Genomic DNA, 115,343 nt, shown 5'->3' with positions numbered 1-115,343 from the left:
CGGATACTCCGGGCGGAAGGCCAGCGCCTGGGAGACGACGGCAAGGGTGGCCGCTGCGATGGGGACGGTTGCGATCCATGCGGTGGCCGGCAGGGCGGAGAAGACCCCGCGGGCAGGATTCGAGGCAGCCGGCTGATGGGTCTGAGTGGGATGAACAGCGGTCATCATGACGGGGCTCCAGGTGTTCGCATCAGAGATCGAACTTTCATCGTAGATCTGGCTTCTGAGGCGATCCTGAGACGCAGATGAGAGACATCGGTGGAGTGTGGGCTGGCGGCACGCCCAGACAGCACCTCGCAGCGGCAGCGGGCCGGGAGTGAGATAATCGGCTGGTGAGGTTCTATCGTGATGTCGGCATCGTCCTCGGCGGGCACAAGCTCGGCGAGGCTGATCGCATCGTCATCATCCTCACCCGCAACCACGGCCTCATCCGCGCGGTCGCCAAGGGCATCCGCCGCACCAAATCCCGGTTCGGCTCCCGGCTGGAGCCGTTCATGTTCGTCGACGTGCAGTGCCACATCGGCCGCAGCCTCGACATCATCACCCAAGTCGAGCTGCTCGAGCCCTTCGCCCGCGGGATCATGTCCGACTACGACACCTACGCAGCAGCCACCGGCATGGCCGAAACTGCGATCCGCCTGACCGAGGACGAACCGCAGGCTCGCGCCCAGTTCCTGCTGCTTCTGGCCGCCATCCGCTCCCTGTGCAACGGCGAGCACGCCCCGGGCCTGAGCCGGGATGCCTATCTGCTGCGGGCGATGTCGCTGGCCGGCTGGGCGCCGAGCCTTGATGACTGCGCCCAGTGCGGGACACCTGGCCCGCATCGGGCGTTCTCACCAGCCCTCGGCGGTGCTGTCTGCCACTCCTGCCGCCCGCACGGCACTGCGCTGCCGAGTTCGGAGACGATGGACCACCTCACCGCGCTCATGTCCCGTGACTGGCAGCGGGTCGAGGCCAGCAGCGCCTACCAGCAGGCGGAGGCCTCCCGCCTCATCGTCACCTATGTCCAATGGCATCTGGAGCGCAAGGTCAAGTCCCTGGCCGTGCTCGCCAGCCAGCCGGCACCCGTCCAGCCGGCCTCACACCCGCCCGCCCCGTCAGCTTCTGTGGAGACCACATGACCTATCCCGCACCGCCGCCCCACCCCTCGGGAGCGGTCCCGCCTGCGATCCCGGCGAAGTTTGTGCCCGACCATGTCGCCATCGTCATGGACGGCAACGGCCGGTGGGCTAATGAGCGCGGCCTGCCGCGCACCGAGGGGCACAAGGCAGGGGAGGCCTCTCTGCTCGACGTCATCCACGGGGCGATCGAAATCGGTGTGAAGCACCTGTCGGCCTATGCTTTCTCGACCGAGAACTGGAAGCGTTCGCCAGAGGAGGTGCGCTTCCTCATGGGCTTCAACCGCGATGTCATCCGCCGCCGCCGCGACGAGCTGCACGCCCTCGGTGTGCGCATCGTGTGGTCGGGTAGGCGCGGACGGCTGTGGAAGTCCGTCATCGACGAACTCGAACGCGCCGAGGAGATGACGAAGCACAACACCGGGCTGATGCTGCAGTTCTGCGTCAACTACGGCGGCCGCTCTGAACTCGTCGACGCCGTCAACGCCATCACCCGCGAGGTCGCTGCCGGGAAGATGAAGCCGGGCAAGATCACCGAGAAGTCCCTGACCAACCGGCTGTACCACCCCGAAGTCCCCGATGTGGACCTGTTCCTCCGGTCCTCGGGTGAGCAGCGGACCTCGAACTTCCTGCTGTGGCAGTCGGCCTATGCCGAGATGGTCTTCCAGGACGTGCTGTGGCCCGACGTCGACCGCCGCACCCTGTGGGCGGCCATCGAGGAGTACGCGCGCCGCGACCGCCGCTTCGGAGCGGCCGTCGACGCCCCGAAATGACTCACACGTCGATCTCGACCGGCCCGAGCGGCACCGCCGAGCACACGAGCACCTCATCGGCGTCCCGCGGCGCTGACGGCTCGACCGGGTAGGCGATCTGGCCTGCGCGCAGGGTCAGCGCGCACTTCCCGCACGCCCCTGCCCGGCACAGGCTGTCGACGTCGACGTCGCTGCGTTCGAGTGCGTCGAGCAGCATCCCCTGCTCCGGTGTCCAGTCGAACACCGTGCCCGAGGCGGTGGTCACCGTGGCAGGAATGCCGGCCTCCGGTGCGTACCGGCTGAGGTCGATGCGGGTCATGTCGGCAGGTGAGGTGAAGATCTCGGTGTGGATCTGCTCGGCGGCGATCCCGGCTGCCGCGGCCGCGTCGGTCGCCGCAGCAGTGAAGGCTGGCGGGCCGCAGATAACGAGACTCGTGCCGGGCCCGAGGTGGGAGGCCAGTTCTGCTGGGCTCAGCCGGGAGCCGCCGTGGACCGGATCGGTGCAGCGGCGTGTGAGCTCAGGTGCCGAGGACATGCCGGCGGCGAGCTCTGTGAGCTCGTCCCACAGGCGGCTGGGTGCCGGGCTGCGTTCGGAGTGGAGGATGCGCACCTGCCGGCCGGCCAGACCGGGAAGCAGGGACAGTGCCGGGGTGATGCCGATGCCGGCGGTGAGGAACACGACCTCGTCACCGAGCTTATCGGCGGTCACCTGCCCGAACGGCCCGGAGACCAGCAGCCTGTCACCGGCTTTCATGCCCGCCAGCCGGTGGGAGACGCCGGTGCGGATGCGCACCCGCAGGTGCAGTGCGTTCCCGGTGACGGCTGTGACCGTGTAGCAGCGCCAGGTCGGCGTGCCGGCCGGCGAGTCGGGCAGGTGCACCCGCACATGCATACCGGGGGAGTAGAAGTCGGAGATGAACCCGAGATCGTCGCGCAGCCGGATCTCAGCAACACCCTCACGGCAGTCAACAGTCTCGATGGTCATCTCCCGCGGGGTGGTGGAGCGTTTGATCGCCTCCGCCGGTGCCTCACCGAGGATCTCGATCCGATCGCCCGGCCGGATCTCACCGGTCGTGGTGACGGAGAGGTAGATCCCGCAGTGCAGGTGGCCGCAGCCGGCGGCCAGCAGGCGGGGGATCGGCAGGTCGGCCGCACCCGAGGTGGGATCGACTTCGGTGGCCGGGCAGCGTTGGATCGGAGAGCGCACAACCGCTTCGACCCCGCCGATGCGCAGCCGCTTGCCGACCAGCCCGAACTCCGCGAAAGCCGGCAGACCGTCGACGAGGATGTTGCCGCGGAAGCGCAGCGGGTCGACCGGCCCGCCAGCGAGTCCTTCGAGCGCCTGCGCGGTCGCCGGGTTGATGATCGACAGACCGGACACCTGCGAGTCGAACATCCCCTGGTCGGTGGAGACGAGTTCGCGTCGGTGCGGCCCGTGCGGCGTGAGACGGGCGGCGAGGAAATCCTCTGCTGCGCGCAGGCTCTCAGGTTCATCGATGGAGAAGCTCACCTGCTTGCCATCGGGTGCCTGCAGATCGATCGCGACACCCGCCTCGGGAGCGGGCGAGTCGTGCCTAGTGTGCACCTGCCACTGCTGCAGCGAGGTGTCGTTTTTGAGCACTGTGAACGTGCGCGGGCCAGCCCACTGGCCGGGCACCGCCGGGGCGGCACCGGTGGTGAAGGCGAAGGCGCGGTCGCCGTCGAATCCCGAGCCAGCGCGCGCAACGCCAGTGCTGATCTGCTCGGCAGGGAAGCCTTTGAGAGGGAAGCGGAAGAGGGCGGAGACGCGCATGGAGGCCATGCTACTCCGCCCTCTTCACGTGCCCGCAGACTGTTTCAGCCTGCGGAGGGACTCACTTCCGGGGTGCGCCGGCCTTCTGGTAGCCGCCCTTGCGGTGACCGCCGCCGGAACCACCGGAGCGCGGGCCGGAGGGACCGCGGCCGTGCTTCTTGCGGAAGCCGGGCTTCGAGCCGTGATCGGCACCGGCTCCGCGGTCGAAGCGCTTCTTGAATGGCCGGCCCGGGCGTCCGGTGTCCGGGCGCAGGTCGATGTGCTTGCCCTGGATGCGGGTGCGCGACAGACGTTCGAAGACCTCCTCGGGCAGGTCAGCCGGCAGATCGACGAGCGAGTGGTTCGAGCGGATGTCGATGTGCCCGATCTGGGCCGAGGTCAGGCCGCCTTCGTTGGCGATCGCGCCGACGATGCCGCCGGGCTGGACGCGCTCATTGCGGCCGACAGCGAGGCGGTAGGTGCGCATGCCGTCCTTGCGGTGCTTGCCTCCCTTGCCTGCCTCGCGCTCCGAGCGCGGCTTGCGGGCACTGGGCTCCGGCAGCGGCTCAGCGGCCAGGGTCTCACCGTCGAGCAGCAGAGTCGCAAGAGCGGCAGCGACCTCGGTGGCCGGCACATTGTGGGCCTGCTCGTACTGTTCGATGACCGGACGCATCTCGGTCAGGTCGAGGGTCTCGAGCGCCTCGGTGATGCGGGCCTTGAACTTATCGGTCCGCGTGTTCGTCAGCTCCTCAGGGGTCGGCAGTACGAGCTTCTCAACCGAGCGGCGGGTGGCCTTCTCGATCGACTTGAGCAGGTGGTGCTCGCGCGGGGTGACGAACAGGATCGCCTCACCGGAGCGTCCGGCGCGGCCGGTGCGCCCGATCCGGTGGACGTAGGCCTCCGGGTCGTGCGGGATGTCGTAGTTGACGACGAGTTCGATGCGCTCGACGTCGAGACCGCGGGCGGCGACGTCGGTGGCGACGAGGATGTCGATGTGGCCGGCCTTGAGCTGTTCGACGGTGCGCTCACGGGCCTGCTGCGGGATGTCGCCGTTGATGGCAGCGGCCTTGAAGCCGCGGGCGCGCAGCTTGTCGGCCAGCTCTTCGGTGGCCTGCTTGGTGCGCACGAACATGATGATGCCGTCGTACTGCTCAACTTCGAGGATGCGGGTGAGCGCATCGAGCTTGTGCGAGTGCATGACGGTCAGGAACCGCTGGCGGATGTTCGTCCCGGTCGTCGAAGACGGAGTCACCCGGATCTCACGCGGGTTGTTCAGGTAGCGTTCGGCGATCCGGTGGATCGACTTCGGCATGGTGGCCGAGAACAGTGCGACCTGCCGCTGGTCGCCGGCGGCTTCGAAGATCGCCTCGATGTCCTCCTGGAAGCCCATCTTGAGCATCTCATCGGCCTCATCGAGGACGAGGTGGCGCAGGTTGTGCAGTTTGAGCGAGCCGCGCTTGAGGTGGTCGATGACGCGGCCGGGCGTGCCGACGACGACCTGCGCGCCGCGCTTGAGGCCTGCCAGCTGCGGGCCGTAGGACTGCCCACCGTAGATCGGCAGGATCGAGAACCCGGGCAGGTGGGCGGCATACGAGGTGAACGCCTCGGAGACCTGCAGCGCCAGCTCGCGGGTCGGGGCGAGGACGAGGGCCAGCGGGCCGTCATCGGCGCGACCGGCATCGGCGAGGCTGTCGAGGACGGGCACGGCGAACGCAGCTGTCTTGCCGGTGCCGGTCTGGGCTAAGCCCATGACGTCCTCACCGTCGAGCAGCGGCGGGATCGCCTGCTCCTGCACAGCAGACGGGGTCTCATAGCCGAGGTCGGTCAGAGCAGAGAGGATCCGCGGGTCGATGTCGAAGTCGCAGAACTGCACGGCCGGCGGCTGGATCTCAGCAGCGGCATCGGTGGTGGGGGTGGCGGGCGCCTGCGTCTCGGCAGACGGGTGGACGGATGTCATGAATCTCCAAAAGGGGCACACGGATCACGGAATGGACAGACTTCGGCATCGGAACATGCCTCGAAGTGGGAGTGTGATCGAACTCTTGCGGCCGAAGGAGCGTCATCTGTCAGACACGAAGCGGCCGGAACCACAGTCAATCCTACCTGCCGCAGCCTCGTTTGCCCGCATCGGGCTCATGTGTGACCGGACACGTCACCTCAGGTGCGGGTCGCGAGGATGAGCTCGCACAGCTCATGCGGGGCGATGGCATCCGGCCAGTCCGGCAGCCTGTCCTGCCCGCCTGGTGACCAGGTGATGACGAAGGAGGCGCACTCCTCCGGGGTGTCCCCGCCGTGCCCGCCGGCATCGACATGCCCGTGGTCGGTGACGATGACGACCAGCCAGTCCTCACCGTGCTCAGCAGCCCTCTGCTCGATCGCAGCGGCGATCCGGCCAAGATGCGCATCGACGCGGCTGATCGCCTGCCGGTACTCCTCACCCATGAGCCCGTAGAGGTGCCCGGTCTCATCGACATCGCAGAAGTACACGAACGACACATCCGCCGCCTGCGCACCGGCCAGCATCGCGGCGGCATAGTCGGCGATCTCGGCATCGACACGCACGTAGCCGTGCGTCTCGCCATCGCGGGCGATGATGCGGTGCTGGCCGGCCCACTGCTGCTCCAAGCGCTGGTGGATGACCGGGCCGAGCCCGTTCGGGTCGATGAGCGGCGGCCACCCGGCAGCCGCGAACGTCGTCGTCGACTGATCGGCGTAGAAAGCCCGGGAGAGCAGATCCGGCCGGGAGTACAGGCGGTGGCCGATGAAGTCGTTGCCACCCACCCCGTGCTGCTCGTGAGTCGAGCCGGTCAGGATGCTCGCCCAGCCCGGCCCCGACATCGTCGGGGGCACCATCGTCATCCCATGCAGCCGCCCGGCCGCCTGCAGCCGGCTCAGGTGCGGGGCGATGCCGTCCTCAGCGGTGATCGACAGGCGGCAGCCGTCGATGCCCAGCAGCAGGATCATCCGTGCGCTCATGCGCTGACTCCCGTGCGTGCATCCGTGCCCGAGGCGGTGGGCGCTGAGGTCCCGCCGGTGCCCGAGGCCGTGGCTGGGCTGGCGGGTTCGAGGACGGCTTCGCTGCGCAGCAGCTGCAGACTGACATCAGCACCGGGGGCGAATGCGCTCGCCTGCGCGGTCGAAAGATCGACACGCACGGGGTGGGGGAGCTCGGCGACATCGACGTAGACGCTGCTGAGCGAACCGCGCAGCACACTCGAATGCACAACACCGGCCAGCCCCGGACGAGTGTCGGCGGCATCGGTGGGGCTGATGGCGATGTCCTCGGGCCGGATGAGTGCGGTCGCAGCCGTGGTGCCTGCCGGCAGCTCGCCGATCGGGGTGACGGGCCGGCCGGTGACGGTGAAGGTGCCGTCAGGAGCCTGCTTCGCCGGCATCCGGTTGACGTTGCCGACGAAGGTCGCCACGAACGGGCTGACCGGCCGGCGGTAGAGCTCGGCGGGTGTGTCGAGCTGTTCGATGCGCCCAGCGTTCATGACACCGACCCGGTCGGCCATCGTCAGCGCCTCCTCCTGGTCGTGGGTGACCATGAGGGTGGTGATGTTCTTCTCCATCTGGATGCGGCGGATGTGCTCGCGCAGCTGCACGCGCACCGCGGCATCGAGAGCCGAGAGCGGCTCATCGAGCAGCAGCACATTCGGCTCCAGCGCCAGGGCCCGGGCCAGGGCGACGCGCTGCTGCTGGCCGCCGGAGAGCTGGGCGGGATACTTCCCAGCGTGCTCGGCCAGCCCGACGGTCTCCAGCAGCTCAGCGACCGTGGCAGCGCGGCCGGCCTGCCGGCGGATGCGCAGTCCGTAGCCGACGTTCTCGGCTGCGGTCATGTGCGGGAACAGGCTGTAGGACTGGAAGACGATGCCGATGCCGCGGCGGCGCACATCGACGCGGGTGACGTCGCGCTCGCCGATGTGCACGGTGCCGGCGTCCGGTGTCTCGAGGCCGGCGAGGATCCGCAGTGTCGTCGTCTTCCCGCAGCCTGATGGGCCGAGCAGGGCCAGCAGCTCTCCGCGGTGCAGGTCGAGGCTGAGGTCGGACAGGACGGTCTTGAATCCGTAGGTCTTCGTGACTCCGGACAGGGACACGAACTCCTCGCGCAGGGGTGTGGTGATGGTGGTCATGGCTATTCCTTGGCGGTGGAGGTGACAGAGGGCGCGGCTGCCGGGGTGCGCCTGCGGCGGTTGCCGGCAGCGGAGATGAGCGAGATGAGGGCCAGCAGCCCCCAGGTAGCGAGCATCGTGACGAACGACAGGGCTGCCGCTCCGCGCGGTGCCGCGGCCCCGGTCTCGACGAGGAAGACCGGGAAGGTGTACTGCAGCAGCAGGCTGGCAAGCGCGAACTCGCCGAGGACCATCGCCATGCACAGCAGCCCGGCCGACAGCAGAGCTGCGCGCATGTTCGGTAGCACGATGCCGATGAGTGTGCGCCACGGGGAGGCACCCAGGCTGGCGGCCGCTGCGAAGAGGGTCCGCAGGTGAAGGGCTGACAGCCCGGCGTCGAGGGCGCGGTAGACCAGCGGCATCGTGATGATGACGTAGAAGGGCACGAGCGCATACGGGCTGACAAGGAACCCAGGGGCGACAGCGCGGAAGAACACTCCGGCACCGGCGACGAGCGCGACGGCCGGGACGACGATCGGGATGACTGACAGCGCCTCCGCCAGCTTCGCTGCCCGTGGGGCCTTGAGATGCAGGTAGACGATCGTGGGCACGAGCAGCGCCAGCGAGGCGGCAGTCGTCAGCAGCCCGAGCACGACGGTCATGGTGACCGCCTGGACGGCCATCGGATTGGCGAACGCCTGGCTGAGGCTCTCGAAGGTGAGCCCGACACCGGGCAGGGTGAATCCGAAGATCGCCGAGGCGATGAGCGGGGTGAAGAACAGCACCATCGCCAGCACGAGAACGACGACGCCGGGCACATGGACCCGGCCGGCAGTCCGGGTGCGCTTCCCGTGCCCGAGGCGGCCGGCGCCTCGGGCACGGGCGTCACCGGTTCCTGCCGGGGTGCCGGTGCCGGTTGGGGTGGTCAGGAGTTCGACGGAAGCTGCCAACGCCGTGACCTCCTTTCGATGAGCAGGCGGATGCCCATGGCGACGATGATGACGAGCATCATGCCGGTGGCCAGGGCAGCGGCCATCGATTCGTCGAGCATGACGTTGCCGCGCAGGAAGAAGCCGATGACGATCGGCACGAGGTTGAGCCCGCCGCCGGCCAGTGCATAGGCGGTGGCGTAGGCGGAGAACGAGTTGGCGAACAGCAGCAGGAGCGCCCCGACGATCGAGGGGGTCAGGATCGGCAGGGCGATGTCGGTGAGATACCGCAGCCGGGAGGCCCCCATCGTCTGCGCGGCCTCGGACATCTGCTGGGTCAGCGCGCCGAGGGCCGGCAGGATGAGCACGGTCATGAGCGGTGCCTGGAAGTACAGGTACACCAGTGCCACACCCCAGAAGGAGTCGAGACGGAAACCGTCGAGGCTGCCGGGGAAGACATCGGTGACGAGCAGGGTCACCAGCCCCTGGGAGCCGAGGGCTGCGATGAACGCGAACGCCAGCGGCACCCCGCCGGACTGGCTGGCCAGGGCCGAATAGCTCATCACGAGCCGGGCCAGCCAGGCCGGGCGGGTCACCACGGTCAGCGCCCACGCGAGGATGAGCCCGAGGATGCCTCCCAGCAGTGTGGTGACGAGCGAGAGGTTCGTCGTCATGAGGAAGGCATCGGCGTACTGCGGCTCGGCCAGCTGGGTGAGGCTGGATGTTGAGAGCTGCCCGCCGGGGGTGAGGGCAGCCCAGACGTTGGCGATGACCGGGATGATGAGGAAGACGGTGACGAACGCGAAGAACGGCACCGCTCCCCAGGGGATGGTCCGGGTGGACTTCATGAGCGGACCTTGCCGGCCCACTCGCGGGTGATGAGCTCGGCGCCCTTCTCGCCCTGGGCGACGGTCGGGAAGTTCACCGCTTCGAGAATCTTCGGCTCCGGCAGCTTGGCCAGGGCCTCTTCGGAGAGCTTGCCGGCTTCGGACAGCTCGGTGAAGCGGGCCGGGATCGCCCCGCCGAGGGCGTACTGCTCGCTGCCCTCGTCGCTGGTGAGCCAGTCGACCCACAGGCGGGCGGCATTCGGCTGCGGGGAGTCGATGGTGCACGGCTGGGCGTAGAAGTTGCCGAACACGGCCTCCTCGGGCACGAAGTGCTCAAGATCCACACCGGAGGTCTTCATCTCCTCTTCGATGCCGAGGAAGTTGTAGTTCCAGTCGAAGACGACCGCGGCCTGCCCGGTCGAGAGCGCATTGGGCACCGAGGAGATGTTGACAAGGTTGCCGGAGGCGGCGAGCTCGGCGAAGAACTCGATGCCCGGTGCGACATCGTCGAGGCTGCCGCCGTTGGCCAGGGCTGCGGTGAAGACGGTCGCGATCGACGAGGCGCCTTCGCGCGGGTCACCGGGGAGTGCGACCTTGCCCTTGTAGGCGGGATCGAGGAGGTCGGAGAGCTTCTCGGGCCTATCGGCGAGCTTCGTGTTCACGCCCAGGGACAGCACACCGTAGTAGGCGCCGACCCAGCGGCCCTCGGGGTCCTTGAGGTCTTCGGGGATGGCATCGAAGTTCGAGGGCTTGTACGGGGAGATGAGGTCCTGGGAGATCGCGGTCTCGGTGAAGGTGTAGCCGATGTCGAGGACGTCGGGCTGGGTCTTCTGGCCCTTGAGCTGCTTGACCGACTGCAGCTCCTCAGCCGAGGAGGCCTCCGGGCTGGCGACAGGGGTGTCGACTGCGTACTTGGCCTTGAACTTCTCGAAGTGGCCCTTGTAGTTCGCCCAGGTCTCCGGATAGGCGATGAGCTGGACTTTGCCCTCCTTCTGGGCGAGTTCGATGATCTCCTCCAGCGTGGTGCCGATCTCCGTCGACGCGCTGGCGGTGTTGTTGGAGCAGCCGGCGAGGCCGAGGCCCGCGGTGGTGAGGGTCAGGGCGCTGAGGCCGAGAAAGGAACGGCGGGTGGTGGTCATGATTCTCCTTTGGCGAGGTCCGGTGCTGGTGACCAGCGGCCGCGGCCACTCTCGCAAGCGCCGGTGACAGTGGAGAGAACGTCAGGTGATCAACCGGTAAATAATGGTATAGACCATTTGCGCGGCTGGGCTGGACCGGGGCACGATGAGCAGACCACCCGCCTCGCAACCAGGAGAAAAGCCCCGATGACCACCACGCCACCGGCCCCGGCGAGCACCGCCTTGCAGCAACTCGAAAGCGCTGCAGCGGTCCTCTTCGACTTCAACGGCACACTCTCAGCCGACGAGGATCTGCTCGCTGCGATCTACTGCGATATCGCAGCTGAGCTCGGCATCGAGCTCACCCCTGCGGCCTACGACACCGAGTTCCTCGGCCTGTCCGATCCGCAGATCGCCACCGCGCTCGCCGCCCGCGCCGCCGCAGGTGAACGCACGGTGACACCGGAGCAGATCGCCGACCGGATGGCCGAGGCATACCTCGCAGCCGTCGCGAACACCCCGCGGATCGCTGCCGAGACCTGCCGCCTCGTGCGAGCGCTCGCCGGATCAGGGGTGCCCCTGGCGGTCGTGACCGGCACCTACCGGCGGCTTGTCACCGGTGCCCTGCAGGCAGCCGGGATCGAGCAACACTTCGCAGCAGTCATCGCCGGTGAGGACGTCACCGCCGGCAAGCCCGCGCCCGAGGGGTTCCTCACCGCCGCCCGGCAGCTCGGGGTCGCGGCAGCTGAGCAGGTGGTCGTCGTCGAGGACTCGGCACCTGGCCGGCAGGCCGCCGAGGCAGCGGGCATGTCGGTGCTCATGGTCGGCGGCAGCGGCCTCACCGTCGCCGACATCGGCAAAGCACTGCCTGCGTGAGCGCCGCCTGAGTGCGCCTCGCGTGGGTGCTCTCGGTTCAGCTGTGTGAGGGTGTGCTGACGGTGATGCGCAGCCGGTCGGTGCGCAGCGTGTCAGCCGAGTACTCGATCGGGGTGCCGGCTTCTGTGAATGACGTGCGCGTCAGACGCAGCACCGTCTGCGCAGCACCGATCTGCAGCAGCTTCCCATCGGCTGAACCGACCACCTCGGTTGTCAGCGCCTCGGTCTTCGACACCGCAGCCTGGCCGAAGGCGTCTGCGAGGATCGCATAGAGCGAACCCGTCAGGTCATATTCGAGCATTCCGGGCACGAGTGCTGCCGGGAAGCAGGAGTCCTCCACCAGGACCGGGGTGCCGTCGACCAATCGCAGCCGGTGCACGCGCACCACCTCGGCGCCGGTGTCCAGGCCCAGGGCGGTCGCCGCGTCCGCCGAGGCCGGCTGCAGGCAGGCGGTGACGACCTCGGAGGTGACATCGTGGCCGGTCTCGCTCAGCTGGCCCATGAACCCGCGCATAGACGACAGCTCCACCTCCGGCAGCTCCTCAGCGACGAAGGTGCCGCCGCTGCGCCCGGTGCGCCGCGAGATCCGGCCCTCCAGCTGCAGGGCCGCCAGCGCCTGCCGGACGGTCATCCGCGAAACACCGAGCTGCGTCGCGAGCATCCGCTCCGCCGGCAGCCGGGCACCCGGTGCCCACGCACCGGAGGCGATGCGCTCACGCAGCTGCTCGGCGATGCGCATATGGGCAGGCGAGGAGGTCATGGTGTTAGTCATATCACTCTCCAGTCGCCGGTGTGATCCGCAGACGCGGCACGTCGGCGGATTCGCTACCCTGGGAGCGGTACGAACAGCAGCCAGCCGTTCGCAGTCGACTCAAGGAGATATTTCACGTGGCTTCGACATTGGATTCCGTCATCACCCTGGCCAAGCGGCGCGGGTTCGTCTTCCAGGCAGGAGACATCTACGGCGGATCCCGTTCCGCCTGGGACTACGGTCCGCTCGGCGTTGAGCTCAAGGAGAACATCAAGGCCCTGTGGTGGCAGGAGTTCGTCCGCGGGCGTGAGGACATGGTCGGCCTCGACTCCTCGATCATCCTGCCCAAGCGCGTCTGGGAGGCCTCCGGCCACGTCGAGACCTTCGTCGACCCGCTCGTCGAATCGCTGCACACCCACAAGCGCTACCGCGCCGACCACCTCATCGACGCCTACATCGCCAAGCACGGCCGCGAGCCGGAGAACGGTCTGGCCGACATCCGCGACCCGGAGACCGGCCAGGAGGGCAACTGGACTGAGCCCAAGCAGTTCTCCGGGCTCATGAAGACCTACCTCGGTGCTGTCGATGACGAAGAGGGGCTGCACTACCTGCGCCCGGAGACCGCTCAGGGCATCTTCGTGAACTTCAACAACGTCGTCACCGCCAACCGCAAGAAGCCGCCGTTCGGCATCGGCCAGATCGGCAAGGCCTTCCGCAACGAGATCACCCCGGGCAACTTCATCTTCCGCACCCGTGAGTTCGAGCAGATGGAGATCGAGTACTTCGTCCATCCCGACGACGCCCCCAAGTTCTTCGACGAATGGGTCGAAGCCTGCTGGAACTGGTTCGTCGACCTCGGCGTCAAGGCAGACAACATGCGCCGTTTCGACGTCCCCGACGGCGAACGCGCCCACTATTCGGCTGCCACCATCGACATCGAATACAAGTTCGGGTTCCAGGGCGGAGCCTGGGGCGAGCTCATGGGCATCGCCAACCGCACCGACTTCGACCTGTCGAACCACACCAAGCACTCCGGTCACAAGATGCAGTACTTCGACCAGGCTGCCGGCACCCGCTACACCCCCTACGTCATCGAGCCGTCCTTCGGCCTGACCCGGTCGATGATGGCCTTCCTCGTCGACGCCTACACCGAAGACGAGGCGCCGAACACCAAGGGCGGGGTCGACAAGCGCATCGTGCTCAAGCTCGACCCGCGCCTGGCCCCGGTCAAGGTCGCCGTGCTTCCGCTGAGCCGCAACGAGAAGCTCTCGCCGAAGGCCCGCGAACTGGCAGCGAACCTGCGCAAGCGCTGGAACGTCGACTTCGATGACGCCGGTGCGATCGGCCGCCGCTACCGCCGCCAGGACGAGATCGGCACCCCGCTGTGCATAACCGTCGACTTCGACACCCTCGATGACAACGCCGTGACCGTCCGCCGCCGCGATGACATGAGCCAGGAGCGCATCGCCATCGACGAGGTCGTCTCCTACGTCGCTGACGAACTGGGCATCTGAGGCCCGGCCTCAGGTCCGCGGCGTCAGGAATCTGACACCGCACCGCTATGCACTACATCGCAGAAACACTGCCGCGCGCCTCACGACAGGCATGGTCGGTCATGCTCGGGATGCTCATCCCGCTGGCCGTCCTGTCTGTCGTGGGGCTCGTGTGGCTCTGGCCCTCACCTGAGGCCACCGACCGGTGGGATCCGGCGGCCCTGGCCGAGGGCGCCGAATACACCTCGGGCACGGTCGAATCGATCGACCTGCGCGCCTGCCCGGACTACGAATCCACCGGCTGCGGGGCGATCACGCTCGACACCGGTGAGCGCACCGGCACGATGTACGCCCCGCCCGAGGCGATCAAGACCGGCATCGCAGCAGGCGACCGGATCAAGGTCATCGTCATGGACGATGCGCAGACCGACCCGGTGGCCGATGCGATCACCGGGGGCGGGCAGCCATCCGGTGAGCAGGCACCCGGCGGGGAGCAGGCACCCGGCAGCGACCCGACCAACGAGCCGACCTCCGCCGACTTCGTCTTCGTCGACTTCGACCGCAACATCTCTCTCGGCGTCCTCGCCTTCGTCTACGCCGCCCTCGTCATGCTCGTCGCCGGGCTCAAAGGGCTGCGCGCGCTCATCGGCCTGGCACTGGCCTACGCCGTCATGGTGTGGTTCATGCTCCCGGCGGTGATGGACGGCAAACCGGCCGTGCTCGTCGGCATCACCGCAGCCGCGATCATCATGTTCATCGTCCTGTACCTGGCGCACGGATTCTCCGCCCGCACGACGACTGCGCTGCTCGGCACCCTCTTCGGCATCCTCATCACCGGCGTACTCGGAGCGCTGTGGACGACCTGGTCGAAGCTGGCCGGCATCTACACCGAAGAGACCTACATCCTCGCCTGGACCGACGGACTGTCGATGGCCGACCTCGTCGTGTGCGCGATCCTCATCGCCGGCCTCGGCGTGCTCAACGACGTCACCATCACCCAGGCGGCCGCCGTATGGGAGCTGGCCGCCTCCCGTCCCGAGGCGTCCAAACGGGAAATCTTCACCTCGGCGATGCGCATCGGCCGCGACCACATCGCCTCCACCGTCTACACCATCGCCTTCGCCTACGCCGGAGGTGCACTGACCGTGCTGCTGCTCGTCGCCGCCTCCTCCCGGCCGTTCCTCGAATCACTCACGCTTGGCGAACAGGCGATCTCCGTCGTCTCCACCCTGGTGACCTCGATCGGCCTGGTCATCGCGATCCCGGCCACCACCCTCATCGCCGTGCTGGTGGTGCGCTCAGGCACACGCGCGTACTCCGCTGCAGAGGCCGAAATCTGAGATAGGCTGTCATCCGACAGACGCATCCCCCTGCTGAGACGTATCCCCGGCTTCGGCCCGGATGCACTGCTCGAACCCCGCGCCAGACGGCGTTGTCGGCGCCGCACCGGACCCCGAGACGGAAGTGAGCACTGATGACTCCCGCATCGCACATGATGACCCAGGCACCGGCAACCCCGGTTGTCACCACCACCGCCGACGCGGCTGTCGACCCGACTGCTGCGGTCAAACAGCTCGGTGACGTGACGCTGCCGCTGGCCCGCCGCACCCGCGGCTGGACCGGATCGGTCATCGATGCATCGGTCTCCCTGCTGGCCTCTCGGACCAACGACATCGTCCGCTTCGGCATGGGAGCACCGGCTGAACAGGTCGTCCCGGCTGCCGACTTCGCCGAGTTCCTCGGGACGATGACGAACCCGAGCTCCTACACCTACGGCCCGACCGAAGGCGAGACCGAGCTCATCAACGCGATCTGCGAATCCGAGGACCTCACCGGCCCGCGCACCGTTGATCCCAACCGCATCATCGTCACCAGCGGCGGCATGCAGGGCCTCGACCTGGCCTACAAGATGTTCGTCAACGACGGAGACCTCGTCGCCGTCGAATCCCCGACTTACACCAACGGCTCCTCGACCGCGCTGAGCTACGGCGCCGAGGTGCTGCAGATCCCCGTCGACGACGACGGCATGGACGTCGAGCGCCTCGCCCGCGACGTCGAGACCCTCGGCCGGAAGCCGACGGCGATCTACGTCATCCCGAACTTCCAGAACCCCTCGGGTGTGACCATGAGCCTGGCACGCCGCCAGCGACTGCTAGAACTCGCCCACGAGTGGAACAGCGTCATCATCGACGACGACCCGTACGGTTCGCTGCGCTTCTCCGGCGAGTACATCCCCAGCTTCGCCGAACTCAGCCCGGATGACCCGCTGGTGTTCTCTGCCCGGTCGTTCTCCAAGATCATCGCCCCGGGCCTGCGCGTCGGCTGGGTCGAGGTAGACCCGGCGATCCGCCAGCTGCTCATCAACGTCCGCCAGGCGATGGACGCCTCGGCCGCGGTGCCCAGCCAGCAGCTTGTGGCCCACTACCTCACCCGCGGCGGGTTCACCGAGCATCTCGACATGCTGCGCACCGCCTACCACCGGCGCAAGGACGCGATGCTCGAAGCCGCCGCCGAACACCTGTCCGGCCGGGTGGAGCTGACCAACCCCGACGGCGGATTCTTCCTATGGGCGACGCTGATCGGCGATGCCGCCGACATCGACGCCCGCGAGCTGTTCGAGACCGCTCTGGACGAGGGTGTCGCTTTCATCCCCGGTGAGGCGTTCTCACCGGCAGGTGAGTTCTCCAACGCGATGCGCCTGTGCTTCGCCTCCTCGACCGTCGAGCGCATCCACGAGGGCATCGCCCGGCTCGGCTGCGCCATCGAGGTGCAGCTCTCCCGCAGCTGAGCTCACAGCAGCTGCAGCACCACACCGACGAGCCCTGCCGTGCCGAAGGCGGTCAGCAGTGACCAGATGAGCACGCTGCGCTCCAGCTGAGCCTTCTCCGCACTGTCTGGAGCCGCTGAACCGTCGTCATCGGCGGTCGTGGCGGCCAGGCTGAGGGCCAGCGCCACACGCGGCGGGGTGGCCAGTGCGGCGAAGGATCCGGCGACATTGCTCATCGCCACCGCCGGCAGCAGCCCGGTGCCGGTCGTGGCGGCCATCGCCGCGATCGTCGAGGCGAACATCGCGTTCGAACCCGTATTCGACCCGGTCAGCACCGAGCCGAGGGCCGTGAGCGCTGGGGCGAAGCCGATGCCGATCCTCGCCAGGCCGGCACCGATGACTTCGGTCATGCCGGTGTCGGTCATGAGCCAGCCCAGCAGCATGAACCCGGCGGTGGCCACCCCGACCGGGATCCACGCCCGTGCAGCGGTGCCCACCACCTCGGCGGCGGATGCCCGGGAGGCGAGCATGCGGGCGGCGACCGCGCATGCGATCGCCAGCCACACCGGCGGTGCCGACAGCACCGCTGTCATCGGGGACGGCCACAGTGCTGCAGCGCCGCTGGCGAGCAGCAGGCCGACGGTGAGCACTGCGTAGGGCAGCAGCGCCGGGGCCAGCCGGCCGGGAACCGGTTCCGGCTGCCCGCGTCGGCTGAGGAGGCAGCCGGTGAGCAGCACGGCGATGACGAGCAGCGAGCCGAGCACGCCGGCCAGGGGAGTGCCGATGAGGATGTTCGCTGTCAAGATGCCGCCCCACAGGCAGACAGCCGCAGCGATGAGTCCCACGAGGCCCGGCAGGCTGCGCCAGGCGCGCGTGATGGCGGTGGTGAGGGCGAAGACGATGACGACCGGCAGGGCGTTCGCCCAGGCCGAGCCGACGCCGAGCTCCTGCAGACCGAGCCCGGTCAGCTGTGCGGCGACCGCCGTGCCCGGCCCGAGGGCACCCCAGGGCACGGCAATGAGGCCGAGGAGTCCGAGGAATGCCGAGGTGCGGATCGAGAAGCCGAGCATGCGCAGCAGCGGGATGCCGGCGGTCAGTCCGATCCCGTAGCCGGTGACCGATTCGACGAAAGGCACCACGCCGAAGACGATGAGCCCGGCGCCGACGATCGGGTCAGGCAACAGGCTGCGGATGCGCGCCGAGATCGTCTGCAACGCCCCGATCGCTTCCAGCAACTGGGCAAGCACCATGCCGAAGAGCAAGATGGCCAGCACCTCGCCAGCGAGGATGACGAGGTCGAGCGTCTCGGAGGCGGCCAGCTGACCGAAGTGCAGTGAGATGCCCGGCGTCGCGGTGGCGATGAGGGCGCTCAGCAGCGCCGCGCCCGCCCCGCTGAGGGCAGCGATGAGCGTGCCGCGGCCGGCGACGAGCACGGCCACGGCGACGGCGATCGGTAGGATGCTCAGCAGTGTCGTCATACGTCGGGAACGCTACCAGGAGGACAGATGAGTGCCGCCGAAGCAGAGCTGAGCGCGCAACTCGCTGAGATGGGTTGGTCGTGCACCAGGCATGGCCCTAACCTCGTCTTCGAACGCAGGGACACAGGGCCAGCCGAGGGCATCGGTGCGGACGCGGGTGGCAATCCGGTGATCTTCTGGCATGTGTCACTGTCTGAGGTGGCCACGCGCTGGGCCGGTGGCTGTGTCACCGGCATCGGGCAGCTGACCTCCATGCACGTGGCGGAAATGCTCGAGGTCTTCGACGGTTCACGCGGCGAGCTGCGCGACGGCCCGGACGGGTGGCGGGTCTATCCAATCTGAGTCCGCGACACTGCCCGTGTCTGGTCTGCGCGTGTCCTGGGGCCGACCGGACTGGAATGCGGACGCGATTTCGCACAGCTGAGCCGGCTTGGTACATATGACGGATGACTTCCGCCCGACCTGCCGCCGATCAGCCTGCCGCTGACCGCTCAGACTCCGCAGCCGCGGGCCAGCCTGCTGCCGGTGCCCCGCTGCGCCCGGCCGCCCGCCGCGCCATCGTCGCCTCCGTCATCGGCACCGTCATCGAATGGTATGACTACGCCCTCTACGGCGCCGCCGCAGGCCTGGTCATCGGACCGCTGTTCTTCCCCGACTCAGTCTCCGGCGCCGGCCAGCTCTCAGCGCTGGCAACCTTCGCCGTCGGTTTCCTCGCCCGCCCGGTCGGCGGCATCGTCATCGGCCACATCGGCGACCGGCACGGCCGCCGTCCGGCGATGATCCTCACCATCGTGCTCATGGCAATCGCCACCGTGGCCATCGGCCTGCTGCCCACCGCAGCCGCCGTCGGCGTGCTCGCCCCGATCCTGCTCGTCATCTTCCGGTTCCTCCAGGGCTTCGGCGCCGGTGCCGAGCTCTCCGGAGCGACGACGATGGTCGCCGAATACGTGCCCGCCCACCGGCGCGGCTTCTTCACCTCACTCGTGCTCTGCGCCCCGCCAGCCGGCATCGTGCTGGCCACCGCGGCCTTCTTCCTCGCCTCCTCCGGCATGGCCGAGGAGACCTTCATGTCGATCGGCTGGCGCCTGCCGTTCCTCGCCTCAGTCGTGCTGTTCTTCGTCGCCATCTACATCCGCGCCAAGCTCGAAGAGACCCCCGAATACACCTCGGCGATAGAGCAGCAGGAAGCCCACGCCACCAAGGTGCCGCTGCTGGCACTGCTCGCCACCGACTGGCGCGGCGTGCTCGCCGGGTTCCTCAGCCTCACCGGCCACAACGCGCTCAACTACGGCATGGCTGTGTTCTCCATCGGCTACCTGGTCGGCACCGGCATGCCGCAGACCCACACGCTCGGCGCGGTCACCCTCGGCACTCTCGCCGCGATCATCCTCACCCCGCTCGGCGGCAGCCTCGCCGACCGGTTCGGCGCCGGCACCGTCATGGGCTGGGCCTCGGTCATCGGCGCACTGTACGCTTTCCCATTCCTGTGGCTGCTCTCACAGGGCACCTTCACAGCCGCGCTCCTCGCGATCGCGATCGGCTACGGCCTCGTCATCTCCGGTACCTCGGGTTCGCAGGGCGCGTTCCTGGCCAACCTGTTTCCCACCCGCCACCGGTTCTCCGCGATGGCCCTGGCACGGGAGGCCAATGGTGCGCTCATCGCCGGCTTCTCACCAGTCGTCCTCGCTGCCCTCATCGCCTGGGCGAACGGTGCGATCACTGCTGCAGCGGCCTACCTGGTGGCCTGCTGTCTGCTGAGTGCTGCGGCGATCTTCCTCGCCTCCTTCAGCCGCCGCCGAGGCGTGGGCCGGGACCGGGAGACCATCGCCGGCTGACGAGACGACCGGGTGCCCGGACGTCCATCCACAGTCTCTCTCTGAGCCGATGCTGGGTGTCCACACCCGCCTCGGTCCCGGTTTGACTGTCTGGAGATAATAGGGTGGTGACGACCATGACCACCACCTCTCTGCAGACCACCGCCGCATCGGCGCTGCGCATCGGCAACATCGAACTCGACTCGCCGGTGGTGCTCGCCCCGATGGCCGGCATCACGAACACCGCCTTCCGCCGCCTGTGCCGCGAATACGGCGCCGGACTCTACGTCACCGAGATGGTGACGAGCCGCGCGCTCGTCGAACGCTCTCCCAAGAGCATGCGCATCATCCACCACGAGCCCTACGAGGTGCCGCGCTCCGTCCAGCTCTACGGCGTCGACCCCGTCACGATCGGCCAGGCAGTCCGGATGCTCGTCGACGAGGACCGCGCCGACCACATCGACCTCAACTTCGGCTGCCCCGTCCCCAAGGTCACCCGCAAGGGCGGCGGTTCAGCGCTGCCGTGGAAGCTCGACCTGTTCACCGACATCGTCACCACCGCTGTGCGCGAAGCAAGCCGCGGTGACATTCCGCTGACGATCAAGATGCGCAAGGGCATCGACGCTGACCACCTCACCTACCTCGACGCCGGCCGCATCGCCGCCGAGGCAGGCGTGGCTGCGATGACCCTGCACGGGCGCACAACTGCCGACCTGTACTCCGGCACCGCCGACTGGGGGGCCATCGCCCGGCTCAAGGACCTCATCGGCGACGCCGTGCCCGTGCTGGGCAACGGCGACATCTTCGCAGCCGAGGACGCCGTCGACATGATGGCCCAGACCGGCTGCGACGGTGTCGTCATCGGCCGTGGCTGCCAGGGCCGGCCGTGGCTCTTCGGCGATCTCGCCGCTGCACTCAACGGCAGCGATGAGCGCATCCGCCCGAACCTCGGCCAGGTCGCCGATGTCGTCTACACCCACGGCGTCTACCTCACCGAGTACTACGACGACGAGTTCTACGGCGTGCGCGACCTGCGCAAGCACATCGCCTGGTACTTCAAGGGCTACCCGGTCGGCGGGCAGGCCCGCCGCAAGCTCGCGATGGTCTCCTCCCTGGCTGAGCTGCGCGGACTGCTCGACGAGCTCGACCGCGACGCACCCTATCCCGGGGCCGATGCCGAGGGCTCACGCGGACGCACCACCCGCCCGAAGCGGCCCCACCTGCCTGAAGGCTGGCTTGACTCGCGGGAGATGAACCCGGAGCGCTCCGCGGAGCTCGCCGAGGCCGAACTCGACGTCTCAGGAGGATGAGGGTGGTCCAGACGCAACTTCAGGTGGCCGAGTACTCCGAGCACGACCGCCAGCGCTGGGTCGCCGAACCGGCGAAGAACCCCCGACGCACCGACTTCCAGCGCGACCGGGCGCGTGTGCTGCATTCCTCGGGTCTGCGCCGGATGGGCGCCAAAACCCAGGTCGTCTCCCCAGGCACCGATGATTTCGTGCGCACCCGCCTGACCCACTCCCTGGAAGTCGCCCAGGTCGGCCGCGAACTTGCCCGCTACCTCGGCTGCGACCCGGAGATCGTCGACACCGCTTGCCTGGCCCACGACCTCGGGCACCCGCCTTTCGGACACAACGGCGAAGCTGTCCTCGACGAAGTCTGCGCCGACATCGGCGGATTCGAAGGGAACGCCCAGACCCTGCGGGTGCTCACTCGGCTCGAACCCAAGGTCCACGCCGCAGACGGCACCCCGGCAGGGCTCAACCTCACCCGCGCCACGCTGGACGCGTGCACGAAATATCCATGGCCGCGTGCGGAGTCACCGGTGGCGAAGAAGACCGGCTCACCGGTGACGAAGTTCGGCGTCTACGACGACGACCGGGCCGTCTTCGACTTCTTCCGCGCCGACCGCCCACTGGGCCAGCGCTGCATCGAAGCCCAGCTCATGGACCTGGCCGACGACATCTCCTATTCCGTCCACGACGTCGAGGACGCAGTGTTCTCCGGCCACCTCGACCTCTTCGCCTACCAGAACGACCACGCTCTGGCCGGTCTCATCGACATCACCCGCGCCTGGTACCTGCCCGATGCCCGCGATGAGGACATCATGAAGGCGCTGTCCCGCCTGCAGGCGGCCAGCTACTGGCCGTCAGAACCTTATGACGGGTCCAGGCGCGCCCAGGCCAGCCTCAAGCACATGACCAGCCAGCTCATCGGCCGGTTCGCCGGAGCTGCCGAAGCTGCCACCCGCGAGGAGTTCGGCTGGGAGCCGCTCGGCCGCTACGACGGTAACCTCGTCGTGCCCGAATCGACCCGCTACGAGATCGCTGTGCTCAAGGGCCTGGCGACCGTCACCGTCATGGTCGCCGAAGACCGGCTGCGCCTCCAGCGCATCCAGGCGCGTGTGCTCACGCAGCTGTGCGAGTACTTCAGCGAACGGCCCGAGGACATGGAGCGGATGTTCTACCTCGACTACCAGGAGGCTGAAGATGACGGGCAGCGACTGCGCGTCGTCGCCGACCACGTCGCCAGCCTCACCGACCACTCCGCCTGGGCGGCCTACCACCGGATGCAGGCCAGCGAAGCGAGCCTGCTGTAATGGCCGGGCTGATCCTGCGCGAGGACATCGACGAGGTCCGCTCCCGGGCACGCCTCGACGACATCATCGGCGAGTACGTCACGCTGCGCAGCGCAGGAGTCGGCAGCATGAAGGGACTGTGCCCCTTCCACGACGAGCGGACCCCGTCCTTCCACGTCCGTCCGCAGGTCGGCATGTACCACTGCTTCGGCTGCGGCGAGAGCGGCGACGTCTTCACCTTCCTGCAAAAGATCGACGGGCTGACCTTCACCGAGGCCGTTCAGCGGCTGTCCGAACGCGTCGGCGTGCAGCTGCGCTACGAAGAGGGCGGCACCGGGCCGGACAAAGAGGCCATCGGCCAGCGCCAGCGTCTCGTCGACATGCACCAGGTAGCCCAGGCGTTCTTTACTGAATACCTCGGCAGCCCCGAAGCGCAGATCGGCCGACAGTACCTCGCCGACCGCGGCTTCGACAAACAGGTCTGCGAGAAATACGGCATCGGCTTCGCCCCGAGATCCTGGGACGCCTTGCTCAAGCATCTGCGCGGGCGCGGCTACAACACCGAGGACATCATCGCCTCGGGCCTGGTCAGCCAGGGCAACCGCGGCATCTACGACCGGTTCCGCGGCCGGCTCATGTGGCCGATCAACGACGTCACCGGCCGCACCGTCGGCTTCGGGGCCCGCAAGGTCTTCGACGACGACCAGGGCCCGAAATACCTCAACACGCCCGAGACCCCGCTGTACCGGAAGAACCAGGTGCTCTACGGCCTCGACATCGCTAAACGGGCGATCGCCCGCTCGAAGCGGGTCGTCATCGTCGAAGGCTACACCGACGTCATGGCCGCCCACCTCGCCGGCGTCGAGCAGGCTGTCGCCACCTGCGGCACCGCGTTCGGAGCCGAGCACATCAAGCTCATCCGGCGGCTGCTCGGCGACGACTCCGCGCACTCCGGTGAGGTGATCTTCACTTTCGACGGTGACGAGGCCGGCCGGAAAGCGGCACTCAAGGCTTTCGAAGACGACCAGAAGTTCGTCGCCCAGACCTTCGTCGCCATCGCCGAAGACGGCATGGACCCCTGCGACCTGCGCATCCAAAAGGGCGACGCCGCCGTCAAAGCGCTCATCGGCTCGCGCCGGCCGCTGTTCGAGTTCGCCATCACCTCGACAATCGAGCGCTTCGACCTCGACACCGCCGAAGGCCGAGTCGGCGCCGTGCGGGCCGCCGCACCGATGGTCGCCGGCATCCGCGACAGCATGCTCAGGCCGGAATACGAGCGCTTCGTCGCCGGTGCCGTCGGAGTCGACACCGCGGACGTGCACGCCGCCGTGCGCGCAGCCGGACGCAGGGCAGCAGCAGGCGGGCCCGGAGGTGGACAGCAGCCCACCCGTGACCTGCGCAGCCAGCACCCGCAGCAGCAACAGCGGCAACACCCTCAGCAGTCCCCACCGGGGCCGGGCGGCCCCTACGGGGGTCCTGCCGTGCCGCCGCCGGGCAGTCCTGCCGATCAGACGGGCGCTGAGATCGCCGCCTACGAACAGGAGTTCTCCGGCGCGCTGGCGAACACACCGAAGCTGCGGATCGAACGCGGTGCCCTCCAGGTGGCGATGCAGCAGCCGCAATACGTCAACGCCACCCTCTTCGACGGGCTCAACGGCAAGGTCTTCTCTCACCCAGCCCACAGGGCAGTGCATCAGGCGATGAAGGACGCCGGAGGCATCCGCACTGCGATCACCGACCCGGCCAGCTGGCCGGAGAAGGTCCTCGAAGCAGGTCCCGACCAGCTGCGCGGACTCATCGGCGAACTCGCCGTCACCCCGCTGCCGGCCACCGACGGGCAAGGCGTCGAACGCTACTCACGCGGCATCATCGCCAGCCTGTTCGACGAGGACATGACCCGCATCGCCCGCGAACTGCACTCCCGGCTCTCCCGAACCGACCCCAACGACCCGGCAGCGACGAACCTGCTCGAGCAGCTCCAGGTGCTCGAACGCCAACGTGCCCGGCTGCGCGCACTCATGTGAACCAGCCGGCGCCTCGGGAACGGCGGCCAGCTGAGCCGGGGGAGTGATCAGTCGATGACGTGCGCCGGTGTGCGGCCGGCGGCATGCTCGAGGAGATTCTCGACCGCCCGGGAGAAGACGCGGCTGACCGTATCGCGGGTCTGCGCCCCGGCATGCGGGGTGGCCACGACATTCGGGGCGTCGAGCAGCGGATGACCGGCGATGTTCGGCTCGCCGGTGAACACGTCGAGACCGGCGCCGGCCGTGTGCCCCGAGTGCAGCGAGGCCGCCAGGGCCTCCTCATCGACGATGCCGGCCCGCGAGAGATTCAGCACGATCGAACCGGTGGGCATCGCCGCGAGCTGCTTGGCGCCGATGAGACCGTTGGTCTCTTCGGTCAGCGGCACGTGGATCGAGAGCACATCAGCCAGCGGCAGCAGGTCGTCAAGGGCCATGAACTCGATGCCGAGCTGCTCCTCGACCTCCGGCGGCTGGCGGAAGACGTCGAAGTAGATCAGGCGCATGTCGAAGGCAGTCAGCCGGGCAGCTAGCAGCCGGCCGATGTGGCCGAGTCCGATGATCGCAGCAGTCTTGCCTGAGAGCTCGATCGAGGAGTGCAGCCAGCGATTCGGCGTCCACTCACCGGCATGTGTGGCGGTGTTGAGTCCAGGCAGGTGGCGGGCGCAGGCCAGCAGTGAGGCGACGGCAAGTTCGGCAACGGCCACCGAGTTCGCACCCGGCAGGTTCGCGACGGTCACGCCTGCCCGGCGTGCGGCGTCGAAGTCGATGCCGTCGGTGCCGGCGCCGACGCGCTGGACCATCTTCAGATTCGGGGCGCGTGAGAAGACGGCCTCGTCGAGGACGCCGGCGCCGTTGAGGATGTACTCGGTGCGGGCCAGCTCTTCACCCGAGGGCGCGGTGCCTGCGGGGATGATGAGCTCGGCTCCGGGGACAGGGGTGAACGCGTCGCGCAGCAGTGACAGCACCTCAGGGTCCTGCTCGCCGATCCAGATTGCGGTGATCATGCTCCCATCACAGCACCCGAGAGTGAACAGAAGTAAAATAGTGCACACAGTGCAAAGTTGCGCTTGACGTAAAGTTGCACTGGGTGCAAAATCTTTATGTGAGCACCACCGAAACCGAAAGCCTCCGCGACCGCAAAGCCCGGCTGACCCGCCGGGCCATCCACGTCGCTGCCGTCAACCGCGTCCTGGAGGACGGCCTGGAGCAGGCCACCGTCGCCCAGATCGCCGAAGACGCCGGCATCTCCGCGCGCACCTTCTTCAACTACTTCGCCTCGAAGGAGGACGCGATCGTCGGCATGACCGACGTCGTCATCGACACCGACCAGATCGAGGAGTTCCTCGAAGTCGACCCGGTGGGAGCGGATCTTGCTGAGGACGTCGCCCGGCTCATCTACGGCACATATCAGCTGACCTTCAACTCCGATGACGTCGTCCTCAAACGCCGCCAGATCCTCGCCCGGTACCCGGCGCTCATGCGCCGCCAGTTCGAGAAGAACGAAGCCATCGAACACGCCGCCGCCGAGGTGGTCGCCGCCCGGCTGCGCCGCGGGGACATCGACTTCGGCGGTGCCGACGGCACACCGGAAGAGCTGGCGCTCATGCTCGTGCAGCTGTGCGCGGTGCCGCTGCGCTTCGCGGTGCGCACCGTAATGCAGTCCGAACCGGATCAGATCGCCGACCCGGACTTCTCCAAGGAGACATTCGAACGTTCCATCCGGCTGTTCCGCTCGGTTCTGGCCGGAACACAGACACCTCAGAAGGGAAATGGTAAGTGAGACGCATGGCAAAGGACGTGACCCCGCCGCATACGGCAGAAGCTGAGTTCGCAGGCCACCGCAAGCCTGCTCCCGCTGACTGCCGTGCCGCGACGTCTGCTGCCAGCGACCCAGCTGACAACGGCTCCGGCATGACGACCGGTGCGATTCTGTGGGTGTTCGCCGCCCTCATGGTCGCGATGTTCATGTTCTCGCTCAACCAGACGGTGCTGGCCACCGCCCTGCCGACGATCGTCGGCGAACTCCATGGCGTCGATCAGATGCTGTGGGTTTCGACGGCCTTCATGCTCGCCTCGACGATCATGATGCCGATCTACGGGAAGATCGGCGACCTGTTCGGCCGCAAGCCGCTGTTCATCTTCGCGATCTCGATGTTCATGCTCGGCTCTGTCTTCGCCCTCCTCGCCCAGGACATGTCCTTCCTCATCATCGGCCGTGTCTTCCAGGGCATCGGCGGTGGCGGCATGATGATCCTCTCCCAGGCGATCATCGCCGCGATCGTGCCCGCCCGTGAGCGCGGCAAGTACATGGGTGCCATGGGTTCGGTCTTCGCTGTGTCCTCTGTTGCCGGCCCGCTCATCGGCGGCTGGCTGACCGAGGGGCCGGGCTGGCGCTGGAACTTCGCGATGAACTTCCCGCTCGGCATCTTCGCCATCATCGCCGCGATGATCCTGCTCCGTGTTCCCGACACCCGTCCCGAGGTACGCCCGCGCGTCGACGTCGCCGGCATGGCGCTCATCGCCGTGTTCACCTCCGCCGTCGTGCTCATCGCCGCATGGGGCGGCCACCAGTACGAGTGGACCTCACCGGTCATCCTCGGACTCGGCGCCGCTGCGCTCGTCGCCGGCACCATCTTCGTCTTCGTCGAGCGCCGGGCGGCCGAACCGATCATCCCGATGTCGCTGTTCCGCGACCGCAACTTCGTGCTGTCCACCATCGCCGGGCTGACGATCGGTGTGGCGATGTTCGGTGTGCTCAGCTACATGCCGACCTATCTGCAGATGGTCCACGGTGTCGACGCCGCCCGTGCCGGCCTCATGATGGTGCCGATGATGGGGTGCATGCTCATCGTCTCCACCGGCATCGGATTCGTCGTCGCCCGCACCGGCCGCTACAAGTTCTACCCGATCATCGGCATGAGCCTCATCGTCACCTCACTTGTGCTCATGTCCCAGCTGCGGGCCGACAGCCCTTCTTGGACGACGATGATCTTCCTCGCCATCATGGGTTCGGGCCTGGGCCTGAGCATGCAGCTGCTCGTCCTCGTCGTGCAGAACTCCTTCCCTGTCGAGATGGTCGGCACCGCCACCGCCTCGAACAACTTCTTCCGCCAGATCGGGGCCAGCTTCGGCATGGCGATCATCGGCTCGCTGTTCACCAGCCGCCTGATGTCGAACCTGACCGAGAAGCTCAGCTCCGTCCCCGGTGCCGATGCCAGCGGACTGCACGCCAATGAACTGACACCCGAAGCGCTGTCCCAGCTGCCGACCGCTATCCAGGACCTCATCATCGGCGCCTACAACGATGCACTCGTGCCGCTGTTCCTGTGGGCGGCCCCGCTGCCGGTGCTCGGACTGCTCGTGCTCTTCTTCATCCGCGAGAAGCCGCTGGCCACCCGGATCGAACGCGCGCAGGCCCGCCCCGGCCAGCAGACCCGGTCTACGATTGACACCGAGGCCGACTCTGCTGGGCAGAAGCCGGCCACCTGAACCAGCCGACCGCTTGGAGGACCGCCCATGACCGTCCTGACGATCCTCACCGCCCCTGACAAGAAGCGCCCAGCGCACTTCGACCGCCTGGCCGACGAGGCCAGCGAGGTGCGCTGGGTCGAAGCCGATGAGCTGGCCGCCGCGCTGCCCGGGACCGAGGTGCTGCTCATGTGGGACTTCTTCTCACCAGCGCTCAAGGACGCGTTCAGCAGTGCTGACCGGCTGGACTGGATCCACGCGGCATCGGCCGGGGTCGACTCGCTCATGTTCGATCAGCTGCGCGACTCCGAGGTCACCGTCACCAACGCCCGCGGCATCTTCGACCGCCCGATCGCCGAATTCGTGCTTGCCTTCATGCTGCATTTCGCCAAGGACTTCCCGACCTCGCTGGCCCACCAACGGCAGCGGATCTGGCAGCACCGCGAATCCCGCGACCTGGCAGGCTCGCATGCGATGATCGTCGGCACCGGGTCGATCGGCCGGGCGATCGCGACCACGCTGCGCGCCCTCGGTGTGCACGTCACTGGGGCCGGCTCCCGCGCCCGAGGCGGGGATCCCGACTTCGGAGAGATCATCGCCAGTGCCGATCTCGCTGAGCACGTCGCAGGAGTCGACTGGCTCATCAACATCGCACCGCTGACTGAGCAGACCACCGGGCTCATCGATGCAGCCGTGCTTGAAGCGCTGCCTGAGAGCGCGCATCTCATCAACGTCGGGCGCGGCGCCAGTGTTGTCACCGACGATCTGGTCGCTGCGCTGGAATCCGGGCAGATCGCCGGTGCCGGCCTCGACGTCGTCGACCCGGAACCGCTGCCGGAGGACAGCCCGTTGTGGCAGATGGGCAGTGTCGTCATCACCCCGCACATGAGCGGTGACTCCGCGGGCTGGTCAGACCGCTTAGCTGAGCAGTTCATGGCCAACTGGGACCGGTACCGGTCAGGCCAGCAGCTGTTCAACATCGTCGACAAGGCCAAAGGCTACGCCGCCGGCTGACCCGGTCCGTCTGGGAAAGGGGCTTTAGGTCAGTCCTCGACCCAGCCGAGGGACCGCTCGATCGCCTGGCTCCACCGGCTCAGCAACTGCTGCCGGTCCGCTGCGGTGATCGACGGCTGCCAGGAGGCATCCGCCTGCCAGTAGCCGGCCAGCTCGTCGAGGGAGCCGTACACTCCCGCACCCAATCCGGCTGCATAGGCGGCGCCGGCAGCGGTGGCCTCGATGATCTGCGGGCGGACCACCTCGCAGCCGGCGATATCGGCCTGGAACTGCATGAGGATGTCCGAGGCGCACATGCCGCCGTCAGCGGCGATCCGATCAATCGTGTACCCGGAGTCGCGGCGCATGACATCGAGCACCTCGGCAGTCTGGAAGGCCGTGGCTTCCAGGGCTGCCCGGGCGATGTGCCCGCGGCTGGTGAAGCGGGTCATGCCGATGAGCACCCCGCGTGCGTCTGCCCGCCAGTGTGGGGCGTAGAGACCGGAGAAGGCCGGGACGAAGTAGACGTCGCCGTTGTCGGAGACCTCGCGGGCCAGATCGTTGACCTCATCGGCGGTGCGGATAAGCCCGAGGTTGTCGCGCAGCCACTGCACGAGCGCACCGGCTACCGCGATCGAGCCTTCGAGCGCGTACTGCAGCGGCTGGCCCTCGATCTGGTACGCCACGGTGGAGACGAGTCCGTTGGCTGACCGGCGGATCTCCTCCCCGGTGTTCGTCAGCAGGAAGCAGCCGGTGCCGTAGGTGTTCTTCGTATCGCCGGGGGAGAAGCGGCACTGGCCGAACGCGGCTGCCTGCTGGTCGCCGAGCACTCCGGCGATCGGCACGCCGGCCAGCAGCTGACCGGATGCGACTGTGCCGAAGGTCCCGACTGATGGCCGGATCTCCGGCAGGCAGGCGGCCGGGATGTCGAGCAGCTCGCACATCCGCTGTGACCACTGGCCGGTGTGCAGGTCCATGAGCAGGGTGCGTGAGGCGTTGGTGACGTCGGTGACGTGCGCGCCGCCGTTGACCCCGCCGGTGAGGTTCCACAGCAGCCAGGTGTCGATGGTGCCGAAGAGCACCTCACCTGCCGCTGCCCGTTCGCGCAGTCCGTCGACGTGGTCGAACAGCCAGCGCAGCTTGATGCCGGAGAAGTACGTGTTGACCGGCAGCCCGGTGATCTCGGCGATCTCCTCAGCGTATTCGCTGAGCTGCGTGACGTATTCGCCGCCGCGGGTGTCCTGCCACACGATCGCGTTGTGCACCGGCTGGCCGGTCGCCGCCTCCCACACGACGGTGGTCTCACGCTGGTTGGTGATGCCAACAGCGGCGATGTCGGCGCTTGTCAGCGAGGCGGTGCCCAGTGCCTGGCCGATGACCTCCCGGCTGGTCCGCCAGATCACCCCGGCGTCGTGTTCCACACGACCGGCGGCCGGGAAGATCTGCTCGAACTCCTGACCGGCAGAAGCGACCGTGCGGCCATCTTCAGAGAAGATGACCGCACGCGTCGAGGTCGTGCCCTCATCAAGTGCGAGGACGTAGCCCATGGCTCAGCTGCGCTTCGGGAAGGCCGGGGTGTCGATGCCTGCCATGTCGGCGATGCAGCGGACCACCTGGCAGGAGTAGCCGAATTCGTTGTCGTACCAGACGTAGACGACAGCGCGATCACCGTCGACGATGGTCGCCAGGCCGTCGACGATGCCGGCGCGCTTGGAGCCGACGAAGTCAGTCGAGACGACCTCTGGGGAGGCGATGTAGTCGATCTGGTTGCGCAGCTCGGAGTTCAGCGAGGTCTCCCGCAGGAACGTGTTGAGCTCATCGACGGTCGTCTCGCGCCCGAGGTTGAGGTTGAGGATCGCCATCGACACGTTCGGGGTGGGAACGCGGATTGCGTTGCCCGACAGCTTGCCCTTGAGCTCCGGCAGCGCCTTGGCCACGGCCTTAGCAGCACCGGTCTCGGTGAGCACCATGTTGAGCCCGGCAGCACGGCCGCGGCGCGAGCCCTTGTGGAAGTTGTCGATGAGGTTCTGGTCGTTGGTGAAGGAGTGGACGGTCTCGACGTGGCCGTTGCGCACACCGAATTCGTCGTTGAGGACCTTGAGCACCGGGGTGATCGCGTTCGTCGTGCACGAGGCAGCCGAGAGGATCGTGTCCTCGGCGGTGATGTCGTGGGAATTGACGCCGTAGACGACGTTCTTGATCTCGCCCTTGCCCGGTGCGGTCAGCAGCACCTTCGCCACACCCGGGCACTTGAGGTGCTTGCCCAGGCCCTCCTCATCGCGCCAGCGGCCGGTGTTGTCGACGACGATGGCGTTGTCGATGCCGTACTTCGTGTAGTCGACCGAGGACGGGTCATCGGAGTAGATGACCTGGATGAGCACGCCGTTGGCACAGATCGTGCTGTTCTCCTCATCGACGACGATGTTGCCGTCGAACTTGCCGTGCACCGAGTCGCGGCGCAGCAGGGAGGCGCGCTTGACGATGTCGTTGTCACCGCCGCGGCGCACGACGATCGCGCGCAGGCGCATGTTCGTGCCGCCGGCGCGGTCGACGAGGATGCGGGCGAGCAGCCGGCCGATGCGGCCGAAGCCGTAGAGGACGACGTCCTGCGGCTTGCTCTGCTCGCGGTCTACAGCGTCGACGACCTCGGAGAGCTGCTCGCGCAGGTAGGCCTCGACGTCGTCTCCGCCGGAGTTGCGGAAACCGGCGGCCATGCGGCCGAGATCGATGCGGCACGGGCCCAGGTTGAGACCGTCGAGCGCGGTGACCAGACGCAGCGTCTCATCCATGTCGAGCTCGGTGCCGTCGAAGTGACGGGCGTAGCGGTGGGCCTTGATGATGCCGTTGACGGACTTGTTCAGCAGGCTGCGGCCGTAGACGGTCAGCAGCACCTCGTTGTTGCGGTAGAGGCGGCCCACCAGAGGGATCATGTCCTCAGCGGCGCTCTGCTTCGAGGCCCACTCTGCCATTTTCGCGATCGTTGGATCAGTCACCAGAAATTCCCTTTCGAATCCTGTCTCAGCTACTTCGCACAATCCTACTGGCCAGCGCCGCCGGCGCCGAACCCCGTGGCCTCGAGCGTCGTCTCGAACTCCAGCAGCTCAGCGCCGGTGGCCACCGGCTTCTTCTTCTCCGCACCCTCGGCATGACTGCTGGCGAAGGACCGTGAGTTCTTCCAGCCCTCGTAGGCCTCTTCGCTGGCCCACTGCGTGTAGACGAACCACACCGAACGGTCATCAGTCGGCTTGAGCAGCGCGAACCGCTCAAAGCCCTCGAAGCTGTCGAGCCGTTCGATGGCCGGGGCGAACCGGTTGACGATCTCATCACCGGTCTCGGCCGGGACGGTCAGGGCATTGATCTTGACGACGGACATAGCGGGTCCCTCTTCCTTATCCGTGCGGGTGCAGGCGTGCTGCCCTCAGCCTAGACGACACTGACCTCACAGATACTGCCGGGCGGCTGTGATGCTCGCCTGCCGGTAGCCGCCGCCGAAGAGCACCGCGTGGGCGTAGAGGCCGAAGAACTGATACAGCTCGATGCGCTCACGCCAGTCGCGGCCGAGCATGTCGACCGGATAGGCCTCGGCCCAGGCGCCGATGATCGTCTCCAGGTGCGGGGCGCTGAAGAGGCTGAGCATCCCGAGGTCGATGAGCGGGTGGCCGGCCCAGGCGGCTGGGTCGATGAGGGCGGCCGTGCCCGAGGTGAAGAGCAGGTTGCCGGCCCACAGGTCGCCGTGGACGCGGGCAGGGGCGGCATCGTCGTCGAAGGTGCCTGCGCCGATCCGCTCGATGAGCTGGGTGACCTCGGCAGGCGGGTTGGGGTCGTATCCGGCCAGGGACTCAAGGCGTGCTGCGTAGGCCTCACCGCAGCTGTCGGCAGAGGGTGTTGTGATCTTCAGCGGCTGGCTCAGCGGGCCGAAGTAGTAGGTTTCGACCTTCGGTGGGTTGTCGCCGAATCGACCGGCCGGTGCCTGGTGGAGGGCGGCAAGACGGTGGCCGAAGTCAGCAGCGGCCTCGCGGGTCGCAGGAGCTTCGTCGATGCGCTCCAGGATCAGCGCGGTCTCCGAGACATCGATGACGCCAGCGACGTCGACGGTTCCGGGTTCGGCCAGCCAGCGCAGTCCGCCGGCTTCGGTGGCGAAGAAGTCTGAGGGGACGTGGGTGCCGGTCTTGCGGAAGGTCATGACCCTGCTTTCGTGACGTTGCGGCCGGGGACGAAGCGCGAAACGGTCGCATCCCCGGGTATCGAATACCTCCAGGGGAAGGCGTCGGGGTCACCACCGGGACCGGAGACGCCGACGCGGGGGCCTGCGACGTACTCGACCGGTCCGGCAGGCGGGGTGAAGGACCAGCCGGCCGGCGCCTCGGGCACGGTGAGTGCCGCCCCGTCGGTGGCTGCGCTGGCGGCGAAGACCTGGCCGAGGCAGCCGGGGCCGCGGGCGAGCTCACGGTCGGTCACCTGCCCACCGCGGCGCTGTGCGCGGCGGGCGCGGGCCACCTCGTGGCCGGTGATGACCTCGCCGGCGCGCAGCAGCACGGCGGCCGGGTCGCCGGGATCCTGGCAGACGATGTTGAGCAGCCGGTGCATGCCGTAGGACAGATAGCAGTACAGGTGCCCGGGTGGGCCGAACATCGTCGCGTTGCGTTCGGTACGACCGCGGAAGGCGTGCGAGCCGGGGTCGTCGTCTCCGCCGTAGGCCTCGACTTCGGTCAGTCGCACCGCGATCGTGGTCTCATCGTCGGTGCAGGCGAGGATTCCGCCGAGCAACTGCGGCGCGACGGTGTGGACGCTGCGGTCGAAGAAATCGGTCAGCGGAACGTGTCGTGTTTGTCGGCCCACCGGTTGAACCCGAGGATGGTGACGGCGATGAGGCTGCCGGCCACGGCCAGCGCGCCGATCGTCTCGGCGCTGCCCTGCGCGCGGGAGAGCTGTTCGCGGCTGGCCGGCGGGGCTTCGGCGATGGTGCCGAAGATCGGCTCGTCATCGGCGGTGCCCATCCAGGCGGCGACCATGAGGATGATGCGGGCGAAGACGTTCATCGAGAGCATGATCGCGATGACCGGGCCGAACAGTGCAGCGGTCGGTGAACCGGAGAACAGGTCGATGAGCACGGTGGCGATGTTCAGCAGCAGGGTCAGCGCGATGGCGCCGAAGAGCGAGCCGAGGCGCTTGGTGCGCGGCTGGATCGGGTGGATCGGGATCATCGTGAACAGGAACATGAAGATCAGCCACGAGGAGAACAGCGTGATGATGATCGGGGTGATCGTCAGCACCGGGGTGACCCAGCCGGGCAGCTGGAGCCATTCGACGATGGTGGTCTGCAGGCCGGTGCCGATGACGGTCAGGCCGATCGTCAGGCCGACGCCGATGAGCAGGCCGATGAGGGTGACGATGTTCGACAGGGTGCGGACGACGAAGTTCTCCTGCGGCTTGGCGTCCATGTCGTTGCGCAGCTGGGCGCGGATGGCGTCCTTGAGGTTGCCGATGAATCCCTGCGCGGTGTAGAGCGCGGAGATGATGCCGACGATGCCGACGGCCTGCCAGTTGTCGATGAAGTTCTGCAGCATCTCGACAAGCTGGTCCTGGCCGGGCGCGAACTCGTGCAGCTTCTGGGTGACGACGTCGACGAGTTCGGGGCGGACGATGTCAAGGATGAAGCCCAGCGCCGCGAAGGCGAACATCAGCGTGGGGATGAGCGCCAGCACGAGGAAGTAGGTGATGGCCGCGCCGAACTGGTTGCCCAGCCGCTGGCCGAAGCGCTGGAGCGTGGCCATCAGGTGTGCCACTGCCGGCTTATTCATGAAGCTCTGGGCGGAGGCCGCCGCTGAGCTCGAACTCACCAAGATCCGGTTGTCGGGTTCCATATCTTCGCTTCCTCGCGGGGCTATCTGACGGCAATGCTCCTGGTTCTGCGGCTCTGACTAGGAGCTCTGTGAATGAGCTTAGTCCCCGCTGAGGGTGGTGGGAAACGTGTCGGCCGGAGTTTCGCCATCGTCGTACATGTCCCGAGGGGAGCCGACGATGAGCGGATCGGCCGTGCGTGCCACCCGCTGGTCTTTGCCCGGGTAGTCGAACTGGTTGAGCACGTAGCGCATCGCTTCGAGCCGGGCGCGCTTCTTGTCATTGGATTTCACGACCGTCCACGGTGCGGCTGGGGTGTCGGTGTAGAAGAACATCGCGTTCTTCGCCTCCGTGTAGGCATCCCACTTGTCGAGGCTGGCCAGATCGGTAGGGGAGAGCTTCCACTGCTTGATCGGATCCGTGCGGCGGGCGCCGAAGCGGTGCAGCTGCTCTTCGCGGCCGACGGAGAACCAGAACTTGATGATGTGGGTGCCCGACTGCACGAGCATGTTCTCGAACTCGGGGCAGGAGCGGGTGAATTCCAGGTACTGCGTCGGTGTGCAGTAGCCCATCACCCGTTCGACGCCGGCGCGGTTGTACCAGGAGCGGTCGAAGAGCACGATCTCTCCGCCGGCGGGCAGATGCTGGACGTAGCGCTGGAAGAACCACTGGGTCTTCTCCCGCTCGGTGGGCTTCTCCAGGGCGACGACGCGAGCGCCGCGCGGATTCAGGTGCTCGGTGAAGCGTTTGATCGCCCCGCCCTTGCCGGCGGCATCGCGGCCTTCGAAGATGATGACGATCTTCTGCTTGGTCTCGCGCACCCACGTCTGCATCTTCAGCAGCTCGATCTGCAGCTGGCGCTTCTCACGCTCATACCGGCGCCGGGTGAGCTTCTGGTCGTACGGGTAGCCGTGCTTCCACGCCTCGGAGTCGCTGGAGCGGGACTTGAGCTTCTTCGACAGCTCCCGGATCTCGTCGATCTCGTTGGCGAAATCGGGCACGCCCTCAGGTGTGAGCTCGAATTCTCCAGCGCTGCCGTTGCCGGCTGCGGAGTCAGATGTCTTCGTCCCTTTGTTGCGCTCGTCACTCATAGATACAGTCTAAAGGGCGGCTGCATCGCGCAGATGCAGCCGCCCTCGACTCAGATCTCACCCTGCCGAGTGCCGGGAGGACTCAGCTGTCAGCTCTGCTGGCCGTTCGACGATGCGTAGATGTCGTCGATGACGTCAGCGAAGTCCCGGTCGATGAGGTGGCGCTTGACCGACTGCTTGGCCGACAGGTAGCCGTTCTGCTCGGTCAGCTCGGCAGGCACGATGCGGAATGCGCGGATGCTCTCAGCCTTCGAGACCTTCCGGTTGACGCGTTCGACGGCCTTCTCGATCGCGGCGTGGACGTCTGGGTGCGCTGAGGCCTCTTCGAGGTCCATCTTCGGCAGGCCGTGGTTCTCCAGCCAGGTCGGCAGCATCTCCGGATCGAGGAAGATGAGCGCTGAGATGAAGTTGCGGTTGTCGCCGATGAGCACCGGCTGGTGGATGAGCATGTGGCGGCGGAGCGCGTCCTCGATCGGAGCCGGTGCGACGTTCTTGCCCGACGAGGTGACGATGAGCTCCTTCTTCCGGCCGGTGATGCGCAGATAGCCGTCGTCATCGAGGTCGCCGATGTCACCGGTGGCGAACCAGCCGTCCATGAAGTCCTTCTCGGTGGCCTCAGGGTTCTTCCAGTACTCGCGGAAGACGCACACGCCCTTGGCGAGGACCTCGCCGTCGGGAGCGATGGCCACCGCGCAGCCGGGCAGCGGCACGCCGACGGTGCCGATCTTCGACTTCGCCGGGATGTTGACCGTCACCGGGGCGGTGGTCTCGGTCAGGCCGTAGCCTTCGAGCACGATGAGGCCGACGCCGCGGAAGAAGTGGCCGAGATGCTCACCCAGCGGCCCGCCGCCGGAGATCGCGTGCGTGACCTGGCCGCCCATCACCTCGCGCAGCTTCGAGTACACGAGCTTGTCGAACAGCGCATGCTGGGCGCGCAGCGTCAGCGGCACCCGGCCGGCGTCGAGGGCCTGGGAGTAGCGCACGGCCACCGCCTCGGCGGCGCGGAAGATCTTCTGCTTGCAGCCGGCTTCGGCTTTCGACAGGGCGGCGTTGAAGACCTTCTCGAACACGCGCGGCACGCCGAGGATGAAGGTCGGCCGGAAGCTGCCGAGTGCGTCGGTGAGCTTCTTGAGATCGCCCTCGTGGGCCAGCGTGCCGTCACCCTGGATGGTGACGACCTGGATGAAGCGGGCGAGCACATGGGCCAGCGGCAGGAACAGCAGGCAGCGGGCGCCGGGCCGGATGATCTCTCCAGCCTGATGGATGACGGCCTGGGAGGTGAGCACGAAGTTGCCGTGGGTGAGCACGCAGCCCTTCGAACGGCCGGTGGTTCCCGAGGTGTAGATGAGGGTGGCGATATCGTCCTGGGTCGCGTAGCTGGTGCGCTCCTTCAGCTCCTCATCGCTGATGTCCGCACCGTCGCGCAGCAGGCCGGCGATGCCGTCTTCGGTCCAGATCCAGATCGTCGGCTCGCGATCGGCGAGCGCCTCGACATCGGCGAAGGCCTCGCGGATGCGCTGTGCGTGGTCTTCGGACTGCACGAACCCGCAGAACACCTCGGCGTCCTCGAGCATCCAGGCCAGCTGGTCACGAGACGAGGTGTCGTAGAAGGGGACGGTGATCCCGCCGGCGAACCAGATCGCGTAGTCGGCCAGGGTCCACTCGTATGCGGTCGAGCCGAAGATGCCGACCCGCTGGCCCGGCTGCACGCCCGCGGCGATGAGTCCCTTGGCCAGTGCTTCGACCTGGTGGAGGAAGGCCTGCGCGGTGACGTCGATCCACTCGCCGTTCTGCTGCCGCGACAGCGCGATGCCATGCGGGTCCCGCGCCGCCCGGTTGATGAGCGTGGCCGGAAGGTTCGGTTCCGGATCGAACTCGAATCCACTCACCGGGGTGACGGACTGCATCATGGTCTCGGCCATTGGGCACATCTCCTTAGGGCGCTTCGCTGCAGGGGCAGTATCGGCGTGTGCATTCAGCGCCGATCTCAGCCTCAAAACTATCACGCATGTGTCCTGGAGCACTCCTCTGAGATGGCGGGTCCGGAGCGGCCGAAGAGCGGTGCTGGGATCGTGTGGCACCGGGTGCGGCACGCACGTAGAATGCTTGCATCGCGCCGCTGGCGCCGACCTGCACCCGAACTCCGAAAGGCACATCCATGAGCACCTCCGATTCGCGCTCGAACACCGTCGACTACCGCTACGACGCGGAGCTCGCCGGTCAGCTCGAGGCGAAGTGGCAGGACCGCTGGGAGGCCGAGGAGACCTTCGCCGCGCCGAACCCGGTCGGCGAGCTGGCCAGCACGCGCCGCGGCGCCACCGCCGAAGGCCGTGAGACCGCCTACATCATGGACATGTTCCCCTACCCCTCGGGCAAGGGGCTGCACGTCGGACACCCGCTGGGTTATGTCGCCACTGACGTCTACGCCCGCTTCCAGCGGATGAACGGCAAGAACGTCATGCACGCCCTCGGCTATGACGCCTTCGGCCTGCCGGCCGAGCAGTTCGCTGTGCAGACCGGGGCGCATCCGCAGAAGACAACCGAGGAGAACATCGCCAATATGCGCCGGCAGCTGCGCCGGCTCGGCCTCGGGCACGACGCACGGCGAACGTTCGCGACCACGGATGCTGAGTTCGTCAAGTGGACGCAGTGGGTCTTCCTGCAGATCTTCAACTCCTGGTACGACCCCGAGGCTGCCGACGGCCGTGGTGCCGCCCGCCCGATCGGCGAGCTCGTCTCCCAGTTCGAAGCCGGCCGCGACACCGGCACCGGCACCGCGTGGGCGGAGCTGTCAGCTGCTGAACGTGAGGACGTGCTGCAGAACTACCGCTTGGCCTACCTGTCGGATTCCCCGGTCAACTGGTGCCCGGGCCTGGGCACCGTGCTGGCCAATGAGGAGGTCACCGCAGAAGGCCGCTCCGAACGCGGCAACTTCCCGGTCTTCACCCGCCGCCTGCGCCAGTGGAACATGCGCATCACCGCCTACGCTGATCGCCTCATCGACGATCTCGACACCGTCGACTGGCCCGAGGCGGTCAAGGCCATGCAGCGCAATTGGATCGGCCGCTCGACCGGTGCGCAGATCACCTTCCCGGTCCGTGAGGACGTCAGCATCGACGTCTACACCACCCGCCCTGACACGATCTTCGGCGCCACCTACCTCGTGCTCAGCCCCGAGCACCCGCTCGTCGACGCCGTGACAACCGAATCCTGGGACGACTGCGTCCCGGCAGCGTGGCGCGGTGAGGGCAGCACCCCGGCCGAGGCGATCGCCGCCTACCAGCGCCAGGCTGCGGCCATGACCTCGGTGCAGCGCCAGGAGAACAAGGACAAGACCGGTGTGTTCACCGGCACCTGGGTACCGAACCCGGCCACCGGTGAGGACATCCCCGTCTTCGTCGCCGATTACGTCCTCATGGGCTACGGGACCGGGGCGATCATGGGTGTGCCGGCAGAGGACGTCCGCGACTGGGACTTCGCCAAGACCTTCGATCTGCCCTACATCCGCACCGTCCAGCCGGGCGAGGACCACGACGAGGACAAGCCGTTCACCGGTGAGGGCGTCAAGATCAACTCTGCCAACGACGAGATCGACATCAACGGTGCCGGCGTCGGTGAGGCCAAGGACGCTGTCATCTCGTGGCTGGCCGGCCGCGGCCTGGCCGAGGCGACGACGCAGTACCGGCTGCGCGACTGGCTGTTCAGCCGTCAGCGCTACTGGGGTGAGCCGTTCCCGGTCGTCTATGACGAAGACGGCACGCCGATCCCGCTGCCGGCCGAGCAGCTGCCGGTGACACTGCCTGAGGTTCCGGACTTCTCGCCGCGCACCTTCGACAGCGACGACGTCGACTCGAAGCCCGAGCCGCCGCTGGGTCGCAACACCGACTGGGTCAACGTCACCCTTGACCTCGGAGACGGTCCGAAGACCTACCGCCGGGAGACCTCGACGATGCCGAATTGGGCCGGCTCCTCGTGGTACCAGCTGCGATACGCCGATCCGACGAACGATGAGCAGCTTGTCGACCCGGCGAATGAGGAGTACTGGCTGGGCCCGCGTGCGAACGCCGAATCCGGTGGCGCGGATCTGTACGTGGGCGGAGTCGAGCACGCTGTCCTGCATCTGCTGTACTCGCGGTTCTGGCACAAAGTGCTCCACGACCTCGGCCACCTGAGCTCCTATGAGCCCTTCCACAAGCTCATCAACCAGGGTTACATCCAGGCCTACGCCTACACCGATTCCCGCGGCGCCTATGTCCAGGCAGACGAAGTCGAAGAGCGCGTTGATGATTCCGGCGAGGCGACCTTCTGGCACAACGGGCAGCAGGTGAACCGCGAGTACGGCAAGATCGGCAAATCGCTGAAGAATGTCGTGACCCCCGATGAGATCTACGACGCCTACGGTGCCGATACCTTCCGGCTGTACGAGATGTCGATGGGCCCTCTTGAGCTCTCCCGCGCCTGGGAGACCCGCGCGGTCGTGGGCTCACAGCGGTTCCTGCAGCGTGTGTGGCGCCTCATCGTCGACGAGAACACCGGCGAGCTCGCTGTCGTCGATGACGCACCGGACCGCGAGACGCTGCGGGTGCTGCACACGACGATCGCCGGTGTGCGCGACGACATGGAGCACATGCGGTTCAACACCGCTGTCGCCAAGCTCATCGTGCTGACGAACCACCTGACGAAGCAGGGCGTGAGCCCGCGCGCGGTGATCGAACCGCTGACGATCATGCTCTCACCGCTGGCCCCGCACATCGCCGAGGAGATCTGGGAGCGGCTGGGCCACAGCGAGACCATCACCTACGAGCCGTTCCCGGTCGCCGACGAGCAGTACCTCGGCCAGGACACGGTCACCTGCGTCGTGCAGATCAAGGGCAAGGTCCGCGACCGGCTCGAGGTCTCACCCGATATTTCGGCTGAAGAGCTGGAGAAGCTGGCTCTGGAGTCCAACGGCGCCAAGCGCACCCTGGCCGGCGCAGGTGTGCTCAAGGTCATCGTGCGTGCGCCGAAGCTCGTCAACATCGTCCCGGACAACTGAGCGAGACACTGATCGAGCTGGTGCCCGGCACCGGCTGGAAAGGGAATCCATGAGTGCACTGTCCGAACGGATCCGGTCGACTCTCCAGGTCAGCCCGGTCATCGACCCGGCGACCGAGATCGGGACCCGCGTGCAGTTCCTCGTCGACTACTGTCTGTCGACAGCGACGAAGGGATTCGTCCTCGGTATCTCCGGCGGCCAGGACTCGACGCTGGCCGGCAGGCTCGCCCAGCTGGCTGCCGAACAGCTGCGCGGCAGGGGAGTGGACGCGACGTTCTGCGCCGTCCGCCTGCCCTACCGGGTGCAGCATGACGAAGATGATGCACAGGCCGCCATGGAGTTCATCCGTCCGGACGTCGCGCTCACCGTCGACATCGCCGGCGCCGTCGACGCCACGGTCGAGGCGTTCAACGCGGCCACCGGTGAGACGATGACCGACTTCAACAAGGGCAATGTCAAGGCTCGCCAGCGGATGCTCGTGCAGTACGCGATCGCCGCGCAGCGCTCCAGCCTCGTCCTCGGCACCGATCACGCCGCCGAGGCGGTCACCGGCTTCTACACGAAGTTCGGCGACGGGGCCGCTGACGTCACCCCGCTGACCGGGCTGGCGAAGGGGCAGGGAGCAGCGCTGCTGCAGCACCTCGACGCCCCTGAGCGGCTGTGGCAGAAGGTGCCGACGGCCGACCTTCTCGATGAGACCCCGGGCAGCACCGACGAAGACGCGCTCGGCGTCAGCTACGCCGACATCGATGCCTACCTCGAAGGCGGGGAGGTCTCAGCGGCGGCAGCCGAGCGGATCGAGGATCTGTACCTGGCCAGCGAGCACAAGCGCCGGATGCCGGTCGCCCCGGCAGACGGCTGGTGGATCCGCCACTGACTCACACGGTGCGGGTCTCCAGCGCCGTGCGCTCGAAATCGCGCAGGCTGTCGAGGAACGCATCCATGTTCTGCTCGCCGGCGTCCCGGGCGGCGCTGAACTCGTGCCAGCCGCCTTCGCGGATATCGCCGGGCTTGATCTCGAGTGCGCTGTCGGGAATGTAGGTCTCCTCAGACACCCACGAGTCGAAGCTCTTGCCGGCCCGGTAGACGTCCATGAACGCTGCGTGCATGCTCTGCTGTTCGAAGCTGGTCTTCTTGAACTCGTCGAGGAACGTGCGGAGCGGCTCCATCAGCTGCGGGTCGAGTGTGCTGAACCCGTTGGCCAGCCGCATGTACTGCACGAGCCCGGCATCCTTGGGAAACAGCTCCAGGACGCGCTTGGCCCGCGTTGTGTCAGCCGCTTCGTCCTCGTCCTCTTCGATGGGGCTCAGCCCGACCGAAGCATAGGTCTTCGAAGCGTCGGCGATCTCGGCGTTGAGCCGGTCGATGCGCTGCTGGTCCTGCCACCATTTCACGCCGATGAACAGCAGGCACACGGCCACCAGGAGAACGGTCACGATTCCGATCACCCAGGCCGCGCGGTGCAGGGGCGGAATGAGGAACAGCACCAGGCTGATGACGAGCACGCCGGCGGCCGCAGCGGCGGCGGGCGTGTTGAGGAGGAAATCACCGAAACGCTTCACCGCTCCAGGGTACCGAATTCCTGCTTTCAGACTGCGAACATCTATGCTGTGAACGGAAGAAGATCGGTCAGTTCAGCATACTCACGGCGGCCACCCTGCCAGCTCACTGACCGCTGATGCGACAAGCAGTGAGGAACACAACACGATGGCGAAGATCTCGGTGATCGGATGTGGATATCTGGGAGCCGTTCACGCCGCGGCCATGGCATCGCTGGGCCACGACGTCGTCGGCATCGACGTCGACGAACGCAAGATCGACTCCCTCCGCCGGGCCGAAGCACCCTTCTTCGAACCAGGTCTGGAAGACCTGCTCGACCGGGCGCAGACCAGTGACAATCTCGCCTTCACCACCGACATCGTCGAGGCGGCCAGCGCTGATGTGCACTTCATCTGCGTCGGCACCCCGCAGCGCAAGAGCGAATTCGCAGCCGACATGACTTATGTCGACGCCGCCGTCGAAGCCCTGCTGCCGCACCTGAGCGACACCGACCTCGTCGTCGGCAAGTCCACCGTCCCGGTCGGCACTGCCGCCCGGCTGGCCGAACAGGTCACGGCCACCGGTGCCGCCCTGGCATGGAATCCGGAGTTCCTGCGCGAAGGCCACGCGGTCGAGGACACCGTGGCACCCGACCGGCTGATCTACGGCGTACCCGACGGAGAGGCCGGTGAACGTGCCACCGAGATCCTCGACGACGTCTACGCCTCGATCGTCGACTCCGGCACCCCGCGTCTGGTGATGGACTACGCGACCGCCGAGCTCGTCAAGACCGCCGCGAACTCCTTCCTGGCCACGAAGATCTCCTTCATCAACGCCATGGCCGAGCTCTGCGAGGCTGCCGGAGCTGATGTCACCCAGCTCGCCGATGCGATCGGCATGGACGACCGGATCGGACGCAAGTTCCTCAACGCCGGCCTCGGCTTCGGCGGTGGCTGCCTGCCCAAGGACATCCGTGCCTTCATGGCCCGCGCCGGTGAACTCGGCGCCGACCAGGCCGTTGCGTTCCTGCGCGAGATCGACTCGATCAATATGCGCCGCCGCGTGCGCATGGTCGACCTTGCCCGCGAGGTCGTCGACGGCTCCTTCATCGGCAAGCGCATCACGATCCTCGGCGCAGCTTTCAAGCCGAACTCCGACGACGTCCGCGACTCCCCGGCACTGGCTGTCGCAGGCCTCATCGCTCTGCAGGGCGCCGTCGTGACGGTCGCCGACCCGCAGGCGGTCGACAATGCCCGGGCGATGTTCCCTGACCTCGAATACGAAACCGACTTGGAGACCGCGCTCACCGGCGCCGATGCGGTGCTGCTGCTGACCGAGTGGCAGGAATACCGCAGCCTCGACCCGGTTGAGAGCGCCAAGCTCGTCAAGCAGCAGGCGATCGTCGACGGCCGCAACGTCCTCGACCCCGTTGCCTGGCGCGCAGCCGGCTGGACGTATCGGGCACTGGGCCGGCCGTGACAGCTCTGGCGGTCATCTGCGACTCCACCGCGAACATCGACGCGGACACCGCTGAGGCGTACTCCGAACGCCTCGGCGGCCTGTTCGCGATCGTCGACCTCAGCGTCACCGTTGGGGATGACTCGCGGGCGGATAACGAGTGGACTGCCACCGAGGTGTGCGCCGGGATGGCATCAGGACTGGCAGTCACGACGTCGCTGGCCAGCCCCGAGCAATTCAGCACCGCGATCTCCGAGATGGCCGAAGCCGGTGCCGAGGCAGTGCTCGTGCTGACGATGTCAGCCCAACTGTCGGGCACGCACGCCTCCGCACAGCAGGCCGCAGGTGAGGCGCCTGTGCCGGTGCACGTCGTCGACACCCAGCTGACGTCGGCCGGTATGGCCGGTGCTGTGGCCCTCGCTGTCGCCGGTGCCCAGCGTGAGGTTCCTGTTGAGAGCCTGGCCGGCGAAGTCACCGACTGGTGCCTCGCTGAGACGCGCACCTTCTTCATGCCCGACTCACTGGAATACCTGCGCCGCGGCGGCCGGATCGGAGCCGCATCATCACTGGTCGGCCGAGCCCTGTCGATCACACCGGTGCTGGGCCTGCGTGACGGAACGGTGACACCGCTGGCCCGCGTACGCACCCGGGCACGGGCCGTTGATCGCGTCATCAACCTCGTGACCGAATCAGCCTACGAATTCAGCGAACTCTACCCCGAGCGCGGACAGGAAGTGGTCCTGCTCCACGCCGAGGCTACCTTCGACGAAGCCTCAGACACTGCCCACCGTCTCGCGGCTGCCGTGCGGGACGCCGACCTGCCGGACGGCGCGCAGTTCCGCCAGGCAGTGCTCTCCACGGTCGTGACCGCCCACGTCGGACCGGGCAGCACCGGACTGGTCGTCCAGACCACTCCCTAGAACAGCACTCGCCAGCGCACCCGGTGGTGTGGATGCCACGCGGCGTCCACACCCTGCTACACATCCGGCTTGCAGAAGCAGGCTCCCGCTTACCGTGCGCGTATGGCTCCATCACCGGACGACCGGCTGGCCGACATGCTCACCCGGTCCAAACAGCACGGCTGGGCACCCAGCGCCAGCCACGCTGCCCGGGACCGCCCGCACCACCACCGTTGGCCCCTGAGCCCTCCACCAGACACCGCCACCCAGGCTGAGGAGGAGTTCGACGAGGACGCAGCCAACGATGCTGAGATCCTGGCGCTGCTGCCCGGCAACCGGCCGATTCCACGCCGCTGGATTGTTCTTGCCATTGTTGTCATTACCGTGTTGGGAATCGCAGGGTTCGTCCTGCTGCGCAATCCTGACCCACCTGAAGCCAGCGCAGCCGCTGACCCAAAGACAGCGCAACCGCAGAGCCCTGCCGGTGCTGGGCAGGGCAGCTCTGCTGATGCACCGGTGCAGGTGAGTGCCGATGCCGAGGAGGTCACCGCCCATGTCGTCGGCGCCGTTGCCGAACCTGGGGTCGTGAGGCTCCAGGGAGGAGCCCGGGTCGTCGACGCGATCGAGGCTGCCGGCGGTCTGAGCTCAGACGCTCAGCCCGAAGGTGTGAATCTCGCCCGCCTTGTCGAGGACGGCGAGCAGATCATCGTGCCTGACCGCAGCAGCCTGCCAACCGGGCAGGGCCACGAAGCTGGGGACCAAGGAGCAGGCCAGGCAACCAGCACAGGACCGGGAACAGGGCAAGCCGGTTCGCAGGCGAACACAAAAGTGAACATCAACCACGCTGAGGCAGCAGAGCTGGAGACGCTGCCCGGAGTCGGCCCAGCCACCGCCCAGGCCATCATCACCCATCGCGAGGAGAACGGGCCCTTCGGGTCAGTCGAGGACCTCGTGCTCGTTCACGGCATCGGCGATGCCACACTGGCGCGGCTGCGCGAGCACATCACAGTCGGATGAGCACCGGGCATCAGCGCCGCAGCCGAAACCGCCCTCTGCTCTCGAGGACGGGAGCTCACATCCGAGCATGGGTGCTGCATGGTGCCGGCCTGCACCGCCTGCTCAGTGCAGCAGCCGTCGGGTGGCTGGCAGCATCCGGTGTGCTGCCTGCCGACCTCACCGCGACAATCGGCTTAGGTCTCGCCTGCGTCAGCGCCGCAGCTCTCATGGGTCAGCGCATCACCGGCAGAGGACAGTCCCAGCTGACCGGTTGGCTGCTGAGCACCGCACTGCTCGCCGGGGCGGTCTGCGCTCTCATCGGGGCCGCACGCCTCGCGCAGCCGACGGAGACGACCCTGTACAGCGGCCCAGCGCTCATTGCGGCAGAATCCCACGCAACCGACTCCGGCAGCTATCGCACAGAGATCCGCACCCAGTTCGGACCTGCCACGGCACTCAGTCCCACTCCGCTGCCAGCCGCAGGCACCCAGACGACTACGCGGGCAGAGCTTGAGACCAGCGGCTCCCAGACCATCGCCTTCATCCGCGGAAGGCCGGAGATCCGCAAACAGCCAGGACCCGTATGGCAGATGCGTGCCCACATGCGCAGCTTCCTCGCCGACACGTCTGGAACCGCGCACGACGGAGCTCGGTTGCTGCCCGGCCTCGTCGTCGGCGACGTCTCACAAGTCGGCGATGACCTGACCGAGGAGATGCGCACCGTCTCACTCAGCCATGTCACCGCGGTCTCCGGTGCCAACATCACGATCGTCTCGTTGGCAGTTCTCTGGGTGGCCGGTTTTGTGGTGCGGGTACGGGTGGTGCGCATCATCCTCGCCGTGGCCGTCACCGCAGGCTATGTCTTCATCGTCGGACCTGAACCCTCAGTGACACGCGCTGCAGCCATGGGCATGGTCGGAGCACTGGCAATGCTGCGCGGAACCCGGACGGCAAGCCTGGCGCTGCTGGCTGCCGGCATCATCGGCGTGCTGGTCTACCAGCCGGGATTGTCAGGCTCAGTGGGATTCCACCTCTCCGTCAGCGCCACAGCCGCCCTCATCATCCTCGGCCAGCCGCTGAGCGACCGCCTCGAATCCTGGGGACTGCCACGGGTCGTGGCAACAGCGCTCTCAGTGCCGTTGAGCGCCCAAGCAGGTGTCACCCCGGTGCTGCTGGGAATTGATGGCACCATCTCTGCCTGGTCGGTGCTGGCCAATGCGCTCGCCGCACCGGCAGTCGCACCCGCCACGCTGCTCGGCATGATGGTGCTCGTCTGCAGTCTGCTGCCGGGCGGCACCTGGCTCGGCAGCATCATCGTCGCTCCAGCGAACTGGAGCGCCTGGTGGATCGCCCGTCTGGCGCGGGTCTTCGCCAACCTGCCAGCCTCAGAGCTGCCGTGGCCCGCTGGACTGCTCGGGATCGGCCTCAGCTGCGTCGTCCTGGCAGGACTCTGTCTGATCGTGCTCGAATACCGCATCCTCCACCGGATTGGCGCTGGCCTGCTCGCCGCTGCGCTGGCAGCCGGGCTCCTGGTTCCCGGTATCCGGATTCCAGTCGCCTCCGGCTGGGCCGCGATGTTCTGCGACGTCGGTCAGGGCAGTGCCGCCCTCATCAGCCTGCCCGGCGACGACGTGCTCGTCATCGATGCCGGTGAGGACGAAGATCGCATCGACATCTGCCTTGACCAGACTGGTGACCAGCGTGTGCACCTGCTGATCTCCCATTTCGATGCCGATCACTTCGCGGGCTATGCAGGCACCGGCTTCGGCCGGGATGTCGCGTCCGTGTATTTCCCGGCCGGAACGGAACACGATCCGGGCCTGAAGGGAATCACCCACGCTTTCCCGGAGGCCCAGCGCACTCCGGTCAGCGCTGGACAGCGATTTCAGTTCGGCTCCGTGCACTGGACGATCCTCTGGCCGCCAGCGATCGCCGGACCCGCGCACGGTGATGAGAACAGCCGCTCTGTTGTCGTGCACGTACAGACCAGCACATTCAGCGTCATCGTCCCGGGCGACATCGGCGCACAAGAGCAGCGCCGGCTGGCCACCGTGACGCAGCCAGCCGACGTGCTTGCCGCACCCCATCACGGTTCCGCCGACCTGGATGAGGCGTACTTCCAGGCTGCCGGAGCCAAGCTCGGCGTGGTCTCCGTCGGAGCCGACAACCGGTATGGCCACCCGACGACGCGCGCACTGGCAGCCTTCGGCACCAGTCCGGTGCTGCGCACCGACGAATGCGGTTCGATCGTCATCGACGCACACAGACAGGTCAGCTCAGGCTGTCCGGGCTTCGTACTAGGGTAGAGGCGTGGCAGCGAAGAAGAAGACCCTCATCCCGTACAACCGGGCCAAACCCGCCCCGGTCGTGGTGATCTCCGGGCCTGAGGCAGTGCTCATCCGCAAGGCCCAGGATCGTATCGTCGCCGCCTGCCAGAAGTCCGCGGATCTGGAGACCTCCTACCTCGATGCAGCCGGATACGAACCCGGTTCCCTCGACCTCGTGGCCGGTGCCAGCCTGTTCTCCGAACGCAAGCTCGTCATCGTCGACGGCGTCGCGCAGATGAACGACGCCTTTCTCGCCGATGCCCTCGACTACGTCAAAAAGGTCAACGAAGACGCCGTTCTCGTGCTCAAGCACTCCGGAGGCAACCGCGGTTCAAAGCTGCTGACAGCCATCGAGAAGGCCGGTTATCCGCGCGTCGATGCGCAGGCGCTCAAGAGCGACAGCGACAAGCAGGCGTTCGCCCAACAGCAGTTCGCCGCTGCCAAACGCGAGATCTCCTCCGGTGCGCTCGCCGCGCTCATGGACGCACTCGGAGCCGACCTCTCCGAACTCAATGCCGGCATCGAACAGCTGCTGGCCGATACTGAAGGGCCGATCACCGAGCAGACGGTTGACGCCTACTACGGGGGCCGAGTCGAAGCGACCGGGTTCAAAGTCGCCGATGCCGCCGTCTCAGGCCGGACATCCGAAGCGCTCACCCTGCTGCGCCACGCCCTGGCCACCGGCACAGACCCGGTTCCGCTGGTCGCAGCGATCGCGATGAAGGTGCGCAACATGGCTCGTGTCGAAGGGATCTCCGGCAGCCCGCAGCAGCTGGCGTCTGAGCTGAAGATGGCCCCCTGGCAGGTCGATCGGGCCAGGCGCGAGATGCGCTCCTGGAACGACGTCGCACTCGGACGCGTCCTCATCGAAGTCGCTGAAGCAGACTATGCCGTCAAGGGCGGTGGCCGTGATCCGGTCTACGCGCTCGAGCGGCTCGTGACCTTCATCTGCCAGCAGTCGAAGGTGCGCTGAACCGGGCAGACTCCGGCAGGGGAGCAGCCGACGCCTGGGCACACGAATGAGGGCCAGGGATCCGAATCGGATCCCCGGCCCTCAGCCAGTGCGGTCAGCGCATCAGAGCGCGTTGACCTTCTTGGCAAGCTTCGACTTGCGGTTGGCCGCGTTGTTACGGTGCAGCACACCCTTCGACACAGCCTTGTCCAGCTTGCGGGAAGCCTTCTGGAAGGCGGCCTGCGCTTCTTCAGCGTTGCCGGCCTCGACCTGCTCGCGCACGGCGCGCACAGCGGTCTTCACCTCGGTGCGCACAATGCGGTTGCGCTGGCGAGCCTTCTCGTTCGTCAGGTTCCGCTTGATCTGAGACTTGATGTTTGCCAAATCCAACACTCTTTCGTGTTCGTCACTGTTCATGGTCGTGAGGGCTACTCACTGCTCGCCACAGCACTGCGGGGAAACACAGAGACTGCCAGAGCCGCGAGTGTACATTCACCCGACCACTGGTGAGACACACACCAACGGTGAACATACAGCGACCGATTCTACACGAGCACTAGGCGTTTCGCACTTCGTCGACGACGCGGGAGAACAGCCCCATCGGCATGATCGCGCCCTCCCGGCGCACCGCACCGTCTTCGATCCGCACGATCCGGTCGAGACGGATCTCCGAGGGCCGGTGCTCCACGTCCCAATCACCGGTGCCGATGTTGATGTAGCGGGCGTGCTCGGTCACATGGACCTCGCCGACCGAACCGGGGATGTTGTCCTTGCTTGTGAGCATGAGCCCGAGCAGCCACCGGCCCTCCCGGCCGATGATGAGCACCGGACGGTCCTTGCCCTTGGAATGGTCCTCCTCATAGGGCACCCACGCCCACACGATCTCACCCGGATCGGCTTCCCCGTCGAGATCCGGGGTGTAGATCGGGCGGATCGGGCCGGTGTAGTCACCGGGGTACCCGCCGGAGGGCCGTCGCGGGAAGCTCTGCTTGGGACGCTGTCGGCCTGCTTTCGTGGCAGGAGCGTACTCGCTGCGCGGGTCAGCACCCTTCGTCTTCCGCTCCCGAGGCGCCTGCTCGCGTTCCCGGCGGGCTCGCTCAGTGCGTTCGGCTCGGCCTGAATCGCGGTACTCCCGCAGCACGGTGGCCGGTTCCTTACCGCCGATGACGTCACCGATCGCCTGGCGCGTGCGCGGATCGGCCAGTTTGCGGCTGACGAAGCCGACGCCGCCGCGCACTCCGCGGTTGACGGCCCGGCGGGCGAGTCCCTTGAAATCCATGCTCACAGCCTAGCGAACTCGTGTCTCATCGACAGGCGGGCTGCAGCACTTCACCCGCAGTGCTCGATCAGCGCCTGAAGCGGAAAATGATCGGAGGGGTACTGCACACCGCGGCCAAAGATGTTGACGCCGGTTGCGCAGGTGCGCAGACCTGCCGTGTGCAGGATCCAGTCCATGTGCTGCCCGTCGCGGCGCGGGCCTCGGTAGCCGTGGAACGTATTGATCTCGCACGTCTCCGACGGGCAGGAGACCACCGCATCGGTCAGCAGCCCGGAATCCATGAGCGTGCGGTAGACGGCCCGGTCCTTATAGGCGTTGAAGTCACCGATGAGCACCGATTCGGTTCCCGCTTCCCGAATCTTCTCCAGGATGAGGGCTGCGGAGTTGACCTGGGCGTGATCGGACCGATGGTCGAGGTGCACGTTGATGAACCGCAGCGGAGCGCGCGTGCGGGTGTCGACGGCATCCACGACGGTCATCGTGCGCGGATAACGAGCACCCCATGACTTCGAACCTGGCACATGCGGACGCTCGGACAGCCATGACACCTCCTGGTGGGTGATCTCCAGGCGGCGCGAATCGTAGATTACTGCGGTGAACTCGCCGGCATCCCCGCCTTCGCGACCCTCACCGAGCCACTGGTAGTGATCCGGCAGCGCATCGATGAGCCCGGTGAGCTGGCGCAGCATCCCCTCCTGGGTGCCGATGAGGTGCGGGCGTTCCTGCCGGATGACCGCTGCCGCCTGCGGCAGTCGCCTGCGCCACGGCTGCCCGTCGAGGGCCGGATAGCGCAGGTTGAAGGACATGACGGAAAGCTGGTCAGCATCGCGTGGACGGAGAAGCATGGCCTCATTCTACGAACCGGCCACCACCGCCTGATGCGAGTTCGGTGCCAGGCACACGGTCATGGAACAATAGAGGTTCGCTCGTATACGAAAGGGACGTCGACGTTCATGGCACCACAGGTCAGTGATGACGCCGCAGCACGCATCCAGGTAGCGGCGACCCCGCAGGAGCTCATTCGCAACTTCTGCATCATCGCCCACATCGATCACGGCAAATCGACACTGGCCGACCGGATGCTCCAGATCACCGGGGTAGTGCAGCCGCGCGATATGCGCGCCCAGTACCTCGACCGGATGGACATCGAACGCGAACGCGGCATCACTATCAAATCCCAGGCCGTGCGCATGCCGTGGGAGGCCGACGGCGCACCCTACGCCCTCAACATGATCGACACGCCGGGCCACGTCGACTTCACCTACGAGGTGTCGCGCTCGCTGGCCGCCTGCGAAGGCGCACTGCTGCTTGTCGACGCCGCCCAGGGCATCGAAGCCCAGACCCTGGCGAACCTGTACCTGGCGATGGAAAACGACCTCACGATCATCCCGGTGCTCAACAAGATCGACCTGCCGGCCGCCCAGCCGGACAAGTACGCCGACGAGCTCGCCGGGCTCATCGGCTGCGAACCCGAGGACTGCCTGCTCGTCTCCGGCAAGACCGGCGAGGGCGTCGAAGAGGTCCTCGACCGCATCATCACCGACATCCCCGCCCCGGAAGGCGACCCGGACGGCCCAGCCCGAGCGATGATCTTCGACTCCGTCTACGACACCTACCGCGGAGTCGTCACCTACGTCCGCGTCGTCGACGGCAGCCTGCGCCCGCGCGACAAGATCGAGATGATCTCCACCCACGCCACCCACGAGCTCCTGGAGATCGGCGTATCGTCACCGGAGCCGCACCCGTCGAAGGGCCTGCGGGCAGGCGAGGTCGGCTACCTCATCACCGGCGTCAAGGATGTCCGGCAGTCCCGCGTCGGCGACACCGTCACCACCGCCCACAATGCCGCAACCGAGCCGCTGGCCGGCTACCAGGATCCCAAGCCGATGGTGTTCTCCGGGCTGTTCCCGATCGACGGATCCCAGTACCCGGATCTGCGTGAGGCACTCGACAAGCTCAAGCTCAACGACGCCGCACTCACCTATGAACCGGAGACCTCCGCGGCACTCGGCTTCGGGTTCCGCTGCGGGTTCCTCGGCCTGCTGCACCTGGAGATCGTGCGCGAGCGCCTCGAACGCGAATTCGACCTCGACCTCATCTCGACCGCCCCGTCGGTCGTCTACGAGGTGCGGATGGAAGACGGTTCCGAACACACCGTGACGAATCCCTCGGAGTACCCCGAGGGCAAGATCGCCGAAGTGCACGAGCCGATGGTGCGCGCCACCGTGCTGACCCCCAGCGACTTCGTCGGCCCGGTCATGGAGCTGTGCCAGGCCAAGCGCGGGCAGATGAACGGCATGGACTACCTGTCCGAGGATCGCGTCGAGCTGCGCTACCGGATCCCCCTCGGCGAGATCGTCTTCGACTTCTTCGACCAGCTCAAGTCCCGCACCAAGGGCTATGCATCTCTCGACTACGAGCCCGACGGCCAGCAGGCCGCCAACCTCGTCAAGGTCGACATCCTGCTGCACGGCGACACCGTCGATGCGTTCTCGGCGATCGTCCACCGCGATGAGGCGTACAGCTACGGCGTGAAGATGGCCTCGAAGCTCAAGGAGCTCATCCCGCGCCAGCAGTTCGAGGTGCCCGTCCAGGCCGCGATCGGTTCGCGGATCATCGCCCGTGAGACGATCCGGGCGATCCGCAAGGACGTGCTCTCCAAGTGCTACGGCGGTGACATCAGCCGTAAGCGCAAGCTGCTGGAGAAGCAGAAGGAAGGCAAGAAGCGCATGAAGATGGTCGGCACCGTCGAGGTGCCCCAGGATGCCTTCATCGCCGCACTGTCCTCCGACGGCGACGGGGCGAAGAAGAACTGATATGCCCGCCCAGCCTGCGGGCGAACCGGCACCGCTGGACGGCAGCCTGCCGGCCAGCGCAGTCGTCGGTGCCGCCGAGCGCGGCCTGAGCCTCTATATCCACGTCCCGTACTGCCGGGTGCGCTGCGGGTACTGCGACTTCAACACCTACACCGCCGACGAGCTCGGACCCGGCGCCTCGCGCAGCGACTACCGCCCGATGCTCGCCGCTGAGCTCGACTTCGTCCGGGCATCTATGGACCGAGCGGGCTTTCCCGACCGGGAGGTCTCCACGGTCTTCTTCGGCGGCGGCACCCCGACCCTGCTGCCAGCAGACGTGCTGGCCGGGGTGCTGACAGACGTGCAGGAGCGCTTCCGGTTCGCCGCTGATGCGGAGATCACGACCGAGGCGAACCCTGACACGCTGAGCCCGGACTACCTTGCGACTCTGGCAGCGGCTGGATTCACGCGGGTGTCTCTTGGCATGCAGTCGGCCGTTCCCGAGGTGCTGGCCACCTTGGACCGCACGCACGACGCCGCGCGGATCCCGCAGGTCGTCGAATGGGCGAAAGAAGCCGGCCTGCAGGTCAGCCTCGACCTCATCTACGGCACACCGGGGGAGAGCCTCGATGACTGGCACGTCTCCCTCGAACAGGCGATCGCCTGCGCACCTGATCACGTCTCGGCCTACTCGCTCATCATCGAAGACGGCACGAAGATGGCTGCCCAGATCCGGCGCGGGCAGCTGCCGATGCCCTCTGACGACGATGCCGCTGACAAGTACGAACTCGCCGACCAGCTGCTCGGTGCCGCCGGCTACCAGTGGTACGAGGTGAGCAACTACTCAACCGGTCCAGACACCCGCTGCCGGCACAACCTCGCCTACTGGCACGGCGACGACTGGTGGGGATTCGGACCCGGAGCCCACTCCCACCTCGGCGGGGTGCGGATGTGGAATGCCAAGCATCCGCGTGCCTGGGCCGACCGGCTGCGCGCCGGGCATAGCCCGGTCATCGGCCGGGAGATCCTCGATGACGAGGTGCAGGAACTGGAGCGGATCATGCTCACCGCCCGGCTGCGCGAGGGCCTGCCGATCGCGAGCCTGCCGGCTGCCGGCCAGGTCGAGGCTGCCGAGTTCGCACGCGCCGGGCTGCTGGAGGCCGGCGCCTTCGAACGCGGGATCTTCAGCCCGACGCTGCAGGGCCGGCTGCTGTGCGACCTCATGGTCCGCCGGATCACCGAAACGCTGTGAGGCCGGCCCCAGCGGGACCGGCCTCACAGAATCACGAGCTCGTGCTGGTCACTTGACCATGTCGATGGTGAGCGGCGCACGGTAGCCCTCACCGTTGTTGCCGCGCACGGCAGAGATGATCGCGAACACATACAGCGCGATCACCGGGACGAAGTACAGAACGTAGATGATCGCTCCGAAACCGAGTGTCACGATCGTGATGATGAAGAAGACAATCCCGAGGCCGATGAGGTAGAGCGTGTAGGAGATATTCGTATTCAGCATCTGCCGTGCGTGTTCGCGGACGAAAGCGCTGCGGTCCTTGTAGATGACGAAGATGATGAGCGGCATGAGCCAGCCGAGCAGCAGGATGCCGACGCCGTTCCACATCGCCATCTGCCGTTCGTCAGGATCGGCGTGCCAGTAGCCTGCCGACCCCTGCTGGTAGGCGCCTTCTGGGTGGGGGCCGCGCAGCGGTACGCCAGCCAGAGTCGAACCGCCGATCGGCTGGCCGTTCGGGGCCGTCGGGCGCTGCTGCTGAGGACCCGGCTGACCATAGGCGCCCGGCTGTCCGCTGTAGCCGCCAGGCTGCTGGTAGCCGCCGGGCTGGGAACCGGGACCAGGATGGCCGCCGGGCTGCGAGCCGTAGCCGGGCTGGCCGGCCGGCTGCGAGCCGTAGCCGCCCTGGGGATTGTATTCGGAGCTCATGACTGTCCTTTCAGAGAGTGTTCTGCGCTCTACGGTAGTCGAGGTGCGCGCGTGCCGTCACGGCGCGATGATGCAGTCCTGGCACATCGGAACGGCGCGCGGATGCGGCAACAGTCTGACACAGGTGCCGTGGCCGCTCACACCTGCCCGTAGAGGTGGTCGACGGTGACGAAGTCGATGAGCTCCTCGACCCGGCCCGACAGCGTCGGCTCGACATCGGCGATCGTCCTCACCGAGCGCAGGATCCGCTGCCAGCCCAGAGCGATATCGCGCTGATCGCGGGCCGGCCAGCCGAGCCGGCGCAGCGTGCCGACCTTGAAGTCCTCCCCGCGCGGGACCTGCGGCCACACCGGAATCCCGACGACGGCCGGCTTCACCGCCTGCCAGATGTCGATATAGGGGTGGCCGATGATGTGCACGACCCCGGCGAAGCGCTCATCGGCGAGCACCGCCTCGGCGATGCGGGATTCCTTGGTGCCGGCCACGAGGTGATCGGCGAGCACCCCGACGCGATGCTTCCGGTCGGGTCCGAACTCGGCGAGCTTGTCAGCCAGCACGTCGAGGCCGCCGAGCGGTTCGACGACGACGCCCTCGCCGCGCAGGTCATCACCCCAGATCTTCTCCACCAGCTCAGCGTCGTGCTTGCCCTCCACCCAGATGCGCGAGCCGCGGGCCACCCGTGCCCGCTGGTCGGTCCTGGCCACCGATCCCGAGGCGGTGCGCGCCGGGGCAGCCGGGCGGCTGGCCTGCGGGCGGGTGATCGTCACCGGTTTGCCGTCGACCCAGTATCCCGGTCCCAAGGGCGCGAGGCGGGTGCGGCCGTGGCGGTCCTCCAAGCGCATGACCCAGCCGGCAGAGGTCTTCTCCACCCCGGTGATCGCCCCGACATACCCGGTCTCGACGTCCTCGACGACGAGGCCGCGCTGGGCGGGCACCTCAGCTGAGCGGGGACGGCGGTGGGCGCGCGGGGAGGAGCCGGCGAGCACATCGGCTCCGTAGGGATCGTAGAAAGTCACACGACAAGGGTAATTGCGCCCACCCGGTGTGGCCCTGTTTGGGCAGACCATCGGCGAGGCGTACACTTGATTGGCACTCGCATTGACTGAGTGCCAGCCCGCGTGCGTGCGGGCATGCGGGCCGGACACGAGTGAGGAGGAGGTCGAGGCCACGTGAACGATGACCGCCGGACGCGCGTGCTGCGCGCCATCGTCGAAGACTACGTCGCCACCAACGAGCCGGTCGGCTCGAAGGCGCTCGTCGAACGCCACCAGCTCGGCGTGTCCCCAGCGACCATCCGCAACGACATGGCCGCGCTCGAAAGCGAAGGGCTCATCGCCCAGCCCCACACCTCGGCCGGGCGCGTGCCCACCGACAAGGGCTACCGGCGCTTCGTCGACCGCATCGACGAGGTCAAGCCGCTCTCGGTAGCCGAGAAGCGGGCGATCGCCCGGATCCTCGAAGAGCCACTCGACATCGACGAGATGCTCGAGCGCACCGTCCGGCTGCTGGCCGGACTGACCCAGCAGGTCGCCGTCGTGCAGTACCCGATCGCCCGGCAGACGAAGGTGCGCCACATCGAACTCGTCTCGATCGCCGCCCACCGCCTGCTCGTCGTGCTCATCAGCGACGCCGGGCAGGTCGAACAGCGCCTCATCGACGCCGGCAGCGAACTGACCGACGAGGAGGTCGCCAGCCTCCGCGACCGCATCAGCGCCGCCGTGCACAACGTGCCGATGGACGCCGTCAAGCAGGCCTGTGAGCGCATCGAGGTGCCACCAGAGCACCAGCGAGCCGCCCACGCCGTGGCCACCGCCCTGGCCGACCTCAGCCAGGTCGGCCGCCAGGACCGCCTCGTCATGGCCGGCACCGCCAACCTCGCCCGCTCCGCCCGCGAGCTCGGCGCCCACATCGGCCCACTCCTCGAAGCCTTCGAGGAGCAGGTCGTGCTGCTCAAGCTGCTCACCTCGATCGCAGCCGAGACCGACGAGGTCAGCGTGCGCATCGGCAGCGAGAACACCGTCGAGTCCTTCTCCTCGACCTCGGTCGTGGCCACCAGCTACGGGGCGCAGGATTCTGCGGCCAGCCTGGCGGTGCTCGGCCCGACCCGCATGGACTATCCGACGACGATGGCCGCAGTGCGAGCTGTGGCGAAGTACGTCTCGGTCATTCTCAACGACTGACCGGCCCACACGCCCGCAACAGACAACCGATCCGCGAATCGCCTCATCGATCAAAGGACGAACGTGACCAACCACTATGAAACCCTCGGCGTGCCGAAGGACGCCTCGACGGCGGACATCAAGAAGGCCTACCGCAAGCTGGCGCGCGAACTCCACCCCGACGTCAACCCCGGCCGGGAAGACGAGTTCAAGCAGGTCGCGGTCGCCTACGAGGTGCTCTCAGACCCGGAGAAGCGCCGCAACTACGACATGGGCGGCTCCGAATACGGCCAGGGCTTCGGCGGAGCGAACTTCGGCGGGTTCTCCGACCTGTTCGAGACGTTCTTCGGCGGCGGCATGGGCGGATCGCCCCAGCAGCCGGCCTCGCGCAAGCGCCGCGGCAAGGATGCGCTCATCGGCATCGAGATCGACTTGGAGACCGCAGTCTTCGGCGGCACCGAGGAGATCGACATCGCCACCGCCGAGGTGTGCGAGACCTGCCAGGGAGACGGCACCCGGCCCGGCACCTCGGTCGAGACCTGCTCACTGTGCCACGGCACCGGCTCGGTCCAGCAGATGACCCGCACCCTGCTCGGGCAGATGGTCACCAACCAGACCTGCAACAACTGCGGCGGCTACGGCACCCGCATCACCGACCCGTGCACCTCCTGCCACGGCGACGGACGCGTGCGCGTCGAACGCACCCTGAGCTTCCGGATCCCAGCCGGCGTGTCGACCGGCACCCGCATCCAGCTCGCCGGCCGCGGCGAGGTCGGACCCGGCGGGGGGCCTCCCGGAGACCTGTTCATCGAGGTCACCGTCGCAGAGCACGCCTCCTTCGAACGCGACGGCGACAACCTGCGCTGCACCATCGAGGTGCCGATGACCGCCGCCGCCCTCGGCGCGACGGTCAAGCTCGACACCTTCGACGGTGCCCAGGACATCGAGATCCCCGCCGGCACCCAGTCGGGCACCACCCAGAAGCTCGCCGGCCTCGGTGCCAAGCGGCTGCGCCACCAGAGCCGCGGCGACCTCATCGTCACGATCAACGTCGCCACCCCGAAGAAGCTCGACGCCAAGCAGACCGAGCTGCTCGAAGAGCTCGCCCGGCTGCGCGATGAGACCCAGCCGGAGGCCACCGTCGGCAAGGCCGATGAGCGCAGCGCCTTCCGCCGGTTCCGCGAGAGGTTCGCCGGGCGATGACCCTGCCGGTCTTCATCGACCCGGACATCACCCACCCCGGCGAGCACGGTGAGGTCATCGCACCTGCGGCGGTGGCTCATCACGTCGTCACCGTCCGCCGGATGCAGGCGGGCGAGGAGCTGCAGCTCAGCGACGGCGCCGGCCTGCGCATCACCGGCACCATCACGACCGCTGAACGCAATGACCTGCGCATCGCCGTCACGGCCGTCCAGGTCGATCCACCGGCCAACCCGCAGCTCGTGCTCGTGCAGGCCCTGGCGAAGTCCGGCCGCGACCTCGCCGCCGTCGAAGCGGCCGTCGAGGTCGGCGTCGACGCCGTCGTCCCATGGGAGGCGCAGCGCTCGATCGTCAAGTGGCCGGCAGCCAAAGCCGGCAAGTCGATCGCCAAGTGGCGCCACACCTCGGTGGCGGCCGCCGAACAGTCCCGCCGCGCGTTCGTGCCTGCCATCAGCGAACTCGCCCGCGGCACCGGACTGGCTGACACGTTCACGGATGCCGATGCGGTCTTCGTGCTGCACGAGACCGCCAGCCAGCCGCTCACCGCACAGCTGCGCGAGCTGGCCGACAGCCTGACGGCCGCACCGGGCGGCATCGAGCGGCTCGTGCTCGTCGTCGGTCCCGAAGGCGGGATCTCCGATCCTGAGATCGCCGCACTCACCGCAGCCGGTGCGCAGACAGCCCTGCTCGGTGCCAGCGTGCTGCGCGCCTCGACAGCCGGGCCGGTCGCCCTCGGACTGTGCCAGGCCGCCCTCAGCCGCTGGTGAGCCCAGGCGGGCCGGGCACCGACGCGCTAGAGTTGCCCATGAGAATCCGCACGCGAGAACACCGCTGAACACAACCTGAGAAGAGGACCTGAGCTGGAGCCCCAGAACACACCGGCACCCGAAGACACGCGCGAGGCCGAGACGGCGCACACCCGCGTGCACCTGTCGATCCCGGAGAACATCGACCCCGTCGCCCTGTTCGGGCCCGCCGAGGTCAACCTGCGCACCCTTGAGGCACTCGCCCCGGAGGTCGACATCCACTGTCGGCAGCACGAGATGACGCTCTCCGGCCCGGAAGCCGCCGTCGGCTCGCTCGTGACGACGATCGGCGAACTCAAAGCGCTCGTCGCCGCCGGGCACATCATCGAACCCGATGCGGTGCGCCGGGTGCACACGATGGAGCCCGAAGCCGGCAGCCCAGCCCGCGTGCTCAGCGAGAACATCCTGTCCTCCCGCGGGCGCATCGTGCGCCCCAAGACCTACGGCCAGCACCAGTACGTCGCAGCGATCCGCTCGCACACCATCACCTTCGGCCTCGGCCCGGCCGGCACCGGCAAGACCTACCTGGCGATGGCGATGGCGGTCAACGCGCTGCAGAACAAGGCCGTCTCGCGGATCATCCTCACCCGGCCCGCCGTCGAGGCAGGGGAGAACCTCGGGTTCCTGCCCGGCACCCTCGACGAGAAGATCGACCCGTACGTCCGTCCGCTCTATGACGCGCTGCACGACATGATCGAACCCGACCGGATCAAGATGCTGCTCGACTCCGGCACCATCGAGGTCGCCCCGCTGGCCTATATGCGCGGCCGCACGCTCAACGACTCCTTCATCATCCTCGACGAAGCGCAGAACACGACGTTCGAGCAGATGAAGATGTTCCTCACCCGGCTGGGCTTCGGCTCACGGATGGTCGTCACCGGCGACACCAGCCAGGTCGACCTGCCCGGTGCCGCACGCAGCGGACTCGTCCTCGCCCAGGACATCCTTGGCCACGTCGACGACATCCAGTTCTGCCGCCTGACGAGCAAGGACGTCGTCCGCCACGACCTCGTCTCGGCGATCGTCGACGCCTACGACCTGTGGTCCGGGCGCGAAGCCGGTCCCGCGAGCCAGAAGGGACGCTGAGATGGCCATCGACATCGGCAACGAGACCCCAGCCGAGATCGACCTGCCGGAGGTCGTCGCACTGGCTGAGCATGTGCTTGAGCGCATGCACATCAACCCCGCCGCCGAGGTGTTCATCCGGTTCATCGACGAGGCGGCGATGACCGAGCTGCACCTGCGCTGGATGAACCTCGACGGCCCGACCGACGTCATGTCCTTCCCGATGGACGAGCTCAAGCCCGGCCAGGACGAAGCCGGGATGCTCGGCGACATCGTCATCTGCCCCGGCGTGGCCGCCGAACAGGCCGCAGCCGCCGGGCATTCGCTCAGTGATGAGATCCTGCTGCTCACGGCTCACGGCCTGCTGCACCTCATGGGCTATGACCACCACGAGCCCGAGGAGAAGGAAGAGATGTTCGGCCTGCAGCGCCACCTGCTGCTGACCTGGTTCGCCGAGCGCGAGCCCGGCCGCACGACGATCCCCGAGCCGACTGAGGACTGAACACCGTGCCGATCCTCGCGTTCATGCTCCTCGGCCTCATCTGCATCGCCTTCGCCGCCGTGCTCGCAGCAGCCGATGCCGCGATCTCGAACGTCTCCCACCACGAGATCTCCGACGCTGCCGAGGACGGCACCCGCGGCGGCACCACTGCCGCGGCGATCCTGGCCGACCTGCCCACCCACATCAACGTCCTGACCTTCGTCCGCCAGTTCTTCGAAGCACTGGCCACGGTCTTCATCGCCGTCGGCTACTACCATGTCTTCGGCATCAGCTGGCAGCTCATCCTCGCCTCCGTCATCACTGCCTCGATCGCGGTCTTCGTCGTCGCAGGCGTGTCCCCGCGGACCATCGGCCGGCGCCGGTCGCTCCAGGTCAGCCTGCTCACCGGCTGGCTGGTCGCCGGACTGCGCCGCGCACTCGGACCGGTGGCGCGGATCCTCGTGTGGCTGGGCAATGTGCTCACCCCCGATAAGGTCTTTCGCGACGGCCCGTTCGTGACAGAAGAGCAGCTGCGCGATCTCGTCGAGCGCGCCTCGGCTGTTGACGTCATCGAAGACGAAGAGCGCGACATGATCGAATCGGTTTTCAACCTCGCCGACACCCGCGTGTACAAGGTGATGGTCCCGCGCACCGACATCGTCGCCATCGACTCCGACCAGCCGCTGGTCAAGGCGATGGAGCTGTTCCTGCGCTCGGGCTTCAGCCGCGTGCCGGTCATCGACGACGACCTCGACGACGTGCGCGGAGTGGTCTACCTCAAAGACGTCGCCCGCCGCCTGCATCTGCACCCCGAAGACGCCGAGGCGCCGGTGTCCGAGCACTGCCGGCCGGTCGTCTTCGTGCCCGAGACCAAACCGGTCGATGAGCTCATGCGCGAGATGCAGCTGGCAAGCAACCACGTCGCGCTGGCCGTCGATGAGTACGGTGGCACCGCCGGGCTCATCACGATGGAGGACATCGTCGAGGAGATCGTCGGCGAGATCGAAGACGAGTATGATGCCGCCGAGGACGATATCGTCGAAACCGCGCCAGGGGAGTACCTGGTGAGCACCCGCACGCAGATCGACGACCTCGCCGAGTTCTTCGACACCCGCATCGAAGACGAGGACGTCACAACCGTCGGCGGGTTGCTGTCGAAGGCGATCGACCGCGTGCCGATCGCCGGGGCGCATGCGACGATCTCCGGACTGTACATCGAAGCCATGCCCGGCCAGGGCCGCCGCCACCGCATCACCCACGTGCGCGTGCGGCGGGAACGAGAGACTGAGGACGTATGACCGACCTGTTCCGCACCGATCTGCCCGAGGGCTACCGCGCCGGCTTCGCCTGCCTCGTCGGCCGCCCGAACACCGGCAAGTCCACCCTGACCAATGCGCTGGTCGGCTCGAAGATCGCGATCACCTCGGCGAAGCCGCAGACCACCCGCCACACGATCCGCGGCATCGTCCACCGCGACGACCACCAGCTCGTCCTCGTCGACACCCCCGGCCTGCACCGGCCGCGCACCCTCCTCGGCGCCCGCCTCAACGACCTCGTCGCAGCGACCCTGAGCGAAGTCGACGTCATCGGCTTCTGCCTGCCGGCCAACGAGCGCATCGGACCCGGCGACCGCTACATCGCCGAACAGCTGCAGATGGTCTCCGGACGCACCCCGGTCGTGGCACTCGTGACGAAGACCGACCTCGTCGACCGCGAACGGCTGACCGAGGCGCTCATCGCCGTCGAACAGCTCGGCGACTTCGCTGACATCGTCCCGGTCTCCGCCCGCGACGGCTACCAGGTCGACACCGTCGACGCAGTGCTGGCCAAGCACCTGCCCGAATCCCCGCCGCTGTACCCCGACGGTGAGATCACCGATGAACCGGAGACGGTGCTTGTGGCCGAACTCGTCCGCGAAGCGGCCCTGGAAGGCGTGCGCGACGAACTGCCGCACTCCCTGGCCGTCCAGGTCGAGGAGATGCGCCCGCGCGAAGACCGGCCGGAGGACAAGCCGCTGTGGGATGTGCACGTCAACCTCTTCGTCGAGCGCCCCAGCCAGAAGGCGATCGTCATCGGCCGCAAGGGCGCCCGCCTCAAGGAGATCGGCATGATGGCCCGCAAGAACATCGAGGCCATCCTCGGCACGCCGATCTACCTCGACCTGCACGTCAAGGTCGCCAAGGACTGGCAGCGCGACCCCAAGCAGCTCGGACGGCTCGGCTTCGACTTCTCCTGAGGCACCCGGTCGGGCACCACAGCCGGTCAAACGTTTGTAGACTTATGTGCTGTGAGTGAACCGCAGATCATCAAGCTGACCGAGCGCCGCCCGGAGGTCGCCCCCGAAGACCTCATCGACGGATTCGTGCCGCCGCCCCACTTCTCGGATGTGTCGTTCGACAGCTACCGGCCGGACCCGCAGCAGCCCTCGCAGTCCGAAGCCCGCGACAAGCTGCGCGACTTCACCCAACAGCGCCGGGAGACCGGCTTCCTGTCCAAGCTCTTCGGCTCCCAGCCCAAGGTCGGCAAGGGCATCTATCTCGACGGCGGATACGGTGTCGGCAAAACCCACCTCCTGGCAGCCGCCTGGCACGCCCACGAGAAGCCGGCCACCTTCGGCACCTTCGTCGAATACACCAACCTCATCGGCGCCCTCGGCTTCCAGCGCGCCCGCGACGAGCTGTCGAAGATGAAGCTCGTGTGCATCGACGAGTTCGAACTCGACGACCCGGGCGACACTGTCATGATGTCGCGGCTCATGCGCGAGCTCACCGACGCTGGCGTCAAGATCGTCGCGACCTCCAACACGCTGCCCGGCGCGCTCGGCCAGGGGCGCTTCGCCGCCCAGGACTTCCTGCGCGAGATCCAGGCACTGTCCGACCAGTTCACCGTGCTCACCATCGACGGTGAGGACTACCGCCACCGCGGCAGCCCCACACCTCCGGAACCGGTCGATGCCGCAGGACTCGACGACTACGCCGCCCGCACCAGTGCAACGACCGTCGCCCGAGATGACTTCGATGAGGTGCTCGAGCACCTGTCGGCAGTCCACCCGTCCCGCTACAGCCGCATGCTCGAAGGCATCGACATGGCACTGTGGGACGACGTGCACACCATCGACAACGAAAGCGTCGCACTGCGGTTCGTCGCTCTCGTCGACCGGATGTACGACCGCGGTGTGACCATCCATAACAGCGGCCAGCGCCTCGACGCCGTCTTCACCGACGACATGGTCTCCGGCGGGTATCGCAAGAAGTACATGCGCTGCCTGTCCCGGCTCACCGCGCTGGCCAGCGGAACGGAGAAATGATGAAGCTCGAACCCGCCGAGCAGCCGCCGCTTGCCGACAACGTCGAGCAGGCATCCCCGGCTGAGGTCGCTGAGCTGCTGCGGTTCAGTCCCGGTGATGACTTCTCCGCCATCGACACCTCCGCCACCCCGGGCTTCTCCGGTGACAAAGCCGCAGGCAAGGAAGCCCAGGCGATCGACCACGAGCTGCTCTCCGACCTGCAGGAGCGCCTGTACGCCAACGCCAATGCCGGCGACCTGCGCAAGGCAGTGCTGCTCGTGCTGCAGGGCCGGGACACCGCCGGCAAAGGCGGGGTCGTCAAGCATGTCGTCGGCGCGCTCAGCCCGCACGGAATGCAGGTGGCCGCCTTCGGCGTCCCGACCGAGGAGGAGGCCTCCCACCACTTCCTGTGGCGGATCTACCGCGCACTGCCGAAGTTCGGCAACATCGGCGTCTTCGACCGGTCGCATTACGAGGACATCCTCGCCGTGCGGATGCACAAGCTGCGCCCGCCATCGGTGTGGCTCGAACGCTACGACACCATCAACGGCTTCGAAGACAGCCTGACCGACTCCGGCATCCACATCGTCAAGTGCATGCTCACGGTCTCCCAGGAAGAGCAGGCCGACCGTCTGGAGAACCGGCTGCGACGCGTGGACAAGCACTGGAAGTACAACAGCGGCGACGTCGCAGACCGTGCACGCTGGTCAGAGTACACGCAGGCCTACCAGGACGTCCTCGACCGCACGTCGACCGATGACGCCCCCTGGTACGTCATCCCAGCCGACCGCAAGTGGTACTCGCGCTGGGCGATCGTGCGCCTGCTCATCAATGAGCTGCAGAAGCTCGACCTCGACTGGCCCCTCGGTGACTTCGATCCCGAGGAAGAGCTGCGCGATCTCAAGGAGACCAACAAGCAGTTCACCGACTGAACGCGCTCACCGACGCGCCTCAGCGCAGCAGCAGCCAGCGGAACACCGGCCAATCCGGCACCCAGTCCGGCAGGCCGGTCGTGAGCAGACCCAGCCACACCACGCCTGCGACGAAGGCACCCGTCAGCGTGGCGACGGCCAGCGACACAGACCAGTGGCTGGCACGCAGCCACTCCGTCCACCGGTGCAGCACCGCCCGGCCCCACAGCAGCAGATTCTGCGCCCACTGGAACTCCGAGGCGATGATCGCCAGGCCGATGAACACGATGAGCCATCCAGGGCCCGGCAACGGCACGAGGATGAGCCCGATGACAATGACGGTGCCGCCGACGCAGCCCACAAGCCAGCGGTAGACGAAAGCCGTCTGCGGATTGCTCATGATGAACCTGCGCCAGCGCAGGAACGACAGCCGGGCACGGCGAAACCACGGCCGGCCCTTCTTGTGCGTGCGGGACAGCCAGCCCTGGGGACGGGGATGGCGCTGTGTCACGCCACCAGTGTAAGGATTCCGGCTTCGCGGTATCCTCGGCACCCTCCCAGGTGAGCGTGCTTTCACCGCTTAGGAGAGCGGCAGATCAGCCCTTCTGGAGCATGTGACGAGCGTCACTGCCAGGCGATTTGGCAACTTGGAGTTCACCCGATAGAGTTGTTTCTCGTTGCAAGGAAATCTCCCTCGCAATCACGCGGATGTGGCTCAGTTGGTAGAGCATCACCTTGCCAAGGTGAGGGTCGCGGGTTCGAGTCCCGTCATCCGCTCGGAGACAGGCCAGACCGTCTCACGGTGGAGTGGCCGAGAGGCGAGGCAGCGGCCTGCAAAGCCGTATACGTGGGTTCGAATCCCATCTCCACCTCGGCTTCGCCTTCGGGCGCAAGCGCGATTGGCGCAGCGGTAGCGCGCTTCCTTGACACGGAAGAGGTCACTGGTTCGATCCCAGTATCGCGCACGGCGTTGCACGCCATGCACAACTGAATACGCCACCACGCAAGTGGAACAGGCGCGATTGGCGCAGCGGTAGCGCGCTTCCCTGACACGGAAGAGGTCACTGGTTCGATCCCAGTATCGCGCACAGGATGAGAATGCCGGGCCTTGCAGCCCGGCATTCTGCATTTCCCGGCCCTGCGGCGCCCACGTGCATCCCAGCTGTGACAGGCGTGTTGCGAGATCGCAACGAGTCCATGCGCCGGCTGGCGGACTTGCCCGTTAAGCTGGGGTGGAACGCACTCACTGACCTCGATCTGAAAAGAGAGCCACGATGTCTTCTCAGCCCCCATACGGCTCCGATCCGTACGGCGACAGCGGTCAGGGCGGACAGCCCGGATACGGTTCGCAGCCCGGATATGGCGCCCAGCCCCAGTACGGTTCGCAGCCTGGCTACGGCGGACAGCCGCAGTACGGTGAGCAGGCCCCCAGCTACTCGGCAGCCGGCGGCTACCCCGGCGGCGAGGCCGGTCCGGCCGACCAGTACTCACCGAACTACAGCGGACAATCCGACCCGTACGGCGGCGGCTACGGTGGCGGATACGGCGGAGACTACGGCTCCGGCGGCGACTCGAAGGCCCGCAACATCCTCGGCATCCTCGCCCTCATCGCCGGCATCCTCGCCTTCCTGGCCTCGGGCGGCGCATGGATCCCGATCCTCGGCTTCGTCGTGGCTGGGATCGCCTTCCTGCTGGCAATCGCAGCCATCGTCCTCGGCTTCATGGGCCTGTCTGCGGCAAAGCAGAACAAGGCCACCAACCGCGGTATGAGCATCGCCGGCCTGATCCTCGGCGGACTGTCCATGCTGGGCACGATCATCCTCATCGTCGTCCAGGTCTTCCTCCTCAACTCCATGTCGACGGATCCCGGCCAGGACCCCACCGATGAGCCGACCGATTCGGCGACCCAGGAACCCGGACAGACCGACGGAGCGCCGCCGACTGACGAAGCCGAGCCGACCGAAGATCCCACCCAGCCCGCCGGCGGGGCATCCGAAGGCTCAGTGGACCTGACCTCCGGTGTGTCGCTGGCCGTGTCAGTCGGACCGGACAACGTCGACTTCGGTGCCAACACGACCAATGGCGAGATCGCCCGCGTCGTCTACACCATCGACAACACCTCCGGATCGGACTTCGACCCCGGCTTCCCGACGATCAAGTGCACCTACTCCGGCGGAACCTGCAACGACGTCTTCTCCGGTGACTACTCAGGTGGACTCGCCTTCGAAACCGTCCCAGCCGGACAGAAGAAGGAGTTCGCTCTCGGGTACGAGGTGCCCCACAGCGAGATCGACTCACTCAAGCTCGAAGTGACCATCCCGAACTCGGATCAGAAGTACACCCCGTACACCTTCGAGAAGAAGTAATCTGACCACCTGTGATGGGCTGAGGTTCCGGTAGCGGAACCTCAGCCCATCCGCTTCTGCCAGGCACCAGAAGCGGTAGACTTTCACCGACCGCCATCACCAATGACAACGAGGAGTACCGACGTGGCCGATTACATTCAACTCGAGGGCAAGCAGATCCCATTCGAGGCAGGAATGACCGGCACGACGGTGTACGCCGACCGGAAAGACGTCATCGCCATCGAACTCAACGGTGCGTCTGCCGACCTCGACCGTGAGCTGTCCCCAGGAGACGTCGTCAACCCCATCACCCTGGCCGACGACGAGGGCCTCAACATCCTGCGCCACTCCGCCGGACACGTCGTCGCACAGGCGGTGCAGGAGCTGTTCCCCGGCACCAAGCTGGGCATCGGCCCGTTCATCACCGACGGCTTCTACTTCGACTTCGACGTCGCTGAGCCCTTCACCCCTGAAGACCTCAAGCAGATCGAGAAGCGCGCCAAGCAGATCATCAAGCAGGGCCAGCAGTTCAAGCGCGTCGTCGTGAGCGAGGACGAAGCGCGCTCCCGCATGGGCAGCGAACCGTACAAGCTCCAGCTCATCGACGACCGCGCCAAAGCCGGTGACGACGAAGAGGCATCCATCGAAGTCGGCGGCGGCGAACTGACCGTGTACGAGAACACCAACCGGCAGGGCGAAGCCGTCTGGCAGGACCTGTGCCGTGGACCGCACCTGCCGAGCACCAAACACATCGGCCAGGGCTTCGCCGTCACCCGCTCCTCGGCTGCCTATTGGCGCGGCGACCAGGCCAACGCGTCCCTGCAGCGCATCTACGGCACCGCCTGGGCCTCGAAGGATGACCTCAAGGCCTACCAGGACCGCATCGCCGAAGCCGAGCGCCGCGACCACCGCAAGCTCGGCGCTGAACTCGATCTGTTCTCCTTCCCCGACGAGCTCGGCTCCGGCCTGCCGGTGTTCCACCCCAAGGGCGGCATCGTCAAGCGCGAGATGGAGGACTATGTGCGCCGCCGGCACATCGAAGAGGGCTTCTCCTACGTCGGCACCCCGCACATCTCCAAGGAGTCCCTCTTCTACACCTCCGGACACCTGCCGCACTACGGGGAGAACATGTTCCCGGCTCTGCAGGTCGACGAGGTCCGCGACGAGGAGACCGGTGAGATCGTCAAGGCCGGCACCCCGTACCGGCTCAAGGCGATGAACTGCCCGATGCACAACCTCATCTACCGCTCCCGCGGCCGGTCCTACCGCGACCTGCCGCTGCGGCTGTTCGAGTTCGGCACCGTCTACCGCGACGAGCCCTCCGGCGTCATCCACGGGCTCACCCGCGTGCGCGCCCTGACCCAGGACGACTCGCACTCCTACGTCTCCGAGGAAGATGCCGCCAAAGAGATCCGGCATCTGCTCGACTTCGTGCTCTCGCTGTTGCGTGACTTCGGCCTCGATGACTTCTACCTTGAGCTCTCCACCCGTGATGAGGACGGGAAGAAGAAGGACAAGTTCATCGGCTCCGACGAAGTGTGGGCGGAGGCAACCGAGGTGCTGGAGTCCGTTGCCCTGGAGACCGGCCTCGAACTCGTCCCAGACCCCGGTGGTGCTGCCTTCTACGGACCGAAGATCTCCGTGCAGGCACGCGATGCGCTCGGCCGCAGCTGGCAGATGTCGACGGTGCAGCTGGACTTCAACCAGCCGGAGCGCTTCGACCTCGAATACCAGGCCGCTGACGGCACCCGCAAGCGCCCGGTCATGATCCATGCCGCGAAGTTCGGGTCGATCGAGCGGTTCTTCGGCGTGCTCACCGAACACTACGCCGGCGCCTTCCCCGTGTGGCTGGCCCCGGTGCAGGTGACCTGCCTGCCGGTCGCCGAGGAGTTCTCGCCGTACCTGCACGAGGTGGCTGAGAAGCTGCGCGCCCGCGGGGTGCGCGTCGAGGTCGACGACTCCGATGACCGGTTCCCCAAGAAGATCCGCAACGCCTCGAAGTCGAAGGTGCCCTACACCCTCATCGCCGGCGGTGATGACCGCGATGCTGGTGCAGTGTCGTTCCGGTTCCGCGACGGCAGCCAGGACAACGGCGTCGCCGTTGATGAGGCCATCGAGCGGATCGTGGAGGCAATCGAGACGAAGGCGCAGGTATGACCGGCGAGGACGTCAGCGAGGCAGCCGCCCGGATGCCTGAACCCGAGGCGGCCGCTGGGTTCCCCGGTGAACCCGACGGCCTGCAGCGGCTGTGGACCCCGCACCGGATGGTCTACATCGGCGGGCAGAACAAGCCCAAGGACGACAGCACCCCGGAGTGCCCGTTCTGCCTGGCGCCGAGCAAGGACGACGAAGAGGGCCTCATCGTCGCCCGCGGCGAGCACGTCTTCGCTGTGCTCAACCTCTACCCGTACAACCCCGGTCACCTGCTCATCTGCCCGTACCGTCACGTCGCTGACTACACGGAGCTGACCGAGGCCGAGACGATCGAGATCGCGCACTTCACCCAGCACGCGATGCGCGTCATCCGTGCGGTGTCATCACCGCACGGCTTCAACCTCGGAATGAACCAGGGCGGAATCGCCGGCGCTGGCATCGCCGCCCACCTGCACCAGCACATCGTGCCGCGGTGGGGCGGGGACGCGAACTTCCTGCCGATCATCGCGCAGACGAAGGCACTGCCGCAGGTGCATGCCGACGTCCGCGAACTCTTCTCCAAGGAATGGGCCGCATGAAACCAGCCGACATCACCTCCCTCATCAGCTGCGCCGAGCCGGTCTCGGCCGGCGAACGCATCCTCTGCCAGCTCACCCGCCCCGACGTCGAGGCCAACAGTTACCGGTCCCAATACGTCGCACGCCAGCTCCCGGTCACCGGCACCAACACCGCCGGCGCCACGGGCACGGCAGGGGAGTGGACCCGTCTTAGCCACGGCTGGAACGACAGCGCACTGACGATCACCGATGATTCCTTCGGATTCCTGCGCGCGGTCGGCCCGAAGGAATCCCCGCAGCTGTACATCGGCGCCACCGGTGCCGAAGCCAGGCGCCTGACCGACGCACCGCTGGGCGTCAGCGGCTTCGCGTTCGACCCCTCGGGGCAGCGGGCTGTATACCTTGCCCGCACACCCGAAGAGGGTCGCTACGGCACCGACGAGGACATCAGCGCCGATGCCGAGGCCCCGCGCCACATCACCGCAGCGAGCTACCTCAGCGACGGACTCGGCTACGGCGGCGACCGCCTCACCCAGCTGTTCTCCGTCGACCTGACCGACCCGGGGATGACCGCCGAGAGCCTGCTCGGCAGTGAGACGCTGCCTGAGTCCGTGCAGCTGACCGAGCACGCCGAGGACGTCAGCGACCCTCAGTTCAGTCCAGCCGGCCAGCTCAGCGTCGTCGCCGGCCTCGAACAGCCGACCGGTGACGTCGATCTGCGCTCCCACCTGTGGCTCATCACCGATGACGGGATGGAGCGCATCGACCTGGGCATGCACAGCGCCCACGCCCACGTCTGGCTCGATGAGGACCGCATCGCCTTCATCGGCATCGAACACCGCGCATCGGTCATCGACTTCGTCGCCGCCCTGCCCGGGCTCTTCATCCACGACCGCTCCACCGGCCAGACCACCCGGATCACCTGCGATGAGACGATCGAACTCGAAGGCATCCGGCCGGTCATCGCCGACGGGTGCGCCTACGTCGTCCTCACCGTCGACGGCTCCCAGCGCGCCGCCCGCATCCCGCTGGACGCCGGGACGGTGACCCTGACAGACGGTGAGCTCACCTGCGCCGAGGCGACCGCCGCCTCGGGCACGGAGAGCGCACCTGCCCTGCTGAGCCCGCCCGAACTCGTCGTCACCGGCCTGTGCCGCCATGGCGAGCAGCTCATCGTCACCGCAGCCACGGTCACCTCACCCGGTGAGATCTTCGCCATCGACGCAGCCGGCGGACTCACCCAGCTCAGCGACTTCGCCACGCAGCTCGTCGACGAGCCGCTTGCCGTCACCACCCCGCAGGCGGTGTCGGCGACGACCCCGCTGGGCGATGTGCACGGCTGGGTGGCGATTCCGGAGGGCGAAGGCCCGTTCCCCGTCGTGCTCAACATCCACGGCGGACCGTTCTCCCAATACACCGAGGCGCTGTTCGACGAGACCCAGGTGCTCACCCGCGGCGGATACGCCGTCGTGTATGCCAATCCGCGTGGCTCCAACGGCCGCGGCCGCGCCTGGGGACAGGCCGTGCAAGGGGACATGGCCGCACCGGCACACGCCGATGTGCTCGAGATCCTCGACGCCGCACTGGCCGCCCACCCGCAGCTCGATGGCAGCCGCCTCGGCATCCAGGGCGGATCCTACGGCGGATACCTCACCGCCATGATCCTCAACGCCGAGGACCGGTTCGCCGCCGGTATCGTCGAACGCGGCTACCTCGATCCGACGACCTTCATCGGCACCTCGGACATCGGCCGGTTCTTCAGCGAGGAGTACTCCGGCCGCGACCCTGAGCGGATCGCCGCCCAGTCGCCGATGACGGACATCGAGAAGAACACCACCCCGACACTCGTCATCCACTCCGAACGCGACTTCCGCTGCCCGCTGGAACAGGCGCAGCGATACTATGCTGCCCTGCAGCGCGCCGGTACACACGCCGAGCTGCTCATCTTCCCCGGCGAGAGCCACGGACTGTCCCGCACAGGCCAGCCGCGGCACCGCGTACAGCGCTTCGAGCACATGCTCACCTGGTGGAGCACGCACCTGCGCACCTGACAGTGACATCGACCGCGCCCCCGCAGCCCCGACGGGAGGCCGATGCAACGACCGCACACGAGCTGGCGCACCAGCTCAGCCGAGAGGAAGCCGAATGAAAGCCCGCACCGCAGCACGCGTGGTGCTGCTCAACCCGGCAGGAGAGGTGCTCCTGCTGCATGTCAAGGACATGCACGACGATTCACGGCACTGGTGGATCACCTGCGGTGGCGGTGCCGAGCTCGGCGAGACCGCCGTGCAGACAGCCGCCCGCGAGCTCTCCGAGGAAGCCGGCATCGAGTGCGATCCAGCCGACCTCCTCGGCCCGCTGGCCAGCCGGTCGTTCGTCATGGAGTTCAAACACCACTCGACGATCCAGCACGAGACCTACTACGGCATGCAGTGCGATGAGGACTTCGACTTCGACGAGGCGATCTGGACCGACATTGAGAAGGCCTCGATCGTCGAGGGCCGCTGGTGGTCGCTGTCCGAGCTGAGCTCGACCACCGACGTCATCTACCCGCCGCAGCTGCCGACCCTGGTCGAGATGGTGCAGCGCCGGGACGTGCCGGACGAACCGCTGGTGCTCGAATAGCGGCCAGTCGCGGCGGTACACTTCAGACAGCCGCGCGGCAGGCCCCGGCGCTGATGACGCCGGCCCCAGACGGCACACACGCGCAACCGAGACGAGGAGACATCAGTGGCAGGCCACTCCAAGTGGGCGACAACCAAGCACAAGAAGGCAGCGATCGACGCCAAGCGCGGAAAACTGTTCGCCAAGCTCGTCAAGAACATCGAAGTCGCAGCTCGCAACGGCGGCGCCGACGTCGAAGGCAACCCCACCCTGTTCGACGCGATCCAGAAAGCCAAGAAGTCCTCGGTGCCCAATGACAACATCGAGCGCGCCGTCAAGCGCGGCGCCGGACTCGACGGCGGCGGGGTGGACTACGAAACCATCATGTACGAAGGCTACGGCCCCGGCGGTGTCGCCATGCTCATCGAGTGTCTGACCGACAACCGCAACCGCGCCGCCTCCGAGGTCCGCGTCGCGGTGACCCGCAACGGCGGGTCGATGGCGGATCCCGGTTCGGTCTCCTACAACTTCAACCGCAAGGGCGTCATCGTCGTCCCCGCCGAGGGCACCGATGACGAGGCGATCATGGAGGCCACCCTCGAAGCCGGCGCCGAAGAGGTCAACGACAACGGCGAGACCTTCGAGATCATCTCCGAGGCCACTGACCTCGTCGCCGTGCGCACCGCACTGCAGGAAGCCGGCATCGACTACGATTCGGCCGACGCCTCCTTCGTGCCCAACATCGAGGTGCCCCTCGACGCGGCGACCGCGGAGAAGGTCTTCAACCTCATCGACGTGCTCGAGGACTGCGATGACGTGCAGAACGTCTACTCCAACGCCGACGTCTCCGATGAGGTGCTCGCCGAGCTGAACGGCGCCTGAGCCGATGCGCGTGATGGGAGTCGACCCGGGCCTGACCCGCTGCGGCATCGGCGTCATCGACGCCGCGCGCATCCACCGGCCGGCTCTCGTCGCCGTCGATGTCATCGAGACCCCCAGCGTCAGCGCCGTCGACACCCGCCTCGGCGCGCTGGCCGATGCCTTCGACCGGTGGCTCGATGCGCACCGGCCCGATGTCGTGAGCATCGAACGGGTCTTCGCCCGCCACAACGTCTCCACCATCATCGGCACCGCGCAGGCCTCCGGGCTGACGATGGGCCTGGCCGCCCGCCGCGGCATCCCCGTGGCCATGCACACCCCGTCCGAGGTCAAAGCCGCGGTCACCGGCAGCGGCCGGGCCGGCAAGGCGCAGGTGACGAACATGGTCACCCGGATCCTGCGGCTTAACGCCCCCGTCAAGCCCGCCGACGCCGCCGATGCCCTGGCCCTGGCGATCTGCCACCTGTGGCGCGGTGCCGGCGCGGCCGGGTCGACCCCGGGAGCGACGAAGGACGTCGACACCAGGCAGGGCGGCGGTCGGCAGGGCAGCTCGCTGACCCCAGCTCAGCAGCAGTGGGCCGAAGCCCTCAAGAGCGCCGGAACGCCGCGTCGCCGGTGACACCGGGCCCGAGGCGTGCTGGCCTCGGCACACGCCGGAGCCGAGGTGCCCGGTTCCGTCCGTGCGACCGGCTAGAGTGGTATTCGTACATACGTTCACACCTGGAGCTTGAGTGATCACCTACCTTTCGGGCACGGTCGCCAGCGTGCGCCCCGACAGCCTCACCGTCGTCACCGCCGGCATCGGCCGCCGCGTCTTCGCCACCCCGGCCCTGACCTCTGGCGTGCGCCACGGCCAGGACATCGAACTGCACACCGTGCTTGTCGTCCGCGAGGACTCACTGACCCTCTTCGGATTCGGCGACGCCGCCGAACGCGACCTGTTCGAAACCCTGCAGACGATCTCCGGCATCGGCCCGCGCCTCGCCCTGGCAGTCCTCTCGGTGCTCAGCCCCGAGGAGCTGAGCCAGGCGATCGCCGATGAGAACCAGGCCGCACTGACCAAGGTGCCCGGCATCGGCAAGAAGGTCGCCGCCCGGCTCATGCTCGAACTGGCCGGCAAGCTCACCTCCTTCCCGCAGCCGTCAGGCACAGCTGCCGCATCCGCGGCCCCGGCCGGCGGTGCCGATGCGGTCTCCGCGCAGGTCGTCGAGGGACTCGTCAACCTCGGGTGGCGGCAGGCGCAGGCGGAGAAGGCCGTGGCCGACACCCGCGCAGAGTTCGACATCGAACCGACGACACCTGAACTGCTCAAGGCCACCCTCAAGTCCATCGGCGGGCGCGTATGAGCGAACCGAGCTACGAAGTCGAGTTCACCGGAGACGACCTCACCGGTGCCGAAAGCGCACGCCTGACCCGCGCCGGAGCCGATGACGGCGAACGAGCAGCCGAGGTCGCGCTGCGCCCGCGGGGCCTGAAGGACTTCACCGGACAGCCGCAGGTGCGCGAACAGCTCTCCCTCGTCCTCGACGCCGCAGCTGCCCGCAACCGCGCCCCCGACCATGTGCTGCTCTCCGGCCCGCCGGGACTGGGCAAGACCACCCTGGCGATGATCATCGCCCATGAGCTCGGCACCCAGATCCGCGTCACCTCGGGCCCGGCCGTCCAGCACGCCGGCGACCTCGCAGCGATCCTGTCCTCGCTCGAAGAGGGCGAAGTGCTCTTCATCGACGAGATCCACCGGGTCGCCCGCGCCGCCGAGGAGATGCTCTACGTCGCCATGGAGGACTTCCGCGTCGACGTCATCGTCGGCAAAGGACCCGGCGCGACCGCCATCCCGCTCGACCTGCCGCCCTTCACCCTGGTCGGGGCGACCACCCGCTCCGGCTTGCTGCCGGCACCGCTGCGCGACCGCTTCGGGTTCACCGGCCACCTCGACTTCTACTCCGAAGAGGACCTGCACACTGTGCTGCGACGCTCAGCCCAGATGCTCGACATCGAAGCCGATGCCGCCGGTCTGCAGGAGATCGCCACCCGCTCCCGCGGCACCCCGCGCATCGCCAACCGGCTGCTGCGCCGAGTGCGCGACTGGGCACAGGTCCGCGGCGGCGGCGTCGTCGACTACGACGCCGCACGCGCCGCACTCAAGGTCTACGAAGTCGACGAGCGCGGACTCGACCGGCTCGACCGCGCTGTGCTGCGCGCCCTGTGCGAGCGCTTCGACGGCGGACCTGTCGGCCTGCGCACCCTGGCCGTGTCCGTAGGGGAGGAGCCGGAGACCGTCGAAGAGGTCGCCGAACCGTTCCTCGTGCGCGAAGGACTCATCTCCCGCACCCCGCGCGGACGCATCGCCACAGGTCAGGGCTGGCGACACCTCGGGCTGCCCCCGAAGGACGCCGAACGGGCTCTCTTCGAGTTCACAGACGACGATTAGTGATTGCCGCCGCGTCGCCACTAGACTGACTTCTTGGCTATAGCCCCGTCATATCGAAAGGCTGATCTCACTCGTGGATCCCACAACACTCATCTTCCTTGGCCTCGGCGCCCTCATGCTGTTCTTCCTGTTCAGCAGCCGCAAGAAGCAGAAGGCCCGCCAGGAGAGCATCAAGTCCAATCTGGTGCCCGGTGCCGAGGTGATGACGACGTTCGGTGTGTACGGAACCGTGCTCACCGTCTCGCCGGAGGACCACATCGTCACGATCGAGAGCGGTCCCGGCACTGTGCTGCGCATCCACCAGCAGGCCATCGGCCACATCGAGCCGGCCGCCGGTGTCGCCACCGACGGGCTGTCCGATGACACCGCTGCCGCTGATGCCGACCGCGACCTGCCTGCCGATGACACGCTGGCCTCCGATGACCGCCTGGCAGACGACCGCTTCGACGACTCGGATCGCCTCGACAACTACCGCGGCGGCAACTACGGCGGCGGCGACTACACGTCCGACAACGACCTCGATGACCCGCGCCGCGATGACCGCGGTGACGACTTCAAGGCCTGATCACATCCCAACGAAAGATCCCCTGTGTCAACTTCCGCAGACAAGCCCCGTCCGGGACTGCGTTTTGCGTGGCTGACGATCTTCACGCTGGCCCTCGTCGCCCTCATCGGCGGCGGGGCCATCTGGTCGAACGCCTCCTGGACCCCGAAGCTCGCCCTCGACCTCGAAGGCGGCACCTCCATCATCCTCGAGCCGCAGCTGGAGGATCAGCGCATCACCCAGGAGCAGCTCGAGCAGGCGGTGGCGATCATCCGCCAGCGCGTCGACTCCACTGGTGTGTCCGAAGCTGAGATCACCACGCAGGGCGACCGCAACATCATCGTCAACCTGCCGGGCAACCCGGACGAGCAGACCCGTGAGCTCGTCCGCTCCTCGGCACAGATGGTGTTCCGCCGTGTTGCCGTCGTCGCACCTCCCGAGCCGGACACCGGCGAGCAGCCTGCCGAAGAGCAGGGCGAGGAGGGCAACGACGCCACCGATGAGGAGAAGAAGCAGCTCGAGGAGCTGCTCAAGGACCAGAGTAATGAAGAGGCCCCCGCGGAAGAAGAGCCAGCACAGGGCGGCGCCGGTTCAGTGACCGGCACTGAAGGTGCCGACGTCACGGCCCAGCAGCCCAGCGATGCCGGCACCGTGCCCGGCCCGGCCGGCAACCCCGGCGACGCTGAGGATGCCGAGTCCGGTCAGGGCACCGTCAAGGAAGGCGAGTTCCCGCGCTTCGATCCGCAGACCGACCAATCGTGGCTGACCCCGGAGATCCTGCAGACCTTCCAGGAACTCGACTGCACCAAGGAAGAGAATCGCATCGGCGGCGAAGCAGCCCCTGACGACCAGCCGGTTGTCGCCTGCGACCAGAGCGGTGCGGCGAAGTACGTGCTCGGACCCGTCGAGTTCGACGGCTCCCACATCACCGACGCCGAGTTCACCTTCGAGACGACCGCACAGGGCGCCCAGACGAACCGCCCGGCAGTATCCATGACGCTCGACAACTACGGCGCTGAGGCCTTCAGCCAGATCTCCGGCAAGCTCACCGGCCTGCAGGAGCCCTACAGCCAGTTCGCGATGGTGCTCGACGGCCAGGTGCTCTCAGCACCGCGTTCCCAGGCACACATCACCGACGGCCGGATGATCATCACCGGTCAGTTCACCGTCGAGGAAGCCGAGACCCTGGCCAGCCAGCTGAAGAACGGCTCCCTGCCGATCAGCTTCCAGGTCCAGAGCGAACAGCAGATCTCACCCACCCTGGGTGCCGACTACCTCGCCAAGGGCCTGCTGGCCGGCGGTATCGGTCTGCTGCTCGTCGTCGGATACTCGCTCATCCAGTACCGCGTGCTCGGACTGGTGACGGTCTCCAGTCTCGCTGTCGCCGGTGTGCTGACGTATCTGCTCTTGCTGTTCGTCACCTGGCGCTACGGCTACCGGCTGTCACTGGCCGGTGTCGCCGGTCTCATCGTCGGCATCGGCATGACAGCGGACTCGTTCATCGTCTACTTCGAGCGCATCCGAGACGAGCTGCGCTCCGGGCGCAAGCTCACAAGCGCCGTCGAGATCGGCTGGGATCGCGCCAAGCGCACGATCTTCGCCTCGAAGGCCGTCAACATGCTCGCCGCCGTCATCCTCTACATCCTGGCCGTCGGCAGCGTGCGCGGCTTCGCATTCACGCTCGGCCTCACGGTCATCGTCGACGTCATCCTCGTCGTCCTGTTCACGCATCCGATGATGCAGGTGCTGGCCCGCACCCACTTCTTCGGACACGGCCACCCGTGGTCGGGCATGGATCCGCGCCAGCTCGGCGTCAAGATGGCCGCCTACCGCGGTGCGATGGGCCTGGATCTGGAGAAGGCGAAGGAGAAGTCGAAGAAGCGCGGCTCCTACAAGGAGGCCAAGCGCCGTCAGGCATCCATCGAGAAGCGCTCCGGCTCATCGACGCGCGCCAGCCGGAAGTCCACCGGCACACTCACCGCCGACCGTTCAGAGCTCTCGATCGCCGAGCGCAAGGCGCTGCGCGAGAAGGAAGCCCGCGAACGCGAAGCCGGTGCTGACGCCGATGAGGCACGCACCGACAGCGACGACGTCACTGCCGGAGCAGGACGAAAGGACGGTGATGCCCGATGATGCGCTCGTTCTTCGCCTGGGGCAATGACCTGCACTCGGGCCGCACCTCGATCCCGTTCATCAAGCGCTCGAAGCTGTGGCTGGGCATCGCGATCGCCCTCATGATCGCCTCGCTCATCGTGCCGCTGCTGGGCGGATTCAACCTCGGCATCGCCTTCAAGGGCGGTTCCCAGTTCCAGATCGCCAACACCTCGGACACCTCCGAGCAGCACGCTCACGACGCAGTTGCGGAGGTCGTCGGCAACAACGTCTCGACCACGGTCGTGCCGACCTCGGACACGTCCATCAAGATCGACACCGACCAGCTGACCGACGATCAGATGCAGCAGGTCCGTGACGCGCTCGTGACGTCGTACAACGTCGAGAACGCCGACGTCACTTCGAACTTCGTCGGCCCGAAGTGGGGTCAGGACGTGACTGAGAAGATGACGCGCGCACTCGTCATCTTCGTCGCGATCGCGATGCTCGTGATGGCGATCTACTTCCGCACCTGGAAGATGTCACTGGCAGCGATCCTCGGTCTCGTCTTCGTCATGGTCGTCACGATGGGCATCTACTCCGCCCTCGGCTTCGAAGTCACCCCGGAGGCGATCATCGGCTTCCTCACCGTGCTCAGCTTCTCGCTGTACGACACAGTGGTGGTCTTCGACAAGATCCGCGAGAACACCGAGGACTTCAAGGAGAACAACCGCATGAAGTTCTCCGAGCTCGTCAACCTCGGCGTCAACCAGACGACCGTGCGCTCGATCAACACCTCGATGATCTCGGTGCTGCCGATCGCAGCGATCCTCTTCATCGGCGTGTTCCTGCTCGGCGCCGGCACCCTGACCGACATCGCGCTCTCGCTGTTCATCGGCACGATCGTCGCTGCCGCCTCGACCCTGTTCGTCGCCTCGCCGCTGTACAACCTGCTGCGGCAGAACGAACCGGCCGTCAAGGAGCAGGAGGCGATGGTCGACGAGCACCGCCGCAAGCGCGGACTGCCCGACCGCCCACCCGTGCTGTTCGAGGACGTGCGCGCCTGATCCGCATCAGCGAACACGCTCGCCTCGCCCGCGCACAGCACAGAAGCGCGTAAGATAGACAGACCATGGCAGGAATGCTCTCCTGTCATGGTCTGTTGATTATGTGACGAAGGGAGCGACACGTGGCCGACACCACCGGTGAGTCCACGCGCAGGCCGCGCGGCATCTCCCGCCTGGCCTTCTGGACGGCCCGCTCCCAGCATGCCCCGCAGCACCCGAAGGCCCTCGGCCCGCTGCTGCAGGCAGTCGCCCACAACCATCCCAAGGACGATGTCGAGCTCATCATCCGGGCCTACCGCACCGCCGAGAAATGGCATCGCGGCCAGATGCGCAAGAGCGGCGACCCCTACATCACCCACCCGGTCGCGGTCGCCACCATCCTCGCCGAGATCGGCATGAACTCCTCGACGCTGGCCGCAGCGCTGCTGCACGACACCGTCGAGGACACCGAGTACAGCCTCGACCAGCTGCGCGAGGACTTCGGCGACGAGATCGCCCTCATGGTCGACGGCGTCACCAAGCTCGACAAGATCGAATACGGCGCAGCCACGCAGTCCGAGACCGTGCGCAAGATGATCCTGGCGATGTCCAAGGACATCCGGGTGCTCGTCATCAAGCTCGCCGACCGGCTGCACAACGCCCGCACGTGGAAGTACGTGCCGGCCGCCTCGAGCCAGAAGAAGGCCAAGGAGACCCTGGAGATCTTCGCTCCGCTGGCACACCGGCTGGGCATGAACACGATCAAATGGGAGCTCGAGGACCTGTCATTCCAGGTGCTCTACCCGAAGGTGTATTCCGAGATCGTCCGGCTCGTGGCCGAACGCGCCCCGGAGCGCGAGAAGTATCTGGCGATCGTGTCGAAGGAGATCAAGGAGGAAGCCGGCGAGGCCAACATCATCGCCGAGATTTCCGGCCGCCCGAAGCACTACTACTCGATCTACCAGAAGATGGTCGTCCGCGGCCACGAATTCGCCGACATCTACGACCTCGTCGGCGTGCGTGTGCTGGTGGAGACGGTGCGCGAATGCTACGGCGTGCTCGGCCTCGTCCACGCGAAGTGGTCGCCGATCGCTGGCCGGTTCAAGGACTACATCGCCATGCCGAAGTACAACATGTACCAGAGCCTGCACACCACCGTCATCGGGCCCTACGGCAAACCGGTCGAGATCCAGATCCGGACGCATGAGATGCACCGGCGAGCCGAGTTCGGCATCGCCGCGCACTGGAAGTACAAGGACCGCCGCAAGGTCAACCCCCAGGCGATCAACGCCGCCGGCGGACGGATGGCCAAGGTCGGCGACTCCGGCGAGGTCGACCAGGTCGCATGGCTGCGTCAGCTGCTCGACTGGCAACGGGAGACCTCCGACCCGGACGAGTTCCTCGACAACCTGCGCTTCGAGGTCAACTCCAAAGAGGTCTACATCTTCACGCCCAAGGGCGACATCATCTCCCTGCCGGCAGACGCGACCCCGGTCGACTTCGCCTATGCCGTCCACACCGAGGTCGGACACAAGACGATGGGCGCACGCGTCAACGGACGGCTCGTCTCCCTGGACTCGAAGCTGCACAACGGCGACGTCGTCGAGGTCTTCACCTCCAAGGACGAGAACGCCGGGCCGTCCCGCGACTGGCTGGCCTTCGTCACCAGTCCTAGGGCGCGCAACAAGATCCGCCAGTGGTTCTCCAAGGAGCGCCGCGAAGAGGCCATCGAGACCGGCCGCGACCAGCTGGCCCGGGCGATGCGCCGCCACCATCTGTCAGCTGATGCGCTCATGAGCCAGGAAGCTCTGCTCGTCGTTGCGAGTGAACAGCGGCTGCCGGATGTCACCGCGCTCTATGCTGCGATCGGCAACGGCAACATGTCAGCCGCCCACGTCGTCGATCTGCTGGCCAAGGAGGTCTCGGCAGACGAGCAGGAAGATGACCAGCCGACGACCGAGATTCTGCGGCCGTCGAATCGGCGCGGCAAGTCCCGCGGCCACCATTCCTCAACCGAGGGTGTGCGCGTCAAGGGCTCTGATGACATCCTCGTCAAGCTCGCCCGCTGCTGCACACCCGTGCCCGGCGACACCATCATGGGATTCGTCACCCGCGGCGCCGGGGTGTCCGTGCACCGGACCGACTGCAAGAACGTCTCGAGTCTCAAACGCGAACCCGAGCGCATCGTCGAAGTCGAATGGGCACACCACTCGCAGGGCATCTACCTCGTCCAGATCCAGGTCGAGGCACTCGACCGCGCCGGACTGCTCTCCGACATCACCAAGGTCCTCACCGACAACCACGTCAACATCCTGTCTGCCTCGGTGGCGACCTCACGGGCCCGGGTGGCGCAGTCGCGGTTCGTCTTCGAGATCGGCGACTCCACCCACCTCGACACTGTGCTCTCGGCCGTCAAACAGGTTGAAGGCGTCTTCGACGTCTACCGCATCACCGGCGGCTGAACCACCGGTCTCAGCGGATCGGCAGCAGCGTGCGCGCATGGGGGATGATGTCACCGAGCAGGCCGCGCATCCGCACGAGATGCGGGCGCCGGTACTGCTCAGCGACGAACCGGGTGAGCGCGATCTGCTCATCGAAGCCGACTGACTCGAGTACGGCCTGCGCGCCGGCGCGCACCGTCTCCTCGTCCGTGTCAGCATCGAGGAGCTCATAGAGCAGGTCGTACAGCGTCCGCTCCGGTGTCGTCAGGGCCAGCCCGGCCAGCTCAGCTTCTTCGGCGGGGCACACATCGCGTTCGTGGACGACGACCGGCAGGCGGGCAGCCCGGATGCGGCGCCGCACCCGTGTGGTGTATTCCGCAACCACCGGCGCCAGACCCGAACCCCACCACACCCAGTGCGCCGACCGGTGGCTGAGCACCAGTCCCGGCAGGGGAGCGGCCTCGACGCTGCTGGCCCGCAGCCGCGCATCGACCGGCATGCCCACCGGCGCCCAGCAGGTTGCTGAGAGCCGGAAGGCCAGCCCATCGAAGGTCAGCTCCATGAGCTCGGTGTAGCTCAGCGGCTCACCCAAACGCAGCAGATCATCCATGCCCCCACTCTGGCCCAGCTCATGCCGGCAGACCAGGCGCTGGCCGGAATCTGTGGACAGAGCACTGCGGCCCGCCTGAGGACAGGCGAGCCGCAGTCGGCAGTCTCAATCAGACGCAGGCGTCACTGCATCTCTTCAGCCGTGCGGGCGACCTGGTCGCGCCAGGCACGGCGGGCCTCCAGGGCCTCACGCGCCTTGGCGATGTCGCTGTCCTTGCCAGCGGCCTCGGCCTTCTCCAGCTCGGCCTCCAGCTCAGCGATCGAGGCATCGAGCTGGGCGAGCATGCCCGAGGTGCGGGCCTGGTGCTCCGGATTCGTGCGCCGCCACTCAGCGTCCTCCGCCTCAGCCAGCGCCCGCTCAACAGCGCGCAGCCCGCCTTCCATCCGGGAGATATCAGCTCGGGGCACCTTGCCGGCGTCCTCCCACCGATCCTGGATGACACGCAGCTTCTCCTTCGCCGTCACCGGATCGGTGATCGGCAGCAGCGCCTCAGCCTCAGCCAGCAGCTTCTCCTTGACCTTGAGGTTTTCGCCGTACTCAGCCTCGACCTCCTCATTGGCCCGGTTGCGGGCCGCGAAGAACCGATCCTGGGCGGCCCGGAACTTCGCCCACAGAGCGTCGTCGTCCTTGCGCCCGGCACGCGGTGCGGCCTTCCACCGGTCCATGAGGCGCCGGTACTGCTGGGCGGTCTCACGCCAGTCGGTCGAATCCGACATCGCCTCAGCCTCGGTCACGAGCTTCTGCTTGATCCGCTTTCCCTCAGCGTTGCGCTCATCGAGAGCGGAGAAGAACTCGCGGCGGGCCTTGTCGAAGCGGTTGCGGGCCTTGGAGAACCGGCCCCACAGCTGCTGGTCCTGCGAGCGCGGCAGCCTCGGCGTCGTCGCCTGCACCTGCTTCCACTGCTCGAACAGCTCCTTCATCCGGGCACTCGACTGCTTCCACTGCACACGCGCCGGATCCGCATCGGCGATCGCCTCGGCTTCCTCGACGACCTTGATGCGCGCCTGCAGGCCGGCAGCCTTCGACTCCTCATGCGCCTGTGCCTGCTGGGCAGTGGCCTCGGCTGCCTTCTCCGAGACGGCATCGAGCCGGGCGCGCAGCGCATCGAGATCACCGACGACCTGCGCGTCCGCGAGCGCCTCACGCTGGGTGCCGGCCGCCTCGGCGACAGTGGCACCGGCGGCACCAGCAGCCAGGCGCTGCTCCAGCAGCGTGACGGCATCGGCGAGATCGAGGTACTTCTTCGCGAAGTACTCCAGCGCCTGGGCCTCATCGGCATCCGGGTACTGGCCGACCTCCCGCTCACCATCAGAGGTCTTGACGTAGACCGTCGAGTCCTCACCGACCCGGCCGAACGTCTTCGCCTCAGCGATCTCCGCGGTCCGGTCGTGGGCCGGTGCCGCCGGGGCGGCAGGGGCCTGACCGGGCCGGGGACGCAGGGCCGCCGGCGAGGGGACCGCCGAGGGCTTGGGCACCGGCGCCGGCTTCGGCTTCGGGGCGTCGGAGGACTGGGAAGCGCCGGCAGGCGTGGGCGCGGAAGTGGACTGCTGCGTCTCGTCGGTCATATGGCACCTTGTCGTATCGTCGGTCGAATCCTGTGACGGATCACTCAACGCGGGAATGTACCTTCCCAGCATAACGACAAAACCGCGCGCGCCCGCCGCGCTCCGCACGGGTCGATACACTGGTGGCATGGAGATTGCTGGAGTCCGCGCCGAGTTCCTCGACGTCAACTGCTATGCCGTCGCCGCTGAGCATCCCGAGGGGCAGGCACGCGAATGCCTGCTCGTCGACGCCGGCTTCGACTGCGCCCCGCGCATGAAGACGCTGCTCGACGAACTCGGCTGGACCCCGGTCGCGGTGCTGCTCACCCACGGCCACCCCGACCATGTCCTCGGCCTGCCCCGCCTGCGCGAGGTGTTCCCGAGCCTTCAGGCCCACCTCGCCGCCCCTGATGTTTACCGGCTGGCCGACCCTGCCGGCACCCTGTCACCGGAGCTGGGGCAGATGCTCGGCGGGATGATCGGCGACTGGACCGCGCCCGAGGTGGTCGAGACCGCCGATGGTGCGTGCTGGCAGGCTGCCGGGCTGGTGATCGAGGCGACCTACGCGCCCGGGCACACCGAGGGGTCGACACTCTGGCGGGTGCGCGACACCTCGGGCGCGGCCGAGGATCTGGAGGTGCCCGAAGTGCTCTTCACCGGCGATGTGCTCTTCGCCGGATCGATCGGGCGCACCGACCTGCCCGGTGGTGACGATCAGGCGATGCGCACCTCGCTGCGCATGTTCGCCTCGATGCCGGACACCCCGATCCTGCCCGGGCACGGGCCCGGCAGCACGATCGCCCACGAGCTGCGCACCAACCCCTTCCTCTGAACCGGCGCCTGCCGCAGGGGAGAAGCGCATATGACGACCAGCCGACCGGCTGGCACCGGCTGCCGCCTATGATGGATGCGGTCGGCGCACAGCACCGTCGGCACTCACTGGCAAGGAGAACGACTCACATGGCACAAGCCGCACGCCTGTCCGGATTCCCCGAATGGCTGCCCGCCGACCGCATCGTCGAAGAGCGGGTCATCGACCTGCTCAAGCACACCTTCGAGCTCAACGGCTATGCGGCGCTGCATACGCGTGCCGTCGAACCGCTCAGCGCACTGGCCAAGGATGGTGAGATCGACAAGGAGATCTTCGCTGTCTCCCGGCTGCACGGCGACCCGTCTGACTCCCGCAACCCGATGGGCCTGCACTTCGACCTGACGGTGCCCTTCGCCCGCTACGTCGTCGAGAACGCAGGCCACCTGTCGTTCCCGTTCAAGCGCTACCAGATCCAGCCGGTGTGGCGCGGTGAGCGCCCCCAGGACGGCCGGTTCCGCGAATTCATCCAGGCCGACATCGACGTCGTCGCCGAGGACAGCCTCGCCGATCACTTCGAAGTCGAGGTCCCGCTGGTGATGGCGCAGGCCTTCGACGCGCTGCGCGAACTCGGCGTGCCGCCGGTCAGGATCCTGGCCAACAACCGCAAGCTGCTTGAAGGCTTCGCTCGCGGTCTGGGCCTGGAGAACATCCCGGCTGTGCTGCGCAGCCTTGATAAGTACGACAAGATCGGCCCCGACCGGGTCGGCGAGCTGCTCGCCGCCGACGCCGGCGCTTCGGCGGCCCAGCAGCAGGCGCTTTTGAAGCTGGCAGCCATCGAATCCGACACCTCGGCGTTCGCCGATGAGGTCCTCGCCCTCGGCGTCAGCGATGCGCTGCTCGATGAGGGACTCGAATCCCTTGTCCGCCTCGTCGATGCCGCCCACCGCATCCAGCCCGGCGTCGTCGTCGCCCAGCTCAAGATCGCCCGCGGCCTGGACTACTACACCGGTTCGGTGTACGAGACCCAGCTGCTCGGCCACGAATCGCTCGGCTCGGTGTGCTCCGGCGGCCGCTACGACTCCCTGGCCTCTAACGGCAAGAAGACCTACGCCGGTGTTGGCATCTCACTCGGCGTCTCCCGGCTGATGTCGCGGCTGGTCGGTAAGAACCGGATGGTGGCCGCGACCCGCTCGGTGCCCACAGCCGTGCTCATCGCCGTCACCGATGAAAGCGGCCGCAGCGAGGCCGATGCGGTGGCCATGCAGCTGCGCCGCCGCGGCATCCCCGTCGACGTCGCACCGGCTGCCAGCAAGTTCGGCAAGCAGATCCGCTTCGCCGACCGCCGCGGCATCCCGTATGTGTGGTTCGTCGACGGTGAGACCGGTCATGAGGTCAAGGACATCCGCTCCGGCGAGCAGGTCTCAGCCGACCCCGAACTGTGGACGCCGCCGGCTGAGGACGTCTGGCCGCGCGTCGAACGCGTCACCGGTGACGAGGGCTGACGCGGCTGAAGACTGAGCCTCAGCTCTCGCCCTGGACCCGCAGCGGGGCCGCCGTGCGCGGCTCCGGGTCCGGGGCCAGCGAGCCGTCTGGGGCGATGTGGTCGAAGATCTCCGAGACCATCGTCACCACGTGCGGGTCGTCGACGACGTAGAAGATGTGCTTGCCGTCCCGTCTGGAGGACACGAGGCCTGCCAGGCGCATCTTCGCCAGATGCTGGGATACCACCTGCACGCTGACCCCGCATTCCTCGGCCAGGCTGCTGACATCGCGCTCCCCATGGAGCAGATGCCACACGATGAACAGCCGGGTCGATGAGGACAGCATCCGGAACGTCTCGGCAGCGACATCGACCTGGGCGGGCGTCGGCACCTCGGGAACGGCAGATCCGGGGGGAGTGTCATGAGTCATTCGCAGCGTCCAGCCTTTCCATCAGTACCGCGCACTATGACTATCATGGTGCAAGCGCAGAGTCTGCACACCATCCGTGCCCGCAGACCGTCACCTGAATCCTCACACCATGAAGGAGTTCCACCCCATGCTACGCACCCGTGAGGCGGCCACCCTCGGCACGCCCGACATCGACAGCACCGTCACCCTCACCGGATGGGTCGACCGGCGCCGTGACCACGGGGGAGTGGCCTTTATCGACCTGCGCGACTCATCGGGCATCGTGCAGGTCGTCGTGCGCGAGGACGTCGCCGACAAGCTGCGCAACGAGACCGTCATCCAGGTCACCGGTACCGTCGCCGCCCGCCCGGAGGGAAACACCAACGACCAGCTGGCCACCGGTGAGATCGAGGTCGTCGACACCGAGGTGACCGTGCTGTCGCAGGCGGCGCCGCTGCCGTTCCAGGTCTCCGACCACGCCGAGGATTCCGGCACCGTCGGCGAGGAGGTCCGCCTCAAGCACCGCTACCTCGACTTGCGCCGCAGCGAACCGGCCCGCATCATCCGCCTGCGCTCCGAAGCCAACAAGGCCGCCCGCCGGGTGCTCGATGAGCACCGCTACATCGAAGTCGAAACCCCGACGATGACCCGCTCGACCCCTGAAGGCGCCCGCGACTTCGTCATCCCGGCCCGCCTGCGCCCCGGCTCCTGGTACGCGCTGCCGCAGTCGCCGCAGCTGTTCAAGCAGCTGCTGCAGGTCGGCGGCATCGAACGCTACTACCAGCTCGCCCGCTGCTACCGCGATGAGGACTTCCGCGCTGACCGGCAGCCGGAGTTCACCCAGCTCGACATCGAGGCCTCCTTCGTCGAACAGGACGACATCATCGCCCTGGCCGAAGACGTCCTCGCCGCGCTGTGGGAGCTTATCGGTCACACCATCGACCGGCCGATTCCGCGCATGCCCTACTGGGAGGCGATGGAGCGTTACGGCACCGACAAGCCCGACCTGCGCTTCGACATCGAACTGACCGACCTGACCGAGTACTTCGCCAACACCCCGTTCCGCGTGTTCCAGGCTCCCTACGTCGGCGCCGTCGTCTACCCCGGCGGCGGCTCGCTGCCGCGCCGCCAGCTCGACGGCTGGCAGGACTGGGCCCGCCAGCGCGGCGCGAAGGGCCTGGCCTACGTGCTCATCGGCGAAGACGGCACCCTCGGCGGCCCGGTGGCCAAGAACATCTCCGAAGAGGAGAAGGCCGGCCTGGCCGAGAAGGTCGGCGCCAAGCCCGGCGACGCGATCTTCTTCGCTGCCGACAAGCCGGCAGTCGCTCGCGCACTGCTCGGTGCCGCCCGCAACGAGATCGCCGAGCGCACCGGCCTCATCAAGGACGGCGACTGGTCGTTCGTGTGGATCGTCGACGCCCCGGTCTTCGAACCGGCCGAGGACGCCGTGGCTGCCGGTGACGTCGCTGTGGGCGAAGGCAAGTGGACGGCCGTCCACCACGCCTTCACCGCCCCGAAGCCCGAATACCTCGACACCTTCGACACTGATCCCGGCTCGGCTCTGGCCAGCGCCTACGACATCGTCTGCAACGGCAACGAGATCGGCGGCGGCTCGCTGCGCATCCACCGCCCCGAGGTCCAGCAGCGCGTCTTCGACGTCATGGGCATCACGCAGGAGGAAGCGCAGGAGAAGTTCGGCTTCCTGCTCGAAGCCCTGAGCTTCGGTGCGCCCCCGCACGGCGGCATCGCCTTCGGCTGGGACCGCATCGTCGCCCTGCTCGCCGGCACCGACTCGATCCGCGAAGTCATCGCCTTCCCCAAGACCGGCGGCGGCTACGACCCGCTCACCGACGCCCCGGCGCCGATCACCGCCGAACAGCGCGCCGAGGCCGGGGTCGACTACGACCCTGACGCCGAGGACGAATGAGCGACCTGTTCTCATCGGCCAACGAGGCGGCTGCAGGTGCCGACGAGGCACCGGCGGCCGCCTCTGGCACCGAGCCCGCAGAAACCGCCGCACCGCCGAACCCAGACGACCTGAGCGGTGTCAGCGCATTCGACCCGCTGGCGGTGCGAATGCGCCCGCGCAGCATCGACGAGATCGTCGGCCAGGAGCACCTCACCGCCCCCGGCTCACCGCTGCACCAGCTCGCCGAAGCCCGCGCCGGCGCTCGCGCCGGGGCCACCTCGGTGATCCTGTGGGGCCCACCCGGAGTCGGCAAGACGACGATCGCCCACGTCATCTCGCACAGCCCCAACCGCAAGTTCGTCGAACTCTCAGCCATCACCGCAGGCGTCAAGGACGTCCGCCAGGTCATCGAGAACGCCCGCAACGACCGGGAGCTCTACCAGCGCACGACCGTGCTGTTCCTCGATGAGATCCATCGCTTCTCCAAAGCCCAGCAGGACGCCCTGCTGCCGGCCGTGGAGAACCGGCTCGTCGTGCTCATCGCCGCCACCACCGAGAACCCGTCGTTCTCCGTCATCGCCCCGCTCGTCTCCCGCTCGCTGGTCCTGACCCTCAAACCGCTGACCGACGAGGGGGTGGCCGCACTCATCGACCGGGCGCTGGAATCCCCGCGGGGGCTGGCCGGCACCTTCACCCTCGATGACGACGCCCGCGACTACATCGTCCAGGTCGCCTCCGGTGACGGCCGGCGGGCGCTGACCGTCCTCGAAGCCGCCGCCGCCAGCGCGCGGGCCACCTCCGGCAGCGACGAGACCACCGCCATCACCCGGGATCAGGCCGCGGAATCGGCCAACCAGGCCGTGGTCCGCTACGACCGGGCAGGCGACCAGCACTACGACGTCATCTCCGCGTTCATCAAGTCGATCCGCGGCTCAGACCCCGACGCCGCCCTGCACTACCTGGCCCGGATGATCGTCGCCGGTGAGGACCCCAGGTTCATCGCCCGGCGCATCGTCATCGCCGCCGCCGAGGACATCGGCATGGCCGACCCGCAGGCCCTGCCGCTGGCCGTGGCCGCCCAGACCGCCGTCGAGCGCATTGGCATGCCTGAGGGCCGCATCCCGCTGGCCGAAGCCGTCGTCTACCTCGCGTGCGCCCCGAAGTCGAACGCCTCCTACACCGCCATCGACGCCGCGATCGCTGACGTCAAGGCCGGCAAGGCAGGCGAGGTGCCCCTGCACCTGCGCGACGCCCACTACCCAGGTGCGAAAGCCCTCGGACACGGTGCCGGTTACAAATACGCCCACAGTTACCCGCATTCGGTTGCCGCCCAAGACCATCTGCCCGAGACCCTGGCAGGTGCCCAGTACTACACGCCGACAGCCAACGGCGCGGAGAAGGGCATGGCCGAACGGCTGGCAGCGATCGCCCGGCTGCGCGCCGGAAAGTGACGCCTGCTTCTCCGAACTGCGGACGAACGTCCGTGGCGAACCGCGCGCATGTGGCCTGACACCTGCTAGGCTCCTGCAGGTGCCGTCATGCCATCCCCCAACTGCACGCATGATCCTTGTTCCTCCCCCTCGACACCCCACAAGAATCCACTGTGCACAGCGAGACCCTTCTGAGCGCGCGCGGACTGCGCAAGCATACGGCTCCACCGCAGCTCTCGACAGCGTCGGATTCGACATCACCCGCGGCGAGATCGTCTGCCTCATCGGCCGCAACGGCGCCGGCAAGACGACTCTCCTCGACCTGCTGGCCGGCCTCAAGCCGCCGGCGTCGGCATCGTCACCCAGCGCCTGAGTGTCGACCCGCGCCTCACCGTTGCTGAGGCGCTTGTGCGCGAGACCTACCGAGCCAGCCTCACCACCGAGCGTCAGCTCGAGTTCGCCCGCCAGGCTCTGGCGGACTACGGCAGCGACCTCGACCCGCTCGAACGCCTCGGGGACCTGGAACGGGCCGACATCACTGTCGTCGAACTGCTGCGCCTGGCGTACGCAGAAACACAGCTCATCCTCCTCGACGAGATCACCGCAACCTTCAACGACCACGAGATCCCCCTGTTCCACGCGCTGGCGAACAAGCTGGCTGCCGAAGGACGGGCCATCGTCAGCATCTCCCACCGCCTCGACGAGGTCGCGGCGCTGGCCGACCGTGTGCTCGTCATCCGGGAGGGCCGACTCGTGAGCGAACTGCAGCAGGGAGCCGCGACGAACACCGCGCTGTTCACCTCCCTGTTCGGCGGCACCTTCGAACAGCGCCGGCGCCCAGCTCCGGCACACAGCGGAGGGTCGCTCATGGAGCTGCGCGATGCCGTCGGCACGCGCGGTCTCGCACCGGTCAATCTCGACATCCGCGCCGGGGAGGTCCTCGGCATCACCGGGCTGCGCCGCTTGGGAATCGCAGAACCTGTCGCGCTGCTCGTCGGCGCCGACAGCCTCACCGATGGACGCATGCTCATCGACGGCGTCGACGTCCGTCTCAACGGCGTGGTCGACGCTCTGCGCCACGGGATCGGATACCTCTCAGACCGCGATGACGAGATCGGCAGCGGTGAGACGGCCACCCTCGGCGGGGCTCTCACCTCGATCCAGGGAGCAGACGCGGCAGGCTCCGGGTCGGTCATCGAGGACATGCGCCGACTGCAGAAGGTGGTCCGCACGATCGAATCGCTGGGCATCCGACGATGCGCCCGCCGAGAAGGAGAACCCACCCATGTCGCAGATCGACACGTTCATCCAGCAGATGCTCATCATCGAAGGCGCCACCGGCGCAGCCATCGTCGACATCTCCTCCGGCATGGCCCTGGCCACCGGCGGACACCCCGGATTCGACCTCAACGTCGCAGCAGCCGGCAACGCCGACGTCGTGCGCGCAAAGCTGCGCACCATGAGAGTCCTCGACATCGACGACAGCATCGAGGACATCATGCTCACCCTCGGCACGGCCTACCACCTCATCACCGTGCTCAACCAATCCGACACCGAAGGCCTGTTCATCTACCTCGTCCTCGACCGGTCGCGGTCGAACTTCGCCCTGGCCCGCCACAAGGTCAACCAGATCGCCAAGCTGGTGGAGGTCTGAGCTCTGCTCACCCATTTGCCCCGCCCGCCTGCCAGCCGGTAAGGTATTGCGGTGCTGTGCCTGGCCGAAATCGGCTGCAGGGCGGTCGATGGGCTCCGGTCTCGCGGAGCCGATCCTCTTTCCACACGCGGAAACAGCAGCCTCCCACGCTGACCGAGACACCCGCACGCGCGGGATCAGCCGAGGCAGAAGAAACACGAAAGGTTGGCATCCATGCCTGCACCCGCACGTTCGCGCCGCCAGGTCCGCCTCTCGCGGTCCCTGGGTCTGCCGCTGACTCCGAAGGCCGAGAAGTACTTCGAGCGCCGCCCGTACCCGCCCGGTGAGCACGGCCGCGCCCGCCGCCGCAACGACAGCGACTACTCGGTCCGCCTGAAGGAAAAGCAGCGTCTGCGCGCCCAGTACAACATCCGCGAAGCCCAGATGCTCAAGGTCTACAAGGAGGCCCGCCGCGAGCAGGGCCTGACCGGTGAGAACCTCGTCGAGCTCCTCGAGATGCGTCTCGACGCCCTCGTGCTGCGCGCCGGCTTCGCCCGCACCATCCAGCAGGCCCGCCAGTTCGTCGTCCACCGTCACATCATGGTCGACGGCCAGCGCGTCGATCGTCCGTCCTTCCGCGTCAAGGAAGGCCAGATGATCCACGTCCACCAGAAGTCCGCTGAGATGGAGCCCTTCCAGATCGCCGCTGCCGGTGGTCACCGCGACGTCCTGCCGGCCGTCCCGGGCTACCTCAAGGTCGACCTCGAAGCCCTGCAGGCGACGCTGCTGCGCCGCCCGAAGCGAGAAGAGGTTCCGATCACGTGTGACATCCAGCTCGTGGTCGAGTACTACTCACGCTGATCCACCGTCTGCGCAGACGCTGCGCAGCACCTCCTGCCCGGGTGTTCGCCACTGCGAATGCCCGGGCAGGTTTGTATGATGGCGCAGGAGGAACGCTCCGCGCCCGAGGCGCCGGCCACCGGCCGTCATCGCCTCCCGCCTGACCCCGCAACAGTTTCGAAAGGTTCGCATGAAGACTGCAGAGATCAAACGGCGCTGGCTCGAGTACTTCGCCGCCAACGGCCACACCGTCGTGCCGTCCGCGTCGGTGATCAGCAGCGACCCGACGATCCTGTTCAACATCGCCGGCATGGTGCAGTTCATCCCATACCTCTCCGGCCGCGAACCAGCCCCATACCCGCGGGCGACCAGCGTGCAGAAGTGCGTGCGCACCCAGGACATCGAAGAGGTCGGCAAGACCACCCGCCACGGCACGTTCTTCCAGATGAACGGCAACTTCTCCTTCGGCGACTACTTCAAGGACGACGCCATCCGCTTCGCCTGGGGACTGCTGACGAACTCAGAAGAGGACGGCGGCCTCGGCTTCGACCCCGACCGGCTGTGGGCGACCGTGCACGCCGATGACGCCGAGACCATCGACCTGTGGCTGGAGAACACCTCGATCCCGGCCGAGCGGATCCAGACCCGCGGCAACGAGGACAACTTCTGGCACACCGGCCAGCCCGGCCCCGGCGGCTACTGCTCGGAGATCTACTACGACCGCGGCCCGGCCTACGGCGTCGAAGGCGGACCGGTCGCCGACGAGGACCGCTACATCGAGATCTGGAACCTCGTGTTCATGGAGTTCGCACTCTCCGAGGTCCGTTCGAAGGTCGACTTCACCATCGAGAAGGAACTTCCGGCCAAGAACATCGACACCGGCATGGGCCTGGAGCGCGTGGCCTTCCTCAAGCAGGGCGTCGAGAACATGTACGAGATCGACGAGGTCTACCCTGTCATCGAGGCCGCCTCGAAGCTCTCGGGCCGAAAGTACGGTGACAGCGAAGAAGACGATGTCCGCATGCGCGTCGTCGCCGACCACGTCCGCTCCGCCCTCATCATCATCGGCGACGGCGTGCGCCCCTCGAACGAAGGCCGCGGCTACATCCTGCGCCGCCTGCTGCGCCGTGCGGTGCGTGCGATGCGCCTGCTCGGCGTCACCGAGCCGGTGCTGCCGACCCTGCTGCCGGTGTCGAAGGATGCGATGAAGGACTCCTACCCGGAGCTGGAGACCGACTTCGACCGGATCTCGCGCATCGCCTATGCCGAGGAGACCGCGTTCCTGCGCACCCTCGAATCCGGCACCCAGCTGCTCGGCCGCTCCGTCGACGCCGTCGGCGAAGGCGGCACCATCAGCGGCGACGTGGCCTTCGCCCTGCATGACACGCACGGCTTCCCGATCGACATGACCCTCGAGATGGCAGCCGAGCACGGCGTGTCCGTCGACGAGGAGGGCTTCGCCGCGCTCATGGCCGAACAGCGCCAGCGCGCCAAGGCCGATGCCAAGGCCCGCAAGGGCGGCATGCACACCGATCTGTCGGCGTACTCCGCGCTGCTCGAAGAGGGCTCGACCGAATTCATCGGCTACGACAACCTCACCGCTGACTCCCGCATCCGCGGCGTGGTGGCAGCAGGGGAGAGCGTCGAGGCCGCTGAGTCCGGAGACGAAGTCGACCTCGTCCTCGACGTCACCCCCTTCTTCGCCGAATCGGGTGGTCAGAAGGCCGATATCGGCATCATCCGCGGTGACGCCTTCGTCGCCGAGGTCCTCGATGTCCAGAACCCGCTCAAGGGTCTGCCGGCCCACCGGGTGCGCATCGTCGAAGGCGCCCTGCACCCGGGATCTGAAGTGCACGCCGAAGTCGATGCCGGCCACCGCTTCCAGGCCGCCCAGGCCCACTCGGCCACCCACCTCATCCACGCCGCGCTGCGCGAGGTGCTCGGCTCGAACGCCGTGCAGGCCGGCTCGCTCAACCAGCCCGGCTACATGCGCTTCGACTACTCCTTCCCAGAAGCACCTTCTGCTGCCGCCCGCGCAGAGATTGAGGATGCGGCCAACATCGCGGTGCGCGACAACCTTGACGTGGCGTATGAGTACATGCCCTTCGAAGACGCCAAACGCTCCGGCGCTCTGGCCCTGTTCGGTGAGAAGTATCCGGACATCGTGCGCGTCGTCGACATCGGCGGCCCGTTCTCCCGTGAGCTGTGCGGCGGCACCCACGTGCTGCGCACCACCGAGGTCGGCCCGATCTCGGTCGTCTCCGAGGCATCCGTCGGCTCCGGCACCCGCCGCATCGAGGCGACTGTCGGCCTGAGCGCCTTCCGCGAACTGGCCAAGGAGCGCACGATCGTGCAGTCCCTGTCCGACATGCTCAAGGTGCCCGGCCCCGACGTCATCGACCGCGTCTCCGGACTGCTGGCCAAGATCAAGGAAGCTGAGCGGACCATCGCCAAGCTCAACCAGCAGCAGGTGCTCGCCGCTGCCGGCTCGGCTGTGCAGTCCGCCGAGCGGATCGGTGAGATCGTCTTCAGCGGCACCGAACTCGGCGAAGTCTCCTCCGGCGATGACGTGCGCTCCTTCGTCCAGGACGTGCGCAACCGCCTCGGCTCCGAAGCTGCCGTCGTCGCTGCGATCGGCAACGCCGGCGGCAAGCCCAGCGTCGTCGTCGGACTCAACGACGCCGCACGCGAGGCCGGATACAAGGCCGGCGACCTCGTCAAGACCGCCTGCCAGATCCTCGGCGGCGGAGGCGGCGGCCGGCCCGACCTCGCCCAGGGCGGAGGAACCGACATGAGCAAGGCGCCGGAGGCACTGGCCGCACTGCGCCGCGAACTCGGAGCCGCCTAGTGGCGTTCCGCCGCGGCCGCAGGCTCGCCCTCGACATCGGCTCGGTGCGCATCGGCGTGGCCCAGTGCGATCCCGACGGGATCCTCGCCACGCCGCTGACCACCGTGTACCGGCGCGACGGCGATGAGCGCGCGCTCACCGAGCTGCATGCGCTCATCGCCGAGCACGAGCCGATCGAGATCATCACCGGACTGCCGACCTCACTCGACGGCCAGCAGCGCGCCTCAGCCGAGGCCGCCCGCTCCTTCGCACGGGTCCTTGCAGGTCAGACCGACATTCCGGTCCGCGAAGTCGATGAGCGATTCACCACAACCCAGGCACACGGCGTGTTACAGTCAGCTGGCAGAAGCTCGCGCCAGAGACGCGAGATCGTCGATTCTGTTGCAGCGGTGATGATCCTGCAGGCGGCGATCGATCAGGAGAAGCGCACCGGCCAGCCCGCCGGCAGCCCCATCGACACGACCGAGGAGCCCTGAGGTGAACCTGTCAGAGGAGTTCGACGCAACCGATGACGGTCTCTCCCGTCAGGAACTGCGCGCCAAACGCCGCCGGCAGATGATGCGCCGCAGGCGCACCGTCACTATACTCACCGCCTGTGTCCTCGTTCTCGGCGTCGTCGGCGCCGTCGCCTTCTCCACCGCTACTGGAGTGGTCTCGGAGATCTTCGCCGAGAAAGGCGATTACGAAGGTGAGGGCACAGACGAGATCGTCATCACGGTCATGCCCGGCAGCTCCGCCCGCGAGGTCGCCAACCACCTCGTCGAACAGGACGTCATCATGTCCTCGAAGCCCTTCCTCGACGAGATCGAGAAGCGCGACGCCGTCATCCAGGCCGGGGACTTCACGATGCGTAAGCAGATGAGCTCCGCAGCCGCCGTCGAAGCGCTCATCGACCCGCTGGTCAACCAGCGCCTGGCCATCCCCGAGGGCTTCAGCATCAAGCAGATTAAGGGCCGGATGCTCGACTCCGGCATGGACGAGTCCTCGATCAACGAGGCGATCGACGACAAGAAGCCAGCCGACTACGGACTCGACATCGAGGCTCCCAACCTCGAAGGCTATCTGTACCCGGCGACCTATGAGATCAAGCCGAAGATGACCGCCGAGCAGATGGTCCAGGAGATGGTCGACAAGACCAAAGCGGAGATCGACGAGATCGGCATCCCTGCGGAGAAGGTCAATGAGGTCTTCACCCTGGCGAGCATCGTGCAGGTCGAAGCCCCCGGCAACCCCGAAGACCGGGCCAAGGTCGCCCGCGTGTTCCTCAACCGCATCGACAAAGACCAGGCGCTGCAGTCCGACGCGACCGTCAGCTACATCCACGGCGCGCGCTCCGACCTGACCACCACGCAGGAGGAGCGCGAATCCGACAACCCCTACAACACCTACAAGCACACCGGACTGCCGCCGGGACCGATCAACTCACCGAGTGCCGAAGCAGTCGAAGCCGCGCAGAACCCCGCCGACGGCAACTGGCTGTTCTTCGTCGCCGTCAACCCCGACACCGGTGAGACGAAGTACGCCGAGACGTACGCCGACCACCAGAAGAACGTCGAAGAGTACCGCGTCTGGCTGCGCGAGCACCGCAAGAACAACCCCAGTGACGACGCCGGAGGCGAGGGCTGAGGTCGAACCCAGGCCAAGCACAGGCTGAGATGATGTCGTGAGGTGGGAGACCACCGCCAGGAGAGGAGAACCTGATGACCGGGATCACCGCCGCCGTGCTCGGCTCGCCGATCGCCCACAGCCTCTCACCGGTGCTCCACACCGCAGGCTACCGCGCACTCGGCATCGCCGAGGCGAGCAGCTACGGCCGCTTCGAAGTCACCGACGACCAGCTCGCAGCCTTCCTCGCTGAACACCCGGAGCACACCGGATTCTCACTCACGATGCCGCTGAAGACCGAGCTCGTCGGCCTTGCCGCCGACCGCAGCTGGCACAGCGATGAGACCGCTGCCCAGACCGGTGCCGCCAACACCCTCATCCGGCATCCTGACGGGCAGCGGATCGCCAACACCGACGTCATCGGCATCGTCGAGGCGATCGCCGAATGCCAGCCCGCAGCCACCGACACCGCTGCGATCCTCGGCAGCGGGGCGACCGCCGCCTCGGCTGTGGCCGCACTCCACCGCCTCGGCGTCGCCGCACTCGACCTCTACGCGCGCAGGCCGGAACGAGCCAGGGGAGCAGCCGATTTCGCCTCCCGCCTCGGCATGCAGGCAGCCATCCACCCGCTGGCCGACTATCAGCCGGGTCAATGCCCGCTGACCGTCTCCACGCTGCCGGCCGGTGCGCTGAGTCCTGAGTCCTTCAGCTGGCCGGACAGCGTCGACGCGGCCACCGTGCTCCTCGACGTCGCCTATGCGGCAGGCGGCTACAGCGTCGGCGCCGACATCGCCGCCCACGGCGGACAGGCGATCGCCGGGGAGCGGATGCTCATCCACCAGGCCGTCGAACAGCAGCTGCTCTTCGCAGCCGCCGCCGGCTTCGACGCGCCACCCCAGACCTGGCGGCCGCGCCTGGCCGCTGCCATGACCGAAGCCCTGAGAACCGCGCACACCGCGAAAGGAGACCGCCGATGATCGAGCAGCTGTCGCTTGTCGCCAGCCTCACCATCACCGTGGGCGTTGCCCTGCTCACCAGCCTTCTCATCTGGCTGCGGTTCCCATGGATCATCAACGACGAGGCAGGCATCCGGCTGCTGCGCGGGGTCAACAGCATCAACCGGCCCGGCGGGCTCGTCACCTTCGTGCTCTCCAGCGTGGGCCTCGTCCTTTCCTGGCTGGCCGCTTTCATCGTGCCTGGAGCACTCTCACGCACCCTGGCAGACGTACCTCTCATGATCGCCTTCGCCATGGTCGCCGGCGCCACCGGCTGGCTGTTCTGGATCGACATCTCCATCCACCGGCTGCCCAACCGGATCGTCATGCCGATCACCGTGCTGTCCCTGGCGCTGTTCCTCATCTCGCTCATCATGGGCGTCGGGCAGGCCGACCGCAGCGACGACCACCTGTGGGCCGGTGCCGGCACCCCAGCGCTCAACGGCCTGATCGGGGCACTGGCCATGCTCATCTTCTTCGTCATCCTCAACGTCGCCGGCACCCTCATGCGCCGGTCGACGATGGGCATGGGCGACGTCAAGCTCTCAATCAGCGTCGGCCTGCTCACCACTGCCCTGAGCCCGAGCGGCCCCATCCTGGCGCTGCTGCTCATCAACGGCATCGCCGTCGTCCACGTGCTCATCCTGCTCGCCACCAAGCGCCGGCAGTGGGCATCGAAGATCGCCTTCGGACCCTACATGCTGATCGGAACGTGGACGACTGTCCTGGTCGGTGCGGCCTTTTTGTAGGATGGGTTGAATGTTGAGATGGCTGACAGCAGGCGAGTCACACGGTGAGGCACTTGTCGGGATCCTGGAGGGGATCCCGGCCCATGTCCCCGTCACTCGCGACGATATTTCCCAGGCACTGGCGCGCCGCCGGCTCGGCTACGGCCGCGGCGCCCGCATGAAGTTCGAAGCCGATGAGGTGCGCATCCTCGGCGGTGTCCGCCACGGCTCCACGCTGGGCTCACCGATCGCCATCGAAGTCGGCAACACCGAATGGCCCAAATGGGAAACCGTCATGAGCGCCGATCCGGTCGATCCCGAGGTGCTCGCCGACCAGGCACGCAACGCCCCGCTCTCACGCCCCCGCCCCGGTCACGCCGACCTGGTCGGCATGCAGAAGTACGGCTTCGACGAGGCGCGCCCGATCCTCGAACGCGCCTCTGCTCGCGAGACCGCTATGCGCGTCGCGCTCGGCGCCGTCGCTGCCCGCATGCTCGCCGAACTCGGCATCACCGTGCTCTCCCACACCGTGGCCATCGGCCCGGTCGCCGGCTCCGGTGAGGAAGCTCTGCCGACCATCGACGACGTGCCGGCTCTCGATGCCGACCCGCTGCGCTGCTTCGATGCAGAGCTGTCCGCGCGCATGGTCGCCGAGGTCGAGGATGCCAAGAAGTCCGGCGACACCCTCGGCGGAGTCGTCGAAGTCATCGTCGACGGCGTGCCTCCAGGACTCGGCTCCCACGTCCACTGGGACCGCAGGCTCGACTCCCGGCTGGCCGGAGCCCTCATGGGCATCCAGGCGATCAAGGGTGTCGAGGTCGGCGACGGCTTCCGCACAGCTGCCCGTCGCGGCTCGGCGGCACATGATGAGATCGAGAGGGCGGAGGGCCGCATCACCCGCCGCAGCAACCGCGCCGGCGGCACTGAAGGAGGCATGTCGACCGGTGAGAGCCTGCGCGTGCGTGCGGCGATGAAGCCCATCGCCACCGTCCCACGCGCCCTGGACACCATCGACGTCACCACCGGTGAGGCCGCCCGGGCCCACCACCAGCGCTCTGACGTCTGCGCCGTGCCAGCTGCCGGTGTTGTCGCCGAGGCGATGGTCGCCCTGGTCGTGGCCGAGGCCGTCTGCGAGAAGTTCGGCGGGGACTCCCTGGCCGAGGTCAAGCGCAACCTCGACTCCTACCTCGCCGCAATCCCGGATACGCTGCGCTCACACTCGTGAACACGCCGGAGCTGCCCGTCCCGCGCCCGGCTCCGCCGCTCGACCCGGTGCCGGCGGCCACTGCCCGGATCGTGCTCATCGGCCCACCGGCGGCAGGAAAGTCGACGATCGGCCGGCTGCTCGGCGACCGCCTTGGGATCCCGTTCAGTGACACCGACGCGATGATCGTCTCCGCCCACGGGCCGATCGCTGAGATCTTCCGCACTCGCGGGGAAGCCCGTTTCCGGGCGATCGAACGCGAGGTCGTCCGGCGCGCCCTGCGCCGGCTGCTCGATCGGCCCGGGGTCGTCTCACTCGGTGGCGGCGCGATCCTCAACTCCGGAACCCGCGCCCAGCTGAAGCACCCGGTGATCAAGGTCATGAGCATCGAGATCGACGAGGAGACCGCCTCTGCCCGGCTGCACGGCTCCCACCGGCCGTTGCTGGCCGACGAGGACCCGGTCGAACGCTGGAAGGCCCTGGCCGAGGAGCGCCGGCCGCTGTACGAGTCGGTGGCCACCGCGACCGTCTCGGCGTCCAACGACCCGCCCTCGACGGTCGTCAACCGAGTCGTCGACGTGCTCACCGGCCTGCAGCGGGCAGAGAACTACGCGAAGTTCGCCGCCGAGGGCGAGGCCCAAGCAGCACACGCCGATGGCGGGTACGCTGAGGACGGCCAGCGCACAGACGCAGACGACACAGAAGGAAGTGATGAGGCGTGAGCTCCACGCGCATCGACGTGACCGGCGGCGGGAACTACAGCGTCCACGTCGGCTCAGGACTGCTCGGCACTCTGCCCGAGCTGCTCGGCTCACGCGTGAGCAAAGTGCTCGTCATCCATCCGCGGGCACTGCGCACCACCGGTGAACTCGTCCGCGAGGACCTCGGCGCTGCCGGGTTCGAAGCGATGTCAGCGGAGATCCCCGATGCCGAGGAGGCCAAGCACATCCAGGTCGCCAGCTTCTGCTGGCAGGTCCTCGGACAGGCCGACTTCACCCGCTCGGACGCGATCGTCGCCGTCGGCGGGGGAGCGGTGACCGACCTCGCCGGCTTCGTCGCCGCCACCTGGCTGCGCGGCATCCGCTTCGTGACCATCCCGACCACGGTGCTCGGCATGGTCGATGCCGCGATCGGCGGCAAGACCGGCATCAACACCCCCGAGGGCAAGAACCTCGTCGGCGCCTTCCACGCCCCAGCCGGTGTCCTCGCCGATACCGACACGCTGGCCACTCTGCCGGAGAACGAGCTGTTCACCGGCCTGGCTGAGGCGGTCAAATGCGGCTTCATCGCCGACCCGGCGATCCTTGAGATCATCGAATCGACACCTCGGGAGCAGCTGGCAGACCACACCTCGCCGCAGCTGCGTGAGATCATCGAACGCTCCATCCAGGTCAAAGCCGACGTCGTCTCCGATGACTTCAAGGAATCCGGCCGCCGCGAGTTCCTCAACTACGGTCACACCCTCGGGCACGCGATCGAACGCACCGAACGCTACCAGTGGCGCCACGGAGCGGCCGTAGCCGTCGGCATGATGTTCGCCGCCGAACTCTCGGCGATGACCCGCAACCTCGACGCTGCGGTCGTCGACAGGCACCGCAGCGTGCTCGAGCACCTCGGCCTGCCGACCGGCTACCGCGGCGACAAATGGCCGCAGCTGCTGGAGACGATGCGCCGGGACAAGAAGGCCCGCGGAAGCCTCATGCGCTTCATCGTCCTCGACGACCTGGCCAGCCCCGGCGTCCTCGAAGCCGCCGACACCAGCCTGCTCTACACCGCCTACCAGGCGATCGGCACCGAATCGCCGGTCACCCGGCTGAGCTGACCTGACAGGCCGAAAGGCCTTGCTACACTTGACCCCTGGTGCGCCGCGAACGGCGCCGCCGTTATCGACTGCGAAGGATTTGCATTGGCAACGACCAACGACTTGAAGAACGGCATGGTCCTCAAGATCGAGAACCAGCTGTGGCAGGTGCTTGAGTTCCTCCACGTCAAGCCCGGCAAGGGACCGGCTTTCGTGCGCACGAAGCTCAAGAACGTCACCTCCGGCAAGATCATCGACAAGACGTTCAACGCCGGCACCAAGGTCGAGACCGCCAACGTCGACCGCCGCGACATGGAATACCTCTACAACGACGGCACCGACTACGTCTTCATGGACCTGGAGGACTACGACCAGGTCTCCCTCGCCCCCGAACTCGTCGGTGACTCCGCGAACTTCATGCTCGAGAACCAGAAGGTCCAGGTGGCCTTCCACGACGGTGCAGCCCTATACATCGAGCTACCGCCGAGCGTCGAGCTGGCCATCACCCACACCGAACCCGGACTGCAGGGCGACCGCTCGACCGGCGGTTCGAAGCCGGCAACCGTCGAGACCGGATACGAGATCCAGGTGCCGCTGTTCCTCGAAGAGGGCACCAAGGTCAAGGTCGACACCCGCTCGGGCGAATACCTCGGCCGCGTCAAGGAGTGAGCTCCCGCAGCCGCGCGCGCAAGCGCGCCCTCGAACTGCTCTTCGAGTCTGAGCAGCGCCGCCTGCCGGAACCCGAGCTCATCCGCATGCGCTCGGGCGATCCGGACTACCCGATGAAACCCTACGCCGTCGAGATCGTCACCGGTGTCGTCGACCACCGCGACGAGATCGACGGGCTCATCGAGGAGTTCGTCACCGACTGGCCGGTCTCACGCATGCCGGCTGTCGACCGGGCGCTGCTGCGCATGGGCATCTGGGAGATCATGCACAACGACGACATCGACGATCCCGTTGCGATCTCCGAAGCCGTCGCGCTCAGTCGTGTGTACTCCCGTGACGAATCCCCGGCCTTCATCAACGCCGTGCTCGACGCGGTCAGCCGCAAACGGCGGACCGGTGAGGCACAGCCGACTGTGGCTGCCCCCAAGGCAACCGCTTCCAACGTGCCGAGCGGGTCGACGCTCACGCTTGTCGACGACGCATCCGCTGCTCAAGGCTCCAGCGACGACTCGCCCGAGGCAGACGACTCCGAACCGTCTGCCTGACAGCGCAAGCGCGATCTGCAACAACGACGAAGCCCCGGTCACCGACAGCTCGGTAACCGGGGCTTCACGTTGCGCTTCTGAGCGCTTCAGCCTTCCTGGCGGACGGAGCTGAGCCAGTCGGTGAGCACTTCGGTGGTGTGGATTGGCTTCTCCTGCACCACCCAGTGACCCGCTTCGATGATGCGCTCGGTCAGCTGGGGGATCGCCTCGCGCATCGGCTCGGCCATCGTGGACCCGAGGGTGTCGCACACCTGGTCGTAGCGGGCGTGGACGAACAGCGCCGGCTGGGGGATCCGCCCACCGCCGGGCAAGCTCTCGGTGAACGCGGCGTTGGCCTCGACATTGCGGTACCAGGCATTCGGGTAGGCGAATCCGGTGCGCGAGAGCGAGGCGACGAGCGCATCGTAGTCTTCGGCGCTGAGCACCCGGCCATCCCGCTCCCGGAACGGCACGCCGTCAGGGAACCAACCGCCTCGGGACCGGATCTTGGCCTGCAGGGCAGGCTTGGTCATCTGCTCCGGATTGCCCCGGCGCATGATCGTGGCGATGAAACCGGGCACATCAGCATCGAACTCCGCGGCGAGCTTCTCCGGCATCTGCTGGTGGGCGACCATGTAGTCCCACTGGCCGTAGGGGAACGTGTCCTCCGGGTACATCGACCGGTTGACATGCGCAGTCATCGACGCACCTGCCGGCAGATGCGGCACGCACATCCCGGCCACCGCCCTGCACATCTCCGGGTGCGCAGCAGCGAACGACCATGCGACCGGGGCGCCGTAGTCGTGGCCGACGACGATCGCCTCGGCGTGCTCACCGGGCTTGAGCGCGCTGATGAGTCCGCGCACATCGGCCACCGCATTCTCGATCGCGTACGCCGAGGTGTCCGCGTACACCGTCGAGGCGCCGTAACCGCGCATATCGGGAGCAACCGCGAAATAGCCCTCGGCCGCGATGCGCGGCAGCAAGCCGGCGAACGAGCGTCCGAGCTCCGGCCAGCCGTGCAGGAACACGATGAGCGGATCGGCCTGGCTGCCTGCGTGCAGATAGCCGCAGGTGTGCTCGCCATCGGCGGTGGGGTAGGTCGCGGTGGCGAACGACACCTCGGCAGGCAGGCCAGCGGTGTGTACGTCGAGGTCGAGGGCGGGCAGCTGTGCGTGTGATGATGCGGAACTCACGCGGTTCTCCTCACGAAGGGCGTATGCGCCCGGCGCAGTGGGGCCGGGCTCGGGGCGCTCGAGTGCATCGCGCATTGGTGAGAGTCTAATCACAGCTTGCCGGGCGCACCACCCAGGCGGTGTCCGGTGCCGGCCGAGGGGGTACACTCATGTGCAGACGACACTCCTTTAACCACCGTCCCGTGAGGCGGAGAAGGGGACCGCACATGCGTGTTCGCACAGTACTGAACGCCGACGAGATATCCCGCGCCATCACGCGGATTGCCCATGAGATCCTCGAGCGCAATAAAGGCGCCGGCGACCTCATCATCCTCGGCATTCCCACCCGCGGCGTCCCGCTGGCACAGCGGCTGACCGCCAAGATCGCCGACATCGAACGCGGCGTCGATCCCGCCCAGATCTGCGGCAGCCTCGACATCACGATGTACCGCGACGACCTGCGCCACGGCAAGCTGCGCGCACCCGAACCCACCCACATCCCGCCCGGCGGCATCGACGGGCGCACCGTCGTGCTCGTCGACGATGTGCTGTTCTCCGGGCGCACCATCCGCGCAGCTCTCGATGCGATCGCCGACATCGGACGCCCGGCGGCCGTCCGGCTGGCCGTGCTCGTCGACCGCGGCCACCGCTGCCTGCCGATCCGCGCCGACCACGTCGGCAAGAACCTCCCGACCGCCGTCGACGAGCGCGTCTTCGTCGGCCTCGAAGAGATCGACGGTGAGGACACCGTCACGATCTCCTGGCCCGAGACCGCCGAGGCGGAGGGAGACCCGGCATGAAGCACCTCCTGTCGACCGCAGACCTCAGCCGGGAGGACGCCATCGGCCTCCTCGACGTCGCCGAGGAGATGACCCAGGTCAGCACCCACTCGGTGAAGAAGCTGCCGGTGTTGCGCGGCCACACCGTCGTCAACCTCTTCTTCGAGGACTCCACCCGCACCCGCATCTCCTTCGAAGCCGCCGCCAAGCGACTCTCAGCCGACGTCATCAACTTCTCCGCCAAGGGCTCGAGCGTGTCAAAGGGCGAGAGTCTGCAGGACACCGCCCAGACGCTCGGCGCGATGGGCGCTGACGCTGTCGTCGTCCGCCACAACGGCTCCGGCACTCCCTACCGGCTGGCGACCACCGGCTGGATCGACGCCGGAGTCGTCAACGCCGGTGACGGCACCCATGAGCATCCGACCCAGGCGCTGCTCGACTCGTTCACCCTGCGCCGCACTCTGACCGGTTCCCCCGCCTCGGGACCGGGAGGCAACGCCCGCGGCACCGACCTGGCCGGCACCACCGTCGCCGTCGTCGGCGACATCCTCCACTCCCGGGTCGCCCGCTCGAACGTCCACCTGCTCACCACGCTCGGCGCCCGGGTCGTGCTCATCGCCCCGCCGACCCTGCTGCCGTGGGGTGTCGACACCTGGCCGGCCGAGGTGTTCTACGACTTCGACAACGCCCTCGACGCCCACGACTTCGACGCGGTCATGATGCTGCGCGTGCAGTTCGAGCGCATGCACCAGTCGTTCTTCCCCAACACCCGCGAATACAGCCGCCTGTGGGGCCTGACCGCCGCCCGCTACCACCGGCTGCCCGACCACACCGCGATCATGCATCCCGGGCCGATGAACCGCGGCTTCGAGATCTGCGCGCAGGCCGCCGACTCCCCGCGCGCGGTCATCCTCAACCAGGTCGAAAACGGCGTTGCCGTGCGGATGGCCGTGCTCTACAGTCTGCTCACCGGACAGGAAGGTGCCTTATGACATCGCTGCTCATCCGCGGTGCGAACATCCTCGGCAAGGAGACCGGCGACATCGCGATCGATCACGGCCGCTTCGTCGAGCCCGACTCGCTCACCAGACCCGATGAGGTCATCGACGCCACCGGGCTCATCGCCCTGCCCGGCCTCGTCGACCTGCACACCCACCTGCGGGAACCCGGCCGCGAAGACGCCGAGACCGTCCTCACCGGCTCCCAGTCAGCCGCCCGCGGCGGCTTCACAGCCGTGCACGCGATGGCCAACACCGCACCGGTCGCCGACACCGCCGGCGTCATCGAACAGGTCTACCACCTCGGCCGCGAGGCCGGCTACACCGAAGTCGTGCCGATCGGCGCGGTCACCGTCGGGCAGAAGGGCACCCAGCTGGCAGAACTCGGAGCGATGGCACGCTCGGCTGCCGGGGTGACGATCTTCTCCGATGACGGACTGTGCGTCTTCGATCCGCTCATCATGCGCCGGGCCCTGGAGTACGTCAAGACCTTCGGCGGCATCATCGCCCAGCACTCCCAGGAACCGCGGCTGACCGAAGACGCCCAGATGAACGAGGGTGTCGTCTCCGCCGAACTCGGCCTGCCCGGCTGGCCGGCGGTGGCCGAGGAGGCGATCATCGCCCGCGACATCCTGCTCGCCGAGCACGTCGGCTCCCGGTTGCACATCTGCCACCTGTCGACCAAGGGCGCAGTCGACCTCGTGCGCTGGGGCAAGTCCCGCGGCGTGCAGGTCACCGCCGAGGTCACCCCGCACCACCTCATGCTCACCGATGAGCTCGTGCGCAGCTTCGACCCCGTCTACAAAGTCAACCCGCCGCTGCGCACCCAAGCCGACGTCGATGCCGTGCGCGCCGGGCTGGCAGATGGCACCATCGACATCGTCGGCACCGACCACGCCCCGCACCCCTCGGAGCACAAGTGCTGCGAATGGACCGCCGCGGCGATGGGCATGGTCGGCATGGAGACCGCGCTGCCGATCGTCGTCGAGGCGATGACTGACTACGACTTCGACTGGGCTGATATCGCCCGCGTCATGTCGCGCACCCCGGCTGAGATCTCCGGCCTGCGCGAACAGGGCAGCCTGGAGATCGGCACCGGCGCGAACCTCGTGCTCGTCGACCCGAACGCCAGCGAGCGGATTACCCCGGACGCCCACGCGACGATGGGACGCAACAATCCGTTCGCCGGCATCGAGGTGTCATCCCGGATCGTCCACACGATCCTCTACGGCCACCGCGTCGTCACCGACTCCCAGCTGTCCGACCCGCACCCGATCACGAGAGGCGGCACATGGATCGCCTGATCCCGACCCTCATCGTCGCAGCCGTCATCGTCGTGCTCTTCGCCCTCATGTGGCTGGGCTGGCGGTCCCGGAAGAACCGGCAGGGCGGCATCCCTGCTCCCGAGGCGCCGGCAGCCGACCTTAAGCTCAGCTCACCTCCCGTCGCGGGCACCTATGTGGCGACCACCCTGGCCGCCGAACCGCTCGAACGCGTCGCCGTCCACCACCTCGGCGTGCGCACCACCGCCTCACTGGGCATCAGCGAGATCGGCATCGTCCTCGACCGCGACGGCGTGCCCGACATGCTCATCCCCGCCGCCGACCTCGAAGACGTGCGCACCGACTCGGGGATGATCGGCAAATTCGTCGAACGCGACGGGCTCATCATCATCACCTGGCGGCTCGGCGACACCCTCGTCGACACCGGCTTCCGCCCCCGGCACGCAGCCGATCGCACACCGACACTGAATTCCATCCGCCAGCTCCTCGGGGAGGACTCATGACCCTGCACCAGCGCCCACCTGCCGTTCTCGTCCTCGACGACGGCCGCACACTGACCGGCCGCGCCTACGGCGCTGAGGGCTCGACCACCGGCGAGGCCGTGTTCGTCACCTCGATGACCGGCTACCAGGAGACCCTGACCGACCCGTCGTACCGGCGCCAGATCGTCATCCAGACGATGCCGCACATCGGCAACACCGGCGTCAACGACGAAGACGACGAATCCCGCGACATCTGGGTCGCCGGCTACGTCGTCCGCGACGCCGCCCGCCGCCGGTCGAACTGGCGGGCCACCGGCGACCTCGAAGCCCGGCTGACCGACCGCGGCATCGTCGGCATCACCGACATCGACACCCGCGCACTCACCCGCCACCTGCGGGACAAAGGCGCGATGCGCGCCGGGATCTTCTCCGGTCCCGAGGCGCAGCGCCCGAACGCAGAGCTGCTCGCCGAGGTGCGCGCTGCCGAACCGATGGCAGGGGCGAACCTGAGCGCAGAAGTCACCTGCGACAAGCCCTACACGATCCCCGCCGAAGGGGAGAAGAAGCACAGCGTCGTCGCCTACGACCTCGGGATCAAGACGACGACACTTGACCAGTTCGCCGCCCGCGGCATCGAGACGACCGTCGTGCCGGCCGACTTCACCTTCGAGCAGCTCACCGAGCTGGACCCCGACGGCGTGTTCTTCTCCAACGGCCCCGGCGACCCGGCGAGCGTGACGAACGCCGTCGACGTGCTCGCCCGCGTGCTGGAGGCCAAGATCCCGTTCTTCGGCATCTGCTTCGGCAACCAGCTGCTCGGCCGGGCACTGGGTTTCGAGACCTACAAGCTGCCCTTCGGCCACCGCGGCTCGAACCAGCCGGTCCTCGACACCGCCAACGGACGGGTCCACATCACCACCCAGAATCACGGCTTCGCCGTCGACGCCCCGCTGCGCGAGGTCGTCACCGCGCCTGCCGGTGAGCACCTTGGCCGAGTGGAGGTCAGCTACATCGGACTCAACGACGACGTTGTCGAAGGCCTGCGCTGCCTCGACCTGCCGGCGTTCTCCGTTCAGTTCCACCCCGAATCCGCTGCCGGGCCGCACGACGCCCGCGACCTGTTCGACCGGTTCATCGAACTGCTCGACGGCGCCGCCACCGTCACCCCGAGCATCGAGACCACCGAAGGAGACAACGCACATGCCTAAGAGGGACGATCTCTCCTCAGTCCTCGTCATCGGCTCCGGGCCGATCGTCATCGGCCAGGCCTGCGAATTCGACTACTCCGGCACCCAGGCCTGCCGCGTCCTCAAACGCGAGGGCATGCGGGTCATCCTCGTCAACTCCAACCCGGCGACGATCATGACCGACCCCGAGCTCGCCGACGCCACCTACGTCGAGCCGATCGACCCGGCCGTCATCGAGACGATCATCGCCAAGGAACGCCCCGACGCGCTGCTGCCGACTCTCGGTGGGCAGACCGCGCTCAACGCCGCGATCAACCTGCATGAGGCAGGTGTGCTCGAGAAGTACGGCGTCGAGCTCATCGGCGCCGATGTCGAGGCGATCCAGCGCGGTGAGGACCGCCAGCAGTTCAAACAGGTCGTCGAACGCTGCGGTGCCGAGGTCGCCCGCTCGGCGATCTGCCACTCGATGGAGGAATGCCTCGCCGCCGCCGAGGAGCTCGGCTACCCGATGGTCGTCCGCCCCTCGTTCACGATGGGCGGGCTCGGCTCCGGCATGGCCTTCAGCGAAGCCGATCTGCGCCGCATCGCCGGCGACGGACTCGTCGACTCCCTGACCCATGAGGTGCTGCTTGAGGAGAGCATCCTCGGGTGGAAGGAGTACGAACTCGAGCTCATGCGCGACAAGAACGACAACGTCGTCGTCGTGTGCTCGATCGAGAACGTCGACCCCGTGGGCGTGCACACCGGCGACTCCATCACCGTCGCCCCGTCGCTGACGCTCACCGACGTCGAATACCAGGAGATGCGCGACATCGGCATCGCCGTCATTCGCGAAGTCGGCGTCGACACCGGCGGCTGCAACATCCAGTTCGCCATCGACCCCGATGACGGGCGCATCGTCGTCATCGAGATGAACCCGCGCGTCTCCCGCTCCTCAGCACTGGCGTCGAAGGCCACCGGCTTCCCGATCGCCAAGATCGCCGCGAAGCTCGCGATCGGCTACACCCTCGATGAGATCCCCAACGACATCACTGAGGTCACCCCAGCCGCATTCGAACCGGCACTCGACTACATCGTCGTCAAGGTCCCGCGGTTCGCCTTCGAGAAGTTCCCGGCCGCCGACCCGACGCTGACGACAACCATGAAGTCCGTCGGCGAGGCGATGGCCCTGGGCCGGAACTTCACCACCGCCCTGCAGAAGGCGATGCGCTCGATCGAGCAGAAGAACTCCTCGTTCTCGTGGAACGACCCGCTCGACATCTCCACCGATGCCGCACGCGCCCAGGTCATCCGCGACCTCGGCCATGCCACCACCGAGCGCCTCTACACCGTGCAGCGGGCACTGGCCGCCGGCATGAGCGTCGAGGAGGTCCACGAGGCCTGCGACATCGACCCCTGGTTCCTCGACCAGGTCCAGCTCATCAATGATGTCGCCGAGGAGATCGCCGCCGCTGAGAGCCTCGATGTCGATACCCTGCGCCTGGCGAAGAACCATGGTTTCTCCGACGCCCAGATCGGCCAGCTGCGCCACCTCGACGAAGCCGTCGTCACCGCCGTGCGCCAGGCACTCGGGCTGCGCCCGGTGTTCAAGACCGTCGACACGTGCGCTGGCGAGTTCGAGGCGAAGACCCCGTACCACTACTCCAGCTACGACGACGAGACCGAGGTGTCCCCGCGCGAACGCGAGGCCGTCATCATCCTCGGCTCCGGTCCCAACCGGATCGGCCAGGGCATCGAATTCGACTACTCGTGCGTGCACGCCACCATGGCACTGGCCGAGGCCGGCTACGAGACGATCATGGTCAACTGCAACCCCGAGACCGTCTCAACCGACTACGACACCGCCGACCGGCTGTACTTCGAACCGTTGACGTTCGAAGACGTCATGGAGATCTACCATGCCGAGAAGCAGGCCGGGCCTGTCGCCGGCGTCGTGTGCACCCTCGGCGGGCAGACCCCGCTCGGCCTGGCCGACCAGCTCAAGGCCGCCGGCGTGCCGGTGCTCGGCACCCAGCCGGAGGCCATCGACCTGGCCGAGGACCGTGGCGAATTCGGCCAGGTGCTCGCCGAAGCCGGGCTGCGCGCACCCAAGCACGGGACCGCCACCGCCTACGATGAGGCCCAGTCGATCGCCGAGGACATCGGCTACCCGGTGCTCGTGCGCCCCAGCTACGTGCTCGGCGGCCGCGGCATGCAGATCGTCTACGACACCGAACAGCTGATGAACTACATGGCAACGGCCACCGAGGTCTCGATCGACCGGCCGGTGCTCGTCGACCGGTTCCTCGAAGACGCCGTCGAGATCGACGTCGACGCCCTCTACGACGGCAACGAGACCTACATCGGCGGGATCATGGAGCACATCGAGGAGGCCGGCATCCACTCGGGTGACTCCGCCTCGGTGCTGCCGGCCCTGACCCTGGGGGAGAACGTCATCGAGCAGGTCCGCAACGCCACCGCCGCGATCGCCCGCGGCACGAACGTGCGCGGGCTCATCAACATCCAGTTCGCCGTCGCCGCTGACGTCCTCTACGTCATCGAGGCCAACCCGCGCGCCTCCCGCACGGTGCCGTTCGTCTCGAAGGCCACCGCGGTGCCGCTGGCCAAGGCCGCCGCGCTCATCGCCGTCGGCAAGTCGATCAGAGAGCTGCGCGGCAGCATCCTCGCCGCCGAACACGACGGCTCGACCCTGCCGGATGACCACCCGGTCGCCGTCAAGGAGGCGGTGCTGCCCTTCCGCCGGTTCCGCACCGTCGCCGGCAAGGTCGTCGACTCGATCCTCGGTCCTGAGATGCGCTCGACCGGCGAGGTGATGGGCATCGACACCGCCTTCCCCGTCGCCTTCGCCAAAGCCGAGCTCGCAGCCGGAGCCGCCCTTCCCACCTCGGGCACGGTGTTCGTCTCGGTCGCCGACCGCGACAAGCGCTCCTCGGTGCTGGCGGTCAAGCAGCTCGTCGACATGGGCTTCGACGTCGTCGCCACCGCCGGCACCGCGGCGATGCTCGACCGCTACGGCATCACCAGCACCCGGATCGCGAAGCACTACGAAGCCGCCGAAGGTGAGCGCACGATCCTCGACGACATCACCGAAGGCCGCATCGACCTCGTCATCAACGTGCCGGCCGGCCGCCAGGAGCGTGCTGACGGATACGAGATCCGCGCAGCCGCCGTCGCCTCGTCGATCCCGCTGGTGACCACGGTCGCCGAATTCACCGCCGCGGTCACCGCGATCGAAGGCCAGCGGGCAGCGGCCTTCGATGTGCGCTCCCTGCAGGACTGGGCATGAGCCAACACGACACGGGCGCCCAGCCCGAGCGCGACTACGGACGCGACTGGCCGCAGGCCAACCGGACCCGGCTGTGCGTCGGCATCGACCCACACGCCGGGCTGCTGGCCGACTGGTCGCTGCCGGATTCGGCAGCCGGGGTGCGCGACTTCGGGCTGCGCGTCGTCGAGGCGGCGGCAGGGGAGTGCGGGACGGTCAAACCGCAGGCGGCGTTCTTCGAACGCCACGGCTCCCGCGGCATGGCCGCCCTCGAAGACGTCCTCGGTGCTGCCCACGATGCCGGGCTGTCGACGATCCTCGACATCAAACGTGGAGACATCGGCTCGACAATGGCAGGCTACGCCGAGGCGTACATGAACCCGGCCTCCCCGCTGTACGCCCACGCCGTGACCCTCTCGCCGTACCTGGGCTTCGGCTCACTCGAACCGGCCTTCGAGTGCGCACGCACCTACGGCACTGGCGCATTCGTCCTCGCACTGACCTCGAATCCCGATGGGGCCAGCGTCCAGCATGCGCGCACTGCCGGCGGTGAGTCGGTCGCCGCCGAGGTGATCGCAGGCGTCCGGGACGTCAACGCACAGCTCGGTGCCCCACGCCTCGGCGTCGTCATCGGTGCGACCACCGGCACTGCCGCCCGCGACCTCGGCATCGACCTGACTGCAGGCGACTACCCGATCCTGGCACCGGGCTATGGCGCTCAGGGCGGGGGAGTCGAGGATCTGCACTCCGTGTTCGGAGCAGCGTTCGCAGACGGCCGTGTCATTGTGAATGCCGGACGCACGATCCTCTCAGCAGGGCCGGCGATTCCGGCGCTTCAGGAGCGCATCCGGGAAACGACCCGTGCGCTCACCGGTGCAGACGGTCTACACTGATACAAATCTGCTGATGCGGACTGGACCACTAAGGAGTAGACGTGGCTCTCCAACCCCTGACACCCGAACAGCGTTCTGCAGCACTCGACAAAGCGTTCAAGGCCAGGCAGGCTCGGGCAGATGCCAAGGCCGCACTGAAGTGCGGTGAGAAATCCCTGTCGACAGTCCTGAAGGAAGCAGCAGACGACGAAGCACTGAGCAAGATGAAGGTCCATGACCTGCTGCGCTCCATGCCCGGCGTCGGAAAACGCCGCGCCTCAGTGCTCATGGAGCAGATCGGCATCGCCGAATCCCGGCGACTCAAAGGCCTCGGTGTGCACCAGAAGGCCGCACTCCTGGAGAGATTCGAAACCGCGTGACACAACGACTGACTGTTCTGGCAGGACCGACCGCCGTCGGCAAAGGCACCGTCGGCGCACACATCCGCAGAAACTTCCCACAGATCTGGTTCTCCGTATCCGCCACCACGCGCCCACCGCGTGAGGGCGAACGCGACGGCGTCGACTACTACTTCGTGACCGAAGAGGAATTCGATCGGATGATCGACGACGGTGAACTCCTCGAATACGCAACCGTGCACGGCCGGTACCGCTACGGAACGCCCGCGAAACCGGTGCGCGAAGCGCTCGAAGCCGGTTCGCATCCGCTGCTGGAGATCGACCTGCAGGGCGCCCGCCAGGTCAAGGAGACGATGCCCGAGGCGAGGTTCGTGTTCCTCGGCCCACCGAGTTGGGATGAGCTCGTCCGCCGGCTCATCGGCCGCGGCACCGAATCCGAAGAGGAACAGGCCCGCCGGCTGGAGACTGCGAAGGAAGAACTCGCCGCTGAGACCGAGTTCGACCACACCGTCATCAACCACGACATTTCAGAAGCCGCCGAGGAACTAGTAACATTGATGGGGTTGTCAATCGACAACACCCCCGACAACTGATGGAGTTTGAGTGTCCGCTGAACCGAAAGGTATCACCAATCCGCCGATCGACGACCTGCTGGCGGTGACGGATTCGAAGTACGAACTCGTCATCGAATCGGCTCGCCGCGCCCGGCAGATCAATGCCTACTACGCGCAGCTCCAGGAAGGCCTGCTCGAGAACGTCGGCCCGCTGGTGACCCCGGAGCCGAACGAGAAGCCGCTGTCGATCGCCCTGCGCGAGGTCAATGAGGGCAAGATCCTCATCCGCGAGCCGCGTGAAGAGGACTTCGCCGCGCCGGTCATCGAGGACTTCGAGACCGCTGAAGCCGACATCGACCTGAGCTTCGACACCCCCACCGAGCAGTGAACATCGTCGTAGGGGTCAGCGGCGGCATCGCGGCCTACAAGGCCTGTCATGTCGTCCGCGCCCTGCGAGAACTCGGGCACACCGTCAAGGTCGTGCCCACTGCCTCGGCGCTCACCTTCGTCGGCGCTGCCACCTGGGAGGCCCTGAGCGGCCAGCCGGTGCAGACGAGCGTGTTCGAACGCATCGACGAAGTCGAGCACATCCGCATCGGCCAGCACGCCGATCTCGTGCTCATCGCCCCGGCGACTGCCGACCTCATCGCCCGGCTGCGCGCCGGACGCGCCGATGACCTGCTGACCGCCACCGTCATCTCCACCACCGCACCGGTGGTGCTCGCACCTGCGATGCACACCGAGATGTGGCTCAATCCCGCCACCGTGGACAACGTCGCAGTGCTGCGCAAACGCGGCATCCATGTCATCGAACCGGCCAGCGGCCGGCTCACCGGAGCCGACTCCGGTCCCGGACGGCTGCCCGAACCCGAGGACATCGTCACCGCAGCCCTCGACGTCCACCGGACCCGCACCTCGGGAACGGAGACCGAGGCGGCACTTGCCGGCCGGCGCGTGCTCATCACCGCCGGCGGCACCCGCGAGCCGCTCGACCCGGTGCGCTTCCTCAGCAACCGGTCCTCAGGCAAACAGGGCATCGCCCTGGCCCGCGCCGCAGCAGCACTCGGTGCCGATGTCACCCTCATCGCCGCCAACGTCGACGATCGGCTGCTGGAGAACCTCAGCGACCGGATCACCGTCACCGGCATTGAGACGACCGCCGAGCTGCAGGAATCCGCGCAGGCCGCCCAGCGGGATGCCGACATCATCATCATGTGCGCCGCCGTTGCCGACTACCGGCCGGCCGAGACCGCCGAGCACAAGATGAAGAAATCCGGGGACTCCGGGCTCACGATCGAACTCGTGCAGAACCCCGACATCCTCGCCGG

103 protein-coding genes and 4 tRNA genes (2 of these 107 only partly in view) are annotated in these 115,343 nt (G+C 67.3%); 77 read left to right on the top strand and 30 right to left on the bottom strand.

Annotated features, from left to right (window positions below; all coding sequences use genetic code 11):
* A protein-coding gene (locus tag B4E96_RS03165) for a hypothetical protein (protein WP_286956349.1) crosses the window boundary here: on the bottom strand, positions 1–168 show its start. Its footprint begins 324 nt before the window's first position; the window shows 168 of its 492 coding nt (coding positions 1–168); the start codon lies at positions 166–168; its stop codon lies off the left edge, out of view.
* A 164-nt stretch (positions 169–332) separates the two neighbouring features.
* Here B4E96_RS03165 and recO point away from each other — a divergent pair, with 164 nt between their 5' ends.
* Together recO and B4E96_RS03155 are read left to right on the top strand one after the other, a co-directional pair.
* Positions 333–1,121, top strand: coding sequence for a DNA repair protein RecO (gene recO, locus B4E96_RS03160; RefSeq protein WP_165882767.1), 789 nt, complete (start codon positions 333–335; stop codon positions 1,119–1,121).
* Positions 1,118–1,891: an isoprenyl transferase gene (locus tag B4E96_RS03155; protein ID WP_102160449.1), complete on the top strand. Its 774-nt coding sequence runs from the start codon at positions 1,118–1,120 to the stop codon at positions 1,889–1,891. Before recO ends, B4E96_RS03155 begins: the two co-directional genes overlap by 4 nt.
* A gap of 1 nt (position 1,892) precedes the next feature.
* Here B4E96_RS03155 and B4E96_RS03150 read toward each other — a convergent pair whose 3' ends face one another.
* The 7 genes from B4E96_RS03150 to B4E96_RS03120 form a co-directional block, all read right to left on the bottom strand.
* Positions 1,893–3,662, bottom strand: coding sequence for an MOSC domain-containing protein (locus B4E96_RS03150; RefSeq protein WP_286956348.1), 1,770 nt, complete (start codon positions 3,660–3,662; stop codon positions 1,893–1,895).
* Positions 3,663–3,723: 61 nt separating this feature from the next.
* Positions 3,724–5,598, bottom strand: coding sequence for a DEAD/DEAH box helicase (locus B4E96_RS03145; protein WP_259855069.1), 1,875 nt, complete (start codon positions 5,596–5,598; stop codon positions 3,724–3,726).
* A gap of 200 nt (positions 5,599–5,798) precedes the next feature.
* Positions 5,799–6,617, bottom strand: coding sequence for an alkaline phosphatase family protein (locus tag B4E96_RS03140; RefSeq protein ID WP_219722579.1), 819 nt, complete (start codon positions 6,615–6,617; stop codon positions 5,799–5,801).
* Positions 6,614–7,774, bottom strand: coding sequence for an ABC transporter ATP-binding protein (locus B4E96_RS03135; protein WP_102160440.1), 1,161 nt, complete (start codon positions 7,772–7,774; stop codon positions 6,614–6,616). Before B4E96_RS03135 ends, B4E96_RS03140 begins: the two co-directional genes overlap by 4 nt.
* Positions 7,775–7,776: 2 nt before the next feature.
* Positions 7,777–8,703, bottom strand: a complete 927-nt coding sequence (locus tag B4E96_RS03130) for an ABC transporter permease (RefSeq protein WP_102160438.1) — start codon at positions 8,701–8,703, stop codon at positions 7,777–7,779.
* Positions 8,679–9,530 carry an ABC transporter permease gene (locus B4E96_RS03125; protein ID WP_286956346.1) on the bottom strand — a complete coding sequence of 284 codons (852 nt, stop codon included), beginning with the start codon at positions 9,528–9,530 and terminating at the stop codon, positions 8,679–8,681. The genes B4E96_RS03130 and B4E96_RS03125 overlap by 25 nt, the downstream gene beginning before the upstream one ends.
* Positions 9,527–10,648 (bottom strand): ABC transporter substrate-binding protein, encoded by a 1,122-nt coding sequence (locus B4E96_RS03120; protein WP_286956345.1) that lies wholly within the window; start codon positions 10,646–10,648, stop codon positions 9,527–9,529. Before B4E96_RS03120 ends, B4E96_RS03125 begins: the two co-directional genes overlap by 4 nt.
* 186 nt (positions 10,649–10,834) lie before the next feature.
* Here B4E96_RS03120 and B4E96_RS03115 point away from each other — a divergent pair, with 186 nt between their 5' ends.
* Complete coding sequence (locus B4E96_RS03115; protein ID WP_102160432.1) at positions 10,835–11,503, top strand: HAD family hydrolase; 669 nt, start codon at positions 10,835–10,837, stop codon at positions 11,501–11,503.
* Positions 11,504–11,540: 37 nt separating this feature from the next.
* Here B4E96_RS03115 and B4E96_RS03110 read toward each other — a convergent pair whose 3' ends face one another.
* Positions 11,541–12,275 carry a GntR family transcriptional regulator gene (locus B4E96_RS03110; RefSeq protein ID WP_259799787.1) on the bottom strand — a complete coding sequence of 245 codons (735 nt, stop codon included), beginning with the start codon at positions 12,273–12,275 and terminating at the stop codon, positions 11,541–11,543.
* A 116-nt stretch (positions 12,276–12,391) separates the two neighbouring features.
* Between B4E96_RS03110 and B4E96_RS03105 the strand changes: the two genes are divergently transcribed.
* From B4E96_RS03105 to B4E96_RS03095, 3 genes are all read left to right on the top strand, one after another.
* A complete protein-coding gene (locus B4E96_RS03105) occupies positions 12,392–13,768 on the top strand; it encodes a glycine--tRNA ligase (protein WP_286956343.1) in 1,377 nt (458 codons plus the stop codon).
* A gap of 47 nt (positions 13,769–13,815) precedes the next feature.
* Entirely contained in the window at positions 13,816–15,087 is a 1,272-nt protein-coding gene (locus tag B4E96_RS03100; protein ID WP_286956342.1) for a YibE/F family protein, read from the top strand.
* A 134-nt stretch (positions 15,088–15,221) separates the two neighbouring features.
* Positions 15,222–16,535 (top strand): PLP-dependent aminotransferase family protein, encoded by a 1,314-nt coding sequence (locus tag B4E96_RS03095; RefSeq protein WP_257994997.1) that lies wholly within the window; start codon positions 15,222–15,224, stop codon positions 16,533–16,535.
* A gap of 2 nt (positions 16,536–16,537) precedes the next feature.
* Here the strand turns inward: B4E96_RS03095 and B4E96_RS03090 are convergent, their stop codons facing one another.
* Positions 16,538–17,992: an L-lactate permease gene (locus tag B4E96_RS03090; RefSeq protein ID WP_286956341.1), complete on the bottom strand. Its 1,455-nt coding sequence runs from the start codon at positions 17,990–17,992 to the stop codon at positions 16,538–16,540.
* 27 nt (positions 17,993–18,019) lie between these two features.
* On the opposite strand from B4E96_RS03090, the gene B4E96_RS03085 reads away from it, so the two are divergent.
* The 5 genes from B4E96_RS03085 (at position 18,020) to dnaG (ending at position 24,408) form a co-directional block, all read left to right on the top strand.
* A complete protein-coding gene (locus B4E96_RS03085; protein ID WP_286956340.1) occupies positions 18,020–18,334 on the top strand; it encodes a hypothetical protein in 315 nt (104 codons plus the stop codon).
* A 104-nt stretch (positions 18,335–18,438) separates the two neighbouring features.
* Complete coding sequence (locus B4E96_RS03080) at positions 18,439–19,827, top strand: MFS transporter (RefSeq protein ID WP_259799849.1); 1,389 nt, start codon at positions 18,439–18,441, stop codon at positions 19,825–19,827.
* Between the two features lie 116 nt (positions 19,828–19,943).
* A complete protein-coding gene (dusB, locus tag B4E96_RS03075; protein WP_286956339.1) occupies positions 19,944–21,116 on the top strand; it encodes a tRNA dihydrouridine synthase DusB in 1,173 nt (390 codons plus the stop codon).
* Complete coding sequence (locus tag B4E96_RS03070; RefSeq protein WP_102160418.1) at positions 21,113–22,405, top strand: deoxyguanosinetriphosphate triphosphohydrolase; 1,293 nt, start codon at positions 21,113–21,115, stop codon at positions 22,403–22,405. The genes dusB and B4E96_RS03070 overlap by 4 nt, the downstream gene beginning before the upstream one ends.
* Positions 22,405–24,408, top strand: coding sequence for a DNA primase (gene dnaG / locus B4E96_RS03065; RefSeq protein WP_286956336.1), 2,004 nt, complete (start codon positions 22,405–22,407; stop codon positions 24,406–24,408). Before B4E96_RS03070 ends, dnaG begins: the two co-directional genes overlap by 1 nt.
* A gap of 47 nt (positions 24,409–24,455) precedes the next feature.
* Here dnaG and B4E96_RS03060 read toward each other — a convergent pair whose 3' ends face one another.
* The gene (locus B4E96_RS03060; protein WP_259834983.1) at positions 24,456–25,412 is read right to left on the bottom strand and encodes an NAD(P)-dependent oxidoreductase; all 957 of its coding nucleotides are present in this window, start codon (positions 25,410–25,412) and stop codon (positions 24,456–24,458) included.
* Positions 25,413–25,510: 98 nt separating this feature from the next.
* Between B4E96_RS03060 and B4E96_RS03055 the strand changes: the two genes are divergently transcribed.
* Genes B4E96_RS03055 through B4E96_RS03045 form a run of 3 tightly spaced genes read left to right on the top strand, consistent with a single transcriptional unit; the run spans position 25,511 to position 28,890 of the window.
* Complete coding sequence (locus tag B4E96_RS03055; RefSeq protein ID WP_170274242.1) at positions 25,511–26,188, top strand: TetR/AcrR family transcriptional regulator; 678 nt, start codon at positions 25,511–25,513, stop codon at positions 26,186–26,188.
* Positions 26,189–26,193: 5 nt separating this feature from the next.
* On the top strand, positions 26,194–27,897 hold the full coding sequence (locus B4E96_RS03050) for an MDR family MFS transporter (protein WP_286956334.1): 1,704 nt from the start codon (positions 26,194–26,196) through the stop codon (positions 27,895–27,897).
* Between the two features lie 27 nt (positions 27,898–27,924).
* Positions 27,925–28,890, top strand: a complete 966-nt coding sequence (locus B4E96_RS03045) for a D-2-hydroxyacid dehydrogenase (protein ID WP_102160408.1) — start codon at positions 27,925–27,927, stop codon at positions 28,888–28,890.
* A gap of 29 nt (positions 28,891–28,919) precedes the next feature.
* On the opposite strand, the gene glpK is transcribed toward B4E96_RS03045, so the two are convergent.
* From glpK to B4E96_RS03005, 8 genes are all read right to left on the bottom strand, one after another.
* Entirely contained in the window at positions 28,920–30,416 is a 1,497-nt protein-coding gene (gene glpK / locus B4E96_RS03040) for a glycerol kinase GlpK (protein WP_102160405.1), read from the bottom strand.
* A 3-nt stretch (positions 30,417–30,419) separates the two neighbouring features.
* Positions 30,420–31,838, bottom strand: coding sequence for a glyceraldehyde-3-phosphate dehydrogenase (locus B4E96_RS03035; protein ID WP_102160403.1), 1,419 nt, complete (start codon positions 31,836–31,838; stop codon positions 30,420–30,422).
* Between the two features lie 68 nt (positions 31,839–31,906).
* Positions 31,907–32,242 carry an antibiotic biosynthesis monooxygenase family protein gene (locus B4E96_RS03030; protein WP_165882783.1) on the bottom strand — a complete coding sequence of 112 codons (336 nt, stop codon included), beginning with the start codon at positions 32,240–32,242 and terminating at the stop codon, positions 31,907–31,909.
* Positions 32,243–32,308: 66 nt separating this feature from the next.
* Positions 32,309–33,052, bottom strand: a complete 744-nt coding sequence (locus B4E96_RS03025) for a fructosamine kinase family protein (protein WP_286956333.1) — start codon at positions 33,050–33,052, stop codon at positions 32,309–32,311.
* Positions 33,049–33,708, bottom strand: coding sequence for a DNA-3-methyladenine glycosylase (locus B4E96_RS03020; protein ID WP_286956332.1), 660 nt, complete (start codon positions 33,706–33,708; stop codon positions 33,049–33,051). The genes B4E96_RS03025 and B4E96_RS03020 overlap by 4 nt, the downstream gene beginning before the upstream one ends.
* Complete coding sequence (locus tag B4E96_RS03015; protein WP_286956331.1) at positions 33,678–34,733, bottom strand: YhjD/YihY/BrkB family envelope integrity protein; 1,056 nt, start codon at positions 34,731–34,733, stop codon at positions 33,678–33,680. Before B4E96_RS03015 ends, B4E96_RS03020 begins: the two co-directional genes overlap by 31 nt.
* 78 nt (positions 34,734–34,811) lie before the next feature.
* Positions 34,812–35,801 (bottom strand): polyphosphate kinase 2, encoded by a 990-nt coding sequence (gene ppk2 / locus B4E96_RS03010; protein WP_259798050.1) that lies wholly within the window; start codon positions 35,799–35,801, stop codon positions 34,812–34,814.
* Positions 35,802–35,890: 89 nt separating this feature from the next.
* Positions 35,891–37,723, bottom strand: a complete 1,833-nt coding sequence (locus B4E96_RS03005; protein ID WP_286956329.1) for an AMP-dependent synthetase/ligase — start codon at positions 37,721–37,723, stop codon at positions 35,891–35,893.
* 236 nt (positions 37,724–37,959) lie between these two features.
* On the opposite strand from B4E96_RS03005, the gene leuS reads away from it, so the two are divergent.
* Together leuS and nadE are read left to right on the top strand one after the other, a co-directional pair.
* Positions 37,960–40,836 (top strand): leucine--tRNA ligase, encoded by a 2,877-nt coding sequence (leuS, locus tag B4E96_RS03000; protein ID WP_286956327.1) that lies wholly within the window; start codon positions 37,960–37,962, stop codon positions 40,834–40,836.
* Positions 40,837–40,885: 49 nt separating this feature from the next.
* Complete coding sequence (gene nadE, locus B4E96_RS02995; RefSeq protein ID WP_102160390.1) at positions 40,886–41,713, top strand: ammonia-dependent NAD(+) synthetase; 828 nt, start codon at positions 40,886–40,888, stop codon at positions 41,711–41,713.
* Position 41,714: 1 nt separating this feature from the next.
* On the opposite strand, the gene B4E96_RS02990 is transcribed toward nadE, so the two are convergent.
* Positions 41,715–42,398 carry a hypothetical protein gene (locus tag B4E96_RS02990; RefSeq protein WP_102160388.1) on the bottom strand — a complete coding sequence of 228 codons (684 nt, stop codon included), beginning with the start codon at positions 42,396–42,398 and terminating at the stop codon, positions 41,715–41,717.
* A gap of 145 nt (positions 42,399–42,543) precedes the next feature.
* Between B4E96_RS02990 and B4E96_RS02985 the strand changes: the two genes are divergently transcribed.
* The 5 genes from B4E96_RS02985 to holA all read left to right on the top strand — a co-directional run bounded on the left by B4E96_RS02985 (position 42,544) and on the right by holA (position 49,028).
* Positions 42,544–43,854, top strand: coding sequence for a UDP-glucose dehydrogenase family protein (locus B4E96_RS02985; RefSeq protein WP_259798043.1), 1,311 nt, complete (start codon positions 42,544–42,546; stop codon positions 43,852–43,854).
* The gene (locus B4E96_RS02980; RefSeq protein WP_180964678.1) at positions 43,851–44,753 is read left to right on the top strand and encodes a DegV family protein; all 903 of its coding nucleotides are present in this window, start codon (positions 43,851–43,853) and stop codon (positions 44,751–44,753) included. The genes B4E96_RS02985 and B4E96_RS02980 overlap by 4 nt, the downstream gene beginning before the upstream one ends.
* Positions 44,754–44,855: 102 nt before the next feature.
* Positions 44,856–45,749, top strand: a complete 894-nt coding sequence (locus tag B4E96_RS02975) for a helix-hairpin-helix domain-containing protein (RefSeq protein ID WP_286956326.1) — start codon at positions 44,856–44,858, stop codon at positions 45,747–45,749.
* Between the two features lie 71 nt (positions 45,750–45,820).
* The gene (locus tag B4E96_RS02970) at positions 45,821–48,034 is read left to right on the top strand and encodes a ComEC/Rec2 family competence protein (protein WP_286956325.1); all 2,214 of its coding nucleotides are present in this window, start codon (positions 45,821–45,823) and stop codon (positions 48,032–48,034) included.
* A 4-nt stretch (positions 48,035–48,038) separates the two neighbouring features.
* Positions 48,039–49,028 carry a DNA polymerase III subunit delta gene (gene holA / locus B4E96_RS02965; RefSeq protein ID WP_102160378.1) on the top strand — a complete coding sequence of 330 codons (990 nt, stop codon included), beginning with the start codon at positions 48,039–48,041 and terminating at the stop codon, positions 49,026–49,028.
* Positions 49,029–49,130: 102 nt separating this feature from the next.
* Here holA and rpsT read toward each other — a convergent pair whose 3' ends face one another.
* From rpsT to B4E96_RS02950, 3 genes are all read right to left on the bottom strand, one after another.
* Complete coding sequence (rpsT, locus tag B4E96_RS02960) at positions 49,131–49,391, bottom strand: 30S ribosomal protein S20 (RefSeq protein WP_102160376.1); 261 nt, start codon at positions 49,389–49,391, stop codon at positions 49,131–49,133.
* 172 nt (positions 49,392–49,563) lie between these two features.
* Positions 49,564–50,286, bottom strand: a complete 723-nt coding sequence (locus B4E96_RS02955) for a type II toxin-antitoxin system PemK/MazF family toxin (protein ID WP_102160374.1) — start codon at positions 50,284–50,286, stop codon at positions 49,564–49,566.
* A 50-nt stretch (positions 50,287–50,336) separates the two neighbouring features.
* A complete protein-coding gene (locus B4E96_RS02950; protein WP_102160373.1) occupies positions 50,337–51,131 on the bottom strand; it encodes an endonuclease/exonuclease/phosphatase family protein in 795 nt (264 codons plus the stop codon).
* Positions 51,132–51,239: 108 nt separating this feature from the next.
* Here B4E96_RS02950 and lepA point away from each other — a divergent pair, with 108 nt between their 5' ends.
* Positions 51,240–53,102 carry a translation elongation factor 4 gene (gene lepA / locus B4E96_RS02945; RefSeq protein ID WP_259854561.1) on the top strand — a complete coding sequence of 621 codons (1,863 nt, stop codon included), beginning with the start codon at positions 51,240–51,242 and terminating at the stop codon, positions 53,100–53,102.
* Position 53,103: 1 nt separating this feature from the next.
* Complete coding sequence (gene hemW, locus B4E96_RS02940; protein ID WP_286956324.1) at positions 53,104–54,333, top strand: radical SAM family heme chaperone HemW; 1,230 nt, start codon at positions 53,104–53,106, stop codon at positions 54,331–54,333.
* A 48-nt stretch (positions 54,334–54,381) separates the two neighbouring features.
* Here the strand turns inward: hemW and B4E96_RS02935 are convergent, their stop codons facing one another.
* On the bottom strand, positions 54,382–55,020 hold the full coding sequence (locus B4E96_RS02935) for a DUF4870 domain-containing protein (RefSeq protein WP_102160369.1): 639 nt from the start codon (positions 55,018–55,020) through the stop codon (positions 54,382–54,384).
* Positions 55,021–55,157: 137 nt separating this feature from the next.
* Positions 55,158–56,036, bottom strand: coding sequence for a DUF3097 domain-containing protein (locus tag B4E96_RS02930; RefSeq protein WP_259798027.1), 879 nt, complete (start codon positions 56,034–56,036; stop codon positions 55,158–55,160).
* Between the two features lie 153 nt (positions 56,037–56,189).
* Here B4E96_RS02930 and hrcA point away from each other — a divergent pair, with 153 nt between their 5' ends.
* From hrcA to B4E96_RS02885, 9 genes are all read left to right on the top strand, one after another.
* A complete protein-coding gene (gene hrcA / locus B4E96_RS02925) occupies positions 56,190–57,200 on the top strand; it encodes a heat-inducible transcriptional repressor HrcA (protein WP_286956323.1) in 1,011 nt (336 codons plus the stop codon).
* A gap of 63 nt (positions 57,201–57,263) precedes the next feature.
* Entirely contained in the window at positions 57,264–58,382 is a 1,119-nt protein-coding gene (gene dnaJ, locus B4E96_RS02920; protein ID WP_259798023.1) for a molecular chaperone DnaJ, read from the top strand.
* On the top strand, positions 58,379–59,146 hold the full coding sequence (locus B4E96_RS02915; protein ID WP_259854569.1) for a 16S rRNA (uracil(1498)-N(3))-methyltransferase: 768 nt from the start codon (positions 58,379–58,381) through the stop codon (positions 59,144–59,146). Before dnaJ ends, B4E96_RS02915 begins: the two co-directional genes overlap by 4 nt.
* 156 nt (positions 59,147–59,302) lie before the next feature.
* Complete coding sequence (locus B4E96_RS02910) at positions 59,303–60,271, top strand: PhoH family protein (RefSeq protein ID WP_286956322.1); 969 nt, start codon at positions 59,303–59,305, stop codon at positions 60,269–60,271.
* Position 60,272: 1 nt separating this feature from the next.
* Positions 60,273–60,752, top strand: a complete 480-nt coding sequence (gene ybeY / locus B4E96_RS02905) for an rRNA maturation RNase YbeY (RefSeq protein ID WP_102160360.1) — start codon at positions 60,273–60,275, stop codon at positions 60,750–60,752.
* A 5-nt stretch (positions 60,753–60,757) separates the two neighbouring features.
* A complete protein-coding gene (locus B4E96_RS02900; protein WP_286956321.1) occupies positions 60,758–62,029 on the top strand; it encodes a hemolysin family protein in 1,272 nt (423 codons plus the stop codon).
* Positions 62,026–62,967 (top strand): GTPase Era, encoded by a 942-nt coding sequence (gene era, locus B4E96_RS02895; protein WP_170274227.1) that lies wholly within the window; start codon positions 62,026–62,028, stop codon positions 62,965–62,967. The genes B4E96_RS02900 and era overlap by 4 nt, the downstream gene beginning before the upstream one ends.
* A gap of 51 nt (positions 62,968–63,018) precedes the next feature.
* Positions 63,019–64,038 (top strand): cell division protein ZapE, encoded by a 1,020-nt coding sequence (zapE, locus tag B4E96_RS02890; protein ID WP_286956319.1) that lies wholly within the window; start codon positions 63,019–63,021, stop codon positions 64,036–64,038.
* Complete coding sequence (locus tag B4E96_RS02885) at positions 64,038–64,949, top strand: PPK2 family polyphosphate kinase (protein ID WP_102160355.1); 912 nt, start codon at positions 64,038–64,040, stop codon at positions 64,947–64,949. Before zapE ends, B4E96_RS02885 begins: the two co-directional genes overlap by 1 nt.
* A 19-nt stretch (positions 64,950–64,968) precedes the next feature.
* Here B4E96_RS02885 and B4E96_RS02880 read toward each other — a convergent pair whose 3' ends face one another.
* Positions 64,969–65,439, bottom strand: coding sequence for a TIGR02611 family protein (locus B4E96_RS02880; RefSeq protein ID WP_259798005.1), 471 nt, complete (start codon positions 65,437–65,439; stop codon positions 64,969–64,971).
* 193 nt (positions 65,440–65,632) lie between these two features.
* Between B4E96_RS02880 and B4E96_RS02875 the strand changes: the two genes are divergently transcribed.
* From B4E96_RS02875 to B4E96_RS02795, 17 genes are all read left to right on the top strand, one after another.
* A tRNA-Gly gene (locus B4E96_RS02875) sits at positions 65,633–65,705 on the top strand.
* A gap of 24 nt (positions 65,706–65,729) precedes the next feature.
* Positions 65,730–65,800, top strand: a tRNA-Cys gene (locus B4E96_RS02870).
* Positions 65,801–65,821: 21 nt separating this feature from the next.
* A tRNA-Val gene (locus B4E96_RS02865) sits at positions 65,822–65,893 on the top strand.
* A 51-nt stretch (positions 65,894–65,944) separates the two neighbouring features.
* Positions 65,945–66,016 (top strand) — tRNA-Val (locus B4E96_RS02860).
* A gap of 186 nt (positions 66,017–66,202) precedes the next feature.
* Positions 66,203–67,294, top strand: a complete 1,092-nt coding sequence (locus B4E96_RS02855; RefSeq protein WP_170274226.1) for a hypothetical protein — start codon at positions 66,203–66,205, stop codon at positions 67,292–67,294.
* Between the two features lie 102 nt (positions 67,295–67,396).
* Complete coding sequence (gene thrS / locus B4E96_RS02850) at positions 67,397–69,430, top strand: threonine--tRNA ligase (RefSeq protein WP_414632658.1); 2,034 nt, start codon at positions 67,397–67,399, stop codon at positions 69,428–69,430.
* Positions 69,427–70,005 (top strand): HIT family protein, encoded by a 579-nt coding sequence (locus B4E96_RS02845; RefSeq protein ID WP_170274224.1) that lies wholly within the window; start codon positions 69,427–69,429, stop codon positions 70,003–70,005. The genes thrS and B4E96_RS02845 overlap by 4 nt, the downstream gene beginning before the upstream one ends.
* Positions 70,002–72,035 carry an alpha/beta hydrolase family protein gene (locus tag B4E96_RS02840; protein WP_286956317.1) on the top strand — a complete coding sequence of 678 codons (2,034 nt, stop codon included), beginning with the start codon at positions 70,002–70,004 and terminating at the stop codon, positions 72,033–72,035. Before B4E96_RS02845 ends, B4E96_RS02840 begins: the two co-directional genes overlap by 4 nt.
* A gap of 94 nt (positions 72,036–72,129) precedes the next feature.
* A complete protein-coding gene (locus B4E96_RS02835; protein WP_170274222.1) occupies positions 72,130–72,609 on the top strand; it encodes an NUDIX hydrolase in 480 nt (159 codons plus the stop codon).
* Positions 72,610–72,714: 105 nt separating this feature from the next.
* A complete protein-coding gene (locus tag B4E96_RS02830) occupies positions 72,715–73,470 on the top strand; it encodes a YebC/PmpR family DNA-binding transcriptional regulator (protein WP_102160345.1) in 756 nt (251 codons plus the stop codon).
* Between the two features lie 4 nt (positions 73,471–73,474).
* A complete protein-coding gene (ruvC, locus tag B4E96_RS02825) occupies positions 73,475–74,086 on the top strand; it encodes a crossover junction endodeoxyribonuclease RuvC (protein WP_102160343.1) in 612 nt (203 codons plus the stop codon).
* Between the two features lie 112 nt (positions 74,087–74,198).
* On the top strand, positions 74,199–74,813 hold the full coding sequence (gene ruvA, locus B4E96_RS02820; protein ID WP_259795409.1) for a Holliday junction branch migration protein RuvA: 615 nt from the start codon (positions 74,199–74,201) through the stop codon (positions 74,811–74,813).
* A complete protein-coding gene (gene ruvB / locus B4E96_RS02815; RefSeq protein WP_259795412.1) occupies positions 74,810–75,898 on the top strand; it encodes a Holliday junction branch migration DNA helicase RuvB in 1,089 nt (362 codons plus the stop codon). Before ruvA ends, ruvB begins: the two co-directional genes overlap by 4 nt.
* A 73-nt stretch (positions 75,899–75,971) precedes the next feature.
* The gene (locus tag B4E96_RS02810) at positions 75,972–76,463 is read left to right on the top strand and encodes a preprotein translocase subunit YajC (RefSeq protein ID WP_243743520.1); all 492 of its coding nucleotides are present in this window, start codon (positions 75,972–75,974) and stop codon (positions 76,461–76,463) included.
* Between the two features lie 24 nt (positions 76,464–76,487).
* Entirely contained in the window at positions 76,488–78,575 is a 2,088-nt protein-coding gene (secD, locus tag B4E96_RS02805) for a protein translocase subunit SecD (protein ID WP_259795415.1), read from the top strand.
* Positions 78,575–79,600, top strand: a complete 1,026-nt coding sequence (gene secF / locus B4E96_RS02800; protein ID WP_165884759.1) for a protein translocase subunit SecF — start codon at positions 78,575–78,577, stop codon at positions 79,598–79,600. The genes secD and secF overlap by 1 nt, the downstream gene beginning before the upstream one ends.
* 122 nt (positions 79,601–79,722) lie before the next feature.
* Positions 79,723–82,041 (top strand): RelA/SpoT family protein, encoded by a 2,319-nt coding sequence (locus tag B4E96_RS02795; protein ID WP_414632657.1) that lies wholly within the window; start codon positions 79,723–79,725, stop codon positions 82,039–82,041.
* A gap of 10 nt (positions 82,042–82,051) precedes the next feature.
* On the opposite strand, the gene B4E96_RS02790 is transcribed toward B4E96_RS02795, so the two are convergent.
* Together B4E96_RS02790 and B4E96_RS02785 are read right to left on the bottom strand one after the other, a co-directional pair.
* On the bottom strand, positions 82,052–82,630 hold the full coding sequence (locus tag B4E96_RS02790) for a hypothetical protein (RefSeq protein WP_102160335.1): 579 nt from the start codon (positions 82,628–82,630) through the stop codon (positions 82,052–82,054).
* A 122-nt stretch (positions 82,631–82,752) separates the two neighbouring features.
* On the bottom strand, positions 82,753–84,195 hold the full coding sequence (locus tag B4E96_RS02785; RefSeq protein ID WP_170274218.1) for a DUF349 domain-containing protein: 1,443 nt from the start codon (positions 84,193–84,195) through the stop codon (positions 82,753–82,755).
* 127 nt (positions 84,196–84,322) lie between these two features.
* Between B4E96_RS02785 and B4E96_RS02780 the strand changes: the two genes are divergently transcribed.
* Positions 84,323–85,006: an MBL fold metallo-hydrolase gene (locus B4E96_RS02780; RefSeq protein ID WP_102160331.1), complete on the top strand. Its 684-nt coding sequence runs from the start codon at positions 84,323–84,325 to the stop codon at positions 85,004–85,006.
* Positions 85,007–85,134: 128 nt separating this feature from the next.
* A complete protein-coding gene (gene hisS / locus B4E96_RS02775) occupies positions 85,135–86,487 on the top strand; it encodes a histidine--tRNA ligase (protein WP_259854585.1) in 1,353 nt (450 codons plus the stop codon).
* 19 nt (positions 86,488–86,506) lie between these two features.
* Here hisS and B4E96_RS02770 read toward each other — a convergent pair whose 3' ends face one another.
* Positions 86,507–86,896, bottom strand: a complete 390-nt coding sequence (locus tag B4E96_RS02770; RefSeq protein WP_217004681.1) for an ArsR/SmtB family transcription factor — start codon at positions 86,894–86,896, stop codon at positions 86,507–86,509.
* 127 nt (positions 86,897–87,023) lie between these two features.
* Here B4E96_RS02770 and aspS point away from each other — a divergent pair, with 127 nt between their 5' ends.
* The 15 genes from aspS to nusB all read left to right on the top strand — a co-directional run bounded on the left by aspS (position 87,024) and on the right by nusB (position 103,082).
* Positions 87,024–88,802: an aspartate--tRNA ligase gene (gene aspS, locus B4E96_RS02765; protein ID WP_170274216.1), complete on the top strand. Its 1,779-nt coding sequence runs from the start codon at positions 87,024–87,026 to the stop codon at positions 88,800–88,802.
* Positions 88,799–90,235: a replication-associated recombination protein A gene (locus B4E96_RS02760; protein ID WP_286956314.1), complete on the top strand. Its 1,437-nt coding sequence runs from the start codon at positions 88,799–88,801 to the stop codon at positions 90,233–90,235. The genes aspS and B4E96_RS02760 overlap by 4 nt, the downstream gene beginning before the upstream one ends.
* A 109-nt stretch (positions 90,236–90,344) precedes the next feature.
* On the top strand, positions 90,345–90,587 hold the full coding sequence (locus B4E96_RS02755; RefSeq protein ID WP_286956313.1) for an ATP-binding cassette domain-containing protein: 243 nt from the start codon (positions 90,345–90,347) through the stop codon (positions 90,585–90,587).
* A 912-nt stretch (positions 90,588–91,499) separates the two neighbouring features.
* Complete coding sequence (locus B4E96_RS02750; RefSeq protein WP_286956312.1) at positions 91,500–91,868, top strand: hypothetical protein; 369 nt, start codon at positions 91,500–91,502, stop codon at positions 91,866–91,868.
* 213 nt (positions 91,869–92,081) lie between these two features.
* The gene (gene rpsD / locus B4E96_RS02745; protein ID WP_102160322.1) at positions 92,082–92,708 is read left to right on the top strand and encodes a 30S ribosomal protein S4; all 627 of its coding nucleotides are present in this window, start codon (positions 92,082–92,084) and stop codon (positions 92,706–92,708) included.
* A 169-nt stretch (positions 92,709–92,877) separates the two neighbouring features.
* Positions 92,878–95,535: an alanine--tRNA ligase gene (gene alaS / locus B4E96_RS02740; RefSeq protein WP_286956311.1), complete on the top strand. Its 2,658-nt coding sequence runs from the start codon at positions 92,878–92,880 to the stop codon at positions 95,533–95,535.
* A complete protein-coding gene (ruvX, locus tag B4E96_RS02735) occupies positions 95,535–96,011 on the top strand; it encodes a Holliday junction resolvase RuvX (protein WP_259844963.1) in 477 nt (158 codons plus the stop codon). The genes alaS and ruvX overlap by 1 nt, the downstream gene beginning before the upstream one ends.
* Before the next feature lies 1 nt (position 96,012).
* Complete coding sequence (gene mltG / locus B4E96_RS02730) at positions 96,013–97,161, top strand: endolytic transglycosylase MltG (protein WP_259795482.1); 1,149 nt, start codon at positions 96,013–96,015, stop codon at positions 97,159–97,161.
* Between the two features lie 74 nt (positions 97,162–97,235).
* Positions 97,236–98,117, top strand: a complete 882-nt coding sequence (locus tag B4E96_RS02725) for a shikimate dehydrogenase family protein (protein ID WP_286956309.1) — start codon at positions 97,236–97,238, stop codon at positions 98,115–98,117.
* Positions 98,114–98,884 (top strand): prepilin peptidase, encoded by a 771-nt coding sequence (locus B4E96_RS02720; protein WP_259833601.1) that lies wholly within the window; start codon positions 98,114–98,116, stop codon positions 98,882–98,884. Before B4E96_RS02725 ends, B4E96_RS02720 begins: the two co-directional genes overlap by 4 nt.
* A gap of 10 nt (positions 98,885–98,894) precedes the next feature.
* Positions 98,895–100,088, top strand: coding sequence for a chorismate synthase (gene aroC, locus B4E96_RS02715; protein WP_102160313.1), 1,194 nt, complete (start codon positions 98,895–98,897; stop codon positions 100,086–100,088).
* Positions 100,085–100,789, top strand: a complete 705-nt coding sequence (locus tag B4E96_RS02710) for a shikimate kinase (RefSeq protein ID WP_257994991.1) — start codon at positions 100,085–100,087, stop codon at positions 100,787–100,789. The genes aroC and B4E96_RS02710 overlap by 4 nt, the downstream gene beginning before the upstream one ends.
* Positions 100,786–101,889, top strand: coding sequence for a 3-dehydroquinate synthase (gene aroB / locus B4E96_RS02705; RefSeq protein ID WP_286956307.1), 1,104 nt, complete (start codon positions 100,786–100,788; stop codon positions 101,887–101,889). Before B4E96_RS02710 ends, aroB begins: the two co-directional genes overlap by 4 nt.
* 84 nt (positions 101,890–101,973) lie before the next feature.
* On the top strand, positions 101,974–102,537 hold the full coding sequence (efp, locus tag B4E96_RS02700; RefSeq protein ID WP_102160310.1) for an elongation factor P: 564 nt from the start codon (positions 101,974–101,976) through the stop codon (positions 102,535–102,537).
* On the top strand, positions 102,534–103,082 hold the full coding sequence (gene nusB, locus B4E96_RS02695) for a transcription antitermination factor NusB (RefSeq protein ID WP_102160308.1): 549 nt from the start codon (positions 102,534–102,536) through the stop codon (positions 103,080–103,082). Before efp ends, nusB begins: the two co-directional genes overlap by 4 nt.
* An 86-nt stretch (positions 103,083–103,168) precedes the next feature.
* On the opposite strand, the gene B4E96_RS02690 is transcribed toward nusB, so the two are convergent.
* Positions 103,169–104,257, bottom strand: coding sequence for an alpha/beta fold hydrolase (locus tag B4E96_RS02690; RefSeq protein WP_286956306.1), 1,089 nt, complete (start codon positions 104,255–104,257; stop codon positions 103,169–103,171).
* 206 nt (positions 104,258–104,463) lie between these two features.
* Here B4E96_RS02690 and pyrR point away from each other — a divergent pair, with 206 nt between their 5' ends.
* The 11 genes in view from pyrR to coaBC are tightly spaced (at most 41 nt apart) and all read left to right on the top strand, a layout consistent with a single transcriptional unit that may run on beyond the window.
* Positions 104,464–105,036 carry a bifunctional pyr operon transcriptional regulator/uracil phosphoribosyltransferase PyrR gene (gene pyrR / locus B4E96_RS02685; protein ID WP_102160304.1) on the top strand — a complete coding sequence of 191 codons (573 nt, stop codon included), beginning with the start codon at positions 104,464–104,466 and terminating at the stop codon, positions 105,034–105,036.
* Positions 105,033–106,007 carry an aspartate carbamoyltransferase catalytic subunit gene (locus B4E96_RS02680; RefSeq protein WP_102160301.1) on the top strand — a complete coding sequence of 325 codons (975 nt, stop codon included), beginning with the start codon at positions 105,033–105,035 and terminating at the stop codon, positions 106,005–106,007. Before pyrR ends, B4E96_RS02680 begins: the two co-directional genes overlap by 4 nt.
* A complete protein-coding gene (locus tag B4E96_RS02675; RefSeq protein WP_102160300.1) occupies positions 106,004–107,317 on the top strand; it encodes a dihydroorotase in 1,314 nt (437 codons plus the stop codon). The genes B4E96_RS02680 and B4E96_RS02675 overlap by 4 nt, the downstream gene beginning before the upstream one ends.
* Positions 107,305–107,799 carry a hypothetical protein gene (locus tag B4E96_RS02670; protein WP_286956304.1) on the top strand — a complete coding sequence of 165 codons (495 nt, stop codon included), beginning with the start codon at positions 107,305–107,307 and terminating at the stop codon, positions 107,797–107,799. The genes B4E96_RS02675 and B4E96_RS02670 overlap by 13 nt, the downstream gene beginning before the upstream one ends.
* Positions 107,796–108,986: a glutamine-hydrolyzing carbamoyl-phosphate synthase small subunit gene (carA, locus tag B4E96_RS02665; RefSeq protein WP_102160296.1), complete on the top strand. Its 1,191-nt coding sequence runs from the start codon at positions 107,796–107,798 to the stop codon at positions 108,984–108,986. Before B4E96_RS02670 ends, carA begins: the two co-directional genes overlap by 4 nt.
* Positions 108,979–112,251, top strand: a complete 3,273-nt coding sequence (gene carB / locus B4E96_RS02660; RefSeq protein ID WP_286956303.1) for a carbamoyl-phosphate synthase large subunit — start codon at positions 108,979–108,981, stop codon at positions 112,249–112,251. Before carA ends, carB begins: the two co-directional genes overlap by 8 nt.
* Positions 112,248–113,123 carry an orotidine-5'-phosphate decarboxylase gene (gene pyrF / locus B4E96_RS02655; protein ID WP_286956302.1) on the top strand — a complete coding sequence of 292 codons (876 nt, stop codon included), beginning with the start codon at positions 112,248–112,250 and terminating at the stop codon, positions 113,121–113,123. The genes carB and pyrF overlap by 4 nt, the downstream gene beginning before the upstream one ends.
* A 41-nt stretch (positions 113,124–113,164) precedes the next feature.
* Positions 113,165–113,482 (top strand): integration host factor, actinobacterial type, encoded by a 318-nt coding sequence (gene mihF, locus B4E96_RS02650; RefSeq protein ID WP_165882836.1) that lies wholly within the window; start codon positions 113,165–113,167, stop codon positions 113,480–113,482.
* Positions 113,479–114,054 carry a guanylate kinase gene (gmk, locus tag B4E96_RS02645; protein WP_165882837.1) on the top strand — a complete coding sequence of 192 codons (576 nt, stop codon included), beginning with the start codon at positions 113,479–113,481 and terminating at the stop codon, positions 114,052–114,054. Before mihF ends, gmk begins: the two co-directional genes overlap by 4 nt.
* 10 nt (positions 114,055–114,064) lie before the next feature.
* Positions 114,065–114,403: a DNA-directed RNA polymerase subunit omega gene (gene rpoZ, locus B4E96_RS02640; protein ID WP_170274197.1), complete on the top strand. Its 339-nt coding sequence runs from the start codon at positions 114,065–114,067 to the stop codon at positions 114,401–114,403.
* A protein-coding gene (gene coaBC / locus B4E96_RS02635) for a bifunctional phosphopantothenoylcysteine decarboxylase/phosphopantothenate--cysteine ligase CoaBC (RefSeq protein WP_286956301.1) crosses the window boundary here: on the top strand, positions 114,400–115,343 show its 5' portion. Its footprint extends 328 nt past the window's final position; the window shows 944 of its 1,272 coding nt (coding positions 1–944); the start codon lies at positions 114,400–114,402; the stop codon falls past the right edge of the window. The genes rpoZ and coaBC overlap by 4 nt, the downstream gene beginning before the upstream one ends.

This window comes from Brevibacterium sp. UBA7493 (genome assembly GCF_002479565.1).
Classification (GTDB): domain Bacteria; phylum Actinomycetota; class Actinomycetes; order Actinomycetales; family Brevibacteriaceae; genus Brevibacterium; species Brevibacterium luteolum.
Note: the sequence above shows the minus strand (reverse complement) of the source record. Positions and strands in the feature narration are given on the sequence as shown.

Coding starts and splice junctions, on each gene's coding strand:
- thrS (WP_414632658.1), top strand. CDS start 67,397: ATGACAACGAGGAGTACCGACGTGGCCGATTACATTCAACTCGAGGGC.
- ruvB (WP_259795412.1), top strand. CDS start 74,810: ATGAGCGAACCGAGCTACGAAGTCGAGTTCACCGGAGACGACCTCACC.
- B4E96_RS02855 (WP_170274226.1), top strand. CDS start 66,203: ATGTCTTCTCAGCCCCCATACGGCTCCGATCCGTACGGCGACAGCGGT.
- carB (WP_286956303.1), top strand. CDS start 108,979: ATGCCTAAGAGGGACGATCTCTCCTCAGTCCTCGTCATCGGCTCCGGG.
- B4E96_RS02760 (WP_286956314.1), top strand. CDS start 88,799: ATGAGCGACCTGTTCTCATCGGCCAACGAGGCGGCTGCAGGTGCCGAC.
- rpsD (WP_102160322.1), top strand. CDS start 92,082: ATGCCTGCACCCGCACGTTCGCGCCGCCAGGTCCGCCTCTCGCGGTCC.
- B4E96_RS03120 (WP_286956345.1), bottom strand. CDS start 10,648: ATGACCACCACCCGCCGTTCCTTTCTCGGCCTCAGCGCCCTGACCCTC.
- hemW (WP_286956324.1), top strand. CDS start 53,104: ATGCCCGCCCAGCCTGCGGGCGAACCGGCACCGCTGGACGGCAGCCTG.
- leuS (WP_286956327.1), top strand. CDS start 37,960: ATGAGCACCTCCGATTCGCGCTCGAACACCGTCGACTACCGCTACGAC.
- B4E96_RS03080 (WP_259799849.1), top strand. CDS start 18,439: ATGACTTCCGCCCGACCTGCCGCCGATCAGCCTGCCGCTGACCGCTCA.
- B4E96_RS03025 (WP_286956333.1), bottom strand. CDS start 33,052: ATGACCTTCCGCAAGACCGGCACCCACGTCCCCTCAGACTTCTTCGCC.
- aroC (WP_102160313.1), top strand. CDS start 98,895: ATGTTGAGATGGCTGACAGCAGGCGAGTCACACGGTGAGGCACTTGTC.
- B4E96_RS02785 (WP_170274218.1), bottom strand. CDS start 84,195: ATGACCGACGAGACGCAGCAGTCCACTTCCGCGCCCACGCCTGCCGGC.
- B4E96_RS02950 (WP_102160373.1), bottom strand. CDS start 51,131: ATGCTTCTCCGTCCACGCGATGCTGACCAGCTTTCCGTCATGTCCTTC.
- B4E96_RS02955 (WP_102160374.1), bottom strand. CDS start 50,286: ATGGATTTCAAGGGACTCGCCCGCCGGGCCGTCAACCGCGGAGTGCGC.
- dnaG (WP_286956336.1), top strand. CDS start 22,405: ATGGCCGGGCTGATCCTGCGCGAGGACATCGACGAGGTCCGCTCCCGG.
- B4E96_RS03005 (WP_286956329.1), bottom strand. CDS start 37,723: ATGGCCGAGACCATGATGCAGTCCGTCACCCCGGTGAGTGGATTCGAG.
- B4E96_RS02975 (WP_286956326.1), top strand. CDS start 44,856: ATGGCTCCATCACCGGACGACCGGCTGGCCGACATGCTCACCCGGTCC.
- B4E96_RS03045 (WP_102160408.1), top strand. CDS start 27,925: ATGACCGTCCTGACGATCCTCACCGCCCCTGACAAGAAGCGCCCAGCG.
- B4E96_RS02675 (WP_102160300.1), top strand. CDS start 106,004: ATGACATCGCTGCTCATCCGCGGTGCGAACATCCTCGGCAAGGAGACC.
- secF (WP_165884759.1), top strand. CDS start 78,575: ATGCGCTCGTTCTTCGCCTGGGGCAATGACCTGCACTCGGGCCGCACC.
- B4E96_RS03145 (WP_259855069.1), bottom strand. CDS start 5,598: ATGACATCCGTCCACCCGTCTGCCGAGACGCAGGCGCCCGCCACCCCC.
- B4E96_RS03140 (WP_219722579.1), bottom strand. CDS start 6,617: ATGAGCGCACGGATGATCCTGCTGCTGGGCATCGACGGCTGCCGCCTG.
- B4E96_RS02985 (WP_259798043.1), top strand. CDS start 42,544: ATGGCGAAGATCTCGGTGATCGGATGTGGATATCTGGGAGCCGTTCAC.
- B4E96_RS03060 (WP_259834983.1), bottom strand. CDS start 25,412: ATGATCACCGCAATCTGGATCGGCGAGCAGGACCCTGAGGTGCTGTCA.
- B4E96_RS03030 (WP_165882783.1), bottom strand. CDS start 32,242: ATGTCCGTCGTCAAGATCAATGCCCTGACCGTCCCGGCCGAGACCGGT.
- B4E96_RS02835 (WP_170274222.1), top strand. CDS start 72,130: ATGAAAGCCCGCACCGCAGCACGCGTGGTGCTGCTCAACCCGGCAGGA.
- B4E96_RS03100 (WP_286956342.1), top strand. CDS start 13,816: ATGCACTACATCGCAGAAACACTGCCGCGCGCCTCACGACAGGCATGG.
- carA (WP_102160296.1), top strand. CDS start 107,796: ATGACCCTGCACCAGCGCCCACCTGCCGTTCTCGTCCTCGACGACGGC.
- B4E96_RS03110 (WP_259799787.1), bottom strand. CDS start 12,275: ATGACTAACACCATGACCTCCTCGCCTGCCCATATGCGCATCGCCGAG.
- B4E96_RS02750 (WP_286956312.1), top strand. CDS start 91,500: ATGTCGCAGATCGACACGTTCATCCAGCAGATGCTCATCATCGAAGGC.
- B4E96_RS02935 (WP_102160369.1), bottom strand. CDS start 55,020: ATGAGCTCCGAATACAATCCCCAGGGCGGCTACGGCTCGCAGCCGGCC.
- B4E96_RS03115 (WP_102160432.1), top strand. CDS start 10,835: ATGACCACCACGCCACCGGCCCCGGCGAGCACCGCCTTGCAGCAACTC.
- B4E96_RS03015 (WP_286956331.1), bottom strand. CDS start 34,733: ATGGAACCCGACAACCGGATCTTGGTGAGTTCGAGCTCAGCGGCGGCC.
- B4E96_RS03050 (WP_286956334.1), top strand. CDS start 26,194: ATGGCAAAGGACGTGACCCCGCCGCATACGGCAGAAGCTGAGTTCGCA.
- alaS (WP_286956311.1), top strand. CDS start 92,878: ATGAAGACTGCAGAGATCAAACGGCGCTGGCTCGAGTACTTCGCCGCC.
- B4E96_RS03035 (WP_102160403.1), bottom strand. CDS start 31,838: ATGGCAGAGTGGGCCTCGAAGCAGAGCGCCGCTGAGGACATGATCCCT.
- B4E96_RS03155 (WP_102160449.1), top strand. CDS start 1,118: ATGACCTATCCCGCACCGCCGCCCCACCCCTCGGGAGCGGTCCCGCCT.
- B4E96_RS02915 (WP_259854569.1), top strand. CDS start 58,379: ATGACCCTGCCGGTCTTCATCGACCCGGACATCACCCACCCCGGCGAG.
- B4E96_RS02680 (WP_102160301.1), top strand. CDS start 105,033: ATGAAGCACCTCCTGTCGACCGCAGACCTCAGCCGGGAGGACGCCATC.
- B4E96_RS03125 (WP_286956346.1), bottom strand. CDS start 9,530: ATGAAGTCCACCCGGACCATCCCCTGGGGAGCGGTGCCGTTCTTCGCG.
- hisS (WP_259854585.1), top strand. CDS start 85,135: ATGGCACAAGCCGCACGCCTGTCCGGATTCCCCGAATGGCTGCCCGCC.
- B4E96_RS03090 (WP_286956341.1), bottom strand. CDS start 17,992: ATGACGACACTGCTGAGCATCCTACCGATCGCCGTCGCCGTGGCCGTG.
- era (WP_170274227.1), top strand. CDS start 62,026: ATGACCGACCTGTTCCGCACCGATCTGCCCGAGGGCTACCGCGCCGGC.
- ybeY (WP_102160360.1), top strand. CDS start 60,273: ATGGCCATCGACATCGGCAACGAGACCCCAGCCGAGATCGACCTGCCG.
- ppk2 (WP_259798050.1), bottom strand. CDS start 35,801: ATGAGTGACGAGCGCAACAAAGGGACGAAGACATCTGACTCCGCAGCC.
- B4E96_RS03095 (WP_257994997.1), top strand. CDS start 15,222: ATGACTCCCGCATCGCACATGATGACCCAGGCACCGGCAACCCCGGTT.
- B4E96_RS02770 (WP_217004681.1), bottom strand. CDS start 86,896: ATGACTCATGACACTCCCCCCGGATCTGCCGTTCCCGAGGTGCCGACG.
- B4E96_RS03135 (WP_102160440.1), bottom strand. CDS start 7,774: ATGACCACCATCACCACACCCCTGCGCGAGGAGTTCGTGTCCCTGTCC.
- B4E96_RS03085 (WP_286956340.1), top strand. CDS start 18,020: ATGAGTGCCGCCGAAGCAGAGCTGAGCGCGCAACTCGCTGAGATGGGT.
- B4E96_RS02790 (WP_102160335.1), bottom strand. CDS start 82,630: ATGGATGATCTGCTGCGTTTGGGTGAGCCGCTGAGCTACACCGAGCTC.
- B4E96_RS02720 (WP_259833601.1), top strand. CDS start 98,114: ATGATCGAGCAGCTGTCGCTTGTCGCCAGCCTCACCATCACCGTGGGC.
- B4E96_RS03070 (WP_102160418.1), top strand. CDS start 21,113: ATGAGGGTGGTCCAGACGCAACTTCAGGTGGCCGAGTACTCCGAGCAC.
- B4E96_RS02725 (WP_286956309.1), top strand. CDS start 97,236: ATGACCGGGATCACCGCCGCCGTGCTCGGCTCGCCGATCGCCCACAGC.
- B4E96_RS02670 (WP_286956304.1), top strand. CDS start 107,305: ATGGATCGCCTGATCCCGACCCTCATCGTCGCAGCCGTCATCGTCGTG.
- lepA (WP_259854561.1), top strand. CDS start 51,240: ATGGCACCACAGGTCAGTGATGACGCCGCAGCACGCATCCAGGTAGCG.
- B4E96_RS02840 (WP_286956317.1), top strand. CDS start 70,002: ATGAAACCAGCCGACATCACCTCCCTCATCAGCTGCGCCGAGCCGGTC.
- B4E96_RS02755 (WP_286956313.1), top strand. CDS start 90,345: ATGATCCTTGTTCCTCCCCCTCGACACCCCACAAGAATCCACTGTGCA.
- B4E96_RS02845 (WP_170274224.1), top strand. CDS start 69,427: ATGACCGGCGAGGACGTCAGCGAGGCAGCCGCCCGGATGCCTGAACCC.
- B4E96_RS02885 (WP_102160355.1), top strand. CDS start 64,038: ATGAAGCTCGAACCCGCCGAGCAGCCGCCGCTTGCCGACAACGTCGAG.
- aspS (WP_170274216.1), top strand. CDS start 87,024: ATGCTACGCACCCGTGAGGCGGCCACCCTCGGCACGCCCGACATCGAC.
- dusB (WP_286956339.1), top strand. CDS start 19,944: ATGACCACCACCTCTCTGCAGACCACCGCCGCATCGGCGCTGCGCATC.
- B4E96_RS03150 (WP_286956348.1), bottom strand. CDS start 3,662: ATGCGCGTCTCCGCCCTCTTCCGCTTCCCTCTCAAAGGCTTCCCTGCC.
- pyrR (WP_102160304.1), top strand. CDS start 104,464: ATGCGTGTTCGCACAGTACTGAACGCCGACGAGATATCCCGCGCCATC.
- nadE (WP_102160390.1), top strand. CDS start 40,886: ATGAGTGCACTGTCCGAACGGATCCGGTCGACTCTCCAGGTCAGCCCG.
- ruvC (WP_102160343.1), top strand. CDS start 73,475: ATGCGCGTGATGGGAGTCGACCCGGGCCTGACCCGCTGCGGCATCGGC.
- glpK (WP_102160405.1), bottom strand. CDS start 30,416: ATGGGCTACGTCCTCGCACTTGATGAGGGCACGACCTCGACGCGTGCG.
- pyrF (WP_286956302.1), top strand. CDS start 112,248: ATGAGCCAACACGACACGGGCGCCCAGCCCGAGCGCGACTACGGACGC.
- B4E96_RS02780 (WP_102160331.1), top strand. CDS start 84,323: ATGGAGATTGCTGGAGTCCGCGCCGAGTTCCTCGACGTCAACTGCTAT.